At 59.1% G+C, this 115,343-nt stretch carries 100 protein-coding genes and 1 tRNA gene (2 of these 101 running past the window's edge); 51 read left to right on the top strand and 50 right to left on the bottom strand.

The genetic code is table 11. The features are described 5' to 3' along the window. The 3 genes from QPL95_RS05560 to QPL95_RS05550 all read right to left on the bottom strand — a co-directional run. Nucleotides 1-1,385, bottom strand: partial view of a DHA2 family efflux MFS transporter permease subunit gene (locus QPL95_RS05560; RefSeq protein WP_303290010.1) — the 5' portion only. 7 nt of this gene lie to the left of the window's left edge; the window shows 1,385 of its 1,392 coding nt (coding positions 1-1,385); it begins with the start codon at nt 1,383-1,385; its stop codon lies off the left edge, out of view. A gap of 3 nt (nt 1,386-1,388) precedes the next feature. After that, nucleotides 1,389-1,814 carry a MarR family transcriptional regulator gene (locus QPL95_RS05555; RefSeq protein ID WP_303290009.1) on the bottom strand — a complete coding sequence of 142 codons (426 nt, stop codon included), beginning with the start codon at nt 1,812-1,814 and terminating at the stop codon, nt 1,389-1,391. Nucleotides 1,815-1,966: 152 nt separating this feature from the next. Continuing rightward, nucleotides 1,967-3,250 (bottom strand): MFS transporter, encoded by a 1,284-nt coding sequence (locus QPL95_RS05550; RefSeq protein WP_303290008.1) that lies wholly within the window; start codon nt 3,248-3,250, stop codon nt 1,967-1,969. A gap of 237 nt (nt 3,251-3,487) precedes the next feature. Here QPL95_RS05550 and QPL95_RS05545 point away from each other — a divergent pair, with 237 nt between their 5' ends. The 4 genes from QPL95_RS05545 (at nt 3,488) to QPL95_RS05530 (ending at nt 8,335) form a co-directional block, all read left to right on the top strand. Continuing rightward, a complete protein-coding gene (locus QPL95_RS05545; protein WP_303290007.1) occupies nt 3,488-4,387 on the top strand; it encodes a YafY family protein in 900 nt (299 codons plus the stop codon). A 12-nt stretch (nt 4,388-4,399) separates the two neighbouring features. Further along, nucleotides 4,400-6,151 carry an ExeM/NucH family extracellular endonuclease gene (locus QPL95_RS05540; protein WP_303290006.1) on the top strand — a complete coding sequence of 584 codons (1,752 nt, stop codon included), beginning with the start codon at nt 4,400-4,402 and terminating at the stop codon, nt 6,149-6,151. A 116-nt stretch (nt 6,152-6,267) separates the two neighbouring features. Beyond that, nucleotides 6,268-7,155: an alpha/beta fold hydrolase gene (locus QPL95_RS05535; RefSeq protein WP_303290005.1), complete on the top strand. Its 888-nt coding sequence runs from the start codon at nt 6,268-6,270 to the stop codon at nt 7,153-7,155. A gap of 136 nt (nt 7,156-7,291) precedes the next feature. Next, a complete protein-coding gene (locus QPL95_RS05530) occupies nt 7,292-8,335 on the top strand; it encodes an AraC family transcriptional regulator (protein ID WP_303290004.1) in 1,044 nt (347 codons plus the stop codon). Nucleotides 8,336-8,346: 11 nt separating this feature from the next. Here the strand turns inward: QPL95_RS05530 and queE are convergent, their stop codons facing one another. Continuing rightward, nucleotides 8,347-9,006: a 7-carboxy-7-deazaguanine synthase gene (gene queE / locus QPL95_RS05525; RefSeq protein ID WP_303290003.1), complete on the bottom strand. Its 660-nt coding sequence runs from the start codon at nt 9,004-9,006 to the stop codon at nt 8,347-8,349. Further along, nucleotides 9,006-9,671, bottom strand: a complete 666-nt coding sequence (queC, locus tag QPL95_RS05520; RefSeq protein ID WP_303290002.1) for a 7-cyano-7-deazaguanine synthase QueC — start codon at nt 9,669-9,671, stop codon at nt 9,006-9,008. Before queC ends, queE begins: the two co-directional genes overlap by 1 nt. A gap of 150 nt (nt 9,672-9,821) precedes the next feature. On the opposite strand from queC, the gene QPL95_RS05515 reads away from it, so the two are divergent. Further along, a complete protein-coding gene (locus QPL95_RS05515; RefSeq protein ID WP_303290001.1) occupies nt 9,822-10,337 on the top strand; it encodes a hypothetical protein in 516 nt (171 codons plus the stop codon). Here QPL95_RS05515 and QPL95_RS05510 read toward each other — a convergent pair. Then, nucleotides 10,306-10,542, bottom strand: coding sequence for a hypothetical protein (locus QPL95_RS05510; protein WP_303290000.1), 237 nt, complete (start codon nt 10,540-10,542; stop codon nt 10,306-10,308). The genes QPL95_RS05515 and QPL95_RS05510 overlap by 32 nt on opposite strands. Nucleotides 10,543-11,111: 569 nt before the next feature. Here QPL95_RS05510 and QPL95_RS05505 point away from each other — a divergent pair. Then, nucleotides 11,112-11,384 (top strand): hypothetical protein, encoded by a 273-nt coding sequence (locus QPL95_RS05505; protein WP_303289999.1) that lies wholly within the window; start codon nt 11,112-11,114, stop codon nt 11,382-11,384. 26 nt (nt 11,385-11,410) lie between these two features. Here QPL95_RS05505 and QPL95_RS05500 read toward each other — a convergent pair whose 3' ends face one another. Genes QPL95_RS05500 through QPL95_RS05490 form a run of 3 tightly spaced genes read right to left on the bottom strand, consistent with a single transcriptional unit; the run spans nt 11,411 to nt 15,945 of the window. Continuing rightward, nucleotides 11,411-11,824: a response regulator gene (locus tag QPL95_RS05500; RefSeq protein ID WP_303289998.1), complete on the bottom strand. Its 414-nt coding sequence runs from the start codon at nt 11,822-11,824 to the stop codon at nt 11,411-11,413. A 28-nt stretch (nt 11,825-11,852) separates the two neighbouring features. Next, a complete protein-coding gene (locus QPL95_RS05495; protein ID WP_303289997.1) occupies nt 11,853-12,407 on the bottom strand; it encodes a hypothetical protein in 555 nt (184 codons plus the stop codon). After that, entirely contained in the window at nt 12,400-15,945 is a 3,546-nt protein-coding gene (locus tag QPL95_RS05490; protein ID WP_303289996.1) for a response regulator, read from the bottom strand. Before QPL95_RS05490 ends, QPL95_RS05495 begins: the two co-directional genes overlap by 8 nt. Before the next feature lie 164 nt (nt 15,946-16,109). Here QPL95_RS05490 and QPL95_RS05485 point away from each other — a divergent pair, with 164 nt between their 5' ends. Beyond that, the gene (locus tag QPL95_RS05485; protein ID WP_303289995.1) at nt 16,110-17,147 is read left to right on the top strand and encodes a hypothetical protein; all 1,038 of its coding nucleotides are present in this window, start codon (nt 16,110-16,112) and stop codon (nt 17,145-17,147) included. Nucleotides 17,148-17,150: 3 nt separating this feature from the next. Here QPL95_RS05485 and QPL95_RS05480 read toward each other — a convergent pair whose 3' ends face one another. From QPL95_RS05480 to QPL95_RS05470, 3 genes are all read right to left on the bottom strand, one after another. Further along, nucleotides 17,151-17,378 carry a hypothetical protein gene (locus tag QPL95_RS05480; RefSeq protein WP_303289994.1) on the bottom strand — a complete coding sequence of 76 codons (228 nt, stop codon included), beginning with the start codon at nt 17,376-17,378 and terminating at the stop codon, nt 17,151-17,153. Nucleotides 17,379-17,496: 118 nt separating this feature from the next. Continuing rightward, nucleotides 17,497-18,783, bottom strand: a complete 1,287-nt coding sequence (locus QPL95_RS05475) for a serine hydrolase (RefSeq protein ID WP_303289993.1) — start codon at nt 18,781-18,783, stop codon at nt 17,497-17,499. Nucleotides 18,784-18,819: 36 nt separating this feature from the next. Next, on the bottom strand, nt 18,820-20,040 hold the full coding sequence (locus QPL95_RS05470) for a diguanylate cyclase (protein ID WP_303289992.1): 1,221 nt from the start codon (nt 20,038-20,040) through the stop codon (nt 18,820-18,822). A 141-nt stretch (nt 20,041-20,181) separates the two neighbouring features. Between QPL95_RS05470 and QPL95_RS05465 the strand changes: the two genes are divergently transcribed. From QPL95_RS05465 to QPL95_RS05445, 5 genes are read left to right on the top strand one after another with little or no spacing between them, the layout of a single operon-like run. Continuing rightward, complete coding sequence (locus QPL95_RS05465) at nt 20,182-20,559, top strand: cytochrome c5 family protein (RefSeq protein ID WP_303289991.1); 378 nt, start codon at nt 20,182-20,184, stop codon at nt 20,557-20,559. A gap of 11 nt (nt 20,560-20,570) precedes the next feature. Next, a complete protein-coding gene (locus tag QPL95_RS05460; RefSeq protein ID WP_303289989.1) occupies nt 20,571-21,989 on the top strand; it encodes a D-arabinono-1,4-lactone oxidase in 1,419 nt (472 codons plus the stop codon). Nucleotides 21,990-21,996: 7 nt separating this feature from the next. Beyond that, entirely contained in the window at nt 21,997-23,301 is a 1,305-nt protein-coding gene (locus QPL95_RS05455) for a DSD1 family PLP-dependent enzyme (protein ID WP_303289988.1), read from the top strand. A gap of 57 nt (nt 23,302-23,358) precedes the next feature. Next, nucleotides 23,359-23,829, top strand: a complete 471-nt coding sequence (gene ybaK / locus QPL95_RS05450; protein ID WP_303289987.1) for a Cys-tRNA(Pro) deacylase — start codon at nt 23,359-23,361, stop codon at nt 23,827-23,829. A 4-nt stretch (nt 23,830-23,833) separates the two neighbouring features. After that, complete coding sequence (locus QPL95_RS05445) at nt 23,834-25,027, top strand: cation:proton antiporter (RefSeq protein ID WP_303289986.1); 1,194 nt, start codon at nt 23,834-23,836, stop codon at nt 25,025-25,027. 73 nt (nt 25,028-25,100) lie between these two features. Here QPL95_RS05445 and QPL95_RS05440 read toward each other — a convergent pair whose 3' ends face one another. Beyond that, on the bottom strand, nt 25,101-27,344 hold the full coding sequence (locus QPL95_RS05440; protein ID WP_303289985.1) for an NADP-dependent isocitrate dehydrogenase: 2,244 nt from the start codon (nt 27,342-27,344) through the stop codon (nt 25,101-25,103). Between the two features lie 166 nt (nt 27,345-27,510). On the opposite strand from QPL95_RS05440, the gene QPL95_RS05435 reads away from it, so the two are divergent. Continuing rightward, on the top strand, nt 27,511-27,840 hold the full coding sequence (locus QPL95_RS05435) for a hypothetical protein (protein WP_303289984.1): 330 nt from the start codon (nt 27,511-27,513) through the stop codon (nt 27,838-27,840). On the opposite strand, the gene QPL95_RS05430 is transcribed toward QPL95_RS05435, so the two are convergent. The 7 genes from QPL95_RS05430 to QPL95_RS05400 form a co-directional block, all read right to left on the bottom strand. Next, a complete protein-coding gene (locus tag QPL95_RS05430; RefSeq protein ID WP_303289983.1) occupies nt 27,811-29,799 on the bottom strand; it encodes an acetoacetate--CoA ligase in 1,989 nt (662 codons plus the stop codon). The two genes, QPL95_RS05435 and QPL95_RS05430, sit on opposite strands and share 30 nt — an antisense overlap. A gap of 16 nt (nt 29,800-29,815) precedes the next feature. Next, a complete protein-coding gene (locus tag QPL95_RS05425) occupies nt 29,816-30,595 on the bottom strand; it encodes a 3-hydroxybutyrate dehydrogenase (RefSeq protein WP_199457726.1) in 780 nt (259 codons plus the stop codon). A gap of 58 nt (nt 30,596-30,653) precedes the next feature. Continuing rightward, nucleotides 30,654-32,024 (bottom strand): TRAP transporter large permease subunit, encoded by a 1,371-nt coding sequence (locus tag QPL95_RS05420; RefSeq protein ID WP_199457725.1) that lies wholly within the window; start codon nt 32,022-32,024, stop codon nt 30,654-30,656. Nucleotides 32,025-32,041: 17 nt separating this feature from the next. Then, a complete protein-coding gene (locus QPL95_RS05415; protein ID WP_353886052.1) occupies nt 32,042-32,569 on the bottom strand; it encodes a TRAP transporter small permease subunit in 528 nt (175 codons plus the stop codon). Nucleotides 32,570-32,739: 170 nt separating this feature from the next. After that, the gene (locus QPL95_RS05410; RefSeq protein WP_303289981.1) at nt 32,740-33,825 is read right to left on the bottom strand and encodes a TRAP transporter substrate-binding protein; all 1,086 of its coding nucleotides are present in this window, start codon (nt 33,823-33,825) and stop codon (nt 32,740-32,742) included. Between the two features lie 320 nt (nt 33,826-34,145). After that, nucleotides 34,146-35,558, bottom strand: coding sequence for a sigma-54-dependent Fis family transcriptional regulator (locus QPL95_RS05405; protein ID WP_303289980.1), 1,413 nt, complete (start codon nt 35,556-35,558; stop codon nt 34,146-34,148). Between the two features lie 21 nt (nt 35,559-35,579). Beyond that, nucleotides 35,580-35,936: a DUF6164 family protein gene (locus QPL95_RS05400; protein WP_199457721.1), complete on the bottom strand. Its 357-nt coding sequence runs from the start codon at nt 35,934-35,936 to the stop codon at nt 35,580-35,582. A gap of 83 nt (nt 35,937-36,019) precedes the next feature. On the opposite strand from QPL95_RS05400, the gene QPL95_RS05395 reads away from it, so the two are divergent. The 4 genes from QPL95_RS05395 to QPL95_RS05380 are packed head-to-tail and all read left to right on the top strand — an operon-like array spanning nt 36,020 to nt 40,519. Beyond that, nucleotides 36,020-37,432 carry a DUF2868 domain-containing protein gene (locus QPL95_RS05395; RefSeq protein ID WP_303289979.1) on the top strand — a complete coding sequence of 471 codons (1,413 nt, stop codon included), beginning with the start codon at nt 36,020-36,022 and terminating at the stop codon, nt 37,430-37,432. Next, on the top strand, nt 37,429-38,859 hold the full coding sequence (locus QPL95_RS05390) for a GTPase/DUF3482 domain-containing protein (RefSeq protein WP_303289978.1): 1,431 nt from the start codon (nt 37,429-37,431) through the stop codon (nt 38,857-38,859). Before QPL95_RS05395 ends, QPL95_RS05390 begins: the two co-directional genes overlap by 4 nt. A gap of 50 nt (nt 38,860-38,909) precedes the next feature. After that, a complete protein-coding gene (locus QPL95_RS05385) occupies nt 38,910-39,305 on the top strand; it encodes an ectoine synthase (protein ID WP_022990468.1) in 396 nt (131 codons plus the stop codon). Nucleotides 39,306-39,316: 11 nt separating this feature from the next. Beyond that, nucleotides 39,317-40,519, top strand: a complete 1,203-nt coding sequence (locus QPL95_RS05380) for a CynX/NimT family MFS transporter (protein WP_303289977.1) — start codon at nt 39,317-39,319, stop codon at nt 40,517-40,519. Nucleotides 40,520-40,683: 164 nt separating this feature from the next. Here QPL95_RS05380 and QPL95_RS05375 read toward each other — a convergent pair whose 3' ends face one another. Then, the gene (locus QPL95_RS05375) at nt 40,684-41,859 is read right to left on the bottom strand and encodes a type III PLP-dependent enzyme (protein WP_303289976.1); all 1,176 of its coding nucleotides are present in this window, start codon (nt 41,857-41,859) and stop codon (nt 40,684-40,686) included. Between the two features lie 182 nt (nt 41,860-42,041). Beyond that, the gene (locus QPL95_RS05370) at nt 42,042-42,860 is read right to left on the bottom strand and encodes a RimK family alpha-L-glutamate ligase (RefSeq protein WP_303289975.1); all 819 of its coding nucleotides are present in this window, start codon (nt 42,858-42,860) and stop codon (nt 42,042-42,044) included. Nucleotides 42,861-43,011: 151 nt separating this feature from the next. Between QPL95_RS05370 and QPL95_RS05365 the strand changes: the two genes are divergently transcribed. After that, nucleotides 43,012-43,383 carry a DUF6746 family protein gene (locus tag QPL95_RS05365; RefSeq protein WP_303289974.1) on the top strand — a complete coding sequence of 124 codons (372 nt, stop codon included), beginning with the start codon at nt 43,012-43,014 and terminating at the stop codon, nt 43,381-43,383. A gap of 11 nt (nt 43,384-43,394) precedes the next feature. Here QPL95_RS05365 and hrpB read toward each other — a convergent pair whose 3' ends face one another. The 7 genes from hrpB to QPL95_RS05330 all read right to left on the bottom strand — a co-directional run bounded on the left by hrpB (nt 43,395) and on the right by QPL95_RS05330 (nt 51,710). Continuing rightward, nucleotides 43,395-45,869: an ATP-dependent helicase HrpB gene (hrpB, locus tag QPL95_RS05360; protein WP_303289973.1), complete on the bottom strand. Its 2,475-nt coding sequence runs from the start codon at nt 45,867-45,869 to the stop codon at nt 43,395-43,397. Nucleotides 45,870-46,257: 388 nt separating this feature from the next. Continuing rightward, nucleotides 46,258-47,460 carry a YbfB/YjiJ family MFS transporter gene (locus QPL95_RS05355; protein ID WP_303289972.1) on the bottom strand — a complete coding sequence of 401 codons (1,203 nt, stop codon included), beginning with the start codon at nt 47,458-47,460 and terminating at the stop codon, nt 46,258-46,260. A gap of 93 nt (nt 47,461-47,553) precedes the next feature. Then, entirely contained in the window at nt 47,554-48,219 is a 666-nt protein-coding gene (locus QPL95_RS05350) for an SCO family protein (RefSeq protein ID WP_303289971.1), read from the bottom strand. Between the two features lie 49 nt (nt 48,220-48,268). Continuing rightward, on the bottom strand, nt 48,269-49,189 hold the full coding sequence (cyoE, locus tag QPL95_RS05345; protein ID WP_303289970.1) for a heme o synthase: 921 nt from the start codon (nt 49,187-49,189) through the stop codon (nt 48,269-48,271). Next, complete coding sequence (locus QPL95_RS05340; protein WP_303290387.1) at nt 49,186-50,247, bottom strand: heme A synthase; 1,062 nt, start codon at nt 50,245-50,247, stop codon at nt 49,186-49,188. The genes cyoE and QPL95_RS05340 overlap by 4 nt, the downstream gene beginning before the upstream one ends. Nucleotides 50,248-50,323: 76 nt before the next feature. Next, nucleotides 50,324-50,965 (bottom strand): hypothetical protein, encoded by a 642-nt coding sequence (locus QPL95_RS05335; RefSeq protein ID WP_303289969.1) that lies wholly within the window; start codon nt 50,963-50,965, stop codon nt 50,324-50,326. A gap of 49 nt (nt 50,966-51,014) precedes the next feature. Further along, entirely contained in the window at nt 51,015-51,710 is a 696-nt protein-coding gene (locus QPL95_RS05330; protein WP_303289968.1) for an SURF1 family protein, read from the bottom strand. 97 nt (nt 51,711-51,807) lie between these two features. On the opposite strand from QPL95_RS05330, the gene QPL95_RS05325 reads away from it, so the two are divergent. After that, nucleotides 51,808-52,011: a twin transmembrane helix small protein gene (locus QPL95_RS05325; RefSeq protein ID WP_303289967.1), complete on the top strand. Its 204-nt coding sequence runs from the start codon at nt 51,808-51,810 to the stop codon at nt 52,009-52,011. A gap of 13 nt (nt 52,012-52,024) precedes the next feature. Here the strand turns inward: QPL95_RS05325 and QPL95_RS05320 are convergent, their stop codons facing one another. Genes QPL95_RS05320 through coxB form a run of 4 tightly spaced genes read right to left on the bottom strand, consistent with a single transcriptional unit; the run spans nt 52,025 to nt 56,306 of the window. Further along, nucleotides 52,025-52,912: a cytochrome c oxidase subunit 3 gene (locus tag QPL95_RS05320; protein WP_303289966.1), complete on the bottom strand. Its 888-nt coding sequence runs from the start codon at nt 52,910-52,912 to the stop codon at nt 52,025-52,027. A gap of 16 nt (nt 52,913-52,928) precedes the next feature. After that, nucleotides 52,929-53,525, bottom strand: a complete 597-nt coding sequence (locus tag QPL95_RS05315; protein ID WP_303289965.1) for a cytochrome c oxidase assembly protein — start codon at nt 53,523-53,525, stop codon at nt 52,929-52,931. A 15-nt stretch (nt 53,526-53,540) separates the two neighbouring features. Next, the gene (ctaD, locus tag QPL95_RS05310) at nt 53,541-55,124 is read right to left on the bottom strand and encodes a cytochrome c oxidase subunit I (RefSeq protein WP_303289964.1); all 1,584 of its coding nucleotides are present in this window, start codon (nt 55,122-55,124) and stop codon (nt 53,541-53,543) included. Between the two features lie 57 nt (nt 55,125-55,181). Beyond that, the gene (gene coxB, locus QPL95_RS05305; protein ID WP_303289963.1) at nt 55,182-56,306 is read right to left on the bottom strand and encodes a cytochrome c oxidase subunit II; all 1,125 of its coding nucleotides are present in this window, start codon (nt 56,304-56,306) and stop codon (nt 55,182-55,184) included. A 259-nt stretch (nt 56,307-56,565) separates the two neighbouring features. Between coxB and QPL95_RS05300 the strand changes: the two genes are divergently transcribed. The 7 genes from QPL95_RS05300 to QPL95_RS05270 all read left to right on the top strand — a co-directional run bounded on the left by QPL95_RS05300 (nt 56,566) and on the right by QPL95_RS05270 (nt 63,387). Beyond that, nucleotides 56,566-57,837: an MATE family efflux transporter gene (locus QPL95_RS05300; protein ID WP_303289962.1), complete on the top strand. Its 1,272-nt coding sequence runs from the start codon at nt 56,566-56,568 to the stop codon at nt 57,835-57,837. 192 nt (nt 57,838-58,029) lie between these two features. Continuing rightward, nucleotides 58,030-58,680: a hypothetical protein gene (locus tag QPL95_RS05295; RefSeq protein WP_303289961.1), complete on the top strand. Its 651-nt coding sequence runs from the start codon at nt 58,030-58,032 to the stop codon at nt 58,678-58,680. Between the two features lie 16 nt (nt 58,681-58,696). Then, nucleotides 58,697-59,332: a methylamine utilization protein gene (locus QPL95_RS05290; protein ID WP_303289960.1), complete on the top strand. Its 636-nt coding sequence runs from the start codon at nt 58,697-58,699 to the stop codon at nt 59,330-59,332. Continuing rightward, entirely contained in the window at nt 59,332-61,611 is a 2,280-nt protein-coding gene (locus QPL95_RS05285; RefSeq protein ID WP_303289959.1) for a bifunctional diguanylate cyclase/phosphodiesterase, read from the top strand. Before QPL95_RS05290 ends, QPL95_RS05285 begins: the two co-directional genes overlap by 1 nt. Beyond that, nucleotides 61,604-62,479, top strand: coding sequence for a DUF3034 family protein (locus QPL95_RS05280; protein ID WP_303289958.1), 876 nt, complete (start codon nt 61,604-61,606; stop codon nt 62,477-62,479). The genes QPL95_RS05285 and QPL95_RS05280 overlap by 8 nt, the downstream gene beginning before the upstream one ends. Further along, a complete protein-coding gene (locus tag QPL95_RS05275) occupies nt 62,479-62,925 on the top strand; it encodes a group 1 truncated hemoglobin (RefSeq protein WP_303289957.1) in 447 nt (148 codons plus the stop codon). The genes QPL95_RS05280 and QPL95_RS05275 overlap by 1 nt, the downstream gene beginning before the upstream one ends. A gap of 75 nt (nt 62,926-63,000) precedes the next feature. After that, nucleotides 63,001-63,387, top strand: coding sequence for a DoxX family protein (locus QPL95_RS05270; RefSeq protein WP_303289956.1), 387 nt, complete (start codon nt 63,001-63,003; stop codon nt 63,385-63,387). Between the two features lie 3 nt (nt 63,388-63,390). Here the strand turns inward: QPL95_RS05270 and QPL95_RS05265 are convergent, their stop codons facing one another. Further along, nucleotides 63,391-65,187 carry a diguanylate cyclase gene (locus tag QPL95_RS05265; protein WP_303289955.1) on the bottom strand — a complete coding sequence of 599 codons (1,797 nt, stop codon included), beginning with the start codon at nt 65,185-65,187 and terminating at the stop codon, nt 63,391-63,393. 299 nt (nt 65,188-65,486) lie between these two features. Between QPL95_RS05265 and QPL95_RS05260 the strand changes: the two genes are divergently transcribed. Then, complete coding sequence (locus QPL95_RS05260; protein ID WP_303289954.1) at nt 65,487-65,717, top strand: DUF1653 domain-containing protein; 231 nt, start codon at nt 65,487-65,489, stop codon at nt 65,715-65,717. Between the two features lie 114 nt (nt 65,718-65,831). After that, on the top strand, nt 65,832-67,154 hold the full coding sequence (locus tag QPL95_RS05255; RefSeq protein ID WP_303289953.1) for a Na+/H+ antiporter family protein: 1,323 nt from the start codon (nt 65,832-65,834) through the stop codon (nt 67,152-67,154). A 423-nt stretch (nt 67,155-67,577) separates the two neighbouring features. Here the strand turns inward: QPL95_RS05255 and QPL95_RS05250 are convergent, their stop codons facing one another. Both QPL95_RS05250 and prlC read right to left on the bottom strand, forming a co-directional pair. Beyond that, nucleotides 67,578-67,835 (bottom strand): YheV family putative zinc ribbon protein, encoded by a 258-nt coding sequence (locus QPL95_RS05250; protein ID WP_058342213.1) that lies wholly within the window; start codon nt 67,833-67,835, stop codon nt 67,578-67,580. 55 nt (nt 67,836-67,890) lie between these two features. Further along, nucleotides 67,891-69,936: an oligopeptidase A gene (prlC, locus tag QPL95_RS05245; protein WP_303289952.1), complete on the bottom strand. Its 2,046-nt coding sequence runs from the start codon at nt 69,934-69,936 to the stop codon at nt 67,891-67,893. Between the two features lie 212 nt (nt 69,937-70,148). On the opposite strand from prlC, the gene QPL95_RS05240 reads away from it, so the two are divergent. Next, nucleotides 70,149-70,688 (top strand): gamma carbonic anhydrase family protein, encoded by a 540-nt coding sequence (locus QPL95_RS05240; protein ID WP_303289951.1) that lies wholly within the window; start codon nt 70,149-70,151, stop codon nt 70,686-70,688. A 190-nt stretch (nt 70,689-70,878) separates the two neighbouring features. Beyond that, complete coding sequence (locus tag QPL95_RS05235) at nt 70,879-71,235, top strand: Hsp20/alpha crystallin family protein (RefSeq protein WP_303289950.1); 357 nt, start codon at nt 70,879-70,881, stop codon at nt 71,233-71,235. Here QPL95_RS05235 and QPL95_RS05230 read toward each other — a convergent pair. The 8 genes from QPL95_RS05230 to QPL95_RS05195 all read right to left on the bottom strand — a co-directional run bounded on the left by QPL95_RS05230 (nt 71,155) and on the right by QPL95_RS05195 (nt 77,898). Then, the gene (locus QPL95_RS05230; protein ID WP_303289949.1) at nt 71,155-71,472 is read right to left on the bottom strand and encodes a PA4642 family protein; all 318 of its coding nucleotides are present in this window, start codon (nt 71,470-71,472) and stop codon (nt 71,155-71,157) included. The two genes, QPL95_RS05235 and QPL95_RS05230, sit on opposite strands and share 81 nt — an antisense overlap. Nucleotides 71,473-71,590: 118 nt before the next feature. After that, on the bottom strand, nt 71,591-72,424 hold the full coding sequence (locus QPL95_RS05225; protein ID WP_303289948.1) for a flagellar motor protein MotB: 834 nt from the start codon (nt 72,422-72,424) through the stop codon (nt 71,591-71,593). Nucleotides 72,425-72,427: 3 nt separating this feature from the next. Beyond that, entirely contained in the window at nt 72,428-73,201 is a 774-nt protein-coding gene (locus QPL95_RS05220) for a motility protein A (protein ID WP_303289947.1), read from the bottom strand. Between the two features lie 34 nt (nt 73,202-73,235). Beyond that, nucleotides 73,236-74,063, bottom strand: a complete 828-nt coding sequence (gene aroE / locus QPL95_RS05215; RefSeq protein ID WP_303289946.1) for a shikimate dehydrogenase — start codon at nt 74,061-74,063, stop codon at nt 73,236-73,238. Beyond that, a complete protein-coding gene (gene hemF, locus QPL95_RS05210) occupies nt 74,056-74,997 on the bottom strand; it encodes an oxygen-dependent coproporphyrinogen oxidase (protein WP_303289945.1) in 942 nt (313 codons plus the stop codon). Before hemF ends, aroE begins: the two co-directional genes overlap by 8 nt. A gap of 8 nt (nt 74,998-75,005) precedes the next feature. Next, nucleotides 75,006-75,578: an L-threonylcarbamoyladenylate synthase gene (locus QPL95_RS05205; protein WP_303289944.1), complete on the bottom strand. Its 573-nt coding sequence runs from the start codon at nt 75,576-75,578 to the stop codon at nt 75,006-75,008. A 46-nt stretch (nt 75,579-75,624) separates the two neighbouring features. After that, nucleotides 75,625-76,764: a DNA-processing protein DprA gene (dprA, locus tag QPL95_RS05200; protein ID WP_303289943.1), complete on the bottom strand. Its 1,140-nt coding sequence runs from the start codon at nt 76,762-76,764 to the stop codon at nt 75,625-75,627. Nucleotides 76,765-76,884: 120 nt separating this feature from the next. Beyond that, nucleotides 76,885-77,898: a LysM peptidoglycan-binding domain-containing protein gene (locus QPL95_RS05195; protein WP_303289942.1), complete on the bottom strand. Its 1,014-nt coding sequence runs from the start codon at nt 77,896-77,898 to the stop codon at nt 76,885-76,887. A 299-nt stretch (nt 77,899-78,197) separates the two neighbouring features. On the opposite strand from QPL95_RS05195, the gene def reads away from it, so the two are divergent. The 7 genes from def (at nt 78,198) to QPL95_RS05160 (ending at nt 85,831) form a co-directional block, all read left to right on the top strand. Beyond that, nucleotides 78,198-78,701, top strand: coding sequence for a peptide deformylase (def, locus tag QPL95_RS05190; RefSeq protein ID WP_303289941.1), 504 nt, complete (start codon nt 78,198-78,200; stop codon nt 78,699-78,701). Between the two features lie 82 nt (nt 78,702-78,783). Further along, nucleotides 78,784-79,719, top strand: coding sequence for a methionyl-tRNA formyltransferase (fmt, locus tag QPL95_RS05185; RefSeq protein ID WP_303289940.1), 936 nt, complete (start codon nt 78,784-78,786; stop codon nt 79,717-79,719). A 2-nt stretch (nt 79,720-79,721) separates the two neighbouring features. After that, nucleotides 79,722-81,023 carry a 16S rRNA (cytosine(967)-C(5))-methyltransferase RsmB gene (gene rsmB, locus QPL95_RS05180; RefSeq protein WP_303289939.1) on the top strand — a complete coding sequence of 434 codons (1,302 nt, stop codon included), beginning with the start codon at nt 79,722-79,724 and terminating at the stop codon, nt 81,021-81,023. Further along, entirely contained in the window at nt 81,020-82,423 is a 1,404-nt protein-coding gene (gene trkA, locus QPL95_RS05175; RefSeq protein ID WP_303289938.1) for a Trk system potassium transporter TrkA, read from the top strand. The genes rsmB and trkA overlap by 4 nt, the downstream gene beginning before the upstream one ends. 136 nt (nt 82,424-82,559) lie before the next feature. Next, nucleotides 82,560-83,585, top strand: coding sequence for a glycine--tRNA ligase subunit alpha (gene glyQ, locus QPL95_RS05170; protein ID WP_303289937.1), 1,026 nt, complete (start codon nt 82,560-82,562; stop codon nt 83,583-83,585). Next, the gene (gene glyS, locus QPL95_RS05165; RefSeq protein WP_303289936.1) at nt 83,585-85,666 is read left to right on the top strand and encodes a glycine--tRNA ligase subunit beta; all 2,082 of its coding nucleotides are present in this window, start codon (nt 83,585-83,587) and stop codon (nt 85,664-85,666) included. Before glyQ ends, glyS begins: the two co-directional genes overlap by 1 nt. 88 nt (nt 85,667-85,754) lie before the next feature. Then, a tRNA-Pro gene (locus QPL95_RS05160) sits at nt 85,755-85,831 on the top strand. 86 nt (nt 85,832-85,917) lie between these two features. Here QPL95_RS05160 and QPL95_RS05155 read toward each other — a convergent pair. Beyond that, on the bottom strand, nt 85,918-88,245 hold the full coding sequence (locus tag QPL95_RS05155; protein ID WP_303289935.1) for a bifunctional diguanylate cyclase/phosphodiesterase: 2,328 nt from the start codon (nt 88,243-88,245) through the stop codon (nt 85,918-85,920). A 239-nt stretch (nt 88,246-88,484) separates the two neighbouring features. Here QPL95_RS05155 and QPL95_RS05150 point away from each other — a divergent pair, with 239 nt between their 5' ends. From QPL95_RS05150 to QPL95_RS05125, 6 genes are all read left to right on the top strand, one after another. After that, nucleotides 88,485-90,068 (top strand): hypothetical protein, encoded by a 1,584-nt coding sequence (locus QPL95_RS05150; protein WP_303289934.1) that lies wholly within the window; start codon nt 88,485-88,487, stop codon nt 90,066-90,068. A 221-nt stretch (nt 90,069-90,289) separates the two neighbouring features. Next, nucleotides 90,290-90,610, top strand: coding sequence for a nucleotide pyrophosphohydrolase (locus QPL95_RS05145; RefSeq protein ID WP_232901969.1), 321 nt, complete (start codon nt 90,290-90,292; stop codon nt 90,608-90,610). After that, a complete protein-coding gene (locus QPL95_RS05140) occupies nt 90,607-92,826 on the top strand; it encodes a DUF2075 domain-containing protein (protein WP_303289933.1) in 2,220 nt (739 codons plus the stop codon). The genes QPL95_RS05145 and QPL95_RS05140 overlap by 4 nt, the downstream gene beginning before the upstream one ends. Before the next feature lie 139 nt (nt 92,827-92,965). After that, the gene (locus tag QPL95_RS05135; protein WP_303289932.1) at nt 92,966-93,265 is read left to right on the top strand and encodes a helix-turn-helix transcriptional regulator; all 300 of its coding nucleotides are present in this window, start codon (nt 92,966-92,968) and stop codon (nt 93,263-93,265) included. Next, nucleotides 93,262-93,579 (top strand): HipA N-terminal domain-containing protein, encoded by a 318-nt coding sequence (locus QPL95_RS05130; protein ID WP_303289931.1) that lies wholly within the window; start codon nt 93,262-93,264, stop codon nt 93,577-93,579. The genes QPL95_RS05135 and QPL95_RS05130 overlap by 4 nt, the downstream gene beginning before the upstream one ends. Continuing rightward, nucleotides 93,557-94,537: a type II toxin-antitoxin system HipA family toxin gene (locus QPL95_RS05125; RefSeq protein WP_303289930.1), complete on the top strand. Its 981-nt coding sequence runs from the start codon at nt 93,557-93,559 to the stop codon at nt 94,535-94,537. Before QPL95_RS05130 ends, QPL95_RS05125 begins: the two co-directional genes overlap by 23 nt. Before the next feature lie 7 nt (nt 94,538-94,544). On the opposite strand, the gene QPL95_RS05120 is transcribed toward QPL95_RS05125, so the two are convergent. Continuing rightward, nucleotides 94,545-95,057 (bottom strand): lipocalin family protein, encoded by a 513-nt coding sequence (locus QPL95_RS05120; protein ID WP_303289929.1) that lies wholly within the window; start codon nt 95,055-95,057, stop codon nt 94,545-94,547. Nucleotides 95,058-95,191: 134 nt separating this feature from the next. On the opposite strand from QPL95_RS05120, the gene QPL95_RS05115 reads away from it, so the two are divergent. Then, nucleotides 95,192-95,563 (top strand): VOC family protein, encoded by a 372-nt coding sequence (locus tag QPL95_RS05115; RefSeq protein ID WP_303289928.1) that lies wholly within the window; start codon nt 95,192-95,194, stop codon nt 95,561-95,563. A 68-nt stretch (nt 95,564-95,631) separates the two neighbouring features. On the opposite strand, the gene QPL95_RS05110 is transcribed toward QPL95_RS05115, so the two are convergent. The 3 genes from QPL95_RS05110 to QPL95_RS05100 form a co-directional block, all read right to left on the bottom strand. Then, complete coding sequence (locus tag QPL95_RS05110) at nt 95,632-96,024, bottom strand: globin domain-containing protein (protein ID WP_303289927.1); 393 nt, start codon at nt 96,022-96,024, stop codon at nt 95,632-95,634. A 157-nt stretch (nt 96,025-96,181) separates the two neighbouring features. Continuing rightward, a complete protein-coding gene (locus QPL95_RS05105; RefSeq protein ID WP_303289926.1) occupies nt 96,182-98,437 on the bottom strand; it encodes an ATP-dependent DNA helicase in 2,256 nt (751 codons plus the stop codon). Then, the gene (locus QPL95_RS05100; protein WP_303289925.1) at nt 98,434-100,134 is read right to left on the bottom strand and encodes a VRR-NUC domain-containing protein; all 1,701 of its coding nucleotides are present in this window, start codon (nt 100,132-100,134) and stop codon (nt 98,434-98,436) included. The genes QPL95_RS05105 and QPL95_RS05100 overlap by 4 nt, the downstream gene beginning before the upstream one ends. Nucleotides 100,135-100,291: 157 nt before the next feature. Between QPL95_RS05100 and QPL95_RS05095 the strand changes: the two genes are divergently transcribed. From QPL95_RS05095 to recD, 5 genes are all read left to right on the top strand, one after another. Next, on the top strand, nt 100,292-100,762 hold the full coding sequence (locus tag QPL95_RS05095) for a hypothetical protein (RefSeq protein WP_303289924.1): 471 nt from the start codon (nt 100,292-100,294) through the stop codon (nt 100,760-100,762). A 20-nt stretch (nt 100,763-100,782) separates the two neighbouring features. After that, on the top strand, nt 100,783-100,998 hold the full coding sequence (locus QPL95_RS05090) for a hypothetical protein (protein ID WP_303289923.1): 216 nt from the start codon (nt 100,783-100,785) through the stop codon (nt 100,996-100,998). Nucleotides 100,999-101,133: 135 nt separating this feature from the next. After that, nucleotides 101,134-104,727, top strand: coding sequence for an exodeoxyribonuclease V subunit gamma (gene recC / locus QPL95_RS05085; RefSeq protein ID WP_303289922.1), 3,594 nt, complete (start codon nt 101,134-101,136; stop codon nt 104,725-104,727). Next, nucleotides 104,724-108,446 carry an exodeoxyribonuclease V subunit beta gene (recB, locus tag QPL95_RS05080; RefSeq protein WP_303289921.1) on the top strand — a complete coding sequence of 1,241 codons (3,723 nt, stop codon included), beginning with the start codon at nt 104,724-104,726 and terminating at the stop codon, nt 108,444-108,446. The genes recC and recB overlap by 4 nt, the downstream gene beginning before the upstream one ends. Next, nucleotides 108,443-110,692: an exodeoxyribonuclease V subunit alpha gene (gene recD / locus QPL95_RS05075; RefSeq protein WP_303289920.1), complete on the top strand. Its 2,250-nt coding sequence runs from the start codon at nt 108,443-108,445 to the stop codon at nt 110,690-110,692. The genes recB and recD overlap by 4 nt, the downstream gene beginning before the upstream one ends. A 162-nt stretch (nt 110,693-110,854) precedes the next feature. Here recD and QPL95_RS05070 read toward each other — a convergent pair whose 3' ends face one another. Further along, nucleotides 110,855-112,648, bottom strand: a complete 1,794-nt coding sequence (locus QPL95_RS05070; RefSeq protein WP_303289919.1) for an ABC transporter ATP-binding protein/permease — start codon at nt 112,646-112,648, stop codon at nt 110,855-110,857. Between the two features lie 151 nt (nt 112,649-112,799). Between QPL95_RS05070 and QPL95_RS05065 the strand changes: the two genes are divergently transcribed. Then, the gene (locus tag QPL95_RS05065; RefSeq protein ID WP_303290386.1) at nt 112,800-114,554 is read left to right on the top strand and encodes an ABC transporter transmembrane domain-containing protein; all 1,755 of its coding nucleotides are present in this window, start codon (nt 112,800-112,802) and stop codon (nt 114,552-114,554) included. An 88-nt stretch (nt 114,555-114,642) separates the two neighbouring features. Further along, nucleotides 114,643-115,343 carry the 5' portion of a 4-aminobutyrate--2-oxoglutarate transaminase gene (gene gabT, locus QPL95_RS05060; protein WP_303289918.1) on the top strand. It continues 577 nt past the right edge of the window, so only the first 701 of its 1,278 coding nucleotides appear in the window; it begins with the start codon at nt 114,643-114,645; its stop codon lies beyond the right edge, outside the window.

Raw genomic sequence — 115,343 nt, 5'->3', positions numbered from 1 at the left:
CTCATTTTCCAGACCGGAAGGGCCGCCAGCGCCACAAAAGCCGCAACCAGCCACCAGGCCGACGCAAACGCCTGAAACGTCGGCACGCCACCTTGATGCGGCCCGAACTCTATGGTCAACGCCACCACATTCACGCCCAGCGCTCCGCCCAATTGCCGCGCGAAGTTGATTGTGCTGGAACCCGCACCCAACTGCTCCGGCGCCAGTGGGTTCAGAGCACCGGTGGACAGAGCTGGTAGCATGAAGCCGATACCTATCCGGCCCAGAACTGCCCAGAAGGCCAGCCAGCCGAACCCGGCGTACTCTCCGGTCAACGCAAACAAGGTCGCAGAGACTGCAAAAACAAGAATCCCAAACAGCACCAGGCTGCGGGCACTGCGCCGGTCTGCCAACCTTCCGGCCAGCGGAAAGATGATGCCCAGCACAACACCGGCGGGCAACATCAGCAGCCCGGCCTGAGTGGCAGAGAACCCGAGTGTGGTCTGCACGAACAGGGGGATCAAATACGTTGACCCGAACAACGCCAGGCCCAACGCCATGGCGCCGAGGGTCGCAAACAGGAACACGGGCTGGCGCAGCAAGACAAGATTGACCAGCGGGTGCCTCGCCCTGCGCTCTCGTATGACGAAACCGACCAGCAAGGCCAGAACCGCCAGCGCCTGGATAACAATGCGAACTTCCTGGCCAGTCAGTGCCTGCAGCCGGGTGAGGGTGTCCAGTGTCAAAGCAATGGTGGTGCCCAGCAAGATCAGGCCGACGATATCGAAAGGGTAAGGTGCAGGGCGGGAGCGCGGTAAAGGCAGGAAACGCCACGCCATCCACACCCCCAACAAGGTCACCGGTGCGGGTGCGAACATCACGTAGCGCCAGTTGAACTGGTCCACCAGGAAGCCACCCAGTACCGGCCCCAGTGCAGGTGCCAGAATGACACCCATGCCATAGATGCCCATGGCCTGGCCGCGGCGGTTCGCGGGGAAGATCCTGAACACCAGGTACATGCCCATCGGCTGCATAAGACCGGCCATGGCGCCCTGGCCTATACGCGCGACAATCAGCTGCCCGGGTGTATCCGCAAAGCCGCCTGCAATCGAAATCAGCGTGAAGAGCGCCATGGCGAAGGCCAGCGTCAGCCGCACGCCAAAGCGGTCGAGCAACCAGGCCGAGGCCAGCATGGTGGTGGTCATTGCGGCGATAAAGCCGGTCGCCAGCCAGTGCACCTGGCCCTGACGAATCCCGAATTCAAGCATGATGTCATGCAAAGCGACGTTGACCACGGTGGCACTGAGCACCGTTGCCATGGTTCCGAGCACCACGGTCAGCACCGCCAGCCAGCGCCAGCGGTCACCATATCGGGCTTTCAGACCCTCTACGGAATTATCCGGCAAGATTTACTTCTGCTTTTCGGCGTTTTCCATGATCTTATGGAAAACTTTGAGGGCACACTCAATGTCCTTGTCGGAAACGCCGTCCAGCATCTCTTCACGCAGAGTCGCCGCCCGCTCTGACAACTCTTCCATAAAATCGACGCCGGCTTTGGTCAGGTGCAACCTGCGAGCCCGGCGATCGTTCGGGCAAGGCCTGCGTTCAATCAGATTCTGCTCTTCAAGGCTGTCCAGCAGGCGAACCAACGTCGGGTTTTCAATCGCCATCAGGCCCGCCAACTCTCTTTGCGTGAGCCCCTCGCCGCCCTGCTGCAGATACACCATGGTGCTCCAGCGGGCCTGGGTAACGCCCAGATCTTTCAGTCGCTCATCCAACATCTTCCGCCAGCGACGGGTAACACGGGCAACAGCAAACGGAAACTGATCTCTCATGGTTTTCACTCCTGATTAAGGCCCGGCCCCGGGTAGACCCCGACAACCACCATGGCGCTTACTTTATTGAAAGTTCAACAATAGTAAGCTAACCATTGTAATAAATACAAATAACAATCCGGAAATGTAATGCAAGACAACCAAAAGGCCTATCAGCTCGCCTGACGGATCTCTTCCTGCATTTCTTCAACTTCCGGCGACTCGTGAAATTCTTCATTCCGCGGATCAATTTCTGAAAGCACCGGAGACGCTTCCGGCATCGCAGGAACAAAGTGCTCCTGCTCTGCCACCGGCACGTCTTCGGTGTGAGTGATGCGGTAACTGGTAATAACCGCCAGCAATACCAGGAAACCGGCATTGCCATAAAACAGGCCGGACGGTCCCAGCAGGTTGATCAGTTCGGCCATGGTTATCGGGCCGATTACGCTGCCAATGCCGTAGCTCAGCAACAAAGTCGCACTGGCAGCGACAATGCGGTTGCTGTCCATACGGTCATTGGTAATGGCTACAGCAATCGGGTACAGCGTGGCCGACAACCCGGTAAACAGTCCCACCAGCAGCGTAAGCAGAGCCAGGTTGGTCGCGCCCATAACGGCAACACCCGTAGCTGAAGACGCGGCCGTCAAGGCGACCCAGAACATGACCCGCCGGCGGTCAAACCGGTCACATACCAGACCCAGGGGCCAGGCCAACAACATGGCTGCAATAATTGCGCTCGCCATAAAGGTTGAGGTTTTCGCGACATCCAGCCCCACCATGGTGGCGTAAACCGGCCCCATGGCGTAAAAACCACCAATCAGCACGCCACTGATCAAGGCACCGGCAACGCCCGAAAACGATTCCCGGGCAAGCTTGAACACAGACATTCGGCTGGTCTGCTCAATCGGTGGCGCCTCCATTCGGGTAAGCGATAGCGGAATCAGTGCCAGGGTCAATAGAATGGCCGCCAGAGAAAACGGCAGGAAGTCGGAGGGGTTGCCCACATTCACGATGAGCTGACCACCTGCGGCGGAGAGATAGAAGACAATCTGATAGACGGCAAACATCGAACCACGATTGGCATTGGTGGCGCGGCTGGAAAACCAGCTTTCAATCACCACCAGCACGCCGGCAACACTGAAACCGGATAAGACCCTCAACACGGCCCAGAACAGTGTCGAAACCGCCATCGGATACATCAGGGAGACCACAGCGGCCATCGCGGCAAAGACCGCAAACGCCCGTATATGCCCGACACGGCCGATGATTTTGTGAACGTAGAGGGTGCCAACCACAAACCCGATGGAATAACACACCAGCACCCAACCGATCACATCCGGCGAGACATCCTCAATACTCAGGCGAATACCCAGCAGCGTCATCAGAAAGGCGTTACCACTGACCAGAAACACGATACTCAGGATCAGGGCTGACAAAGATGCGACCATTCTGGTCATTGGGAACTCCGCAATAACGGTGAGAAAACACACAAAGAGAATAGCAACATCATTAATTGCCAGCTGGGTGCTATTTAATCAGCCCGCCGGTTACCGGGCACTAGGGACTTGCCGAGACCTTGTACTACAATAGTATTGATTTGACATTGTTTTACATTAATGGGTCGTAACAGAACCCAGCAGCCGTACCGAGTAACATAAGCCGTAAGCTACTTACTTGATCATGAGCGCCTGGTTATGAAGAAAACGGACTGGCCCATTCGTTGGGATCTACTGCTTCGCTATCGACTCATCGAAATCATAGCACTTTGGGAAGGTCGCCTGACCACCAACCATATCTGCCACAGCTTTGGCATTGGTCGTCAGCAGGCCTCGAAAGACATCAATACGTACCTGAGAGAACTGGCTCCCGGCAACCTGGTTTATGACCGGCACCTCAAGGGCTATGTGCCCGCGGCCGGGTTCAAACCGGTGGTAACCCGGGGCGAGGTTGCCGAATACCAGGATCTGCTGTCCCAACAGCAAAACCTCAGCGACACCTTTTCAGATCTCGAACTGAGCATGCCGGGCAATACCGTGATTCCGGCCCCCGGAAGGTACATAGCACCGGATATCATGCGCGCAGTTGTCAGTGCAACCCGCTATCACCGTCAACTGAAAGCCAGCTACGTATCGCTCAGCCGGCCCGAAGCCGTTGAAAGCGTACTGGAGCCACACTCACTGGTTTGCACAGGAAATAACTGGCACGTTAGGGCCTGGTGTGGCGCCAACCGGGAATTCCGGGATTTTGCCCTGAGCCGTTTCCAGGGCAAGCCTGAAGCCTTGCGACAGAAATCCCGACACACCGCGCAACAGGATGAAGACTGGCAGCGCACCATTACCCTCGACATCGTGCCAGATCAGAGACTGACCGACGCCCAACAGACAATCATCGCCCATGACTACGGTATGGAGAACGGCTACCTGCAGGTGAAAACCCGCGCAGCGCTCGCTCCTTACGTTCTGTCACAGCTGGGCATAAGCTTTGAAAACAATCACCCGGACCCACTCATTCAGCAGCTCGAGCTGGCCAACCCGGACCGACTTGGCTTTGGCAGCAAGCGGGAACGGGCACTGAAAGCGGTGGCCGGTCTCTGATAGACTGGCCCGGTGACCAAACAACCGCTGTTTACCCTGACCATTGCCTCAGTACTGCTCATGGGCGCAGTACTGCCGGCAATGGCAGCCGCTGACGCCTGCGGCGATCCCGCCACCGGCATTCACCAGATTCAGGGCAAGGGCCCGGAATCGCCACTGGCAGGCCAAACGGTTTCAGTTGAAGGCATTGTCACCCACACAGCAGGTTACAAGGGTGGTTTCAACGGCTTTTACCTTCAGCAAGCTGACGCCGAAACCGACAACAACGCCGCCACATCAGAAGCGCTTTTTGTGTACACCCGGCGCAAGGCAAGCCCGGGGCAGCGTTTGCGCCTCACTGGTTCCGTAAAGGAATTTCACACACTCACTGAGCTGGTCAATGTAAGCCGCCTGAAGGTCTGCGGCCAGGCGCCTTTGCCCAAGCCGATTGAGGTGTCATTACCCTGGTCCCACACGCCCGAAAGCCTGGAAAACATGCGCGTGCGTTTCACCCGCCCGCTCACGGTCACAGACCATTACAACCTGGCCCGGTTTGGTGAATTAACGCTGGCACACACTGATCAGGTAACCCCCACCGAATACCTGCAACCCGGCCCTCGCGCCGTTCGTCAATCCCGGTACAACGCCTATCACCGAGTGGTGCTGGACGACGGCAAAAGCTTGAGGAATCCAAGGCCGGTGCCGTGGCTGGAGCAAGGTGCCGAAAACACGATACGTGCCGGTGACATAGTTACTCGATTGAACGGCGTGCTGGACTACCGGTTCAATCAATGGCGAGTCCAGCCCATGGAGCAGCCGACATTCACCCGCCCACAGTCGCGACCAGCGGCGCCGCCCCCGCCCTCCGGAAGCCACACCAGAATTGTTGCTCTGAACCTGGAAAACTACTTCAACGGGAATGGTACCAACGGCGGTTTCCCGACACCCAGAGGCGCAGAAAGTGCCCACGCACATGCCAGCCAGGCCAGGCGCATCGCCAGCGCGCTTTCGCTGAGCAAACCGGACATCCTTGCTCTGACTGAATTGGAGAATGATGGCTACAGCCAAGCCAGCGCCCTGGCTCAGCTAGCACGAACACTCGGGCCTCAGTGGCGTTTCATTGAAACCTCCGGCCAGGATGGCTCCGATGCCATTCGCACGGCCTTGCTGTTCCGGCGCGACCGTGTGGTTCCGGAGGGGTCCCCCCAGCGACTAACGTCCGGCGCTTACCGCCATCGTGGCCGGCCGCCACTGGTACAGATTTTCCGCCCCATCAACGGCGGAAAGTCGGTGCGTGTTGTGGTCCCCCACCTGAAATCCAAATCCTGTCGTCGGGCGAAAGGCCAGGACACTGACCAGCACGACGGGCAGGGCTGCTTCACCCATTACCGCACTCAGGAAGCCCAAACCATATCCCGCTGGCTTGAATCGCGGCCCGATTCTGAAAATCCTGTGGGCACGCTGATCACCGGCGACCTCAACAGCTATGCTCGTGAAACCCCCGTTGACGTGTTGCGTAAAGCAGGCTTCGTGAGCCTTGTTCATAATTTCCATCCCTGCCAACCGGATGACTGCCCTCAACACAGCTACCGTTACCGGGGGGAAAAAGGCGCACTGGATTACGCACTCGCCAGCCCCGGCCTGTTGCCACAGGTTAGCGCAGCGCAAACATGGAACATCAACGCCGACGAACCCAAAGCCCTCGACTACCAGCACACTCCGGATCTGTCCGGCCCATGGCGCACCTCAGATCACAACCCGCTGATCATTGATCTGCAACTCTGAGGCCCGGCCATTACGGTGGCCTTGCTGCCAGCGGGCGCAGGCAGTGCGGCAATAGTACCGGGGGGCCTGCCCGTTAAACTGAGGGCCGGATACACAGTAAAAAGGTTATCGCGTTGATGAAAATTCCCGCCCCCAATTTATGGCCTGCGGCCCGCATCGGGCAACGGTGGCTGCTACGTGCCCGCAGACAGGAAGCTCTGGTTGATAGCCACCGGATGGTGTTTCTTGAGCGGGGCCAGCCCGGACCTGGCAGGCCCACGCTGGTGCTGTTACACGGCTTTGCCGCCATGAAGGAAAACTGGGGGCTGTGGATGCAGCGGTTGCCTGCCAACTGGCACCTGTTGGTGCCTGATTTGCCCGGTCTCGGTGAAAGCCAGTACCACAGCGATGCCAACTACGGCTACGAGAGCCAGGCAAACAGGCTCAGCCAATGGCTCTCCGGGTATGCCACTGACAACCTGCATATTGCCGGCAGCTCCATGGGCGGCGCCATTGCCTCGGTGCTTGCCCACACTCTGGAGACGCCACCTCGCTCCGTTACCCTGCTGAACAGCGCCGGCATTCCGGAACACGCTGACGTCGACATCGATGCCCCGTTCAAATCCGACCGGGACGCCATCCTCATCCCCGGTGACTGGGCAGGTGTTTACCGGATGTTCAACAGCGTCGGTAACGGTAAGCCGACCCTACCGGGTGTTGCCATGACCGGTCTGCTGGGGACAGACCTCCTGCAGCGGCAGGTTTCGCTTCGGCACATTTTTAACGACATGCTTTCCGATGCTCTGGCACCGGCCCGCTATCTTGGGCCTGAAACGCCGCCACTTCAGGTGCAATGGGGCGACAAAGATGTCATCACCCCAACCCGCTGTGTTGACTGGTTCGGCACCGCAACACCCCACGCGGAAGTTCACGTATTCCGGGGTGTCGGACACCTGCCGATGCTGGAAGCCCCGGGCCGCTCTGCGGCTGTTTTAAAAGCCTTTATCGACCGCCATAGCTCGTAGACAAAGAGCTCCGGGGGGCCTTCGAATTGGCCCCTCTGGCCTGTTGACCCGTCAGTGAAGTCATGGGGCTGAGGCCACCAACGGGTGATAATCAGAACCACTAACATAACAACAACAGTCATTGACGAGGAAACTCATGGGCGCCTTAGCATCTACCTCACAAGATCTGGGCATGCCGGCCATCTATCTGCACACACTGGCCGAGTTGCTCCACACCCTTGGTGTGGATGAAAGAGACCTGATTCTTCGGGTCGGCCTGGACCCGGCCCGCCTCAATTCAACTGATCTCCGGGTCAGCCAGGCGCAGGCCGCCGAGTTCGTTACCCGGGCCATCGTTGAGAGCGGCGAGCCCGGGCTGGGCATACTTCTGGCCAGAGAGCTGAAACTGCCGCTACACGGTGCCCTTGGCACCGCCGTCATGAGCAGTCGCACTCTGGAAGAAGCGCTCGAGCTGATGACCCGATACCTTACGCTGCGGGTACCCCATCTTGAGGTGCGTAAACAGATGTCCGGTCAGAATGCCTGGTACTCCGTGACCTGCAACGCAGAACTCGGACCGATTCTGGGCTTTGTGCTCGATGCGGTACTGTTTGGCTGCGTGTCGATGGGGGCGCAACTAACCGGTACCGCCGTACCGGGCGTGCGGGTGGTACGACGAGGACAGGAACCCGGTCACTTCCACCGTTTTCGCCGTTTGATCAGCATTCCGGTGGAGTACGGCGCCAGCGAGAATGCTCTGGTGATCCCGGTCGCCCAATTGAGCCTGCCGGTAAGATTCAGTAACGAGCAATTGGCTGCCAGCTCGAGGGAGCAGTGTGAACAAGCATTGAAGGCCCTGGAGGAAGACTCCGGATTTGCCTGCCGGGTCAGGAGGGTCATCGAGGCCAGCCACCCTTTTCCGCCGAAACTGGCAAGGGTCGCCAGCACCCTGTTTGTATCCGAGAGAACCCTCAAGCGTCGACTTCAGGAAGAGGATGCCAGCTTTCAGAGCCTGGTTGACCAGGTGCGACTGGATCGCGCCCGTGACCTGCTTGGCAGCACCGGTATGAATCTGAGTCAGATTGCCGATGCGCTGGGTTATGCCGACGCCGCCAACTTCACCCGGGCCTTCAAACGCTGGACCGGGCTGAGCCCCAGCCACTATCGTACCCGGGCGAATGAACTGCTGGAAAGCGCCTGAGTTCAACAGCCTCAGTCGATTCCAATGATCTTGTGCATCTGCAGCGTTAACCGCCATTGCGGATGAGCCAGGCAATAGTCCGTGGCCTTTCGGGTATTGCTCTGCTTGATCGGATCGTCGCCAGCTTCCGGGACGGAGGCTGAGGCCATGGGCGACAGGAAGTAGTGCCGGGCACGGATCTGGTCCAGAAATCGTTCCGGCGGCGCCAGCAACTGCGGAAAAACCAGCTTCAGTTCATCGCATTCGGTGATCACCACCTCGGCATCGGCCTTGGGGCTGACACAAAGCCAGTCAATGCCTTCCGGAGCCGGCAGAGTGCCGTTGGTTTCCACCCCCACTTCAAAACCCGCCTCGTGAAAGGCCTTCACCAGGGGCGCATCCAGCTGGAGCAGCGGTTCCCCGCCGGTACACACTACGTAAGGCTTGCCAGGTGCCTTCGGCCAGAGGTTGCGAATATGGTCCGCCAGAGCTTCCGCGGTTTCAAACTGACCACCGTTCTGACCATCTGTTCCGACAAAATCTGTGTCACAGAAATCACAGACGGCAGTCTTTCGGTCCCTTTCCCGGCCGTTCCACAAATTACATTTACTGAACCGGCAGAAGACCGCCGCCCGGCCAGCCTGGGCGCCCTCGCCCTGCAGGGTATAAAACGCCTCTTTCACCCGGTACATCAGGCATTACTCTCATAAGCCAGCGGATCTTCAAGGCCATGGGCAGCGAAGGCTTCCAGTCGCTCCACGCAGGAGCCGCATCGGCCACAGGCCTGCTCACGGCCGTTGTAGCAAGTCCAGGTATGGCTGTAATCAAGGCCCAGTTTCAGACCTTCAGCCAAAATCTCGCCTTTATCCATGGCCATGAATGGCGCCTTGATCGCCACCGGCTCATAGTTAGCCACCCGACAGACGGCGTCCATTTTTTCGACAAATTCCGGCCGGCAGTCCGGATAGATCGCGTGATCGCCGCCATGGGCTCCGTACCAAACCGCTTGCGCACCCACCGTGACGGCGTAACCGGTAGCCAGTGACAGCAGAATCATATTCCGGTTGGGCACAACTGTGGCTTTCATGCTGTCCTCCTGGTAGTGACCCTCCGGCACCTCCACATTGGAGGTCAGGGCTGACCCGGCCATAACGTCGCTCATGGCCCGGATATCGATCACCTTATGGGGAATGCCTTCAGCCTCACACACCGCGCGGGCAGCATCCAGCTCCCGTAAATGGCGTTGGCCATAATTAAACGACAGGGCATGGACTTCGCAGCCCTGCGCACGAGCCAGATGGAGCAAGGTAAAAGAGTCCATGCCTCCGGAGTAGATAACGACAACTGTGTCAGTCATGGAGCGATCACCAGGGTATCAAGGGGAATTGTCATCGGGGTTTTATAAATCATGGGCATATTGTAACAGCGCAGCAGCCGCTTGGGTTCGCGTGAGAGAAAGATCGGGAGTAAACTCAGATGAAAGCGAACAACAATCAGCATCCGCTCAATGACAGTTAACACAAGCCCGGCATTTATAGATTTTGAAGCATCCAGCCTTGACCTGATCGCCAGCTACCCGATCGAGGTCGGTATATGTATGCCTGACGGTACGCTGCACAGCTGGCTTATTCGGCCCCACGGCAGCTGGAAAGACTGGTCCGAAAGCGCTGAAACCATTCACGGGATCACCAGGGCAGAGCTGGAGAATGAAGGCGTGCCTGTGATGCAGGTGGCTGAAGAGCTCAACGCACTGTTGCTGTCCTGCCAGGTGTTTTGTGACGCCTGGACCTTTGACAGCTTCTGGCTGCACCGCTTGTACCGGGCGGCCGGGACAACTCCGTCATTTCAGCTGGAGTCCGTTTCCATGCTGCTAGATCACGCGCAGGTCAAGCAGTGGGCCGGTGTTCGCCAGGGCGTGATCGCCGATCTCGGCCTGCCGGTTCACCGGGCCGCCAACGATGCGCTTATTCTGCACCACACCTGGGATCGGGTTATTTGCCGGGGCGAAGCCGCAGTGCAATAACTTCCAGGCCATCACGTATCGTGTGCAGCGTCCAGTAGGTCGCCAGCGCCATCAGGCCAGCGCCGGTCACGGTAAAGGCAAGACTTTCGCCAACCGCTTGCCCCTGGGCAATCACCAGGTAGATGCTGACGGCAGCAATCAGCGCCATTTCGACCACAAAATCTGAACGGAATCTGTTTTGGGCGGGTCCGGGGTCTTCGGGCATTTTCTTAGGTTTCAACCTCTTGGCGTGTTTAAAAAGACGATCATTCAATGCTTGAATTATCGCCAATTCCATCGGTTAAAACTGTACGAATTAGTGGCTACGAAATAACCGAGACCGGCACCGTCGCTGTTATTCAGGCGAAAAAAAACGCAGCCAAAACGGCTGCGTCAGAAAGGAGAGATCCAAACAACACCTGAGCATCAGGTATTGAGGATTGCACAACGTAAAAACACGTGACGGAGAGAATTATCGTCACCAGCCCCTGAAACGTCTGTAGGGGTTTGCCGAAGAAGCCCGCCTATTGCAAACCAGGCAATAGCCTATACACTGATGACCGAATCGAATTCAAAGAGCCGATATGACCCGAATGATGACCCAATACACCGTTTATTCAAACGCCGGTTGCCCAGCAGGGCAGGCCTTGCGTGCCATGGTAAAAGACATCTAACGGCTTTCGGTCCAGTCCCGGGAGCCATTGAAGCGACCGGGGCAGCTTCTCTGCCAGACCCCGGTTGCTTCAGGCTCCGGGGTTTTCTGTTTTTGCAGCCGCAAAAAGTGAGGAGAAGATCATGAAAAGACAACCCGTCAGGCGGGCCGCCAACCAGCCGATCAGTAACCGCAACCTTCCGGTCAAGCGCCCGGAAAAACTGCCGCTACTCGATGCCATTTGCAAGAAGCTCAACCAACGGGTCAACCTGGATGACGAGCAGCGGGTCCTGGGGGTGTATGAACGCGGCTGGATTTTCAAAGGCGTACTGAGCAATCTCGACGGCGCTGAGGCTCGTTACGTCAGAGCCCTGGCCACCCGCTACAATTCCTGGATAGCCCGCCAGGTGGCATAACCTGGCGCCTGAACAGGCTGAACCGGTCAATGGTGCCGGTTCAGACCTTCGATTGCTGCGATATCACCGCCATGCACCATGGCGTAGTTGTTCACCACATCGTGAATTTTTTCCTGGGAGTAGGGCTTCACCACATAACCATTGGCGCCAGCGCTGATCGCTCGCTGAATACTTTCGATCGAATCGTCCGCCGTCACCAGGACAATATGCTGGTTTTCGCGAATTTTTTTGAATCCGGTCATCAGTTCATGGCCATTGCCATCCGGCAGGCCCAGATCCAGCAAAATAATATGAAACTCACTGGCATCAAACGCAGCTCTCGCCGAGGCAGCATCCGCACATTCTGCCACTTGTGTGGCGCCAGCCTTGTACAGCATATCCACTAACCGTTCGCGCATCAGTGGGTCGTCTTCTACTACCAGTACTCTGAGATCTGTCATCCGGTGTCTCCTCGGTTTTCCCGATCACTCAATAGGATTCGTGTCCAGTTCTTCGGGGCAAGTCCAGGGGCGGCGGGACAGGGCGACCACTTTCGCTGGCCGCACCCGGAAACGGTTTGTCCCCGTCACCGTCACTGTGCCTTGCCCGTGTCGCCCGGGTAAGAATGTTGGCGATGCTCACTGCAGTGGTGTAAAGCGAGATCGAAATAATCAGCAATATGGGCTGCACAAATGCCACAAAGCCGGGAATTTCCGCGTTGCTGGTCATACTCAGCAACAGTATGATGGCCGGCCCCAGCACCACAAACAGGGTCAGCGCGATGAAGAATACAATACGCTCCTTGTACCGGCCCAGGTCTTGATTGGTGACCAGCCCCAGCACAAACTTGCCGATCGCCAGGCCGGCCAGTATTGCTGCTGCAATACTGAGATCAGGCTGCATCAGCGTGTGATAGAGATTACCATCCCATAGCCGCTGCATGGCGATGACCAGAAACGGAAAAAGCACAAACAGGATGTCAGCGTAGGTGCCGTACATCATGCTCAACGAATACTGTTCCTGTTGGTGTCGGTTATCAGTCATTAGCCTGTTCCTGTGTGGTCTCGGTTTTCTGGCCGGATTCTGCCAGGGCCCGGTCTATCATATCGTTGAACGTTGCAAGCTCTGAGTCTATGCGCAGCCAGTCCGGAGGATCGTCTCTGGAGGCCTGCTCCAACACTGTGGCCTGCTCCGTCAGCAGCGGGTATCCCATTGCGCCAGCCGTCCCTTTGATCTGGTGGCTTTCAAGCTGCAAAGCGCTCAGATCGCGGGTTTGCACAGCGCCGTTCATGCGCCGCTGCCGGGCCGGAAGCCCGGCCACAAAGCGCATGGACAAATCCCCGATATCGTCATCAACCGTATCCATGTCAGGCGCTTCGGCGTGCAGATATCGGTCCAGCAGTGCCTGCAAGTGACCATGGTCAATCGGCTTGTTCAGTACACCGTCACAGCCCGCATCCAGTAAGGCATCGTTCTCTGACTGGTCGCCAGCGGTAAAAGCGATGATCGGGCGGCGGAAGCCAGCCTGCCGCAACAAGCGGGTCGCGGCAACGCCATCCATTCCGGGCATGTGACGGTCCATCAGCACCAGCTGAACCGTATCCGCCAGGGCGGTCCGAACGGCTTCGTCCCCCGACGCCACCAACACCGGTTCGGCTCCGGTCCGGCGGAGCATACGCTCAACCAGCCGCCGGTTATCGTCGTTATCTTCAGCCACCAGGACCCGGCCCGTGTACCGACGCTCGCCAGGCACTCCCTGGTCCGGGCACAGTGTCAGATACCGGGCCAGGGTTTCATAAAAGCGCCGCTTATCAATTGGCTTGGCCAGGTGCTCGTTACAGCCTGCCAGGCGATACTCGGCGATGTCCTCGGTCATGACATTGGCGGTCAGGGCAATGATGGGGGTGTTGATGCCGGCCTCACGCAGGGCAACCGTCGCATCACGGCCGTTCATCACCGGCATCTGGATGTCCATCAGAATCAGGTCGAACGGTTCCCTGATGGCTCTCTCAAGCGCCTCGGCACCATTGGTAACGTGCACCAGTTCTGCACCGGTGCGGCTGACCAGTAAAGATACCAGGCGCCGGTTCAACTCATTGTCTTCGGCACAAAGAATCCGGCCGGAGAGCCGCGGCGCCATCACCATGGTAATGGCACGGCGGCGCTGGCCAAACTCCGAGGCATTACGCAGGAAGTGCACATCACCGAGCTTGCCTGTGCTGATGGACACCTCGAACTCACTGCCTTCGCCGTATGTGCTGGTCACCCGGATGTTGCCTCCCAGCAATTCCGCAAGCCGCCGGGAAATGCTCAGGCCCAGGCCGGTTCCGCCGTACTGTCGTGAAATCGTGGTGCTGCCCTGGGCGAAGGGATCAAACAACCGGTCGATCTGTTCCGGCTTCATGCCAATGCCGGTATCGACCACTCGGGCATAGAGCGTCTCCTGTTGCCGGTCACAGCGAATAATCAGGGAGATGGAGCCATTTTCAGTAAATTTGAGCGCATTTCCACACAAATTGATGATGATCTGACGGAGGCGCGTAGGGTCTGTCTGGATTTTTTCGGGTAACGGATAATCACAAATAATGCTGAAGTCGAGCCCTTTCTCCCTGGCCCTCGGGGCAAAGAAGGCTCTTATTTCGTCCAGCAGTTCCGGCAGGTTAACCGCCACCACGTCGACATCCAGCTTGTTGGCATCGATTTTCGAGTGATCCAGAATGTCGTTGACCAGTTCCAAAAGGTGCCGCCCGCTGCGAACCACGGTTTCGGCGCTGCCGCGTTTCTCGGTTTCGTTCAGGTCCGGGTCGAGCAAGGTTTCTCCGTAACCGATGATCGCCGCCAGCGGTGTTCGTATTTCGTGACTCATGTTCGCCAGGAACTGGCTTTTCGCCTGGGCCGAATTACGGGCAAGCTCTTTTTCCAGTCGCTCCTGCTCTCGCTCCCGCTCAATCTGCAGGCGCTGATGGCTTTCGGTGGCGTCAATGCAGGTACCCTCAAGGTGCACGGGCAGGCCCTCGGCATCGTACACCGTGTGCAGGGAGATGGTTGCCCAACGCTCTTCGCCATGACGGGTCAGATAGCGGGCTTCAATGCCCTTGACGGTACCCCTCGCCTCCAACTGTTCCACCACCAGACGACGCAGCCGTTCATCTGCAATACAGGTGTCCAGTACATCCGGATTCTGCTTAAGCAGCTCACGACTGCTGTTGTATCCCAGCAGCTCGGCCATCGCCGGGTTTGCCGTGACAAAACGCCGGTCAGGTGACATCTGGAACACGCCTTCAATCGCATTATCAAACAACGATTGATAACGGCGCAGGTTGGCCAGTGCCCGTTTGTTCCAGGCCAGCGCCTCACCCTGCACCTGCTTGATGCGATCGGCAAGGGCGAAGGAAAACAGGATGATCTGCGCGGTCAGCCCGATCTGTGGGGTGTAGGTGGTAAAGGTGTTCAGAGGGAGATAGCCCATAACCGTCAGGGCGTAGATTCCGAAACCGGTCAGGGCCAGAGTCCAGGCAAAAAAGTAAGCCCGGGCAGCCGGGTTGTAGTAGTGCCATGACAGGTAGCTCACCACAATCAGAATAATACTGAGCAGGATGGATCCCACCAGAATCCATTCCATGGCCACCGAATACGGAATGAAGATCGACAATACAAAGGTAGCCACCACCGAATAAAGGCACAGCATGATGACGTGATCGAGATCCGGCGATCGTTGTCGGGTTTCCAGCAGAGAACGGGCCATTAACAACCCGAAGAACCAGGTCAGGATAATCTGGAAATGCAGGTATTCCTTGCTCAGCAATGCCGGGCGGCTATCGAGCAATTGCACCCCGTGAACCTGCTCGTTGGCAGTAAACACTGCGGCACACACCAGGTACAGCAGGTAATAGATATTGCTGCGCTCACGAACTGACACAGCAACAAACAGGTTATAGGCCAGGATGGCCAGGATGGAACCGAGCAATACACCCCGGACAGCCTCGTCGATGGACACCTTTTCAATGTAGCTGTCGGGATGCCAAAGGGTAATGGGCAGCCGGAACGCATTGGTGTTGGTAATTCTCAGAAAAACCGTGGTGGTGGTGTTCGGATCAAGTTTGAGGCGGAACGTCGGGTTGGGCACCGCCAGGTCGCGGTCGTCCCAGTTGTCGTAGTATCCGGCCTTGCGCTCGCGAATCAGCCGACCGTCGCGCACCAGATAAAGCCGGACTTCATCTACCAGTGGTAGCGCCAGCTCCAGTATCCAGTCAGACGGACGGTCGAGCTGACGGGTGCTCAGATCAAAGCGGGTCCAGTAAGCGGAATCAGTGTAGCCGAAATTCAGTACACCGCCCTCATGGCCGGTAAACCGATCCGGGCTGAGGGCAAGCACCTGCTCGATGGTCTGGCTCTGGCCCGGGTCCTCAAGGTACGCAAGGCAACCGTTCAGATCCCGGATACTCTCCGTGCTGTCAGCCAGAACCAGCTGGCCATCGCGACAACCACTTTGCGCCAAAGCCAGGGCGGGCAGGGCAAAAACTGCCAGAACCAGAAAGGTAAGAACCACCCGAATCGGGGCATCGGCAAACCGTTGCTGCAAAATGTGATCTCCGCGCGGGCAGCTGCGTGCTTTATCGTTTATTGTCAGCACACGTCACTTTAGCCGTTCACAACGACTTTCGCACCCCGGGGCCGCCTGAAATGAGACATTCCTGCCTTTTTGCTGTTATTTCATCCGCGGTTGCGTCGTTGTCGGGATGCGGCATGGAAAGCTCGGGCTCATCGACGCTGAACCCGGCCACCGATGTTAACCTGCGGTTTTCAACCTTCAACCTGGCCAACACCGACCAGGCCCCCGATACGTTGAGCCACACCCGCTTCGGCGATTACTATCCCGGCATTGAGCCCTCAGGTGTGGACAACACCCCCACCAACCAGCAAACCGTTGAAGAAGTTCGCCGCCATATTGATCGCTTCATCGGTGCAACACCTGCAGAAGACGGCAAGAGCTACACGAAAGTCCGGAATCCACTGGATCTCATCAACCAGGTGATCAGCGTTGGCCAGGTTGCCAACTTTGATGAAGGCCGGAATTATATTCGTAACCGGATAGCCGAGGGCCAGGCTGGCAATTACAACACCCGCAGTGCCGATGCGATGATTCGCTTTGTTGACCAGGAGGCCGAAAATAATCAGGCCCCCCTGAACAACCGGGAATGGTACTACCAGACTCTGGATTGGCGTTACCTGCCCAAAGGTCCGGACAACAATAACCTTGATGAAAAGGTCTACCGAACCGCGCAATACGTTGCCCGCAGTGTGAGTGAGGATCAACAAGCCAAACAACCCGAGCTGGTCAGCGTACTGGCGGGGTCACGATTCAATGCGCTGTCGTTCGCCAGCATCGGCTACAACCAGCCAGAACTGGCGACGGCGGATTTTGTCAGCCGTAACTATGGCGGCATTGAACTTCGGCAGGAATTTGTCGGCGAAGCCCAGAAAGACACACTGTTCATCAAAAACAGCGAACAGCAGGTGGTCGACCTGAGCCGGCACGGTGTGATTCTTGAGGATACCAGCCCCGATTGCCTCAGGGTGGAGCTGAACTACGCCATGAACGAGGTACGGATCTACACGTCAAACGAGGAGCCCTCCAGGGTTCCCGATCCGAATGCAAACCCCGCCGATTATGACAGTCCGGAGGATGTTCCGACGGTCGCCAACCCGGCAAACTGCGTCAACCAGGCCGACGACAATGCGGTGGTGTGGTGGAGCGCCAGCGCGTCCGCAGACCGGAAATAAACGCTATAGGTCCCAGTTCTGCAGAAAGCCCTTCTTTCTGCTGATCATTCTTTCATACGTGGAAATCATGATCGCTGCGTGGGGGGCCTTAACCAGCCTCAGGGTTTCGATCCGACGCTCCAGTCGCTCCACCTCATCACAGACCTGCTGCTGTACATGGGTACGAACGCTGTCATGGTGATCCAGCTTTACTCGGCGGAGTTCGCGTATCGGGAAATCGGGGCGATTCATGTTTGGGGTACCTCATCCATTGAGTGTGGTGAAAATCCTTTTCAATCACGCAAAGTTTGCCGAACTGTCAGACAAAGTGCAATAAAAGTGAATAAGGTTTCACTTTTCTTAACGTACTTCACGCTGGCGCCAGTCTGCGCTTGTTCTCCGGCAATACCGGAAACTGCTTGCACACAGTATAGACAAAACGAGCCAGTGCGGGTATGTGGTGGCCAACAATCGGAAAACCCGTGTTAAGCAAACTGACCACGATGTCTCGAGAGGGGTCGGCCCAGCAGAGCTTGTTGATCAGGCCGACATGACCAAAGGCATACCGGCTCTGCTGCCCCCAAAGCCCAACCGGATTGCCGCCCAGCATCATGCCCGCACTGAAACGCATGGGAATCATCATGGTGCGGTCCATCTGCAACGACCCAAACTGCTGGATAGCCCGGCGAATGGTGATTTCGCTGCAGATGCGCTTGCCGTTCCACAACCCGCCGTTGAGCATCATCTGAAAGAACCGGCTCATTTCTTCAGCGGTGCCACACAGATTACCGGCCGGGATCACCGCTTCCTGGAAACGCGGATCATTAGTGACCCGCTCGACGGTCTGAATATCGCCCCCCAACGCCCGATTCACAATCCAGGACACGGGAAACCGTGGTGTCGGACCGGTGGCGTAGTTTGATGCCAGATCGTGCAGGTGCTCGGGCGTCACCCCGTAGGTAAACCACTTCATGCCCAGTGGCTTGCGCAGGTATCTGTCCAGGTAGTTTTCGATCGTATCGCCGGTCACCTTCTCCAGCACTCGCTGCAGTACAAAGCCGCCGGTAATGGCATGGTAGGCCACTTTGGCACCGTCGACTTCCACCGGGCGAGCGGCACACAGCAGGCGCCAGATCTCATCGCGATCCCAAAGAACGTCGATGGGCGTCTCTCTCGGAATCGCAGGAATGCCGCCACGATGCGACAGAATCTGGTGCACCGTTATGGTGCGCTTGCCACTCTTCGCAAATTCCGGGCAATAGTAGGATACCGGGTCCATCAGATTGACCAGCCCCTGTTCGGCCAGCATGTGGATCAGCAGTGCCGTGACCGCTTTGGATGCTGAAAAATAGCAAACGGGGGTTTCCGTGGTCATTGGAATCCGCGGCAGAGCGGCCGGGTCGCCGGGGCCATTACCCTGCGCGTGCCCCAGGGCCCGGTGCAGCACTTGCTCCCCCTGGTAGCGCACGGACAACTGTATGCCCGGGTGCACGCCGGTCCGATACAGCGCCTCGACACTTTGCCAGACAGCTTCTACCGCATCCTGCGGCAAGCCGGCACGCTCAGGGTGCTCACCGGCACTGTCCCGGAAGGTTACGGAAGCAAGGTCCCGGGGAATCTCGCAGGTGTGCAGGGCACGGCGGGCGAGTGAATGCATAACGAACGCCTTCATCGGTTGTATTTATTTATTGATTCATTCCTCATTATGTACCGGCGTTGCCGGCTGCGCCATGGCCACACAGTCACGCCCCTGCATTTTGGCCTGATACATCGCTTTATCGGCCGCTGCACACAACATATCGCGGGTGTGACCGTGCACCGGATACACCGCAACCCCGATACTGATGGTCACTGGCACGTTATGACCAGTGTCCAGAAACACCGGTTTGTGGCGCACTTTCTGACGAAGTCGCTCAGCAGTGTCCATGGCTTCTTCCCGGTCCATTTCAGGCAGCACAATCACAAACTCTTCGCCGCCAAAACGACCCACCGCATCGACACTTCGAACGCTCTCCTGCAAAATTCTGCTGATTGAGCGCAGCACGGCATCGCCTGCGGCGTGGCCCCAGTTGTCGTTGATTTCCTTGAAATGGTCAAAATCTATCCACAAAAGCGCCAGTGGCCTCTCATAACGCTTCGCCCGTTCCAGCTCTTCTTCGAGCACCCGGGACAGTTCACGCCGGTTGAACAAGCCTGTGAGGGAATCCCGGATCGCCATTTCTTCCAGTTCCCGTTCCAGCTCCTTGCGGTCTGAGATGTCCAGTACGATGCCCTCAAGCACTACAGAGCCATCGTCCTCGAGCACTCCACAGCCCCGTTCCCACACCCAGATCTTGCGACCATCTTTGCGGGTGATGGCATACTCCACCGAGAACGGCTGGCGCTTTGCGATGGCATCGGACACTTCACCTGCGATCCCGACGGCGTCGACCTCATCCATCAATGCGGCGTAGCTGCTCACCCGATTGTCGATCAGCTCTTCAGGGCGATAGCCGGTGAGTTGCTCACAACCTGCAGACACAAACAGCATGGTCCAGAACGAGTCATTCCGGCAGCGGTAGGCCATACCGGGCAGATTATTCATCAGCACAGTCAACTGCCGCTCCCGGTGGCGCAGTTCCCGGCGCTGGCTGGCCTGCAGTGACAACAGCAACCGGTCTTTACTGAGCTGGCGAAGGATCACCACAAACAGTGCCAGGCCGGTAACCAGCACGAACAGCAAACCTTTCCAGGTCTGTATTTCGGACAGGGTGCGCGGGTCTGGAAACCAGACTTCGACCACCCGGTCAGAAAACGTAATCCAGGCCAGGCCGACCAGCACATACACCAGAGTGACCCACAACGCGCGCCGCAACGGGCTATGGCTTTCGTGCAAACGAGCCAACTCCCCTGGCTCTGGTGGAACAGGTTCCATCAAGTCTTCCTTTGCAATGTATTTCGGGTCTATAGCAAAAGTAGTCAGTCTCCGGCCCAGAGTCGAGACTTGCTTGCATTTTACGGCTTCGTGGTCAAAACTGAACGTGACACATAATTACGTTTATTGGATTTTATGTCTTTGCCTACAACAAACAGAAAACATCGGCTGACCCTGTTCGCTCTGGGCCTTCTGGCCTTTGCCGCCGCCTGCACTGAAAGCGGCCAGCCGTCGCCGGCGATCCTGGACTATGCCTTGTCTGCGGCTCCTTCGGATGCCCGAATAGCCGAGATTTACCAACGGTCCTGCATGGCCTGTCACAGCCGAAGCACGTCAGGCGCACCGCTCACCGGCCACCACGACGCCTGGAACACGCGCATGGAGCAAGGCATGGAAAAGTTGGTTAGTAACGTCGTTTCCGGAATGGGAGCTATGCCGCCCTACGGGCTGTGCATGGACTGCAGCGTCGCTGAATTTCAGGCATTGATTGGCTTTATGTCCACACCGGCACAGCCTTAGGAAGACCGACCATGGAACGACGGCATTTTTTGCACCTGCTGGTGGGTACCGCCATCGCCACTCAGACCAGCCTTCCTGGCGCCGCTCAAGCGGAAACCGTGTTTGGCGCCGCCGGCCAGGCAGCCAGCCAGCCACCACTCACCTGGCGGAACTGGTCCGGTAGCCAAAGCTCGACACCGGACCTCAGACTGGCCCCTGCCAGTGTGAGCGAACTACAAAACCTGCTGGCCGACCCAGAGCACGCGACGGCAAAGATTCGGCCTGTCGGCTCCGGACATTCGTTTTCACCCCTGGTTCCCGGAAACGACATTCTGGTTTCTCTCGCACGGCTCAACGGCGTCCTCGACCACGACGATACCCGGTGTCGTGCGCGAGTTGCAGCCGGCACCTTGCTGGGCCAGCTTGGTCAGCCACTGGAGTCGATCAATCAGGCGCTGTTCAATATGCCGGACATTGATCAGCAGTCCCTCGGCGGCCTGCTGGCCACCGCCACCCATGGTACCGGCGCCGGCCTGATGAGTTTGTCTGGCTACATTGAAGGCCTGACGTTGGTGACCGCCCGGGGCGAAGCTTTTGAATGCAGCCAGCACAGGCACCCGGACCTGTTTCAAGCTGCGAAGGTCAGCCTCGGCAGCCTCGGCTTCGTTACGGAGGTCACCCTGCAGAACACTCGCCCCTATCGTCTGAAAAAAACCACAGAATGGCTGCCCATTGAGGACATTCTTGACACCGCCGACACCAAGGCCCGCGAGCACCGGAACTACGAGTTCTACTACATCCCCTTCTCCGGCATGGGCTTTACAAGTACTCATGACATCACCGGGGAACCAGCCGCTGCAAGTCCGGAACTTGATCAGAACGACGGCGCCAGAGATCTTCAGAAGGCCCGCGACTATCTGTCGTGGTCGCCCAGGCTGCGCAGGCTGATCCTGGGCGGATACATGCGCACTCTGAGCCGGGAGGTGAAGGTGGCTTCGTCCTGGCAGAACTACACCAGCGACCGGAATGTACGTTTCAATGAAATGGAGTATCACCTTCCGAAGGAAAACTGGCAGGCCGCTTTCCGCGAGGTTGTCGAGCTTGTAGAGCGCCGGTTCCCGGAAGTGTTCTTTCCGTTTGAAGTCCGGTTCGTAAAAGCCGACGAGGCCTGGCTAAGCCCCTTCTACAAGCAGGATTCGGTTTCGATCGCGGTGCACCGATTCTTTGAAGAAGACTACAGGCCGCTGTTTTCAGCCGTGGAACCGGTGCTTCGGCGGTACGGAGGCAGACCACATTGGGGCAAGCTCAATAGCCTGGGTGCCCATGACTTCCGTTCACTGTATCCAAACTGGCAGGATTTCTGCGATCTTCGGCAAGCCCTGGACCCGACCGGCCGATTCCTGAACCCTTACCTGGCCGGATTGTTTAGTAGCCAGAAAGCAACCGGATAACCTTACCATGGCTCACAGTAAAGCCTTTCAGAAACAACGCCGCCGAATCATCCTGGCCGGGGTTGCGAGCGCAGGCCTGGCCGGCGCGGGCTGGATGAAGCCCGAGGCCATTCGATCCGGGCATTCCTCTTACTTTAAGGGGCTCCAGGCTGCCCTGGCACACAGTGGGCTGGCAACACCCACGTTGGTGCTCGACCAGCAGCGACTGGACCACAACATCCAAGTACTGAATCACCATATCGGTAACGCGTTTGGCTACCGGATCGTGGTCAAATCCTTGCCGTCCCTGCCACTGCTTGAGCGCGTTATGGCCGGCACCGGCAGCCAAAAGCTGATGCTGTTCCATCAGCCCTTTCTGAACCTTGTTGCCCGAGCGATGCCCGACGCCGATATCCTGCTTGGCAAACCTCTGCCGGTCGCGTCGGCTGCCCGCTTTTATCAGGAACATACGGTCAGCCATGGCGGCTTCCGGCCGGAACGGCAACTTCAATGGCTGCTGGATTCTCCGGCCCGGCTGGCCAGCTACGAACAGCTGGCGAAACAGCAACAGCAGCCAATGCGGGTAAATCTGGAAATTGATATTGGCCTGCACCGGGGCGGATTTACCAGCGCCGAGTCACTGGTCCCCGCGCTGAGGCACATTGAACAATCGTCCTGGCTGAACTTCAGCGGTTTTATGGGCTACGAGGCCCAGATCATGAAATCGCCCGGACCCGCCCTCTGGCTCAGGGACAGGGCCATGGCCCGCTACCAGTACTTTGTGACCACAGCAGAACAAACCCTGGGGCGCAGTATTGCGGATCTGACACTGAATACCGGCGGGTCAACCACCTACCAACTCTATCAGGGTATGGCAGGCACGATTCCCGCCAATGAGCTGTCAGCCGGTTCCGGCCTGGTAATGCCGACCGATTTCGATCTGCCCACACTGGCAGATCACCACCATGCCATCTACATTGCAACACCGGTTCTGAAACTGCTGGACCGCACCCGGATTCCCGGTGCTCCGGGGCTTGGCTGGCTGCAATCGTTGTGGAACCCCAACCAGGCGCGCGCGGCCTTTATTTATGGCGGCCACTGGAAAGCACGGCCAGTGTCCCCTGCAGGCCTTACACATAACGACGTTTACGGGCACTCCAGTAATCAGGAGATGTTAAATCTGGCCAACGGGGTACCACTCAATGAGGGCGATCGGGTGTTCTTGCGTCCGACCCAAAGCGAGGCGGTGTTACTGCAATTTGGTGACCTGGCCGTGTTCGACGCCAGTCGCGGACAAATAACGAATAGCTGGCCCGTGCTTCGCGAAGGGTGATCTCCCGACCGGCCCGTGTTTTAATCCTTGCAGACCCTCACCGCAACAGGAGCCTGCATGACACCCGGAATACTCGCGGCCAAGAAAGCCAGCGTCAGCTATGTTGTGCATGAATACGATCACGACCCCTCTGCAGAAAGCTATGGTCACGAAGCGGCCGAGAAAATGGGCGTTGACCCTGGCCGGGTCTTCAAAACCCTGGTCGTTGCCATCGACGGCAAAGAGCTCGCGGTTGGCGTGGTGCCGGTCACAGCCATGCTCAGTCTGAAACTGATCGCCAAAGCCGCCGGGGCCAAAAAAGCCGCCATGGCAGACAAGCAGGACGTTCAGCGCAGCACCGGCTATGTGCTTGGCGGAGTCAGCCCCCTGGGTCAGAAAAAACGCCTGAAAACCTTCATTGACGCGTCCGCTGAACACTTCGACACCATTTTTGTCAGCGCTGGCAAACGGGGCCTGGAGATTGAGCTGGCCCCCAGCGACCTCGGCCGGCTGACCGGTGCCCGCTTCGCGCCGCTGCAACAGGACTGATGCAGTGAACCACGCCAACGACCTGATTCTGATTGGCGCCACCATGCTGCTGGCTCTGGGAGCCCATGCGGTAGGGCAGAAAGTGCATATCCCCAGAGTAACGCTGTTGCTTCTGCTGGGCGCCTTGGCAGGCCCGGATTTACTGGATCTCCTGCCCGCCGACGCTGACCAGAGCTTTGACCTGATCACCCAACTGACACTGGCCATGGTTGGGTTTCTGCTGGGCGAACGGATGTCGGCGAAAGACCTCAAGCAAGGCAAAGAAGCGCTGATCGTCAGCCTGGTGGTCACCTTCGTAACGGCCGCCGTGGTGACCCTCGCCATCTGGTGGGTCACGGGCAACCTGGTGGCCGCACTGTTACTCGGAGGCATTTCAACCGCCACGGCGCCGGCGGCCACTCTCGATGTTCTGCGGGAGTCCGGGGCTAACGGACCACTGACTCGTCTGGTGTTTCAGGTCGTCGCCATCGACGATGCCTGGGGCGCCATACTGTTCAGCATTTTGCTGGTTACGGCCGGCATTCTGCTGGGCAACGGTGACTCAACCGGCCCCATTGCCATGCTGCACGGCTTCGTGGAGGTGGGCGGTTCTCTGCTGCTGGGCCTGGTGCTGGGCCTACCCATGGCGTGGCTCACCGGGCGTATCAAACCGGGGGAGCCGATGCTGCTGGAATCGGCGGGATTTGTCTTTGTGGCGGCAGGGCTGGCCAGCTGGCTGGAGCTCTCCTACCTTCTAACCTGCATGACGCTGGGCGTGGTGGTCGCCAACAGGGCACGCCACCATGTGCGACCATTCCGCTCCATTGACGGCGTTTCCGAGCCCTTTCTGGCATTGTTCTTTTTCATGGCAGGTTATCAGCTGGACTGGCTGGCGTTACCGGCACTGGGTGCGCTTGGCGTGGCCTATGTCGCGGCTCGCGTGACCGGGCGGCTGGCGGGGGGTTATCTGGGCGGGTATCTGGCCGCATCCACGCCTGAAACGCGCCGCCGGATTGGCGCCTGCCTGATGCCCCAGGCTGGTGTGGCTCTCGGCCTGGCCCTGGTAGCCACCGAGCGGCTGCCCGAGCTGGGTTATATTCTGCCGTTGGTGATCGGTGCCACCGTGGTGTTTGAGCTTATCGGGCCGCCGCTCACCCTGCTGCAGCTGCGCAGCGCAGGCGAAACCGGCAAGGGATTCCAGGAGGAACCCGACGAATAAAAAAACCGGCAGGCCAGGGGCCTACCGGTTTTTCAACAGTGCCGGGGTTAATCCCCCGGCTTGAAGCCTGGCTTTAGCTCACGGATGCCTGAGCATCGGCGAGGATCTTGTTGAGCGTAGCGCTAGGTTGCATTACCTCAGAGACCTTGTCTGCCGGCGCATGGTAGTAGCCACCAATATCCGCCGGATGGCCCTGCACCAAAGTCATTTCTTCCAGAATTTTGTCCTTGTTCTCTTCCAACTGCTTGGACAGCTTGGCGAAGAACTCTTTCAGTTCCTTATCTTCATCCTGATTAGATAGCTCTTCCGCCCAGTAACGGGCCAGGTGGAAGTGCGAACCCCGGTTATCCAGCTCGCCGGTAACGCGGGACGGCGACTGGTTGTTCTCCAACAGGCGCTCAGTAGCCTTGTCCATGGTCTGGCCGAGCAGGCGCGCACGCTTATTGCCATGCTTCTCGCCCAGCTCGTCCAGAGACACCGCCGTGGCCAGGAACTCACCCAGTGAATCCCAGCGCAGGTGGTTTTCCTGAACCAGTTGCTGCACGTGCTTGGGTGCGGAACCGCCGGCACCGGTCTCGTACAGACCACCGCCGTTCAGCAGCGGCACGATGGACAGCATCTTGGCGCTGGTGCCCAGCTCCAGAATCGGGAACAGGTCGGTCAGGTAGTCACGCAGCACGTTGCCGGTGACGGAAATGGTATCCAGGCCACGGATCAGACGCTCCATGGTCCAGCGGATCGCGCGAACCGGAGACATGATGTGGATTTCCAGGCCTTCGGTGTCCAGCTCTGCCAGGTACTTCTCGACCTTCTTGATCAGCTGGGCATCGTGGGCGCGCTCGTCGTCCAGCCAGAACACCGCAGGCATACCACTGGAACGGGAACGGTTAACCGCCAGCTTGACCCAGTCTCGGATCGGCAGATCCTTGGTCTGGCAGGCACGCCAGATGTCGCCCGGCTCAACGTTGTGCTCGGTCAGCACAGTGCCGTCTTCAGCCACCACACGAACGATACCGGCTTCCTTGATTTCGAAAGTCTTGTCGTGGGAGCCATACTCTTCGGCCTTTTGCGCCATCAGGCCGACGTTCGGTACGGTGCCCATGGTGGTGGGATCAAACGCGCCGTGGGTTTTGCAGAAGTTGATCACTTCCTGATAAATGGTGGCGTAGGTGGACTCGGGCATCACTGCCTTGGTGTCCTTCAGCTTGCCGTCACGGGCCCACATTTTGCCGGAGTTACGAATCATCGCGGGCATGGAGGCGTCGACAATAACGTCGCTCGGCACGTGCAGGTTGGTGATACCTTTAACAGAATCGACCATGGCAATTTCAGGGCGGTGCTCGTAGCAGGCGTGCAGGGCTTCCTGAATTTCTTCCTGTTTGGACTCCGGCAACTGCTTGATCTTCTCGATGACGGAAGACAGGCCGTTGTTGGGATTCACACCAATTTCGTTGAACAGCTCACCGTACTGGTCAAACAGCTCTTTGAAGTAGACTTTCACCGCGTGACCGAACACGATCGGGTGAGAGATTTTCATCATCGTGGCTTTGACGTGCAGGGAGAACATCACGCCGGTCTTTTCGCAGTCCGCAATGGCATCTTCGAAAAACTTCACCAGAGCGTTCTTGCTCATGTACATACCGTCGAGCACTTCGCCTTCCTGCAACGGCAGGTCGGCTTTCAGTACGGTCTGTTTGCCCGCCTTGTTTTCAAACACGATGCGGGCGTTGGTGGCCTTGTCCAGCGTGACTGACTGTTCGCTGGAATAGAAGTCGCCACCGCGCATGTGCGCTACGTGGGTACGGGATGCAGGGCTCCACTCACCCATGGTGTGCGGGTATTTGCGAGCAAAGGCTTTCACGGCCGCCGGGGCGCGACGGTCAGAATTGCCTTCACGCAGTACCGGGTTGACGGCGCTGCCCAGCACTTTGGAGTAGCGTGCGTGAACGTCTTTTTCTTCGTCGGTTTCCGGGTTTTCTTTGTACTCGGGCAGTTTATAGCCCTGCTCGTTCAGCTCTTTGATGGCGGCACGCAGCTGTGGGATTGAGGCTGAGATGTTCGGGAGCTTGATGATGTTGGCGTCAGGGTCTTTGGTGTATTCGCCCAGTTCGGCCAGGGCGTCCGGTACGCGCTGGTTTTCTTCAAGGTAGTCCGGGAAACCGGCCAGGATACGCGCCGCAAGGGAGATGTCGCTGGTTTCGAAATCAATGCCAGCCGGCTTGGCGAAGGTTTCCAGGATGGGAAGCAGTGACCGGGTGGCGAGGGCGGGGGCTTCGTCGGTCAGTGTGTAGACAATCTTGGATTTGGAGTTGCTCATTTTCGTCCTCAGGCAAATGGGTGGGTTCAGGACGGTCATGGCTGGGTTGGGCGTCTTGTGAACGTCCGACCGGGGCAATGACTGATTCGGAACTTTTGATAGACCTACTAAGATAGCATTTTTTCGAAATTTTGGGTTACGATCTTAGTATAAGAACGGACTAAAAATGCCTGATCTTCGGTTACAGGACGATGAAAAGGCTGGAATTTACGAAACTTTCTATCATTTGTCAGGTGTGGTGACAGCGCGGCAGGGGCAGGGCTTTCCAAAACACGCTGTGACTACTTCCCTGTACGCTCTGCTCCGCCATCCATGGCTCCGCAAGGTTTTGGAAAGCCCTGCCCCTGCCACGCTCGCAACCCTGCTCGGGGCGTCCGTTTTTGTCGATTCAGCTGGCGTGAATACGGGCATTTTGTCGACAAAGTTACCCGCATTCACGCCGATCGCCGTTCACTTTCGATCAAAATCAGCCTGGCAACAAGCCCACTTCAGCTAACCGATCCCGAATCTGATCCAGCGCTTCCGGGTTACCCAGGGCATCCCGGTTATCGGCTTTTTGGGAACCGTTGATCAGTCGCGCCACCGCCAGTTCCACTTTCTTGCCGCTACGGGTGTAGGGGATGTCAGGCACTTCGACGATGTGTTTGGGCACATGCCGGGGGCTGGCGCCTTCGCGGATTCGGGTTTTCAGGGTTTTGACCAGGTCGTCGGTGACACGCTGGCCGTCGGCGGGGACGACGAACAGGACCACTTCCACGTCGCCGTCGATCTGGCGGCCGACCACGAGGCTGTCTTTAACCTCGCTGATGGTTTCCACCTGGCGGTAGATTTCGGCGGTGCCGATTCTTACGCCGCCGGGGTTGAGGGTGGCGTCGGAGCGGCCGTAGATGATGGCGCCGCCGTGTTCGGTGAATTCGATGAAGTCGCCGTGGGCCCAGACACCGGGGAAGCTGTTGAAGTAGGCGTCTTTGTAGCGTTCACCGTCCGGGTCCTGCCAGAAGCTGACGGGCATGGAAGGCAGCGGTTGGCGACAGACCAGTTCGCCACGGCCGTCGCTGACCGGTTGGCCGTGGTCGCCGTAGGCGACGGCATCGACGCCCAGGAAACGGCACTGGATTTCGCCTCTTCGTACCGGCAACAGCGGGGTCGATCCTACAAAGCAGCCGCAGATGTCGGTGCCGCCGGCGATGGAGCCGAGCAGCACATTGGGGGCGCCATCGCTGTAGACCCAGTCGTAGTCTTCCGGCAGCAGCGGGGAGCCGGTGGAGAAGACCACGCGCAGGTGGCTCTGGTCGAGGGTTTTCGCCGGCTGCAGTTCGGCTTTGCGGCAGCCGGCAATGAAGCGGGCGCTGGTGCCGTAGTGGGTAACCCGTTCTTTGGCCACGGTTTCCCACAGGAAATTGAGGTTCGGGTAACCCGGGGAGCCATCCACGGTGATCACGGCAGCGCCGGTCATCAGGGCAGAGGCCTGCCAGTTCCACATCATCCAGCCGCAAGTGGTGAAGTACAGGAAGCGGTCGTCCGGGCCGACGTCGCCGTGGAGCATGAGTTCCTTGGCGTGATTGATCAGCAAGCCGGCGGTGCCGTGCACGATGCACTTGGGTTTACCGGTGGTGCCGGAGGAATAGAGGATGTACACCGGGTGATCCGGATCGACCGGGGTGAACGAGGGCGCCTGGCCTTCACCGGCTTTCAGGGCGTCGTCCCAGGTGGTGACCAGCTCGCCGGGAATCGGGGCTTCATCCGGTAGCTGGGCAATGCTGACCACCACTTTCAGGGATGGCAGGCCGGCGATCAGCTCGGCGAAGTCGTCTTGGCGCGCGAACACTTTGCCGCCATAGCCGTAGCCGTTGACCACAATCAGGGCTGAGGGTTCGATCTGGCCAAAGCGGTCGTTGATGGCGCCAATACCGAAGTCCGGGGAGGCGGAGCTCCAGATGGCGCCCAGGCTGGTGGCCGCGAGCATCCCGACCAGGGCTTCATAGCCGTTGGTGACCACGCCGGCCACGCGATCGCCCTTCTGGATGCCCTTGCTTCGCAAGAAGGCTTCCAGCGCGCCGGCGTCGGCTTTCAACTCGGCATAGGTTTTGCGCAGGACCGGCCGGGTTTCGCAGTAGGCCACCACGGCTTCTTTATGGGCATAGTCGCCATCTGCCAGCCGCAGCAGATTGGCGGCAAAGTTCAGCTTCATGCCCGGGAACCATTCCGCGCCGGGCATCTCGCGATTACCCAACACGCGCTTGGCGGGGGTGTCGCAAACCAGGCCACAGTAATCCCACACCTTCTGCCAGAAAGTATCCAGCTCGGTGATCGACCACTGATGCAGGGCGTGGTAATCATCAAAGGGGCCAAAGCCCTGTTGCTCCAGCCAGGCCTTGAACTGGCCCATGCGGGAACCGGTGAGGGTGTCCTGGTCCGGGGTCCAGACAACCGGTGATTGTTCTGTGTTGCTCATCCGTCTCTCCAGAAAATTACTGCATATGCCAGCCGTGGCTGACCACGATCGACTGGCCGGTCAGGGCAGCGGACGGGAAGGCGGCCAGATGCACTGCCAGCTCCGATACGTCTTCCAGGGTGGTGAACTTGCCGTCCACGGTGTTCTTGAGCATGACCTTGCTGATCACTTCTTCTTCGGAAATGCCCAGCTCTTTGGCCTGCTCCGGTATCTGCTTGTCCACCAGCGGTGTGCGCACAAAGCCGGGGCAGATGATGTTGCTGCGTACCCCATGCTCCGCACCCTCTTTCGCCACCGCCCGGCACAGGCCCAGCATGCCGTGCTTGGCGGCCACGTAGGGGGCCTTCAAGGGCGACGCTTCCACCGAGTGTACCGAGCCCATATAGAGCATAGTACCCCCACCTTGGGTGTACATCTGCCGCAGTGCGGCCCGGGTCACCAGAAAGGCGCCGTCCAGGTGCACGTTCATCACCTTGCTCCAGTCGGCGTAGGCCAGCTTGTGCACCGGGTCGATGTGCTGGATACCGGCATTGGCCAGGGCGACATCGAGCCTGCCCCAGTGTTCAACGATGGTGGCCACACCCTGGTCAACCGCCTGTTCGTCGGTGACATCCATGGCAAGGGCCAGGGCCGTGCCGCCGGCCTGTTCAATGGCCGCTACGGTGTCGGCGGCGCTTTCGAGGGTCAGGTCCGCCACCGCCACCCGGGCCCCTTCGCGGGCGTAATGTTCAGCAATGGCGCGGCCAATGCCCCGGCCGGCGCCGGTAATCAGGGCAACTTGATTGTGAAGACGCATGGTCACAATCTCCTTTCAGGATTGGAATTGTTATTGGAATCCGCAGGGGGGGGGCTGGTCAGCCCCCTCCGTACACCTCGTTGGGCAGCCAGGTGGCCAGCGGTTCGAACCAGAACACCAGCGCCAGCGCCAGCAACTGCAGGGCGATAAATGGCAGCACGCCGAGATAGATATGCCGGGTAGTGATGCCGGGCGGGCACACGCCCTTGATGTAGAACAACGAGAAGCCCACCGGCGGCGTCAGGAACGAGGTCTGCAGGCAGATGGCGAACATGATGGCGAACCACACCGGCTCCACGCCCATCTTGAACAGCACCGGCGCTACCAGCGGCAGGACGATCAGGGTAATTTCCACCCAGTCCAGGAAGAACCCGAGCAGGAAGGTGATTAACAGCACGGTCAGCAGGACCCCGGTGGTGCCAAAGGGCAGGCCGGTGATCGCGCTTTCAATGACTTCATCGCCGCCCAGCCCCCGCAAAACCGACGCGAACACCGTGGCACCGATGAAGATGCCGAAGATAAACGCCGAGGTACGACTGGTCTGATACAGGGATTCTTTCAGGGTGGCCATGTCCAGACGCCTGCTGACAAAGGCCATCAGCAACGCACCGCCGGCACCCACCGCAGAGGCTTCTGTGGTGGTAGCAATACCAAAAAAGATCGAGCCCAGTACCGCAATGATCAGCACCATGGGCGGCAGCACCGCTTTGAGCACATCCAGCCAGGCCCGGGCGTTGAGGGGCTCCCGATTTGCCGGCGCGGGTGCCAGGTCTTTTTTAATGAACGAGGCAATCAGAATGTACAGAATGTACATCGCGCCCAGCATTACACCGGGGATCAGCGCCCCCATAAACAACTTGCCCACGGATGCGTCGGAAGTGCCCAGCCGGTCCGCCATCAGCACCAGCATAATGCTGGGCGGCACCAGAATACCCAGGGTACCCACAGAACAGGCGGTACCCACGGCCAGGGATTTGTTGTAGTTGGCCTGCATCATCGGCCCGAGGGACAACATGCCCAGCAACACCACCGAGGCACCAACAATACCCGTAGATGCCGCCAGCAACACGCCCACGATCACCACGGTGATAGCATAACCGCCACGCAGCGGGCCCAGCACGCGCACCAGGCTGTGCATCAGTTTCTCGGCAATGCCGGAGCGGTCCAGCATGATGCCCATGAAAATGAACATCGGCAGCGCCACCATCAATTCATTGGCGACAATGCCGTAGATTCTGGCATCCAGCACCCCCATGGTGCCTTGCCAGGTAAACCAGAGCGGGGAGTCGAAATACTCCACCATCACGTGTCCGACAATGGCGAACACAAGACCAATACCCGCCAGTGACCAGGCTACCGGGAATCCCAGCAGCAGGAGCACCATGAAGCTGGCGAACATGGCGATAACAAGAATCGCTTCTACACCCATGACGTCTGCCTCGTTATTCAGGGATTGGGATGGCCGGTGGACCGGCGATCGTCGTTCGGAGGGGTGACCGCCCTGGGGAAGCCAAACAACAGCGTTGTGCAGCGGGTCGCCCTGGAAAGCAGCGCCAGCATCACGAAAGCCAGACCAAGCGGCAACATGCTCTTGAAGATAAACCGGTAGGGCAGCCCACTGGGTGCCTGGGATCGTTCGTTGTAGGTCCAGGCCGTCCAGGCATAGGGCACCAGGGCATCAATCATCAGGTAGATCACCGGCAACGCCAGTACAACAATGCCCAGCAGGTCGATCCAGGCCTGCGCCCTGGGCGAAAACTTTTCTTTCAGCACGTCTACCCGGACATGGTCATCCCGGACCACGGCGTAGCCGAGCGTCAGCATGGTGGCGATCCCGAACAGGTGCCACGACAGTTCCTCCAGAGCAATGGAGCCCTGCGACAACGCATACCGCGAAAATACGTTGATGAGCACAACAACGAGCACACCAATCCACAACCAGGAACTCAGGCGACCCACGGCCACCACCAGCATGTCCAGCCGCCAGGACAGCCCGTTGGCAGGCAATTCGATATTACCGGGGGCCGTGGATTGACTGCCCACAGACGTATTGGAATCCGTCACAATAACCTCGATTTATTCGTACGCAGGAGGGAGTTGCAGGCAGCGATCTAGCGCTGCCTGCTGCGATCATCATCCGCTGATCAGTCGTACTGATAGAAATCCCGGGGCAGGTAGCCCTTGGAGTGCCAGATGGAGTGATGTTCCATGAAGTCTCGCTGGCTGGTCAGAACCCGCTTGAACATCGGGTCTTTGGCTGCGATCTCGTCCAGCACCTCGTTGGTGACCTTCTGCAATTCCCGCAGCACGGGCTCTGGCAGGGTCTGGGCGCTCACACCTTCTTTCTCGTAGTCGCGCAGTGCGGTTGGCTGGGCCCACTCGCTCTGGGCAAAGCCCTTGAGCGTGGCAGACTCGCACCCCATCTCCACCAGTGCGCGGGTTTTGGGTTCCAGCTTTTCCCAGGTGTCCTTGTTCACCAGCAGGTGGGAGGTGGTCAGAGTCTGGTGCCAGCCGGGCATGATGTAGTTCTTGATGATCTGGTCCAGGCCCAGCATCTTGTCGATGGCTGGCTGGGAGAACTCGGTGGCATCAATGGTCTTGCGCTCCAGAGCCTGGTAGATCTCGCCGCCGGGCACCATGGTTACAGAGGCGCCCAGCTTTTCCAGGACCTTGCCGCCAATACCGGCAAAGCGGATCTTCAGGCCGTCAAAGTCGTCCACACCTTCGATGGGCTGGGCAAACCAGCCGGCACCCTCAGGCCCGATGATCGAACAAAGCATCGGGTGAATGTTGCGCTCGGCGTAGATTTCTTCCAGCAGTTCCCGGCCATCGCCCTCGTAGTACCAGGCCAGATACGCCGGTGGCTCCATGTTGAAAGGTGCACCGGAGTAGAGCGGCAGGGAAGGAATAGTGCCCTGGTCATAACCCACCCAGGTGTAACCGGCGGGGTACTTGCCACTGCCCACGGCGTCCATGATCTCGAACGGCGGCACCAGCTCGCCGGGCTCGTAATAGCGCAACTGAATATCGCCACCGGAGATCTGCTTCAGGTTTTCACTCAGATGTTTGACCGGCGTCGTCAGGCCAATCAGGTGCGAAGGAAAGGCGAGGGGAACCTGCCAGCGAACTTTCTCGGCAGCCAGCGCGTCGCTGCTGGCCAGGCTACCGGTGATGACGGCAGCGGCGGTAATGCCATAGGCAAGGCGAGAGACATTGAACTTGATCGACATGAACTGGATCCTTCTTTTTGTTGTCATCGACCTCCCGGCACAGGGCTGGAAGGCGAGTCTGAATAGGATCAGACAACGCAGGAAAACCTGACTGACTCGGTTTGGGTCCAACAATGGTGCGTCAGTTTGTTTTCAAGCGTTGTTCTGACGTCCTGCATCCGGATAACAGCACTCGTTGTGCCAAATAACACAACTGCATGATATTAAAGAGATTAGGACGTCAAACGGGAATGAACAAGAAAACAGTTGTCCGAATATCAGGACACTTCTGGCTTCAGGTCGTAGTTATATGTCCTGAATTTCGGACAACTGTCCGGATTTCAGGACATTCTGGCCAGTTTTTCGTACAGCACAGAGCGGGAAATCCCCAGCAACCTGGCCGCCCGCGTCCGGTTGCCACGGCACACCAGCAGAGCTTCTTCGATGGCATGGGCTTCCGCCTCGGCCATCACCCGGGCCAAAGGCCGAACCCGGCGCAACGACATGCGTGGTTCGGGCCCCGAACTGGCTGCCGGCAACACCTTGAAAATCGATTCGGCATCGAGCAGGCCATCATCCTCACTCATGGTCAGGGCCCGTTCCAACAGGTTACGCAATTCCCGAATATTGCCGGGCCAGTCGTAATGGCCCAACGCGGCAATGCCCTCGTCGGTGATTTCACCGGGCAAGCCCTGGCCGTCGCAGATATCACCCAGCAGCGCCTCACACAGCACCCCCAGGTCCACCAGCCGATCTCGCAAAGGCGGTATCGAAATCTCGAGTACATTCAGCCGGTAATACAGGTCCGACCGGAAGCTGCCGTCGGCGATCATGGCGTCAAGATTGCGACTGGTCGCGGCAATAACCCGCACATCCACCGGGCTGACGGTGTTTGAACCCAGTGGCTCAATCTCCCCCTCCTGCAACGCCCGCAACAGCTTGGCCTGTAACGGCAAAGGCATATCCCCCACCTCGTCCAGAAACAGGGTGCCACCGTTGGCGAGCTGGAACTTGCCCTCCCGGGTGCGTTTGTCTGCGCCGGTGTAGGCCCCCGGTGCCACACCGAAAAATTCGGCCTCCAACAGGTTTTCAGGCACCGCCGCCACGTTAACGCCGACAAACGGCTTGTGGGCCCTCGCGGATGCCGAGTGAATGGCCTGGGCCAGAACCTCTTTACCGGTGCCGGTTTCGCCCAGCAGCAATACCGGCACGTCACGACCCGATGCCAGCCGGGCCCGGCGCTTCACCTCAAGGGCTTGCGGGCTGGCCCCCACAAAGTCCGTCAGGTTGTAGCGGGTGCCCCGGGATTTTTTGGCAAGCGCCTTGCGGGCGGCGGCCAGATCCTGATGCAGCCTGCGGAACTTGGCCACCAGAGGCGTCAGTGGCTGCAAATCGTCGTAGAGCACAAAGGCGATGGCGCCCACGATCTTGCCGTCATCGTCCTGTACCGGTATGCGTGTCACCACCAACTGCTGGTGATTATGTTCCATGATGTCCAGCAATAGCGGCTTGCCGGAGGCGACCACCTCCGGCATTCGGGTATGGGGAATGATCCGGCGGACATCCTCGCCGATGGCAACCGACGGGGCCGGCAACTGCAGCAAATCGGCATAGCTCTGATTAATCCAGGTGATCCGGTTGTCCGCATCAATGGCAATCGCGCCGGCGCTGGCCTGCTCGAACATCGGTGCCAGCGCATCGATCAACTCCCGGGTCAGTCCGGTTTTATGATTATCTGAAAACAGCTGGGTCATAGACGGCGCACCGGTACCAGGCTAGAGACGAATGAAAGGTAGCAGGCTCAACGCCAGAATAGCCGCCACTGCAATCACAGCGGCCACGAAAGTGACCGGCCGTTGGCGGAACTGGAACCAAAGGCCGGTTTCGCCCCGCGCACACCGGGCCTGATATTCCCGACGCCGGGTGGCCAGGCGCTCAGCCTGATAGCCGTCCAGCAGAGCCCGGGCCCGCCGGGCCTCGTCATCATCATGCACCCAGAAACCGCCCATGCTGATGCCCCAGCGGCTGGGTGGCGTTTCGTAATAGCGCACATCGTGCTCGTCAAACAGGGCACGAATGTCCTCGGCTTCGTCATCCGGCACATTGCGCAGGTTCATCAGGTGATGGGGCATAGGGCTTCCCGGCTGGCTTCATGAGCGTTATTGGCTATATCCTAGCAGGAAAGCAAATCCGACCGAATTCATCAGGACACTGCATGAGCCACAACCCCCTTCGTCTGCTGCTGGATTTTGATGACCGCATCCAGCGGGACAGGGATCAAGCCCCTGCGTTTTTGCACCGCCGGGACCGGCGTTTCGCCCTGGACTGCGAGCAACAGGGCACCCAGCCCGATGCCGCACACTGGCTGGCACACATGCAGCGGCTCAGTGGCCCCGGTGGCGTGCGTGCGCAGGGCCGGGCGCTGCAACAGCGCTGGCGCCGTATCAATGGCGGCTTTGCAGCAGCAGGGGCGGTGTTCGGCATAATCACCATGGCCGGCCTGTTGTTCTACGATGGCGGCCAGCGCATCAATGTCACCGTACTGCTGGCGTTTGTTCTGCTGCAATTGTTGCTGGCGCTAGCCACCACCGTGCAATCCCTGGCGGGCTGGCAGCCCTGGCGCTGGCTGCAACGGCGGCTGCAAAAGCAGCCGCCCGGCGCCACCGTCGCGCAGCTGCACCCGGTTTTGATGGCCAGGGCTGCCCACACCGGCGGCACCCTGTTTGCCATAACCGGCCTGATAACGCTGCTGATAATGCTGGTTATTCAGGATCTGGCCTTTGGCTGGAGCACCACACTGGATACCGCGGCTCAGGGATATCACCGGCTTATCCAAGTGGTTGCCGGACCGTGGAGCTGGCTTTGGCCTGCGGCCGCGCCCTCCCAGGAACTGATCGACGCCACCCGATTCTTCCGCGCCGACCCGGGCAGTGCCGGCACCGCGCCGGCACAATGGGGGCAGTGGTGGCCCTTTGTGGTCATGCTGTGGCTGACCTGGGTGCTAATGCCGCGCCTGCTATTACTTGCCTTCAGTCAGTGGCTGGTCCACCGCAAGGCGTTCAGCCTGCTGCAACGCCACCCGGGCATGCAGGCGCTGCTGTACCGCATGGAAACGCCGACGCTGGACACCGGCAACCAGCACAACGATGCCGACGATCTGCCCGACACCACCACCCGCGCCAAACCCGGCGAACTCCAGGACGCGCAACATCTGGTCTGCTGGGCCGGTGCCGGTGATCCGGAATTGCCGCAGCCATTGCTGGCCAGTAACAGCCGGATTTACAAAGCGGGGGGACGGTCCTCACTGGCCCAGGACGACCAGGTGCTGGCAACGCTTACCCAGGCGCTGTCCGGGGAAACCTCACCCGCGGTGGTACTGATCACCCGCAGCTGGGAGCCACCTACCGGTGAACTCCATGACTTTCTCGATCAGGCCCGGGAACAGTGGCCAGCCGGCACCAAAATCATCCTTCTGCCCCTTGCCGCGGACGCCAACCGAATGCCGCCAGACCACCTGATTCAACCCTGGCTGCGGTTTACCGAAAGGCTACCGGCCGGCTTTGCCTCCGTGGCCCTGATGCCTTCGTTACCGGACAACCCCTATCAAACTGGACATCCACAATCATGAAGCCGTCTCCGGTATTTGCTGTGGTAGGCCATCCCAACAAGGGCAAATCCAGCGTTGTGGCGACCCTTTCCCAGAACGATGCCATCGCTATCGCCCTCGAACCGGGCACCACCCGCGCCCATCAGGCCTACCCGTTATCCGTGGATGGTCGCACGCTCTACACCCTGGTGGACACCCCGGGTTTCCAGCGACCACGGCGGGTGCTGCAATGGCTCAAAGCCCACAGTCTATCGGCCTCCGATCATCCGGACACGGTAAGGGCCTTTGTACTCCAGCATCAGGGCGATGACCGCTATATCGACGAGTGTGAATTGCTGGCTCCGATTATCGAGGGTGCCGGCATCATCTACGTGGTGGACGGATCGGTTCCCTACAGTGCCGAGCACGAAGCCGAAATGACCATTCTGCGATGGAGCGGCCGGCCCAGCCTGGCGTTGATCAACAGCATTGGTGCCGACGACTACAGTGACACCTGGCAATCGGCACTCGGTCAGTTCTTCCAGGTTGTGCGCAAATTCGATGCCGTTCGCGCCCCGTTCGAGCAACATCTCAGCCTGTTACGGGCCTTTGGTCAGCTCGAACCGGACTGGGAGCAACCTCTGCAACAGGCCACGCAGCTGCTGTCAGAACAACGCAGCCAGCGCCGGCGCCAGGCTGCCAGCGTGATGGCCCGGGCACTGGAAGACCTGATGAGCTACCAGGAAAAACGCACACTGACGCTCGACCAGGTTGCCGGCACCAGCGATGCCACCCTGGCCGAAACCTTGAGAGACCGCTGGTATAAACGCCAACGACAACGGGAGCAGACCCTGCGCGTGGACATCGAACACCTGTACCAGCATCAACGTATCCGGCGCCAGGAAGCCGAACTGCAATGGGCCAGCCAGCACGACCTGTTTTCCGAAGACACCCGCAAACACTGGGCTGTGAGCAAGCGCTACCTGGCCACTGCCGGTTTCGGTGCCGGAGCCGTTGGCGGTGCGGGGATTGATGCCATGACACTGGGCTCCTCTCTGGGGGCAGGCGCCCTGGTCGGCGGCTTACTGGGCGCTGCCGGCAGCTACTTTTACGGCGACCGGCTGCTGTTGCCGGCGCTCAACATCGGACCCTTAAAAGATGGCCTGAAAGCCGCCACCTTCGGCCCGGTTCAAGACAGTCAGTTCGGCTATGTGGTACTGGGGAGAGCCGTCGATCACTGGTGGCATATCAACCACCGCAACCACGCCGGGCGGGATCTGCTGGAACTGGAACCGGCGGACCATCACTGGCTGGAACGGCTCGACAAAAACGCCCGCCGGGAGATCCAGAAAGCGTTCGACCGATGCCGGAAACAGGGCGCTCTAAGCCCTGCTCAAAAACAGAATTTCGCGCAGGCAATCGAGCAGGCCATGTCGGTATACGACGATTGGCGGTTGAATCGCGACTGACGGGCATGTTTATACTGTATGGCTATTCCATCACCAAATGAGGAATGCGAATGAAAATCGTACGAGTGCAAGACATTATCGGTACCGAGCGCGAAGTCAGCGCTCAACAATGGACCAGTCGTCGCCTGCTGCTGAAAAAAGACGGCATGGGTTTCTCGTTCCACGAAACCATTATCCCCGCCGGCACCGAGCACACCTTCTGGTACAAGCACCACCTGGAAGCCGTTTACTGCGTAGCCGGTAACGGCCGCATCAAGGACCTCGCCACTGGCGAAGTGCACGAAATTACCGACGGCACCCTGTACGCCCTCGACAAGCACGACCGCCACACGCTGTACGGCGGCACGGAAGACATGCGCCTGATCTGCGCCTTCAATCCGCCGGTCACCGGTCAGGAAGTGCATGATGAAGACGGCGCCTACCTGCCGGACACCAGCGAAGACTGATTCGCCGAACCGTGGCAATTGATCACGCCGCGCACACGCCGCCACCGCCAGCCAAGCTGCTGCCGGTGGCGGTGCTGCTTTGGTTGGCCGGTGTCTATCTCAGAATCCCGGTTCTGGTCGCGCCACCTCTTGCGCCCTTTATCAGTGACGAACTGGGCCTGACCCAGGCTCTTACCGGCGCACTTACAACCCTTCCTATTCTGATGCTGGCCGTTGGCGCCATGCCCGGCTCGCTTGCCATCTCCCGCATCGGCCCCCGTAATACCCTGGCCCTGGCCATGCTGATCATGGTGATCGGCTCCGCCGGCCGCGGCCTGGTGCCCGACACAGCCACCCTGATGGTGGCCAGCGCTGTGATGGGCTTCGGCGTAGCCATGATGCAACCAGCCCTGCCGGCCCTGTTACCGCGCTGGCTAGAGCCGCATCACCTGGCCATCGGTTCGGCCATCTACATGAACGGCATGCTGATGGGGGAATTTATCGGTGCCGGCATTACCCTGCCAGTGCTCATGCCGCTTCTGGAAAACAGCTGGCGTGCTGCACTGCTCGCCTGGTCCTTACCGGCATTATTAGTGGCCGCAGCCCTGTTCCTGCCCAAACGAGACTTGGCCCGCCCGGTACGCCGGGGCGCCTGGCTGCCCGACTGGCAAAACCCACTGACCCTGCGTATCGGCCTTCTGCTGGGCCTGTCCGGCTCCATGTTCTTCGGCCTCAACGCCTACATGGGCAACCTGCTGGAGCAACAGGGCAACATCACCATGCTCTCGGAAGCCCTGTTCTGGTACAACATCGCTCAGGTATTCGCCTCGCTGGTGATGCTGAAAATGGCCCGTCGGTGGGTCGGCCGCAGAACCCTCATTGTTATCATGGCAACCCTGAGCCTCCTCGGCACCACCGGCACCGTCTTCCTGGAGGGCTGGTGGTTCATCGCCAGCGCCACCTTTATGAGCTTCGTCGCTGGCATCCTGCTCATCCTTCTGGTCGCCCTGCCGCCCCTACTCGTCAGCTCCGCTGAAACCGGCCGACTCTCCGCCGGCACCTTCCTGGTTGGCTACACCCTGGCATTCTCCGTGCCCATGCTCGGCGGCCTGATTGCCGACCACACCGGCGACACCCGCCATGCCGTCATGGTGATGGTCGGATACGCTCTGCTGGTGCTGCCCCTGGCCTTCACCCTGGACCTGAAACGAAAAAAGGACCAGCCCGAAAGCTGATCCTTTGTTTCCTTCCAATATCCAACAGCCGTGCCGGCTCCCCGCAAAGAGCTAGCAAGCCGTGGGGCGGGGGTGAGCTTTCCGCCGGAAAAAAGATGTCTGAGCGAAGCGAGTTGTTTTTTCCAGAGGAAAGCTCGCCCCCGCCCTGCGGCTGGACTCCGAACTTAGATGTAGTAGTCCTTCAACGGAGGAAACCCGTTAAACTCGATGGCACTGTAAGTGGTGGTATAAGCCCCGGTAGAAAGCCAATACATACGATCGCCAATCGCCAGATTCAACGGCAACGGATACTTATGGTGCTCATACATGATATCGGCACTGTCACAGGTCGGCCCGGCAATCACACAATCCTCGCCCTCGCCAACCTTCTCCGTCCAGATCGGAAACTTGATCGACTCATCCAGCGTCTCAATCAGCCCCGAAAACTTGCCCACGTCGGTAAACACCCATCGGTGCAAAGCGGTACGGGACTTCCGGGAAATCAACACCACCTCGCTCACCAACACACCGGCATTGGAAATCAGCGACCGGCCCGGCTCGATAATAATCTCCGGCAGATCATCCCCGAAATCCTCCTGCAGGAAACGGGCAATCTCCTCCGCATACACACTCAACTCATTGGTCCGGCTGATATAGTTGGCCGGAAAGCCCCCGCCCATGTTGATCATCTTCAACTCGATGCCGTCTTCTTCCTTCAGGCGCTCGAAGATTACCTTCACCTTGCTCAACGCCGCATCCCAGGCACCGATTTCCCGCTGCTGGGAACCCACGTGGAAGGATACGCCATAAGGCACCAGGCCGAGATCACGGGCCAGAATCAGCAGATCCATGGCCATATCGGTCTGACAGCCAAACTTGCGAGACAGCGGCCAGTCTGCCGTCAGCGTGCCTTCGGTCAGAATCCGCACATACACCTTCGAGCCTGGCGCCGCCTTGGCAATATTGCGCAGATCCGCCTCGGAATCCGTGGCAAACATCCGCACACCCTTTTCATAGAACGTGCGAACGTCCTTCGCTTTCTTGATGGTGTTGCCGTAGCTGATACGGTCGCCAGTGACACCCAGCGACATCACCTTGTCCAGCTCATACACCGAGGCAATATCAAAGTTCGCCCCTTTGTCCCTCAGCATGGTCAGAATCTGAGGTGCCGGGTTCGCCTTCACCGCGTAATAAACCTTCGCATACGGGAATCCGTCCACCAGTTCATCGTACTGGCGGTTAATCGTGGCGGTATCAATCACCACGAACGGCGTTTCCTTTGTTTCGGAAAACTCTTTGATCCGTTTGAACGTCTCGGCGTCGTAGTAATCAGCGATGTTGGCGTTGGCGACTTCGGTCATGGGTGGTGTGTCCCTCCACAGGGCAAACGGGCAATAAAAAAGGCACCACAGCACGGCTGTAGCACCCATGAGATTTCGCGATCATCAGGCTTTTCCCTGGCTACCGCAAATGCGCAAATATACCCATAAATCGGCCCGAAAAAACCGGGCTTTCAGCACAGATTCATCATCGGCTTTCAGAGCTAGACAGCCACCGGCCAAAGCGGTGTAGGTTCTGTCGGGCCTTCCGGATTCCGGGGCTGAGTATGTTGTTGCAGGTAGTCCAGAATGGCGTCTTTCAGATCGCTACCTTGCCCCAGGCCCTGATTGCCAAACAAACGGTTGAACTCCAGTACAAAAGGGTAGCCCTCAACCAGCGCAATATCAAAGCCGGCGTGATCGACATCCAATTCCCGCGCCAGCCTCAACGCCAGATCTGTCACCACCTTTGGTACCTCACTGGTGTCTATCTGTCCGCCTTTGGCCACATTGTTATAGAAACCCTGTTCGGCCTGAGTACGCCAATAGGCCGCCACAACACGGTCACCCACAACCACCACCCGCGCATCCCGGTCGATGGGCAAATATTCCTGAACGTACAGCACATCAGTGCGATCGCAGTAGCGCAGCCAGTCCTCTCTGGACTCAATCAACCACACGCCGTCACCCATACTGGCCTTCGGCAGCTTGGCAACAAACGGCAGGGCCATGTTGTTCCAGAGCAACTCCCGCTCCTCCGGCCCATTGCCTTCAATCATCGTCCAGGGAGTGTGCTCGGGCGCGACCGTCTGGAAAGCACGGGTCATCTCGATTTTGTCGTGCCCAATCCGATAGCTGGCCACGCTGGGGAATACCCGGCACTTCAGCCCGTGTACCAGGGCATTTAACTGCCAGTACTCCGGGAATAAAACCCAATCCGCCTCTTTTAGAAGTTCCTTGTGACGCTGGAAATGCTCCGGTTTGAGCACGGTGGTGTCGGGGAAACCAAGAGTACGAAACACGTTAAAAGACACAAAGTGCATGGCGGCTACCGCACAGATAAAAGTGGCCGCATTTTAACCAGCTTCCGATAACTGGCAAGCGTTATTTCATCCGTAAATTGACCGATCTCATGGCCGCTTAATACGATAGTAGTAATAATTCTCATTAACTTTTATCGAATAGGAAAACGCCATGAATACTACCCTGAAACTGACGACTGCCGCTGCAGCCTTGATCTTCGCACTGCCAACCTTCGCCGATGACAAGTATGAGCATTTCAAAGGCGAGCCGTCGAAGACGCTCGAACAGGCGGTCGCCAATTTCTCTGAATACAACAACCGGCTCGAAAGGGTGCTGGCCGGCGAACTGACACCGGAGACCATGAACGAAGTGCACCAGCTGACCTACACTCTTGAGAACGCGCTGGGTAAGCTGGACAGCGAGCTTGCAGACATTGCCGAACGGCTGGAGAAAGTCCACAAGGCTTCGGAGCATGCGGATCCCGGCACCGTAAAGAAACAGGGCATGGTGTACCTGGATAAAAGCCAGACGATTGTGAAGTAACCTGAGGCAAGCTACCTGGCAGGGCGCTTTTTGGTGCCCTGCTGAGCTTCGGCCGTCAACGGATCTTCCGGCCAAGGGTGTTTGGGGTAGCGGCCGCGGGTGTCCTTTCGGACACCTGGGTAGGCGTTCTGCCAGAAACTGGCGAGGTCCGCCGTTACCGCCAACGGCCGCTGCGCCGGTGACAGCAAGTGAATCACCACCGGCACCCGGCCACCGGCCACCCGGGGCGTTTCTGTCCAGCCAAACAGTGCCTGCAGCTTGGCCGCGAGTACCGGGCCGTTGTCGGCGCTGTAATCCAGGGTTACGTTCTGGCCGGTGGGAATGATCAGGGATCGGGGCGCCAGCTCTTCCAGTTGCTGTTGTTGCGGATAATCCAGCAGAGAATTCAGGGCCTGGACGAGGTTGATGCTGGCCAGGTCTGACCAGCGCTTCATGCCTGCCATAAAAGGCGCCAGCCAGGTCTCCAGAGTCTCCAGCAAGGCCTGGTCGCTGACCTCCGGCCAGTCGCCGGGAAACTGCGCTGCCAGCAATCGCACCCGGGCAACCCACTGGCGGGCACCCGGATTCCAGGGCAGGCTGTCCAGCCCCTTGCGGCGCACCGCATCCAGCAAACCCTGCTGGATCAGCTCCGGGGCTACCTGTTGCAGGGGCTTTTCCGCCAAGATCAGGGCACCGAGTTTACGGACTTTGCGGGCCACCACGGTGCCACGCTTGTCGTCCCAGAGCGCGTCTTCCCGTTGTTCAATGTGCGCGGCAAGATCCTGCTCCAGCTCCATCAGGTCTACCGGCGCCGCCAGGTACATCGTCGCTTCGCGGGCCTTGCCATCCAGGTCTGCCGCCACCAGCCACTCCTGCCGGGCCAGCGGGTCTTCATCCCGCAATACCGCACCCTTGCCATTGCTGAGCTGGTAACGGGGCGTTGTGCCCGGTCGGCGGCGGGCAATACGGTCCGGATAGGCCTGGGCGAGCACCCGGCCGACTTCAGTTTCTGCCGGTAAATCCAGCACAAACTGGCCCCGACACAGCCGCTTCGCCGCCTGCTGAACCGATTTCAACCGGGCGATATCCAGCCCCCGGTGACCGCGCTCGCCCCGCAGCACCCGAATCCGTTCATGCAGATCGGCCCCTGAGCCCAGCCCCAGCAAATCCCGCTCTTCCAGCAGCGCCGCCAGCTCTGCCGCCAGCTGACCCAGCCCCAGCGCACGGCCCTTGATCACCATATGGGCCAGCCGCGGATGCAGGCCCAATTCCCGGGCAGCCTTGCCGTGGTCGGTAATGGCGCCCTCGGCATCCAGCAAATCCAGCCACTGCAATAACTCTACTGCCTGCTGCCAGTGCGCCTTCGGCGGTGCATCAATCCAGGCCACCTGCTCCGGCGAACGGGCACCCCACTGGGCCAGCTCCAGCACCAGAGGTGCCAGATCCGCCTGTTGAATCTCCGGCGGCGTGTAATCCGCCAGCCCGAACTGCTCTGATTCACTCCAAAGCCGATAACACACCCCCGGCTCAACCCGCCCGGCCCGGCCCTTACGCTGCTCGGCAGAAGCCTTCGACACCCGGCCAGTGACCAGCCGCGTCATCCCGCTGTTCGGATCAAACACCGCCCGACGCTGCTGGCCGGCATCAATCACCACCCGCACGCCCTCAATGGTCAGACTGGTCTCGGCAATGGCCGTGGCCAGCACAATCTTGCGGGTGCCATCCTGCGCCGGAGAAATCGCCAGGTCCTGCTCCTCAGATTTCAAATTGCCATACAGCGGCGCCAGCACCACGTTATCCGGCAACTGCCCCGCCAACTGCTGCGCCACCCGCCGAATCTCGCCAGCCCCGGGCAGAAACACCAGCAGGGAACCGGTCTGCTCCCGCAGCGCCTCCTGAACCACCGCCACCACCTGGTCCACAACCCGGCCATTACGGGGCAAGGGCCGGTACATCACCTCCACCGGAAACGCCCGTCCCTCAGAAGTAATCACCGGCACATCCCCCAACACCCGGGCAATGGGCGCGGTGTCCAGCGTGGCCGACATCACCAGCAACCGAAGATCCTCCCGCAACGCCTGCTGACTCTCCCGCACCAACGCCAGGCCCAGGTCGGCCTGTAACGAGCGCTCATGAAACTCATCAAACAACACCGCAGCATAGTCTTCCAGCATCGGGTCGTTCTGAATCAGGCGCGTGAGAATACCTTCGGTAACAACCTCAACCTGCGTAGCCCCGGATACCTTGGTATCCAGCCGGGTCCGATACCCCACCGTCTGCCCCGGCGCTTCCCCCAACTGCTTCGCCATGTACCGTGCCGCCGACCGGGCCGCCAGCCGCCTCGGCTCCAGCATCAGGATCTTCCGGTTCTCCCGCCACGGGGCATCCAACAGAGCCAGCGGAACCCTCGTCGTTTTACCGGCGCCCGGTGGGGCCTGCAGCAGGGCTGTGGTGCCCTCGTTCAGGGTTTGCTTGAGCTCTGGGAGTATGGCTTCTATTGGGAGCATGGGGTTTGGTTGGGGTTGGCCTGTTGGTTTCGGGGGTGGCGCGGGGGGCGTTTTAGTTTTTTGGGCGAAAAAGAACTCGCTGCGCTCAGACACCTTTATTCGACCAAAAAACTAAAACACCCCCCACACCCTGCGTAACTTTAAGGGTATCTCAAGAGTTTACTAGGGTCTGTCTTGGGTTAATCCGTTTTGCCTTTTGCGTCAGCACTGATTCTTTCAACCAAAAAGTCTTTTAACCCAGCGGAACCGCCGTGGTCAGCTAGAGCGGGGTGGTGGGGTATTTTTTTCCGCCGGAAATGAATGTCTGAGCGCAGCGAGTTTCATTTCCAAGGAAAAAAATACCCCACCACCCCGATCAATCCCCCACAACCAACAGTCTGGGGCCACATCAAGACCGCGAATGCCATACCTCAGGCCGGGGCACAAAGAACGCGAACACCAGGCCAAACACCAGAGCCGCGACACCAATACCAAAAGCGGACACCAGAGTACCGCCACCATCGAGCCACTGCTTGGTCAGCCACGGCCCGACCATCTGGGTGAAGCCGTAGAGGGCCACCATGGCTGCGGACAAACGCGGGCCTTGATGGGGGTGGAGGGCCCGCCCGATGCGCTGGGTGAGGAGCACGGTGCCCAGAAAGGTGCCGCCGACCAGAACGGCGCACAACACCAAGCCAACAGCTCCGGGCCAGAGCACCGCTGCCAGCACACCGACCAGCTGGATCACAAAGTTGAGCCGCAAGGCTGGTAAGTCACCCATTCGTGCGCCGAGTTTATTCCAGAGCCAGGGGGCGGGGATGGTGAACAGAGCCACCAGAACCCAGGTGCCATCGAGCAGAAAGTGGCCGTCCGGCAATTCGATCTTGGCCAGCAGCGGCAGGAAGGTCATCGGCAAAATATAGCCCAAGCCGGCGCCTGCGTAAGCCAGAAACAGCGGGATGCTGGCGCGGTCAATCAGGGGAGTGTTAACAATGGCCTGGCCCGAATCGTCGTGCTCGCGCACCGGTACGTCCAACCTGCGCAGTTGCACCACACCCCACCAGGCGAGGGGGATCGACACCAACGCTGCAGGCCACCAACGTTGGGCGCCTTCAAGAAACTCGGCGGTGCCGGCGACCAGGCCGCTGGACACCAGCAGGCCCGCACCCACCCCAATGTAGACCAGGCCACTCATACTGGCCCGGTTGCGCAGCACCAGCCATTCCAGGATCAGCGCCGGGGCCTGTACGAACACTACACCGTTGGCCACACCATTCAGCCAGCGGGTGGCGGAGATCACGGTGAGCTGGTCAGTTTGGGTCATCACCAGCGTGGTGACCACATGCACGGCCAGGAACAGCGGCAACATTATGCGAATCTGGTCTATCCGGTGCCAGCGGATGGCCAGCATGGCGCCCATCAGGTAGCCCAGGTAGTTCCAGGTGGCGACCGCGGCGCCGTCGGGGGCACTGAACTGGTTGTCGGCCACCAGATAGGGCAGCAACGGCGTGAAAATAAACCGGCCAAGGGCATGCACCACCAGTAACACCAGGCTGCCGGCAAGCAGTACGGTAAAAAGCTGTTTGGGAGGGGTACAGGGTGTCGACGTCATGATGGCTGCCCGGCGTTGGGTGACTGATTATCCAGAGCCGGGCATTGTAAGGGAGCTAACGGGTCTTGTCAGTGGGACCTTGGCCGAAGGCGGTCAGGTTCCGGAAGCCCGGGGGTGGTTTGCCTTCGCCCATTGATAAATCTGCCCGAAGGCTTCTGCCAGTTCCTGCGGCTTGTGCGGCGGCTGGATCAGCGCCTGCAGTTTGGCCTCCGGATTGAGCAGCGCGAAGTGGCCACTGTGGTCCACCAGTAACTGGCCATCGACCTCCCGGTGCACAAATACCGCGCTGACACTTTTAGCCACCGCTCTCAGTGTGTCCAGATCGCCGGTCAGGCCATGAAAATTTTCTCCGAAAAATCCGGTGTAGGCTTTCAGTTTTTCCGGAGTGTCATGTTCCGGGTCTGCCGTGATCAGCAGGTAGTCTGGCTGAGGCAGTTCGGCCGACAGCAGGTTGTTGGTCTGGCGCAGGTTGGCCATGGCCGCCGGGCAGATGTCCGGGCAGTTGGTGTAACCCACAAACACAAAGGTCCAGCGGCCTTTGAGGTCTTCCCGGGTGACAGTTTTACCCTGTTCACTCGTCAACGTGAACTCGATGAGCTCCCGGGGCTGATCGTACACATAGGTGTTGTACTGGCTCAGGTCTGGCGCTGGCACCGGCTCATCACTGGCCAGAAATACCTGACGGCCGATGGTCAGGCCAAACACCAGTGCAACCAGCAGAAACAGAGCAAAGAGCGTAATGCGTAACGACCGCCCCATGGGGCCTCCTGTTCAGGTTAAGTCAGCCTGCTTCGGATGCCACAGGCGCTCAGAAGAAGACAAAATGATCCACCAGCAACACCACAAACAGCGCCATCAGATAGGTGATGGAATACTTGAACGTATCCATGGCCACCCGGCGGTCATCGCCCTTCAGCAAACGGATGGCGTACTGCAGGAATCGCAAGCCTAGCGCCAGGGCCCCGATCAGGTAAATACCGCCAGACATACCTGTGACAAAAGGTAGCAGGCTCACCGCCAGTAGCATCAGGGTGTACAGCAGGATGTGCAGCTCGGTGTATTTGTTGCCATGGGTGACCGGCAGCATCGGAATGCCCGCCTTGGCGTATTCTTCCTTGCGATGAATGGCCAGCGCCCAGAAGTGGGGTGGGGTCCAGGCAAAGATGATCAACACCAGCAATAGCGCATGGCCGTCCACCTGTCCGGTGACCGCAGTCCAGCCAAGCAGTGGCGGCATGGCGCCGGCGAGGCCACCGATAGTGATGTTCTGGGGTGTGGCCCGTTTCAGGAACAGGGTATAGACCCCCGCGTAGCCCACCAGTGACGCCAGGGTGAGCCAGGCGGTCAGTTCGTTCACCTGCCACATCAGCACGATCATACCGGCAGCAGCCAGCACGACGGCAAACAGAATGGCGTCCAACGGCGCAATCCGGCCGGTGGCGACGGGCCGCTTGCGGGTACGGGCCATTACGGTGTCGATCTTTTGATCCACTACGTGATTGACCACCGCCGCGGCGCCGGCCAGCAGGGCAATACCCAGGTTACCAAACAGTAGAATATCCCAGCCAGGCACGCCCGGAGCGGCCAGCAACATGCCAATCACGGAGGTCAGAATCATCAGGGCCACCACCCTGGGCTTGGTCAGCTCCAGGTAGTCCCGCCAGGAGATCTGTGTGGATAAGGGTTTTGCAGCTTGCTGGGCCGGCAGCGCTTTGACTTGCTCGCTCATGCCGTTACCTCCCGGTTTAGAGTTGTTGTGTGGGATACGGTGGATGGGTGTGGTTGCGGCAGTTGATGATGCTGCCAGATCAGATGAATCATCGACAGCAACAAGCCGGCGCCCATGGCGTTATGGGCCACCGCAATCGCCAGCGGAATGTGCAGCCAGACATTGGCCAGGCCCAGGCCGATCTGGATCGCTAGAGCAGCAGCAACCAGCCTCACACTGCTATCCAGCCCGCTGTCTTGCTTCTGCTGCCACAACCTGACCAGCAGCAGGCCCAGATAGATCAGCACCACCAGCGCGCCCAAGCGGTGGGTAACGTGGATGGCTACCCGACCATCGGCGGTCAGTTGGCCGCCAAGATAATTGGGCCCGACGTGCTGAGTCACATCAAAACCATGGCGAAAATCCATGCCCTGCGGCCACCACTGTCCCTGGCAGGTGGGCAAATCGGTACAGGCTACCGCAGCGTAATTGGCGGCCGTCCAGGCGCCGAGGGCAATCTGCAGGACCACCAGCAACAGGCCGCCATACAGCCAGGGCCTGAGCTTCGTCAGCGTGCGGGGCACGGTCAATGCCCGGCTTGGCCGGTTCTGGCTGCGTTTGCGCAATCTTAGCGTCAGCAACAGCAGTAGACTCAGGGTGGTAAAGCCGCCCAGCAGGTGCAAAGCCACCACCTGTGGCCAGAGTTTCAGGGTGACGGTCCACATGCCGAAGGCGCCCTGCAAAACGATAAAACCGGCAATGAACAGAGGCAGCTTCACCGGAACGCCCTGCCGGCGGTGCCGGATGGCCGCGATGGCCAGCCCGAACACCACCAGGCCCAGGGTGCCTGCCGCATAGCGATGAATCATTTCCGGCCAGCCTTTGGCCACATCCACCGGCGTTTCCGGGAACCGGGCGTTAGCGATGGCGATGCTGGTTTCGCTCTGGGGAACGGTCAGAAAGCCATAACATCCAGGCCAGTCCGGGCACCCAAGGCCAGCATGTACCAGCCGGGTCCAGGCGCCCAACATGATCACCACCACGGCCAGGCAACACGCCAGCGTGGCCCAGAACGCCATTCTGCGGGCGATATTGCCAGACAGAGTGCCGGCCAGAGTCGGTGCGGATGTCTGCTGCACAGAGAGGCCCTCCCGGTCAGCCAATCTGGGAAAGCTTCAAGAGCTGTTTGATATCTTTCAGCATCTGTTTGCCGGTGTGTTCAGAGCCATAATGCATCATCACGTTGCCGAACGGGTCTACCAGCAATATACGGGGTTCTGCCGCCGGGTTGACGCCCTCAGGCAGCGCGGGAGCCCCGCCTGGCGCAACGCGCAGCCGCTCCATCAGGCGGTACTCCTCGCTCCAGCGAGCCTCCAGGGCTGCTGGCGTAGACGCCAGCCAGGCGGCCCGGCTCACCCGGGGCGCGTTCTTACCCAGCGCAATGTTGACCTGACGGGCCAGATACAGCAGCTGTTCACAGTCCTCAGCGCAGGTGCCGGCGGTTACCAGCATGAGCCAGTTCGGGTCCACCTTGTCGGCACCAAAGCGGTCCGCCAGGGGCACACCCTCAAGGGTTTCAAGGTTCAGGGCTTGCACTGGCACCGCTGGCTGCACCAGTTGGCCCTGATTGGTGTGGCCCACCGGGTTTAACCAACCGGTGTAGAACATGATGGTGGCAAGCACCATGGGCCCAAAGCCGACAGCAAACAGTAATAGGGCTGTGCGCCGGCCACGACGGGTTTGCTCGGGAGTGGGTTGGTCACGCCTGATCACGGAGTCAGCCGTTGTCGTTGTCATTATCGGCTCCTGCCTTTCGGGTCTTTCGTTGGCACGCTGTTATTGTTTTTTACTCGCTACGCTTATAACTCGCTACTAACGTTAATATAGTCAGCGCTGCGGCAAGCGCAAACCACTGCACCGCATATCCGTAATGGGTTTGCGGACCCATCACATCCGGCGCCCGGTCCGCCCGGTAGGCGCCGGGTTGATCACTGTCGGCCAGCATCACAATCATCGGGGCCGTTTCAGCCACCTCTCTGGCGACAACATCTCTGGGTAACGCCTGCACTCGCCGGGGCCAGTCACCCACCGCTGGCTCAGCTTCAGCCAGCACCGGTGGCTCCGGATACTCCGCCAGCCGCCCCTCCAGAGTGAAGAGCGCATCCGGCGTTTGGGTCTCTGGTAGCTGATCCCGGGTACGCGCGCCCTGTACCCAGCCCCGATTAACCACCACCGATGGTCCTTCCAAAGGCACAAACAGTGTCAGAACTTCGTATCCGGGCACCCCGTCACGGGTCCGGTTATCCAGCAACCAGGTCTGTTCGCCATAAAAACCGGTGAGGGTCACTGGCAACCCGGGTTTGAGATCACCGGCAACCAGCTCAGGCCAGGGAGCAGTACTCGCTTTCTGTTGCCAGGCCTGAAGCAGGATGTGCTTTTCACCAGCCCGGTTCAGTTGCCATACTCCCAGGCTGAGAAGTAGTGGCAGGAAAAGCCCGGAGAACACCAGCAGGCGCCAGTCGAACTGCCATTGACGCGCCATTAAAACGACCTACCCATGCTTTGCTATAGTGAATACACGCTTCGGGCACCGCCCGGAAATCCCAACCTCATAAAATCTGATAATAACGGGATACTCCATGCTCAAATTTGCCATCGTCATACTGCTTCTGGCCGTTCTCGCCAGTCTGTTCAGTGGTCTGTTTTTCCTGATCCGCGATGGCGGCAAAACCCGGCGTGTGGTGAACTCTCTGGCCATCCGGGTCGCGCTGAGTGTCCTGCTGCTCGCCCTGGTACTGATCTCGCTCTGGACCGGAAGCCTGACACTCAACCCGACACCCTGATGACCATTCCCGATCAAATCACATAAACAAAAACGAACAGGCCCAGCCAGACAACATCCACAAAATGCCAATACCAGGAGGCCGCCTCGAAACCAAAATGGTTATCGGCCGTGAAATGCCCCTTGGTAATGCGAATCAGCATAATGACCAGCATCAAGGTACCCAGCATCACGTGGGCACCGTGGAAACCGGTAAGCATGAAGAAGGTACTGCCGTAGATGCCGGATTGCAGGGTCAGATCCAGGTCGTTGTAGGCGTGGGCGTACTCGTAGCCCTGAACGAACATGAACACCACCGCCAGAGCAATCGTCAGCCCCAGCCATAACTTTACCTTCGCCCGGTTACCCGCCTTCAGAGCATGGTGAGCAACGGTCACCGTGAAGGAGGAGGTCACCAGAAGAATGGTGTTGATCAATGGCAGTCCCCATGCGCTGATAACCTCTTTTGGCCCTTGATAGGCTTGTGGGTCCGGGTTGCTGACCAGTGGCCAACTTGCCTGAAAGCCCTCCCAGAGCATGTTGGTACTGCCCTTATCGCCCTCACCGCCGAGCCAGGGCACCACAAACACCCTCACATAGAACAGCGCGCCGAAGAAGGCTGCAAAAAACATCACCTCCGAGAAAATAAACCAGCTCATGCCCCACCGGAACGAGCGGTCCATCTGGTCGCTATAGAGGCCTGCCCGGCTTTCACGGATCACGCTTCCGAACCAGCCAAACAGCATGTAGGCCATGATCAGAGCGCCTATCCAGAACATGAACCAGGCGCCGGTTGTACTCTCGCCCTGATTGCCGTTGACCATGATCGACGCAGCGCCATACAGGGTCACGCCCATGCCAACGGTAGCGATAATGGGCCATTTACTCTGCTCGGGAACGTAATAGGTCTGGTGATCCGCCATAGCTGTCTCCGATGGCTTAGCCGTTATTGTTGGTTGTTTTGTCTGCCCGTACCGGGCCAGAGACGTTCGCTGGCTGGCCCTGATCATAGAGGGTGTAGGACAGGGTCAGCTTGGTAATATGTTCGGGTATGTCCGGGTCCACAATAAACACCAGCGGCATTTCAACGCTTTCTCCGGCTTCCAGGGGTTGCTGGTTGAAACAGAAACACTCGGTCTTGTGGAAATACAACGTGCCTTCTGAAGGCGACAGGCTGGGCACAGCTTGCCCCACCATGGCGTGATCGGTGGGGTTGGCAGCAAAGAAATTTACCGCTTTCGACTCACCCGGGTGCACCTTCACACTGCGAACCACCGGCCGGAACTCCCAGGACATCCCCGGGCCGTTGCTGGCCAGGAACTGCACGGTAACCGTGCGATTCTCATCAACTTGGCTGCTGGCGCTGGCTTCATAGCGGCCCCCGGTCTTGCCATTGATGCCAGTAATCTCACAAAACACGTCGTACAGAGGCACCAGCGCAAACCCGAAGGCAAACATGCCAACCACCCCGGCCATGCACCAGGCGATCACCCGGCTGTTACTGCGCTTGCCCTGTTGTGGTTGCTGTTCGGCCATAGCTACGGCTCCCGGTTATTTCACTTCCGGTGGTGTGGAGAAGGTGTGGTAGGGAGCGGGTGACGGAACTGTCCACTCCAGACCCTCTGCGCCATCCCAGGGTTTTGCGGCCGCTTTCTCACCACCACGCACGCACTTCACCACAATAAACAGGAACAGCAGCTGGGTGACGCCGAACATGAACGCGCCAATGCTGGACACCATGTTGAAATCGGCGAACTGCAACGCGTAATCCGGAATCCGCCGCGGCATGCCCGCCAGCCCCAGGAAGTGCATCGGGAAGAACGCCAGGTTCATGCCGACAAATGACAGCCAGAAGTGTGTCTTGGCCAGGGTTTCGTCATACATGTGGCCGGTCCACTTGGGTAGCCAGAAGTAGGCCGAGGCAAAGATGCCAAAGATGGCTCCGGGCACCAGCACATAGTGGAAGTGCGCCACCACAAAGTAGGTGTCGTGGTACTGGAAGTCTGCCGGGGCGATGGCCAACATCAGCCCGGAGAAACCGCCGATGGTAAACAGGATGATAAAGGCGACGGCAAACAGCATCGGCGCCTCAAAGCTCAGTGAGCCCCGGAACATGGTGGTGACCCAGTTGAACACCTTTACGCCGGTGGGGACGGCAATCAGCAGGGTGGCGTACATAAAGAACAGCTGCCCCGCCAGCGGAATGCCCACGGTAAACATGTGGTGCGCCCATACGAGGAAGGAGAGCAGGGCAATGGCGCCCACGGCATACACCATGGAGGCATAGCCGAACAGCGGCTTGCGGGAGAACGCCGGCACGATATGGGAAATAGCCCCGAAGGCCGGCAAGATCATGATGTACACCTCTGGGTGCCCGAAGAACCAGAATACGTGCTGGAACAGCACCGGATCGCCGCCGCCCGAGGCATCAAAGAACGAGGTGCCGAAGTTGATGTCCATCAGCATCATGGTGACCGCACCGGCCAGTACCGGCATCACCGCAATCAACAGGAAGGCCGTAATCAGCCAGGTCCACACGAACAGCGGCATTTTCATCAGGGTCATGCCCGGAGCCCGCATGTTCAGGATGGTGGCAATCACGTTAATGGCACCCATGATCGACGACACGCCCATGATGTGCACCGCAAAAATGAAGAAGGTGGTGCTCGGCGGCCCGTAGGTCGTCGACAGTGGTGCGTAGAAGGTCCAGCCGAAGTTGGGAGCGCCACCCTCCATGAACAGAGTGGAGACCAGAATCAGGAACGCACAGGGCAGCAACCAGAAACTCCAGTTGTTCATCCGTGGCAGGGCCATATCCGGAGCCCCGATCATCAGCGGCAGCATCCAGTTGGCCAGCCCCACAAAGGCCGGCATGACCGCACCAAACACCATGATCAAGCCGTGCATGGTGGTCATCTGGTTAAAGAATTCCGGCTGCACAATCTGCAGGCCCGGCTGGAACAACTCGGCCCGGATCACCATCGCCATGCTGCCACCCAGCAGGAACATGGCAAAGCTGAAGATCAGGTACATCGACCCGATGTCTTTATGGTTCGTGGTCAACAGCCAGCGGCTGATGCCTTTGACCGGGCCGTGGTGATGTTCCTGGCTGTGGGTATCTGCAACCGCACTCATGAAAACCCCCGTTACCGCCGTTTGTTATGGCTGGTGATTATTGTTATCTGGCGTCGATTACTGCTGATTCTTGTAATCAAAAATTTCTTTGGGCGTGACCATTTCACCGGTGTTGTTACCCCAGGCATTCCGCTCATAGGTAATCACCGCCGCCAGGTCAACCTCGCTCAGCTGGCCACCGAAAGCCTGCATCGCTGTGCCGGATTTGCCGTTCACCACGATGTCGATGTGCGCGTTCATATCCTCGAGTGCGATCTGGCTACCCTTCAACGCCGGGAAGGCCGGCGGCATGCCGGTACCGTCTGCCTGGTGGCACGAGGCACAAGCGGTGGCGTAGGCTTTTTCGCCCCGGGCCATCAGGTCTTCGAGGGTCCAGTCTTTCTCGGTCAGCTGACGCTCCGCCTCGGCCGCCGCTTTCTGCTCGGCCACCCAAGCCGCGTACTCTTCTTCTGGAACGGCCTTAACCACTACCGGCATGAAGCCATGGTCCTTGCCACACAGCTCGGTGCACTGACCGCGGTAAGTGCCGGGTTCATCCACACGGGTCCAGGTTTCGTTGATAAAGCCGGGGATGGCGTCTTTCTTCACACCGAAAGCCGGCACCCACCAGGAATGGATAACGTCATTCGCGGTCAGCAAAAAGCGCACTTTCTTACCGACCGGAATCACCAACGGGTTATCCACCTCCAACAGATAGTTTTCACCCTTGGCCTGACGGTTCTCGATCTGGTCCCTGGGTGTCGAAAGGCCGGAGAAATAGCCAAAGTCGTCGTTGATATACTCATACTGCCAGCGCCACTGGTAGCCGGTAATCTTGATATCCACTTCGGATTCGCTGGTGTCGTACATATCCATCAGGGTCGCGGTCGCGGGCACCGCCATGGCCACCAGAATCGCCAACGGAATAATGGTCCAGAGAACCTCCACGACTGTGTTTTCATGGAAATTCGCCGGTTTATAGCCCTGGGACTTACGGTGGGCAAAAATCGACCAGAACATGACCCCGAACACCACCACGCCGATGGCTACGCAGATCCATAGAATGGTCATGTGAAGGCTGAAAATCTCGTTGCTGGTACCGGTTACGCCCGGTGTCATGTTCATGGTCCAGTCGGCCATGACCACTGCCGGCAGCAACAGACCAGCGACTAGGGCAATTGCCCGCTTGGCATGCACGCGCATACTGTGTCTCCACAGAGTGTTATTCTTGTCGGATTTTGCGTCATCCCTCGACGATAGATACCGGCGCTCGCAACACCGGAACAACCGCGAGTGAAAGCCTGCTTATGGATACATCAATGATCAGTGTAGACACAGATCAAAAAAAGACTAAAAAATCATTAAATCTAAAATGGATAAATAATCAGTTTTGATAACCCGAACACATAAATCATTCGTCCGTGCCACCGACCGACGCCTCTGGATATTGGCCTGGCCACTGATGCTCACCAACCTCACCGTGCCCCTGCTGGGCCTGGTGGACACGGCCGTGCTCGGTCATCTGGACAGCCCCGAGTACCTGGGTGCCGTGGCGGTGGGGGCCAACCTGTTCAGCATTCTGTACTGGACATTCGGCTTCATGCGCATGGGCACGACGGGGCTGGCAGCCCAGGCCTGGGGCCAACGGGACTCGTTCAACCAGGTGGCACTGCTGGTGCGCTCGCTGATGCTGGCGGTGGCCATCGGTCTGTTGCTTATCCTGTTCCACCGTCCGCTGATTTCTGTCGGCCTGCAGCTGATGAACCCCAGCCCGGACGTCGCCGCACTGGCTGCGGAATATGCCGCCATAAGAATCTGGAGTGCCCCGGCTGTGCTTTGCCAGTACACTCTGGTGGGCTGGCTGATCGGCACCCAGTTCCCGCGTGGGCCCATGGTGATGCTGATTATCGCCAATGGCATCAACATTGTGCTGGACGTGTTCTTCGTGACCGTGTTGGGCTGGAACAGCCGGGGTGTCGCCATGGCGACCGTCATGGCCGAATACGGTGCCACCGCCATTGGTGTCATGATCGTGCTCAGGCGCATACCGGAGGGCCAGCAACTGACCCGGGAGCTATTCGGTAAGCTGTCGGATTATCTGCGCATCCTGCAGGTGAACCGCTACATCATGGTGCGCACCATCGCGCTGCTGCTGTGCCTGGCCTTTTTTACCGCCCAGGGCGCCCGGCAAGGCGACATCATTCTGGCCGCCAATGCCGTGCTGATCACCTTTTTGCTGGTGATTTCCAACGCTCTGGACGGCTTTGCCAACGCCGCGGAAGCGCTGATTGGCGAAGCCATAGGCAAGGGCAGCAAACGGCAGTTCAAAGTCGTATTCAATAGCGCCCTGCGCTGGTCGCTTTGGGGCGCACTGTTGCTGACCGTCACCTTTGTACTGGGGGGCCGTTGGCTGATCAGCCTGTTGACCGGTATTGAAGAGGTACAAACCACCGCCTGGCAGTACCTGCCATGGCTCTGGCTGCTGCCTTTTTCCGCCGTTTGGAGTTACCTGCTGGACGGCGTATTCATCGGCGCCACCCGCACCCGGGAAATGCAGAACACCATGCTGTTTTCTGCACTCGTAGTGTTCCTGCCGGTGTGGTGGCTGACGACCGGCTGGGGCAACCACGGACTGTGGTTGGCGCTGATCAGCCTGATGCTGGCCCGGGCCGCCAGCATGGGCTGGCTGTGCTGGTGCTACACCCGTGATGATCGGTGGTTCAGGCAGCCATAGGGGCTTTCTCCTGACCGTTGGCGTGTAATTTAATCTGCGGCCACAGCACTCCCTGAAATCTTGGCTACAATAATCAGAAACGGCAGGCATGTTGAGGTAGCCAGCCCCCGCTTCCCTGCTCTCGGTTGCTCCTGGATAAACCAAGGAGGCGCCTTGCGACCTCAATTCGTACAGACATCGGCATCTCCTGCAATGACACCACAGGCAGTCCTCGAGATTATTGATCAGGCACGGCGGAAGGAAGCCCGCTCTGGCACCTTTCTTCGGCAGATGAAAGAGAAAGCCAGCCGGCTGCCAACGTCGGTTACCGTCGATGGCTACAACCCTGCCACCTGCCTGTTCCAGTTCGCCATCGAATACATCGAAATGGCGCCGCGGCTTATTGAATGCGTGGATGCCTGTGCCCGTGAAGCCGGCATACAGGATTTGTTTCAACCATTCATCGACGCAGCCGCCCGATACTTTACACAGCCTTCCGTTTTGCTAGTAAAGTATGACGGCCTGGATGGCTTGCTGATTCGTGCCTACCTGTGCCATCGCCTGATGGAAGAAATGCACGACAATAACCGTTCGATCCGGGCCAGCGAACTGATTGACCTGGAAGCAACTCGCGCAAATCTGTTGGTTCACGAATTGATCGGTGAGCCCTTTGCCAATGAACTGGACGATTCCATTACCATTACCGTACTGCAGATTGCCGGAACACCCGACTACTACAGCCTGGATCTTGAGCCCTTCGTTAACCAGGTCAATAACCGGGCCTGGGACTGGATGCGCCAGTTTTGGGAGCACCTGCTGGAACGTAACCACATCCATTTTTCACTGAGCCCGGGTGCATTCTGAAAGGCCGTATCTATTCATGAACGCATTGATCACAGGTTTACTGGCATTGTTTTCGATGGCATCCCTGGCCGAAACCCGGGTGCTTGACCTGGCGCTGTCGTCCGCGGACGGCCCGGTGCCGGGCGCTCTGGTGTTTTTCGATTATGGCCCCCCACCTCAGCCGGTCAGTACTGAAATCTACCAGAAAGACCGCCAGTTCCATCCGCCGGTTCTCGTAGTGCCCGCCGGCTCCCGCGTCGAGTTTCCAAACCGGGACACCACCCAGCACCATGTGTATTCCTTTTCGCCGGCGAAAACCTTTGAGCTGGAACTCTATACTGACCGCCCCGAAGCGCCGGTCGTTTTTGACAAACCGGGCACTGTCGAGCTGGGCTGCAATATCCACGATCACATGCAGGCCTTCGTTTTGGTCATGGCCCATGGTGCCTATGGGCAAACCGATGCCGAAGGCCGGGTGCGGATACCCGTTCCGGCGCCTGCAGAGAGCACCATGAGCGTTCACATCTGGCACCAGCGGCTAACCGACAACACCCGACCAGAACAGCACCGTGTTCGCATTGATCAACCGGCCGAAATTACGCTGGAACTCGCCCCCGAACCCAAGGCCGACAGTGCGCTGGATCGGCTGCAACAAAAATTCCGGGATCTCTGATGCTGTTACCGCTCCAACTTGGTTTCCGCGGGCGCCTGATCGCCGCTATGGTGGGCCTGGTAGTACTGGTCAGCCTGTCGATCGGCGGCCTGTTTATGGCTTATCTGTTTGAGGAAGAGAAAGCCCGGGCCATGGCGCAGCTGGACATTGCCGAACGCCTGACCAGCGAAGTGATGCAACGGCGAACCGCCCTGGAATTGTCTCGCCTGTCGGTACTGGTTCAGGACTTTGGTTTTCGCTCTGCGATCGCCAGCGGAGACGAAGCCACCATCCGAAGCGCTCTGGAGAACCACAGCCGGCGAGTCGGTGCAGAATTTGCGCTGGTGCTCGACCAGTCCCGCCAGGTGCTCGCCAGCACTCGGGACGGCCTGCAACCTGACATTCCAGGTCAGATGTTCAAAGCCGCCGCCAGCCAGGGCCATGACCGCCACCTGCTTACGCTGAACCAGGCCGGGTACGAACTCTTGCTGGTGCCGGTGCAGGCGCCGGGGCTGCGGGCGTGGATGGCCGCGGGATTCCGGATAGACCAGGAGCTGGCCGACGTGATCGCCCGACTTTCGGGCGCAGAAGTGACGTTTCAGGCCAACGCAGGAGACTCGGGCAAACTGCTGGATAACCCCCAGTTCTTCTCCAGAACGCTGCCACTGGCAAGCGACAACACGGATATTCAGGCAGTGCTGATGATCAGCCGTGAAGAAAGCCTCCAGCGTTATTTCCAACGGGTTGTGGAGATCGCATTTCTGGTTCTGGCGATCGTGGCGCTGGCCACCGCACTGGCGCTGGTTCTGGCCCGCTCACTGGGCAAGCCTGTGCGCCAACTCGCCGACTATGCAAGAGCGGTAGGTAACGAGCCGCCACCCGCCATTCCCGATATCCGGACAGGCGGTGAAATTGCCCAGTTAAGCCAAGCCTTTACCGACATGGTCGCCCGCCTGAAAGAGCGGGAAGAACACATCCGCCACGCCGCAACACACGATGATGTAACCGGCCTTGGCAACCGCAATGCCTTGATCCAGTCGAGCCGGCAAATTTTCCGGGAGCATCACCCCTACAGCGTGATCGGCATTCGACTGGAAGAGCTTTCCGAGATCAACGACACCCTGGGCCTTGAATTAGGCGACAAGGTGTTGGTGGGCACCGCAGACCGGCTGCGCCGCCACCTTGCTGGGGCAACCCTGCTGGCCCGCACCGGCGGCGATGAATTTCTGGCGATTTTACCGGCCATGTCGCCACGGGCGCTGAACGAACGGGCACAAACCCTGGCCCAGCACCTGCAGTCCCCCTTACCCGTGGACAACACACCGTTTTCCCTGCGGATCACTCTGGTGACCATGGCGCTGCCAGACGACGCGACCGACCCGAACCAGTTTCGTCGCCGCCTGAATCTGACGTTTGAAAAAGCCGGTGATAATGCCTCTTCCGTTACCCGGTATCAGCCCGGCGAAGACGAAAACCACCTCAGGGAACTCCGGCTGATTTCCGATCTGCATACCGCCATTAAAGAAGGCGGGTTGACCATGAACTATCAGCCCAAACTGGATTTTCGGACCGGCGAGCTGGTTCAGGCAGAAGCGCTGGTGCGCTGGATTCACCCGGAACTGGGATTCATTTCGCCCGAGGAATTCATCTTCCTGGCCGAACGTTCGGGGCAGATTCATGACCTGACCGCTCACATACTCAAACTGGTCGCCCAGGACGCCCGCGCCTGGCAGGAACAGGGCCTGGATATCGGTGTCGCGATCAACCTGTCGGCGATGGATCTTGCCTGGCCCGGACTGACCGAATCTATTGCCCGTCATTTTGAAGGCTGGCCAGGGGGCATGAACCGGATCACCTTTGAGGTAACGGAAAGCGCGGTGATGGATGATCCGGACAAGGCCCTCACCACCCTGAACCAGATCAGGAGTCTGGGTGCTACCCTGTCGGTAGACGATTTCGGCACCGGCTATTCGTCCCTGTCCCAGCTACGCACTATGCCGGTTCAGGAGCTGAAAATTGACAAGTCGTTTGTGTTGAAACTGGACTCCGAACCACAGGATCAGCTGATTGTCCGCTCCACCATTGAGATGGCCCACGGCCTTGGGCTGAAAGTGGTCGCAGAGGGCATCGAAAGCATGGCCGCCTGGGCGCTGCTGCAGGACTGGAACTGCGACCTGGGCCAGGGCTTTGCCCTGAGCCGCCCGGTACCACTGCGAGAGCTGATCACCACCGCCCGGGCACTGAACGAAAGGATACCCGAACTGGCCGCCACCCAAACGGAGACAACTCACTATGAATAGCTACCTTCTGGCTGGCCTGCTGGTGTTGTTTGGTGCAACCGATGCCTGCGCGAAAAGCCCGGGCAGTCGGATCTGGGCCACCGGCGGCGTGACCACCATTGAAGGCGCCGCCGGGGGTGGGCTGGTGCCCTGGGCTCTGCTAAGTGGCTACGCCAGCGATGAAGAGTGGAGTGGCACCGTCAACCTGAGCCAGACCCGCGTTGATGACTACAGCCTCTCTGTTGAAGCCGCCAGCCTGAACTGGCGCAACCGGATTGAAGTGTCCGCCGCTCGCCAGACTCTTGACCTGGATACACTCGGCTTCGTACTGAAAGACCAATTCGGCCTCGCCCAGGACGAACTGCGCCAGGATGTGTTCGGGCTGAAAATACGGCTGTTCGGCGACGTGCTCTATCATCCCTGGGGGCAGTGGTCAGCCGGTGTTCAATACAAGCGCCAGCAGGATTTTACCGTGCCGGAGGCCATCGAGGCCCGCGACGACAGTGGTGTTGATCTGTTATTCAGCGCCAGCAAAGTGTTTTTTGCCAGTGTTCTTGACCGCAACCTGCTGGTGAACGGAACCGTTCGTGGTACCCGGGCCAACCAGGGCGGGCTACTCGGGTTTGGCGGCGACCGCAAGAACCACTATCAATGGATGGCCGAAGCCAGTGCCGGGCTCTTTATCAATCGCGAGTGGCTGGTGGGTGCCGAATACCGGCAAAAACCAGACAACCTCAGTTTTGCCGGGGAAAACGACTGGTGGGACGTGTTTGTCGCCTGGGTTCCGGACCGCCGGCTATCGTTAACGGCGGCCTGGGTCAATCTCGGTGATATTGCCTCACTGACCGATCAGCAGGGTGTCTATCTGGCCTTACAGGGGAACTTCTGATGCTGGCACACGCAACGCACTTACGACTGTTCTGGGCTCTTGTGCTGACGGTCCTGACCACCGGCTGCCAGTTATCACCCGCCCAGCCAGATCAGAGCCTGTACCAGCAGTTGGGCCAGCGCGCGGGCATCGCCAACATTGTTGAAGACCTGCTGTATCTGATTGTGGACGATGAACGCATCAATCAGGCGTTCAAAGGCACTGATGTAAAACAGTTCCATCGCAATCTGACAGACCAGCTCTGCGAGCTCAGCGGTGGCCCATGCACCTACACCGGCCGTGATATGAGAAAACTGCACGCCGACATGGCCATTACCGACACCCAGTTCAACGCTCTGACAGAGAACCTGATTCTCGCTATGGAACAAAACCAGGTTCCCACCGGCGCCCAGAATCGACTGCTAAAAGCTCTGATACCACTGTACCCGGATATCCGCCACCTTTAAGGGCACCGAGTAACCCGCTAAACTGCGGCTCCTGAATAATTCACGCTTTTCTGAACCACCCCGGAGAATACACTCTTGCTGGACAACGCGGACCTTGGAAAACTGATAATCCGGCTCACACTTGGCGGCCTGCTGCTGTTTCACGGTGTGGCGAAACTTCTGAACGGCATTGGTTTCGTCGAAAGCCAGTTGGCGAGCCATGGCTTACCAACGATCCTCGCCTATGGCGTCTACATCGGAGAAATCCTTGCGCCATTGATGGTGATCCTCGGTTACCAGACACGGATTGGCGCACTGATTATCGTGTTCAACATGATCGTCGCCATCGCACTGGTTCATGGCCATCAGCTGCTAACCCTGAACAGCAGCGGAGGCTGGTCTCTGGAGCTTCAGGGCTTCTTCCTGTTTACTGCCGTAGCGATGATTTTCCTGGGGCCGGGAAAGTACAAACTCAAGAACTGACGCTCAGGCGTGGGTGGTCGGAGCGACCTGGTCTTCACTCCATACGACCACCCGGTTCCGGCCGCTGGCCTTCGCTGCATAAAGAGCCTCATCGGCATACCGTATAAGCTCCTGGCTGGAAGCGCCCTGGTCAGGCATCAGCGTTGCCACGCCAACACTGATGGTGAGGCTGACCGGTACCATGTCATCCCCGGTGTACACCGGTGTTCGGGCAACCGCCTGCCGCAACCTCTCAGCAACCAAAAAAGCACCTTCACTCTCGGTGGACGGCAGTAACGCGGCGAATTCCTCACCGCCATAGCGGGCAATCAGATCACCGGAACGCTGGATTTCGTTTTTAAAGACCTCCGCCAACGCCACCAGGCAATCGTCACCGACCAGATGCCCCATGCTGTCGTTCACCTGTTTGAAGTGATCAATGTCCATCAACACCAGGCTTAAAGGCTGCTCGTGCCGCAAAGCCCGATTCCATTCAATCGCCAGCTTTTCATCAAACCGACGACGGTTGGCAACGTGAGTCAGCCCGTCTGTCAGGCTGATGGCCTTCAGCTGTTCATTTGCCTCCTGCAATTCTTCGGTACGTTCCTGCACCCGTGTTTCGAGGGTCAGGTTGGCCTGCCTCTGAACATCCAGTGCATGCTCCTGGGCGGCCTGCCGGCGCTGGCGCTCCAGGTTAATCCGGTAGGCGAGGGCGAAGGACAACAGAACCGCCTCCATCGCCACCCCCGCCTGGGGGGCCAATTCGGTAAACGGGCTGCGGGGTATCCAGCCCAGCTTACTGATAGCAAGCACCAGATGGCCGATCAATAACGGCGTCCACGCCAATACATAGAACCCTGCCAGCACCTGGCCCCGGCGCCAAATCAAGAGACCGACCGCCCAGGCAACCGGTGTGATAACGGCAGCCATGGCACTAACCAACATAATGCCCGACTGATAAGGCCCGAATAACCCGTAAAACACCGTGATCAGCGCCACCAGGCGAAACATCTGATACAACCGGTGGCTCCAGAGACTGTAGTGGCGAATGGCCAGAAACTTCATGGAGAAGGTCACTGCGCAGAACAACGCGACTCCCACCGCAGGTACCGTAAAAAAGCGGTTAATGTCAGGCGAGTCAGGCCACAACCACTGGAACAGCAAGCCATTGAAATTCAACTGCACAAGGCCTGTGGCGACAACCGCCAGTACGTACCATAAATAGGTTACGTGCCGCACGATGGCAAACAGGAACAGGTTGTACAGGGCCAGAGAGAACACAATGCCGACAAACATCGCCTGCCAGCCAAAGGAAATCTGTTCGTTGGCCAGAAATGCTGCCGAGGGGGTTACCGATACCGGAACCTGTATCGAACCCTGGGTGCGTATCCGAATCCAGGCAGTGGCCGGTTCGGTCAGGGAGGGGACCAGGAAAACAAAGTTACGGTGCACAATGGGCCGACTGCTGAACGGCAGGGTGTCACCCGTGTGATGGGTCTCAACTATTCGGCCTGCGGTCTCCCAGTGCACCGACACGATATCCAGCAGGGGATAGCTGATTTCGAGCACCCGGTTGACCGGCTCCGGGGGCACCGGCACTTTTAACCAGAAGGTGCCGTCGCTGAAGCCCTGGTTAAGGGTCTCGCCCGCCGCTATCGACTGCCACTGGTCATCAGAAGCGGATTGAACCTCGGCAAGACTGAGCTCATCCGAAGGTGCTTCCAGCCACTGAAAAGCCACCGGGTCTGCCACCACCACGGCACTCGTCAGCCACAACAGCATAACCAGACTGATGTTCAGTAAACGGCGGGATAGCCCCATTAATACGTATCCGTTGTCCAGTAAAAGGAGATAACTCTAGTGTAGCCGGATATCCGGCACGCGTCCCCGTCCAGCACCTCGTTGGGCTCAACCACCCCGCCATTGATCATCTGCGGACAGCAGGATATCGTCTATCTGCCCAGCCTCGACACCAGCACTGCAAGTAAGCGCATAAAAGCCAAAAGAAACCAATATTTCTTTGGTTGCTTTCTGAACAGTCTAGTTATTCGCCGTGCGGTTTATTAGGCAATATTCGCAACTTTTTGAAACATTGTTCATTCTTTTGATAAGGCAACCACATGAACCGATCCTCCCAGGCCATCACGCCCGGCCGCTACCGCCACTACAAGGGCCAGGATTACGACGTCATCGGCGTGGCCCGGCACAGCGAAACGGAAGAGCCCATGGTGGTCTACCGCTGCCTGTACGGCGACCACAGCCTGTGGGTAAGGCCGCTAGCCATGTTCCGTGAGACCGTAGAAGTCGCCGGTGAACTGGTTCCCAGATTCGCCCGGGTTGATTCCCAGTGACCGTTACACAACCGCTTTGACTGCTGCCGCCATTTCCTGCACATTAGCCCACTTTTCGTGCTGCCAGCGCTCAAAAAGCGCCGGTTAACCTACAATTCCTACCCGGAGTTTGCCATGAATGCCGTTGTAGCCGCGGTACTGATCATGCTCGTATTGAGCCTGTGCCGCATCCACGTTGTCGTTGCCCTGATCATTGGCGCCATTTCCGGTGGCCTGATCGGGGGCCTGTCTCTTGAAGCCACCATCAATTCGTTTAACACCGGCCTGGAGGGCGGCGCAAAAGTGGCATTGGCTTATGCCACGCTCGGTGCGTTCGCCGTTGCCATCGGCAAATCCGGCCTGGCCCACGCCTTGGCTGACAAGGCACTGGTCATGGTAGGCCGGCAGGATCAAGGCGACGCCGCAAACGGTATCCGTTACATGATCATCGGCTTGCTGCTGGCGGTGGCGGTTTCTTCCCAGAACATTCTGCCCATCCACATCGCGTTCATTCCGCTGGTGGTTCCACCCCTGCTGTATGTGATGGCAAAACTCCAGATGGATCGCCGCCTGGTGGCCTGTGTGCTGACCTTTGGCCTGATCACCCCGTACATGTTCCTGCCCGTAGGCTTTGGCGGTATTTACCTGAACGACATTTTGCTCGCTAATGTGGCGGACAATGGCGTGGACGCCAGCGAGCTGAACGTCATGTCCGCTATGGCTCTCCCGGCTCTGGGTATGTTCATCGGTTTGCTGGTCGCGGTGTTCTTCAGCTACCGGGGGGGCCGCGGCTATGACCTCAAGCGCATCGAGCAAACCGAGCGGGTGGATGTGAAGTACAACCCGATGACGCTGATCATGGCTCTTGCTGCGATTGTGGTGGCGTTTGTTGTTCAGCTCTGGCTGGGCTCGATGATTCTAGGCGCCCTGGCCGGTTTCGTGCTGTTCAATGTTTCCGGTGTGGTGAAGTGGAAAGAAGCCGATGACCTGTTCACCGAGGGCATGAAGATGCTGGCGATGATCGGCTTCATCATGATCGCCGCCAACGGCTTTGCGGAAGTGATGCGGGAAACCGGCGAGATCAAGAGCCTGGTAGAAGGCTCGGTTGCCGCCATTGGCGAGAACAAGGCTCTGGCCGCGCTGCTGATGCTGGTGGTCGGCCTGCTGATTACCATGGGTATCGGTTCGTCGTTCTCCACCATTCCCATCATCGCTGCCCTGTACGTGCCGCTGGCCCTGCAACTGGGTTTCAGCCCCCTGGCCATCGTGGCTCTGGTCGGCACCGCCGGTGCCCTGGGTGATGCGGGTTCACCCGCGTCTGATTCCACCCTTGGGCCCACTGCCGGTCTGAACGTGGACGGCCAGCACAACCACATCTGGGATACCGTGGTGCCTACGTTCCTGCACTACAACCTGCCTCTGCTCGCCTTCGGGTGGTTGGCGGCCATGGTTCTCTGACTGTTTTGCTTCGGAGCTTGCCCTCCTGATCGTAGCCTGCCTGTTTGGGGGGCATATTCTTGATCGTAGCCTGCTGATTTTGGGGGCTGCGATGGGGTGGGTCAGGTTTTTTCCCTTGGAAATGCAACTCGCTGCGCTCAAACATCCATTTCCGGCGGAAAAAAACCTGACCCACCCCCTCACGTCGTACCAATAAGGGGTACGGAAGGAAGAGAAGAAACAAAGAAACAACCCCGCCAACCATCTCCCGAAAAATCAGAGTCTTTCAACAAGCGATTTTCGTGCTGTCAGGCTTAGAGGGTGCGGGGGTGCTTTTCTGCAGGGAAAAAGATGTCTGAGCGAAGCGAGTTGTTTTTCCCGGAAGAAAAGCACCCCCGTGGCCTCTAACCCCCCAAAACCGGCAGGCTAGGGCCCAAGCCAGACCTATTCTCCAGAGTCAGAGCCGGACTTAAAGAACACCACCTGTTTGACAGTATGGTCATCGGTGTTGCCCTTTTTGTTTACCCGCGTTTCTATTTCCGGGGCCTCGGGCTGGGGCTGGTCGGACAACGCATCGGTGTAGCCGCAGGCCACGCACTCGCGAACCTGGTCGCCGGCGTCGGTGGTGAACATGGTGATTTTGTCCATCTCGGCGCAGCGGGGGCACACGGCGCCGGCGATGAAGCGTTTCGGACTTGCCATAACGTTACTCCAGAAGAACACCCGGTTGCCGATACGACAACCGGGGTGGATTGTATCAGGCAGCTTCGTCCGTGATGCCGGTTTGTTTCAGCAGGGCATCCACCTGCGGTTCGCGGCCCCGGAAGGCTTTGAACAGTTCCATGGGCTCCTGGGAGCCGCCTTTTTCCAGGATGTTGTGCAGGAAGGCCTGGCCGGTTTCCGGGTCGAAGATGCCTTTCTCTTCGAACAACGAGAAGGCATCCGCTGCCAGCACTTCCGCCCACTTGTAGCTGTAGTAGCCCGCGGCGTAACCGCCGGCGAAGATGTGGGAGAAGCCGTTGGGGAAGCGGTTGAATTCCGGCGACTGCACCACTGCAATGTCTTCCCGCACCTTGCGGTGCATGTCCAGCGGGTTGGTGGGGGCTTCGTCGGTGAATTCCGCATGCAGGCGGAAATCGAACAGCGAGAATTCCAGCTGGCGCACCATGCCCATGCCGGACTGGAAGTTCTTGGCCGCCAGCAATTTCTGCAGCAGGTCTTCCGGCAGCGGTTCGCCGGTTTCGTGGTGGCTGGCAATCAGGGCCAGGGATTCCGGGTTCCAGCACCAGTTTTCCAGGAACTGGCTGGGCAGCTCCACCGCATCCCAGGCCACGCCGTTGATGCCGGATACGTCCATCACCTCCACCTGCGTGAGCATGTGGTGCAGGCCGTGGCCGAATTCGTGGAACAGGGTGGTGACTTCGTCGTGGGTCAGCAGCGACGGCTTGCCATCCACCGGCGGGGTGAAGTTACAGGTCAGGAACGCCACCGGCAGCTGCAGCTTGCCCCGCATATCGCGCCAGCGTACCCGGCAGTCGGCCATCCAGGCACCGCCACGCTTGCCCTGACGTGCGAACAGGTCCAGGTAGAACCAGGCGATGGGCTGGCCATTGCGGCTGATGCAGTAGGCCTTGGCGTCTTCATGCCAGGTTTCGACGTCTGTGTGCGCTTCAATCTGCACATCAAACAGCTTCTCCGCCACCCGGAACAGGCCCGGCACCACTTTATCCACAGGGAACCAGGGCCGCAGGGTTTCCGGGGAGATGTCGTACTGCTTCTGGCGCAGCTTCTCGCTGTAGTAGCCGATGTCCCAGGCCTGCAAGTCGTCCACGCCGTGCTCGTCTTTCACAAACGCCTTCAGCTCGGCAATTTCCTTCTCTGCCTGAGGCTTCGACTTGCCCGCCAGCTGGTTCAGGAAATCCAGCACCTCGTCGGTAGTACGGGCCATCTTGGTAGCCAGAGACCGCTCCGCATAATTATCAAACCCGAGCAGTTGGGCCAGGGCGTGACGACGCTTGAGGATTTCTCCCATCACCGGCGTGTTGTCCCAAGTGGCCGCATCCGGGCCCTGATCGGAGGCGCGAGTGACAAACGCCTCATAAACCTCCCGGCGCAGTTCCCGGTTATTGCAGTAGGTCATTACCGGGTGGAAACTGGGGAAATCCAGGGTAATCACATAACCCTCCAGCTCCTTCTGCCGGGCCGCCTGCTTCGCGCCCTCGATGGCCGTTTCCGGCAGGCCCGAAAGCTCGTCTACATCAGTAATATGCTTGAACCAATGCTGGGTAGCATCCAGCACGTTGTCGCTGAACTTGTTGGACAACTCCGCCAGCTCCCGGGACAAATCCGCATAACGCTTCTTCTTGTCCTCCGGAAGGTCCACACCACCCAGACGGAAATCCCGCAGGATATTTTCAATGGACTTGCGCTGGGGTTCACTCAATTCCTTGAAATCCTCCCGTGCGGCCAGTTTCTTGTAGGCTTCACACAGGGCACCGTTCTGGCTGACTTCGGTACTGTACTCGGTCAGCTTCTCCAAGCAGTTCTTGTACACCTTGCGCAGGTCGTCGTTGTTCATTACACCATTGAGGTGCGAAATCACCGACCAGGCGTTGCTGAGGTTGTTTTCCAAAGCCTGCATGGGCTGGGCGAGGGTGTCCCAGGTGGGATCGTCCTGCTGCGCCAGCTCCTGAATTTTCACGCGGTTTTCGCTGAGAATCTGGTCAATCGCCGTTTCCATGTGCTCGGTGCGGATGTGGCCGAACTTCGGCAACAAGTCATCTGTCAAAAGCGGGTTATTCATAAGTCCCCTTCTCAGCTGTACGGGTTTAAGTTACTTTCAGGCAACTCCAATACTTGGGGGAGTCTTTGGGAGGAGGGCTTTCCAAAAATGTGCGGAGCCATGGATGGCGGAGCCCAAGCGTCACATGGATGTGCCGAAGGAGCGTTTTTTGGAAAGCCCTCCTCCCAAAGACTCCTTCCCCTCAATTCGAGGCCAGTCAAAAGGTATATGTAATGGCAAATGTACGAACTCACAAGGGTACCACACCACAATTTGGCGAGCGGACCTGGATAGACGAGAGTGCGGTGGTGATCGGAGACGTCCAAATGGGCGAAGACTGCTCCGTCTGGCCCATGACCGTCATCCGCGGCGACATGCACAAAATCCGCATCGGCGACCGCTGCAGCATCCAGGACGGCTCCGTACTGCACATCACCCACGCCAGCAATTTCAACCCCGGCGGCTGGCCGCTGATTCTGGGCGACGACGTCACCGTAGGCCACAAAGCTCTGCTGCACGGCTGCACCATCGGTAGCCGCGTACTGGTCGGCATGGGCTGCACAGTCATGGATGGCGCCGTGGTGGAAGACGAAGTGATCATCGGCGCCGGCACCCTGGTACCGCCCGGCAAACGGCTGGAATCCGGCTATCTGTATGTGGGTTCACCATGCAAACAGGCCCGGGCCCTGAACGAGAAGGAAAAAACCTTCTTCAAATACACCGCCGCTAACTACGTGAAGTTGAAGGACGAGTACCTGAACGCCTCCGAATAGAGCCGCTTCCGGCCCCTGATTTAGATCAAATTCTGATCAGGGGCGCCTTGAAAATTCTCCGACCGCACCTATCTTCCTGAATAGCACAAGTTCACGGAGTCCATCCGGCTGGCGCCACCGGCATGGAGCTGTTCCGCGAGCGAAGCTGATGAAGATCTCAGATTCGTAATCGTCACAGGAGGAGTTCCTTATGAGCAACATTACACGCTGGAGTCCGTTCAGCGAGTTCGAAGACATGATGAACCGCTATAACCGGATGCTGGGTGTCGCCCGAACCAACGGCGACCGGGAAGGAAAGGACCTGTTCAGCCGCAGCGACTGGGCCCCGGCGGTCGATATCAAAGAAACCCCGGAAGCCTTCACCGTCGAGGCCGAACTGCCCGGCATGAACAAGGAAGATGTGAAAGTCACCGTGCATGACGGCGTACTGACCATTCAGGGTGGGCGCCAGACAGCAAAGGCCGGTCTAAGCCCCGGCTTTTGCTCGTTTTACCCCTCCGGCACTTTCCAGAGCGCGGGCATAATCATCGCTGCGGCGGTGCCGTGAAACCCGGTCCAGCATGGTTTCACCGTGCTCATCTTCGGCGTTCAGATCACGACCGTCTGCCACAAAAAACCCGATAAACCGTTCGAAATCCTCAGCCCGCATTGCCTCGTAGGCCCGCAGCAGCACAAAGTAATCCGCCTGAACTGCCTTGTCCCAGGGCTTCAGGTCCAGAAAACTTCTGACCCGCTCATCACTCCATTCTTCGCCAATTACCTTGGGCTTGTCCGGTCCGCTCATTGGTGCTGCTCCCGATGGTTTCAATACTGATAGGCCGCACAGTATAAGGCTTTGAATCTGCTTCAGTTATATGAATGTACTATGAGCATCTTCACTGCAAGCATAAGCCTGCGTTCAATCAGGGAAGAATTTCAACCGGTAAATCTCGGGTGGGTACGCTGCCATCGCACTCCGGGTTGCGGATCGCAATTTCTACCCGGCGGTTGAGGGCGCGGTTCTCAGGTGTGTCGTTGGCCGCCAGCGGCCGGGTTTCAGCCCGGCCAGCCGCCACTACTCGGTCTGCGGGGATCTGCCGGTTCAGCACCAGTTCATGCACCACAGACACCGCCCGGGCCGCTGAAAGGTCCCAGTTGGAGCGGTATTGGCTGCTTGAAATCGGGCGATCATCGGAATGGCCAGACACCACCACATCGCCGTCACAACTGGCCAGTACCGCCACGACCCGCTCGATGATCGGGATCATGTCTGGCTTGATGGCGGCATCGCCGGAGCGAAAGGTGGCTTCCTCGGAAAACCGGATAACCACCTGGTCCTGATCGTAATTGATGTGCAGGGTGTCGGAAGCCACTTCCGACTCAAGCTCCCTCACCAACCGGGCGGACAGATCCAGCACGCCGCCCGGAATCTGCCGGGTTTCAGACTTCTCGGTTCGCTCATCGATAAATTCGGGTTGATCTTGCAACGACTCGGAGGGCTCTGGCAATGACACGGTATCGGACTCCACCAGCGTAATCGGTGAGCCACCAACATCCTCGGCAACCACATTGCTGGAGCCAAACGCCAGGGCCATGGAGTTGGCCATGGCGCGGTACTTTTCCACATCCATTTCCGCAAACGAGAGCAAAAGTATGAAAAAAGTCAGCAGCAACGTTGCCAGGTCAGCAAAGGTGACAATCCAGTCCGGAGTGCCTTTCTTGGCTCTGTTCTTTTTCAGTGGCCGGGCCGGTTGCAAAACTCAGCCCTCCCTTTCGGGCTCAAGGTTGGTGCGGTGCTCCGGAGACACATAGGAGGACAACAGCTCGGTCATGACCCGAGGATTCTCACCCCGCATGATGCTCTTGATAGACGTGATGATCAGCATTTGGTTTCGAGCATCATCTTCGGCCTTGAGCTGCAGTTTTTCGGCCAGGGGCAGGGCAATCAGCTGAGCAAGAAAGGCACCGTAGAGCGTAGTCAGCAAGGCAACCGCCATAGCCGGGCCGATAGATGAGGGGTCATCCAGGGAATTAAGCATCTGTACCAGCCCCACCAGCGTGCCCAGCATGCCGATGGCCGGCGCGGATTCACCGATACCGCGGAACACGCGCTCGGCGACCTCATAACGCTCGGCCGTTTGCTGGCTTTCCTGCAACAGTGCTTCTTCAACCAGCTCCGGCGGGTGGCCGTCAACGCACAGATTGATGGCCTTTTTCAGGAATTCATCATCCGTCTCGTGGTTCTCAAGGCCCAGAATTCCTTCCTTTCGTACCACGCGCCCCAAAACGCCTACCTCGACGATCAAGGCGGCCGGGCGTGGCAAGCGATCGGTAAATACCGTCCTGAACGCCAACCGGAAGGCACTGACCACCGTCGCCATGCGGAATTTGATCAGAGTGACCGCAAAGGTGCCTCCCAGAACGATGGCGAGGCCCGGGAAATTCAGGAACGTCATTACTGTCGCGTTTGCCAGCATGGCAAGCAGCACAATCAGGATCCCGGCAAGCAGCCCTACAAGGGTCAGAATATCCATGGACTTTCCTCAGGCCGGGGCCGATGCACCCGGCTCAGTCGTTTCTAAGTTCTTCAACAACCGATGCGGTTTCAGGGCGGACACCCCGCCACACATAGAATGACTCCGCCGCCTGCTCCACCAGCATACCCAGCCCGTCAAAAACTCGGTGGGCATTGTTGTCCAGCGCCCACTGGTTGAACGTGGTGGTCTGCAAAGAGTACATCATGTCGTACACCACCGTGTCGGGCCCGATCACATTCGCAGACACCGGTGGCAAGTCGCCCTGCAAACTGGCGCTGGTGCCGTTGATAATGACATCGAACGGCTGCTCCGGCTGGTCAAAGCCGCAAGCTGAAATCGTCGCGGCGCCTGCCTCACCGGCAAACAGGTGGGCCAGCGCTTCGGCTTTGGCCACGGTCCGGTTGGCAATGGTCAGCGCTGCGGGCTGCTCGGCAAGAATCGGGCCCAGCACACCCCGCACCGCGCCGCCGGCGCCCAACACCAGAATACGTGCGCCCTTGAGCGGTACTTTCTGGTTGTCGCGGAGATCCCGCACAATGCCCACACCATCCGTATTATCAGCCACCAGCTCACCGGCGTTATCCAGGTATAGCGTGTTGGCCGCACCGGCTTTTTCAGCCCTGGGGGTTCGATGATCGGCGATTGTCCAGGCCTGCTCCTTGAACGGCACAGTCACGTTCAGGCCTTTGCCGCCGCGCTCAAAAAAATGCCGCACCGTGCCGGCGAAATCGTCCAGAGGAGCCTGTATCGCGGTGTACTCCACGGGCTCGCCGGTCTCACAGGCAAACAGGCTGTGAATCCTGGGTGATTTACTGTGGCTGACGGGGTTGCCGACCACGGCGTAGAGTTCGTTACTCATCAATGCCCTCCAGATCAGTACCCGCCAGCCAGTCCCGACCAGTGAGGAAATAGTCCGTCAGCCTGGCCTCGTCACTACCAGGCTCCGGCTGCCGGCTGTAATCCCAGCGCACCAGTGGCGGCAGGGACATCAGGATGGATTCGGTGCGGCCGCCAGACTGCAGGCCAAACAGTGTGCCCCGGTCATACACCAGGTTGAATTCCACATAGCGGCCCCGACGGTAGAGCTGGAAGTCCCGCTCCCGCTCCGTCCAGGGCTGGCTCATCCGGCGCCGCACAACCGGTTCGTACGCATCGATATAACTGTCGCCCACCGCCTGCATAAAAGCAAAATCCCGGGCGAAATCACCGGTGTTGTGGTCATCAAAGAACAGACCACCAACACCCCGGGGTTCCTGACGATGCTTCAGGTAGAAATACTCATCGCACCACTGCTTGAACGTTGGATACACGTCTTCGCCGAACGGCTGGCAGGCATCGTGAGCCGTGCGGTGCCAGTGGATGCAATCCTCGTCGAAACCGTAATAGGGCGTCAGATCGTAGCCGCCACCAAACCAGTACACCGGCTCGCCGTCTTTCGGCGTGGCGATGAAGAAGCGCACATTGGCGTGGGACGTGGGTACGAAGGGGTTTTCGGGGTGCATCACCAGAGAAACTCCCATCGCCTGCCAGGGCGCGCCCGCCAGGTGGGGCCGGTGCGCGGTGGCAGAGGCGGGCATGGTTGCCCCCATCACATGGGAGAAATTCACGCCGCCCTTTTCAAACACCCCGCCTTCGGAGATCACCCGGCTGATACCGCCGCCCCCTTCCGGGCGCTCCCAGCTGTCGCGGATGAACGAAGCCCGGCCATCCACCGCTTCCAGCTTCTGGCAAATGCGTTCCTGAAGGCCAAGAAGATAATCTTTGACGGCTTGAGTGTCCGGCTGCTGTGACATGCTTGCTCCTAACGAAACTGTTTTCCGGTGAGGATATCGATAATGCGGCTGGGGTTTCGATTACCCCCAAGGGCTCCCGGTACAACTTGGTCCAGTTGATGACCGAAGTACCGGCGTACCTGCCAGATATTACGGGCGGGCTGACGGCCGGCCGGATTGCAGGAGGTGGACACCAGCGGCATGCCGGTCGCTTCGCAAAGCGCCTGAACCAGCGGATGGTCGCTCACTCGAACCGCAATGGTGTTGTGTTTGCCACGCACCCAGTCTGGAACCTGCTCAAGCACATCGGGCACCAGACAGGTGATGGGCCCCGGCCAGTGTTGTTCGGCTTCCCACTGCAGAACCCTGGGCAACGGGTCGAGCAGAAAGCGCACCTGATCAACCGACGCAGCCACCAGAATCATGCCCTTTGCCATCGGCCGCTGCTTCAACTCTAGAATGCGCTCAACGGCCTGCCGGTTCCAGGGATCGCAGCCCAGGCCCCAGACCGCTTCCGTTGGATAGGCGATCACGCCCCCCGCCAGCACCGTGCGACGGGCACAGTGCAATTGCCATGAGTTCAAGGAAGACTTCGCCGCCATAAAAGAATCGCACAACCCGATTAATCAAGTAATGAAAATACCCTGTTCAGCGCACTCGCAGATAGCCGCCAGGGGCGGAATGAGCCAGGCCTTCCAGCTCCAGCAGCAAAAGTGCCTGCATCAGCTGATCGGCTGGCAATCCGGTCGCCAGGCTCAGTGTATCCGTCGATTGCGGATCATACCCCAAAGCCTCGAACACCGCGATTTCCCGGGTGTCCAGATCCGGCACTTCGGGTTCACTCAAAGGCTCAGAAGCCGGCTTTTCCTGCATCGACCACCAGGTGCCCAGCTCTTCCAGAATATCGTCCGCGGTCTCCACCAACCGGGCGCCCTGTTTGATCAGATGATGGCAGCCTCTGGCGACCGGGCTATGCACCGAGCCGGGGATGGCAAACACCTCACGCCCCTGTTCCAGGGCGGTTCTGGCCGTGATCAAAGAACCACTTTTCAGGCCCGCCTCGACCACCAGCACGCCACGGCTCAGGCCACTGATAATCCGGTTTCTCTGGGGAAAGTGCGCGGCGCGGGCCTGAGTCCCCGGCGGGTATTCCGACACAATCAGCCCATTCTCAACAATCCGATGCGCCAGCTTTCGGTGCTGGGCCGGGTACAGCCGGTCGAGGCCGCAGCCAACCACCGCGACCGTCGGATGGCCAGCGTCCAGAGCACCCGCATGGGCGGCACCATCAATCCCCAGCGCCAGCCCGCTGGTTATCAGCAGGCCCCGGTTGCTCAGTTCCGCCGCAAAACGCCGGGCGTGGTCCAGCCCCTGACGGGTCGCATTGCGGCTGCCAACCACACCCAACTGATCCTGCTGCAACAAGCGGGTATTACCAAGGCCGTACAGCAACAAAGGTGCATTATGGATATGCCTGAGTGCGTCCGGGAAATCGGGGTGACCCTGGCCGATCATCACAATGCCGTGCTGATGGCACCCTTGCTGAATACTGAGCGCGTGCTGGATTTTGCTATGGCCGGTAGCATCCGATTGCCAGGCGTGCACCAGCTCAATGGCCTCACTGCCCAGCCCCATGGCTTTCAGGGTAGCGGAATTCATCAATAGCAGATCGGTCAGGCTTTCGGTATTCGCCTGCACCTGCTCGCGGACCCGAAGGCCAAACCGGGGGAGAAGAGAAAGAACCAGCCAGCGGCCAGCTTCAGACTGAAGAAATTCCTGTTCTGACATATTTCATCCTTGAAAATGACAATGGCCGGGCGCTCCGGCCCGGCCATTCTGTTCTGCTAACATCACACACCGGCGCTAACCGATGCGTTTGCCGCTCAGATTACGCAGCACTCAATCGCATCAGGGGTTAACCACCTTGTCACCCACCGACAGCGGCCGGGTCGCCTTAAGCACCAGACCATAGCTCATTTTTTCATACACCTGGAACACCATCAGCAGTCCCGCACGCTCGGAGGGCAGCTCGATGGTTTCACCCGTTACCGGGTCACGCACCAGATTGCCGCTCTTCAACACGGCCATCACGTTACCGGCCTTCAGGCCTTCGCGCTCACCGCGGTTAATGGCGACCACATTGTACTGGCCAATCTGATTAACACCGCCGTCGACGGAAATCATTTTGCCTTCGATCTTTGAGTCCGGAGAGCTGGGTACAAAGTTGGTGGTCAGGCGGCGATCTTCGTTTACCAGCAGGCGGTCAGCAATGCGAACTTCTTCGCTGGAGCGGGTCAGGTTCACCGTCAGCACGTCACCGTTTTCGGCCGCCACGTTACCGCGAGCGATGCTGCGGGCCTCCAGGCCCAGAAACTCACCGGTATCCGGATCAACAAACTCTTTGCTGCGACGAAACACCCCAACGCGGTCCGCCGGCTTTTCACCACGGGCGTAGATCTTGTCACCAGCGCCGGTAATGATGCGGCCGTCTTCACCCTCAAGCACATAGGGTGCACCGTTGAGTTCTTCTGGCGTCACGATGCGGGTGTCGGTCAGGAAGCTGGCAATGGCATCCAGCGGAATCGCCGGAATCGGAGTATCAATGGCTTCGGAACGAATCTGAGGAGACAGCTTTACATCACCGGTAGCGACTTTGGTGATCCGTGGCTTGCCGTCGATGTATACCAGCGCCAGACGGTCACCCGGATAGATCAGGTGAGGGTTGGCCACCTGCGGGTTGACGTGCCAGATTTCCGGCCAGTACCAGGGGTTGTTCAGGAAGCGCCCTGAAATGTCCCAAAGGGTATCCCCTTTGACGACGGTGTAACGCTCAGGATGATCAGCCTTGAACTCCGGTTGTGCCTGGGCCCAGGAGGTAAACAGCAGCGCAGTGGCTGCCAGAGCGTACAACAGTTTCCTCATTGTCTGTATCCTTGATCGCGTGCCTTGATTCTTTGCGTTCGGTAATATCACCGCAGTCTTTTTGCAGCTTATTACGATGTTATTCCCGTTACTATAGAAGAAGTCCGGGAATTTGTGATGTTATCTTTTGTTCTTCCAGTGAATTCTGTAGAACGACCGAAAGATTTTAACTATTAACTGATCAGTTTGTACTCAATCGGTAATTTATCGGATAATAGAAACATCACACTTTCTTCATAATAGATTCGTGAAGAAAATTTGCGCAGACCGCCGTCGCATTTCAGAGAAGCCAGAGCACTATGATTTTAGAGATTCTTGAGTATCCGGATCCCCGTCTTCGCACCATTGCCAAGCCGGTAGACGAGGTAACCGACGAGATCCGAACACTGATCGACGACATGTTCGAGACCATGTACGATGCCCCCGGCATTGGCCTGGCGGCCACTCAGGTGAACGTGCACAAGCAGATCATCGTGATGGACCTGTCGGAAGACAAGAGCGAACCTCGGGTATTCATCAACCCGAAGGTCGAGGTTCTGGATGGTGAACTCGAAGCCATGCAGGAAGGCTGCCTGTCGGTGCCCGGCTTTTATGAAGATGTAAAACGCATCGAGCACTGCCGGATCACCGCCAGAGATCGTAACGGCGAAGAGTTTGTTCTGGAGGCGACCGGCCTGCTGGCCGTGTGTATCCAGCATGAGATGGACCATCTGAACGGCAAACTGTTTGTGGATTACCTCAGCTCGCTCAAGCGAACCCGTATTCGCAAGAAGCTGGAGAAACAGCACAAACAGAGCGCCTGAGCGGCACTCGACATCGAACAGATTCCTGGACCGGGTTGCGACCCGGTTTTTTCGTATTCAGCGACACAGAGACACCACCACCGTGCGAATCGTTTTTGCCGGAACACCGGATTTTGCAGCCACCGCTCTTAAAGCTCTACTCGCCGCCGGCCATAACGTGGTGGGCGTGTACAGCCAGCCGGACCGGCCTGCTGGCCGCGGACGAAAGCTGATGCCCAGCCCGGTCAAGCAGGTAGCTCTGGATGCCGGCCTGCCCGTATTCCAGCCCGACAGCCTGAAACCGGACGATGCCCAGCAGGAACTGGCCGCTCTGAACCCCGACGTAATGATCGTGGCCGCCTACGGCCTGATTCTGCCGAAGGCCGTTCTGGATATTCCCACCCACGGCTGCCTGAACATCCACGCCTCCCTGTTGCCACGCTGGCGCGGTGCAGCGCCCATTCAGCGCGCCATTGCCGCCGGTGACCGCGAAACCGGCATTACCATCATGCAGATGGACGTGGGCCTGGATACCGGCGATATGCTGTTGAAAACAAGCACCCCTATACGCCCGGACGACACCGGCGGCCGCCTGCACGACCGCCTGGCCGAGATGGGCGGCAGCGCCATCGTCGAGGCGCTGACCAGCCTGAGCAAAGGCGAGCTGACCGGTGAGGCCCAGAACGACGACGAGGCCAACTACGCCCACAAACTGTCGAAAGAAGAAGGCCATATCGACTGGACCCGCAGCGCTCCGGAAATTGAACGGCTGATCCGCGCCTTCAACCCCTGGCCTGGCACCTTCACCGATCTGGGCGATCAGCGCATTCGCATTCATCAGGCCGAGGCGCTGGCACAAAACAGAGACAAAGCACCCGGTACCGTGCTGCGGCGGGAACGGGAGGGCATCGACATCGCCTGTGGCACCGGCAGCCTCCGGGTGACTTCGGTACAGCTGCCCGGCACCCGCGCCCTGAGCGTGAACGACCTGATTAATGGCGGCAAACCAGTGCTCATGCCCGAACAGGAGCTGCACTGACCATGGCCTATCAACCCCTGCCGTTTCGCGCGGTTGCCGCCAATGTGTTGCTGGCGGTGGAAAACGGACAGTCGCTAAGCCAGTGCCTGCCAGTAGCCCTGAGCCAATTGCCGCCTGAACAGCGGCCGCAGCTGCAGGCCATCTGCTACGGTACCTGCCGCTGGTTTCACCGGCTTGAGGGTGAACTTAACCAACGCCTGAAAAAGCCCCTGCGCAAACCAGACCGGGTGGTACACCACCTGATGCTGGTAGCGCTGTTCCAGTTGCGGTTCAGTGAGCAAGCCACCTATGCGGTATTGAATGAAACCGTCGAAGCCTGCCGTGCCCTGGACAAGCCGCACCTGACCGGCCTGGTTAACGGTGTACTGAGGGCCGCAGAGCGGGAAGGCGCGCCAGAACCGGCAGACGACAGCAGCCGCTTCAGCCACCCGGTATGGATGGTGGAAAAACTGCGCCACAACTGGCCAGACGATTGGCAAGCCATTCTCGCAGCCAACAACACCCAGGCCCCCATGACCCTGCGGGTGAATGCCCTGCGTTTCAGCCGCGATGAGTATCTTAACCTGCTTGCCGAAGCCGGCATTGAGGCCAAACCAACCCGTTTCGCCCCCCATGGCGTTCAGCTTGAGCGCCCGGTACCGGTAGAACGCCTGCCCTGGTTCGAAGACGGCGCCGCCAGTGTTCAGGATGAAGCCGCCCAGCTGTGCACCACCCTGATGGACCTTCAGCCCGGGCAACGAGTGCTGGACGCCTGTGCGGCCCCGGGCGGCAAAACCTGCGCCATTCTGGAAGCCCGCGCCGGCCTGGCCGAAGTGGTCGCCATCGACGAATCCGCCGAGCGGCTACCCAGAGTTCAGGAAAACCTCGACCGGTTGGATCTCGTCGCTACCCTGAAACAAGCCGATGCCGCCGACATCGACCAGTGGTGGGACGGCGACGCCTTTGATCGCATCCTGCTGGACGTACCCTGCAGCGCCACCGGCGTCATCCGCCGGCATCCGGATATCAAGCTGCTGCGCCGGGAGTCCGACATCGTGCCTCTGGCCGCCATTCAGCTCGGCCTGCTCGATGCCATGTGGTCTATCCTGAAACCAGGCGGGCGGCTGGTGTACGCGACCTGTTCGGTGTTTCCACAGGAGAACCACCGTATAATCCAGCGATTCCTGAAACAGCAAGACCAGGCAACGCTGATTCAGACAGACGCAGACTGGGGCCGCGACATGACCACCGGCCGCCAGTTACTGCCAGACCCGGACAGCCACGACGGCTTTTTCTATGCCGTGCTGGAGAAACCTGAAGCATGAAGATCCTGATTCTCGGCGCCGGCCAGGTGGGCGGCACCCTTGCCGAAAACCTTGCCAACGAAGCCAACGACATCACCGTCGTAGACAGCGACAGCGTTCGCCTCCGGGAGCTGCAGGACCGCCTGGACATTCGCACCATGCACGGCCGGGCCTCTTATCCGACCGTTTTACGCCAGGCTGGCGCCGAAGATGCGGATATGATCATCGCCGTTACCAACAGCGATGAAACCAATATGGTGGCCTGCCAGGTATCCAAACTGCTGTATAAAACCCCCACCACTATCTGTCGGGTGCGCGCCGGGGCCTATCTGGCAAAATCCGAACTTTTCTACAACAAAGACACGGTCAAAGACCTGGACAGCCTGCGGGGCTTTCCGATTGACGTTCTGATCAGTCCGGAACAGCTCGTTACCCAACACATAACCCGGTTGATTGAATACCCCGGTACGCTTCAGGTGCTGGAATTTTCCAAGGGCTTGACCCGACTTGTAGCCATCCGCGCCATCGAAGGTGGCCCTCTGGTAGGCCGGGAGCTGTCCTACCTGCGCACCCATATGCCCAAGATCGACACCCGGGTTGCGGCCATTTTCCGGAAAGACCGCGCCATCATGCCCCAGGGCAACACCGTGATCGAAGATGGCGACGAAGTCTTCTTTATTGCTGCCGCCGACCACATCCGCTCAGTGATGAGCGAATTGCAGCCGCTGTCCAAACCTTACAAACGCATCTTCATCTGCGGCGGCGGCAACATCGGTTACCGCCTGGCAAGCACTCTGGAAGGTCGCTATCAGGTCAAAATACTCGAGAGGAATCACGATCGCTGTGTGATGTTGTCGGAACGGTTACGGAAAACCGTGGTACTCGAAGGCAACGCGGCCAACAAAGACATCCTGCTGGAAGAAAACATCGAAAACACCGATGTGTTCTGCGCCGTCACCAACGACGACGAAGCCAACATTATGGCCTCCTTGCTGGCCAAGCGCCTCGGCGCCCGCAAGGTACTCACCCTGATCAACAACCCGGATTACGTCGACCTGATCCAGGGCGGCGATATCGACGTGGCCATTTCGCCCCAGCAGACCACCATCGGCAGCCTGCTCACCCACGTGCGACGGGGCGATGTGGTGAACGTGCACTCCCTGCGCCGCGGCGCCGCCGAAGCGATAGAGGCCATCGCCCACGGCGATCACCGGTCCTCAAAAGTCGTCGGCAAACGCCTGGACGAGATCAACCTGCCCCCGGGCACCACCATTGGCGCCATTGTCCGGCACAACGAAGTCCTGGTCGCCCACGACCATCTGCGGGTGCAGCCCGACGACCACGTGATTCTGTTCCTGGTGGACAAAACCCGGATTCGCGATGTCGAAAAACTGTTCCAGGTGGGCCTCACGTTCTTCTGATTGATCCCAGACAAAACAACAGGCTGGCGTGCACTTAGAAATGCAACGCCAGCCAGCGTATAATGCGCGTTTTCAAAATTCCGGAGTGCCCCATTAAGCGGGGCGCCACACACAGACTGACCAGCAGGCAAACGTCGTGACAGACAAGGCAACCAACAACTCCGCGCCGGATATCAAGACCTTCCAGGGTCTGATTCTGGCTCTGCAGAATTTCTGGGCGCAGCATGGCTGCGTGGTTCTCCAGCCTCTCGATATGGAAGTCGGCGCCGGCACATTCCACCCGGCTACCTTCCTGCGCTCCATTGGTCCGGAAACCTGGAACGCCGCTTACGTGCAGCCCAGTCGCCGGCCAACCGACGGCCGCTACGGCGAAAACCCGAACCGTCTGCAGCACTACTACCAGTTTCAAGTTGTGCTCAAGCCCTCCCCGGACAACATCCAGGAACTGTACCTGGACTCCCTCAGGGCACTGGGGCTGGACCCACTGGTACACGACATCCGCTTTGTTGAAGACAACTGGGAGTCCCCGACGCTGGGCGCCTGGGGCCTGGGCTGGGAAATCTGGCTGAACGGTATGGAAGTCACCCAGTTTACCTACTTCCAGCAGGTGGGCGGCCTGGAATGCTATCCGGTTACCGGCGAGCTGACCTACGGCCTCGAGCGTATCGCCATGTACCTGCAGGGCGTGGACAGCGTGTACGACCTGGTGTGGACCAACGGCCCAGACGGCGTAGTGACCTACGGCGACGTGTTCCATCAGCAGGAAGTGGAAATGTCCACTTACAACTTTGAACACGCCGACACCGAGTTCCTGTTCCACAGCTTTGACGTGTACGAGCGCGAAAGCGCCCGCCTGATTGATGCCGGCCTGCCGCTGCCTGCCTACGAACAGGTGCTCAAAGCCTCCCACACCTTCAACCTGCTGGACGCCCGCCACGCCATTTCCGTGACCGAGCGCCAGCGTTTCATCCTGCGTGTACGCACCCTGGCACGATCTGTCGCCCAGGCCTACTTCGACAGCCGCCGCAAGCTGGGCTTCCCTCTGGCGCCCGAGGCACTCCGTAAAGAAGTGCTGGCGGCCGCAGAAGCCGCCGACGCCAAAGCCAATGGCAAACAAGGCAAGAAAGCGAAAAAGGCACCGCAGGAACAGGGGAACGCATAATGGCTACACAGGATTTTCTGGTTGAACTGGGCACGGAAGAACTGCCCCCAAAGGCGCTGAAACCGCTATCCGACGCTTTCACACAAGGCATTACCAAAGGCCTGGAAGAAGCTGGCGTGGCCTTTGGCAAGGTAGAAGCTTTCGCCGCACCCCGCCGCCTGGCGGTGCGTATCCGTGACCTGGCCGATGCCCAGCCGGATAAATCGGTTGAAAAACGTGGCCCGGCAGTAAAAGCCGCCTTTGACGATGCCGGCAACCCCACCCGGGCCCTGACCGGCTTTGCCACCTCATTGGGCATCACCCCGGACCAACTCGACACGCTGGAAACCGACAAAGGCGCCTGGCTGGTCTATCGCACCGTCGAGAAGGGCCGGCCCACCGTCGAACTGATGCCGGAGCTGGTGGAAAAATCCCTGGCCGCACTGCCCATCCCCAAGCGTATGCGTTGGGGTGCCCACAAAACCGAATTCGTGCGCCCGGTACACTGGCTGATTCTGCTGTACGGCAACAAGGTTATCGACACCCCTGTGATGACCCTCAAGCCCGGCAACAAAACCCGCGGCCACCGGTTCCACTGCCCGAAAGAGCTGATCGTACCCACCCCGGCCGATTACGAAGTGGTTCTCAAGCAGGAAGGCTACGTACTGGCCGACTTCGCCGAGCGCCGTGAACAGATCCGTGCCGGTGTCAACGCCCTGGCCGAGAAAGAAGCCAACGGCAAGGCCGTGATCGACGAAGACCTGCTGGACGAAGTGACCGCTCTGAACGAGTGGCCGGTGCCACTGATGGGCCGCTTCGAGGAGCGCTTCCTGGACGTGCCCGCCGAGGCGTTGATCTCCTCCATGAAGGAGCACCAGAAGTACTTCCACGTGGTCGACGCCAATGACCAGATGTTGCCGCTGTTCATCACCGTGGCCAACCTGGAAAGCAAAGACCCGGCCCAGGTGGTTTCCGGTAACGAGAAGGTGATCCGTCCTCGTCTGTCCGACGCCGCCTTCTTCTATGAGACCGATCGCAAAACCAAACTGGAAGATCGCATCGAGGCGCTCAAGCCCATCGTATTCCAGGACAAGCTCGGCAGCCTTTACGACAAATCCGTACGGGTGGCCGCACTGGCGAAGAAAATTGCCGAGGCTATCGACAGCGACCCTGCCCTGGCCGAGCGCGCCGCCATGCTGGCCAAGACCGACCTGGTGACTGAAATGGTGCTTGAGTTCACCGACCTTCAGGGCATCATGGGCCAGTACTACGCCAGCAACGACGGCGAGCACGCCGACGTCGCCAAGGCCCTGAACGAGCAATACATGCCGCGCTTTGCCGGCGACGACCTGCCCACCACCCTGACCGGTTGTGCCGTGGCCATCGCTGACCGCATCGATTCCCTGGTGGGCCTGTTCGGCATCAACCAGCCGCCGTCCGGTACCCGTGATCCGTTCGCGTTGCGCCGCGCGTCATTGGGTGTGCTGCGCATCATCATCGAGCGCCAGCTGCCACTGGACCTGCAAACCGTGTGTGAGTGGGCCGAACAGAACTTCACGGTACTGACCGAGCAGAACACCGCCAGCACCGTGGTGGACTACATGCTGGAGCGCTTCCGGGCCCACTACGACGAGCAGGGCATCGGCGCCGAGGTGTACCTGGCGGTGCACGCTCGCCGCCCGACCCGCCCGCTGGACTTCGACCGCCGGGTAAAAGCCGTGGAAGCCTTCCGCCAGCTGCCGGAAGCTCAGGCCCTGGCCGGCGCCAACAAGCGAGTCTCCAACATCCTCACCAAGCAGGGTGGCGACAGCATCGGCGAGGCCGTTGATGGCGCGCTGCTGCAAGATGCCTCGGAGAAAGCCCTGGCCGCCAAAGTGGATGAGCTGGCAGACAAAGTACTGCCGCTGTTCGAGCAGGGCGACTACGCCAGCGCGCTGACCGCACTGGCCAACCTGCGCGAACCGGTCGACACCTTCTTCGACGAAGTGATGGTGATGGCGGAAGACGATGCCGTGCGCAACAACCGCCTGGCACTGCTCAACCGACTGCGCAATCTGTTCCTGCGGGTAGCCGATATTTCGCTGTTGCCCACGGCCGGATAACAGGACCGCTCCGCAATTCTACGGACAACTATCCCCAGGGACGGGGCTGGTAAAACGGCCGGTAATCCGTATAATACCGGCCGTTGATCGGCGTGTAGCGCAGCTTGGTAGCGCACTTCGTTCGGGACGAAGGGGTCGCAGGTTCGAATCCTGCCACGCCGACCACTTTCCCTTCTTATTGTTTTTTTACTGTATCTATTCAGGCTGATAAACCGACAGCCGGCGAGCATTACCTTACCCTTCCATCAGGTTCAAGCAACGGTTTCAGCGCGAGTGAAAGTTCGCAGAAAGTTCGGAATCTGTTCCGGGGGAATAGGGCGACTGATGTGGTAGCCCTGGCCAATATCGCAACCAGCGACTTTCAGATGCACAAGCTGTTCCCGGGTTTCGACACCTTCCGCCACCACTGCCAGCTTCATGCGCTTTGCCAGAATAATGGTGGATGAAACCACCGGGCTGTCATCGTGACTGTTGCTGATTTTGCTGATCAGGCTGCGGTCAATCTTGAGCTTATCAACCGGCACAGCCTCAAGATGCGCAAAGCCGGAATAACCGGTGCCGAAATCATCCAGGCTCAGCTTAACGCCAGCCCGTTTCAGGCAATGCAGGTTATCAACAGCCTTGGCATCCAGCATGGCCGTTTCGGTGATCTCCAGCTCCAGCTGATTCACCTTCAGGCCATGTTCGGCAATCATCGCCAGCACCTGCTCAGAGAATTCAGGCCGGGCCAGTTGAATCGGGGACACATTGACCGCCACCGTCCGGGCAGGCAGGCCATCAGCCTCCCAGGCAACAATCTGCGCACAAGCCAGGCGGAGAACCTCCAGCCCTAACGGAATCACGAAACCACTCGCTTCAGCCATCGGAATAAACCGGTCCGGGAACAACAGGCCAAACTCCGGATGCTGCCACCGCACTAATGCCTCAAAGCCAACCACCTCCATGGTGTCGAGACAAACCTGGGGTTGGTAATACAGAACAAACTCCCGGTTTCGCAGCGCCTCGGTAAACGACTGCTCGAGGCGGAAAACCTCGATATCCTGAACATTGAGTGACTGGTCAAAAAAGTGATACTGGCCGCGGCCCGCTTTCTTGGCAGAATACATGGCGGCATCCGCGCCGCGCATCAGGTCCTCGATACTCTGGCCATCCCGGGGGCAAATGGCGATACCAATACTGGCGCTGCAATTCACCTCAGCACCATCCAGCTCATAGGGGGCCGACAAATGACTGGTCAGCCCGGTGCACCACTGCTCCACATCCTGTTCCGCCCGGCTCCCCGCCAGTAACAACACAAATTCGTCACCACCGAAACGGGCAGCAATATCCTGCGGCCCCAGCATCCGTTTTATGCGCCCGGCAACTGCCTGCAGCAGCAGATCCCCAACATGATGCCCAAGCGAATCATTTATCGATTTGAAACGATCCAGATCAAGAAACAGCAGTGCAGACAGGCATCGGTTTCGCCGCTGCTCTGCCAGAACCTGGGGTGCAGCCTCCAGAAACTGTCGCCGGTTAAACAGCCCGCTCAGGTGATCGATGGTCGCCGCGCGGCTACTGCGGGCATGCTCGCCTTCCAGACGATTGATCAGTTGCTGATTTTTGCGCTCCGAAAGCTGAAGGGCACGAAGCACCTTCTGCTGCTGCTTAAGGCCCCGGGCCAGCCAATACACAATGCCACCCACCACCAGCGTCATCAGGATATTGATCACCAGCTGCTTGCGCTGATTACTCTTAAGTGGTCCGAGAATTTCCTCATAAGGCTGACTGACACTCACGGTGAAACCGTGGGCGGGGCGGGTAACGAAGACAAACTGGTACGTTTTCTCTCCTGTGCGGAACACCGACTGGCCGCTGATGATCCTCCCATTCAGAGCAGGTTTAATTCCGGGCACCGGGGCACCACCCACAATCACCCCGCTGGTATCAGCCCGCATCCATTCCCCGCCATCGGCATCCAGCACCTGGATAAAGCCCTTTTCACCCAGTTCGATGTGCTGAAGAAGCCCGCCCAGATATCCAACATCCAGCTCAATCAGGATAATGTTGTCATCCTGTCTGCCCTGCAGGCCTGCGGGCACCAGGAAAGGCAAACGCCAGGCGGAATTGCGTGATTGGGCAGCCACGTCCCGTCCCTTGAGGGGCAGCATAGGTACAGCACCGTGCCGGCCAACATGGTCAGAAAACTGGCTGAGCCAGGCCGCGAGCCGGGGATGAGTGGTATCGGGGTGGCTGGCATACAGGCGACTGCCGTTTGCACTGTAGAGACTCAGGCGATTGAAAACGGGATCTTCCGCCAGCAGGGTCAGCAGCTGGTCAAAATTCGAGGAAGCATCATAATCCGGGCCGTCATCGACCAGGCTGGCCATGGCTCTGGCCCTGTCAGTCATTTGCTTGAGACTTTCAGAGACAATCAAGGCCAGGTTTCGGTGCTCCGCTTGTCGTGCAGCCAGTGCGTCAGCCCGGGCGCTGCTCAGGTTAAAAACGAACAGAGCCCAGATAAACACCACGGTCAGTGCCCCAAGTACCAGCATGGCTACCTGAACATTACTCAAGGACGAGGCGGGCTTGAACTGCATTGAACATTACTCTGATGGATTGGCTTGTAGCTACGTTTCAACAGCCCTTCCATTGGCAATATTGATCATTCCGGCCCGCAGGGCACACAGGAAGACCCTGCCCAGCGTGCAGGCCACACTAACAACCGGTTATGGCAGTTCTGTGACATGCTCTGAATCCGTGAACTCATCCGGGTTCTGACACAAAGAGTTCATCAAAAGGATGTAGAAAGGGCGCTCATTTCAACGGAGCAGCAGTTATGTCCGATCACTCATCCCTGATGGTAGAAAAACTCTGGCGGCTAAAGCGTCGCATCGACAAGGGCCAATGCCCCGGCGTTGACTTCGTTCACCTCAACGTACTGCTCAGAGAACCCGCCTATCGGGCGGATGTTCTGCGCCGAGTGGCCTCAAGCGGATCCCCAGAACTTCAGGCACTGGCCCGGGAAATCATCGCAAACGATCCCGGCACGCCATTGGTGTCAAAGTCACCCGTGGAGACACTGACGAAACCGGAAAAACCGGTTCGAACTCGCAGCCGTTTGAGCAAAAATCTAGTCGTTGTCCTTCCGGCTATGGGGGCTCTGGTGGCGGCGATCGCCGGGTTCACCGCGTTTGAAAACAGAGCCGTCAGAGTCAGCGGTGATATTGTCTCCAACACGGTATGGGAAAGCGGACGCCGCTATATTCTCGAAGATATTATCTACGTCGATAATGCACAGCTCACCATTCAGCCGGGTGTGACCGTTGAGGGTGAACGGGGCTCGGCCCTGGTGGTAACCCGAAACAGCAAACTGTTCGCGCGGGGCACCCAGGAGCAACCGGTGGTATTTACCAGTCACCAGCCAGCAGGTGAACGAGCCCGGGGCGACTGGGGTGGGGTAGTCTTGCTGGGTAATGCGCCGGTCAACCAGCCCGAGGCCGCTATTGAAGGCGTTCCGGAAAGCGATTCAAGGGGACAGTTTGGTGGCACCGACAGTCGCCACAGTTGTGGTGTTGTGCAGTACACGCGGATCGAGTTTGCCGGCTTTGAAGTGTATAAAAACAATGAGCTGAACGGTCTCACCCTGGGCGGGTGCGGCTCTGACACCATTGTTCAGCACGCACAGGTACACCGGGCCCTGGACGATGGTATCGAAATGTTCGGTGGTACGGTTGATCTGAAAAACATCATCGTAACCGGTGCCGCCGATGACAGCATTGACTGGGACTGGGACTGGGGCTGGACCGGCAACGTGCAGTTTGCTGTCATCCAGCAATACGGCGATGTGGGTGATAACGGCTTTGAAGGTGATAACAACGGCTCTGACCACAACGCCCTGCCAAGGTCCGAACCCGCGTTCTACAACGTAACCATGTACGGCAGCGGTCGCTCTGCCAAGCAACATCGGGGCATCTTGTTGCGCGAGGGCTCCGGTGGCCATTTCCACAACATGATCGTTGACAGCTACGCTCTGGAACCGATCGACACCCGAGACGAAGTGACCTCTCTGGCCGCCATGGGCAAGCTCACGTTCAGTCACAACCTGATATCAAACGATGGCCACCTTGGTAATCAGTCTGCTGCCGTGGAAGCCGAGGATGACGACTTCGGCTTCCGTGAAGACGAATGGCTCAAGGATCCCCGTAACAGCAACCATTCGCTGCTGGACAGCGCTCTTCATCCCTCCACCAAAAGCCCCACGGCACCGTATTTCCTGTCCAGAGGACAGATCCGGGACAAGGCAGCCAAGCGGCCGCCCAAAAGCGAGTTCTTTGACGAATCCGCTGACTACCTGGGCGCTATCAACCCACGGGTGAGTAATACCTGGCTGGAGAGCTGGACGGCGTTTCCTGAGTCCTGAGTCCGGAGTCCTGAACAGATCCGGTTGCTGCTATCCGACGATGATAGTGGGGCCGGATTCACCCCTGTTTTTATTTCAGTCAAAACAAGCGCATTCACTGTATCCCGCTGTATCTCCCCGTTTTCTTCAAGCAGCATCCGTCGGGCTTTGATATCGTAGCGGTAATGTCCGCAGATTTATTCATCGTTGATTAATCTGCCAGAGATTAAGGGAGTATTTTGATGAATGAGGCGATCGCCCGGCTACGTCAGTTCCGGGATGACAGAGACTGGAAACAATTCCACAACCCGAAAGACCTGTCGCTGGCCCTGAGTATCGAGGCTTCGGAACTGCTGGAGCTGTTCCTGTGGAAATCTCCGGACCAGGCCGATGTCAGCAAGGTGAAGGAAGAACTAGCCGACGTAATTGCCTATGCGTTGCTGCTGGCAGACAGCTATGAGCTGGACGTGGAACAGATTGTTCTCGACAAGATTGCCCTGAACGAAAAGAAATACCCGGTCAGCAAAGCCAGGGGAACCGCGAAGAAGTACACCGAGCTATGAGCCATTCGCCGATGGTGGAGATTCAGCGCTACCCCTTCAGCCGGGATGCCCTGAACGACCTGCGCGATAATGCTTTTGCCGCGGGCAACTGGCCCCTGGTTTACGTACTCAGTGACGAAAAGCGCCGGCGCGCCTACATCGGCGAAACCACCGACACGCTCACCCGCATGAGCACCCACCTCAAGCATGACGAAAAGCAGCTGCTGACTGCGGTTCACCTGATCACCAGCGAGTATTTCAACAAATCCGCCACCCTGGATGTGGAGTCCTTGCTGATCAAGTACATGGCCGCCGATGGCAAATACACCCTCCTCAACGGCAACCTGGGGCTGGCTGACCACAACTATTACCAGCGCGGTGCCCTGTATGAAGAGGTATTCCGGGAAGTCTGGAACCGGTTGATTGCCAAGGGGGTTGTGTCCCGCACCCTGGACCACCTTGATAACTCCGATGTCTTCAAATACTCCCCCTACAAATCCCTGTCCTTCGATCAGCGCCAGGGTCTGCTCACCATCATGCACGAGCTGCTCAACCCCGGTGTGAAAAACATCGTGGTGGAGGGGGGAGCCGGAACCGGCAAATCGGTGCTGGCGATCTTTCTGTTCAAGCTGCTCCATTCAGAAGAACACCAGATCAATCTGAGGGAATTCTCTGAAGAAGAGGTCGAGATCCACTCTCTGCTCTCGTCGCTCAAAGCCGTCATGCCAAAACCGAAAATGGCACTGGTCGTACCGATGACCTCCTTCCGAACCACCCTCAAGAAAGCATTCAGGCACGTTTCCGGGCTCAGCCCCGACATGGTCATCAGCCCGTCTGAGCTGACCAGACAACGCTACGATATTGTGCTGGTGGACGAGTCCCACCGTTTGCGCAAGCGCAAGAATCTGGGTGCCTACTTCGGCAGTTTCGACAAAGCCTGTGCCGCGCTGGGTATGGACAAGCACACCTGCAGCGAAGTGGACTGGGTGTGTCAGCAAGCGGACAAGGCGATCTTTTTCTACGACGAAGGCCAGTCCATCAAACCGTCTGACGCCAATGTTGAGGTGTTTCAGCGCCTGAAAGCTGCCAAGGGTTCAGTGACTCACCGATTACTCTCCCAGTTCCGGGTCAAGGCCGGACAGCCCTATGTGGAGTTTGTGGATAAGTTACTGAACGGCCGTGTTGATGACGGAGTGATGTTCACCGCCAAGAACTACGAGTTTGAGGTGTTCGACTCCCTCAAGGACCTGGTCCGTACCATCAACGAAAAGGAGGAGCAGGTCGGGCTGTCACGGCTGATCGCCGGTTACTCCTGGCCCTGGGCCTCGAAGAAGGATAGTGAGGCCTACGACATCGTGATCGACGATGTTCAGCTACGCTGGAACAGCACCAATACCGACTGGATCAACAAGGAAGGCTCACACCGGGAAGTCGGCTGCATTCATACCACACAGGGCTATGACCTGAACTACGCGGGGATTATCTTCGGAGAGGAGATCCGGTACGACCCGAAAAGCCAGACCATAGTCGTCGACAAGGATAACTACTACGACCGCACCGGCGGCCAGGGCATCAAAGACCCGGAAGAGCTGAAGCAATACATCATCAACATCTACCGCACCATCATGCTGCGCGGCATCCGCGGCACCTTTGTCTACGCCTGTGACGATGCACTGCGCGAACATCTGAAACAGCACATTCCGGTTTATACCGCTCACGTCGAACAGCCTGAAGCCACAAACGTGGTGGAGTTGGAACCTTATGTGAACGCCGTGCCGCTGTTTGACCTGCAGGCGGCTGCGGGGGATTTCGGAGTACTCAGTGATGTCAGCGACCTTGACCCTGCCCAGCACCCAGACTGGGTCGCAGTTCCCGAGGGAGTCCGGGTCCGCGAAGACATGTTTGCCTGCCGGGTGATCGGCGAATCCATGAACCGGGTTATTCCCAATGGAGCCTTGTGCCTGTTTCGGACTGACCCTGGTGGTTCCCGAAACGGCAAGACGGTTCTGGTGGAGTGCATGGACAGCATTCATGCCGACTCAGAGTCACGCTACACAGTGAAGGTTTATGAAAGTTTCAGAGCGGAAGATGAGAATGGTTGGCGTCACGAACATATTCAGTTGAATCCCAACTCCCATGATGAAAGCTTCCAGCCACTTGAACTGACCGATGAAGAGGCTTTTCGATACCGGGTGGCGGGAGTGTTTATGTGTCTTATTGACGAGCAGCACACCTAGAATCTCTAAATTGACAGATTAAAGAAAATATCAATACATAAACAATTAAATTGATTTTCATCGGCTAAAAAACCATTATAGTGGCTATTATTTTCAAAAGTGCTTGAAATATCACTTTACTGATAATCCGGCAAACATCATGCAAACCAAACAGGCACTACTGACAGCGATCACCGAAGAAATCCGCCATCTGCAGACCCTGGCGGAGCGCATCGAAGCGTCTGAAGAGCCGGACTTACACCCGCTTTCCGAGCTGGCGGAGCTGCTTGAAGCCCGCAGAAAGGCGCTTGACCTGAATGCGGCAGACGTAGGCGAACTGTGTGGCATCTCACCCACCACCTACCGGGCCATAGAGAACGGTACTGGCAACCCCACACTTCGCACCCTCGAAGGCATAGGGTCGGTCCTTAACTTCCGGATCTGGATCGAACTGAAATGAAAGCCCGGGTAAAAATGAAGGGCCTGGTTGCGGGAATCCTGGAAAGGAAGGGGAGCACCGTTCGCTTCCAGTACGACAAAGCCTATCTGCAGCTAGGCCAGCCAGCCCTCAGCCTTAGCCTTCCACTGCGTGAACAACCCTATGAATCAAAGGGGTTACCGGCTTACTTCAGTGGCCTTGTCAGTGAGGGTTGGCTGAAGCGGGTGCAGGCGACTGAGCAACACATAGACCCGAACGACGAGTTTTCCCTGCTGGTACACAACGGCAACGACCTGCCCGGAGCAGTAACCATTGAACTGTTTGATCTGTCTTAAATCACTGCCCGAGAGCGCCCGCATTCAGTACCACGGTGCCTGTCTTGGGCAGCTGTTTGGCACCCGAAAGGTCAACCTGGCATTGGCAGAAAGCCGCAAAGACCTGGTGACAGCGATACCACGGAAAACCCATGGTTTCTCGATCAGCGGCGTCCAGATGAAAGCCCAGCTAGCCATCGAGGCGGGTAAGCTCAAGCTTGTGGACAGCAATGGCCAATTCATCATGAAACCCTCACCGGAAGAATATCCCTACGTGGCAGAAAACGAGCATGCCACCCTTACACTGATGCGGAGAGTCGGTTTCCCGGTGCCTCCATGCGGACTTATCAGCCTGAAGGATGACCACCTCGTATTTGTCATCCGCCGCTACGACCGGGACATTGAAAGTGGTGCTCGAACTCACCAGGAAGATGCCATGCAGGCTTTGGGGATTTCCAACGCGGATTCCTCCCAAAAATACACGGCGGCCAGCTATCAGGAAGTCATTGAACTGGTGATTGAGCACGGCGGCATGGCAGTGGCCATGGAGCTTCTGGAAAGACTGGTGTTCAGCTATCTGGTGGGCAACGACGACCATCACCTGAAAAACATCAGTTTCTTCCATGAACCGGTGTTCAAACTGACCCCTTGCTACGATGTCCTCGCCTCCGCCCTGTACAGCTCTATGGCGGAAAGTCCCATGGCGCTCAAAATGCTGGAAAACGGCGAGCCCGAATACTACGGAACCATGGGTAATGGCTATTTCGCCGGCTCGGATTTCGTGGAGCTCGGTGTTAAGGCAGGGCTGATTGGCAAGGCCGTAAAAAATCGTATCACGAGCCTGGCCAGGAAGGTTCAGAAAACCGCGCCGGCCATAATCGAGGCTTCGTTCATGCCAGAGGAAATGAAAGACCGTTATCAGGCACTGATCTCGGATCGCCTCCGGTTTGTTTCACTAATGGAGCCTGGTGCGGAATAACGGAGTCTCACTGCTCCACCACAATCAACTCCCCAAGCTCAAACCCCTCAGCCTCAGCCCGCGCCTTAAAAGCCTCCAGCACCTCATCACTCACCTCCGGCGTGCGGGACATCAGCCACAGGTAGTTCCGGTTGTAGCCGGTGATGTAGACCGTGGAGTAGTCGTCATCCAGCTCGAACACCACGTAGGACGCGTAAAACGGCCCGAAAAACGACACCTTCATATGGCCCACGTCACTGTCGCCCACAAACACCGCCCGGCCTTCGGCCTCTTGCCATTCCCCTTCTTCGACGTTGTAGCCCCGGTTGATCACCTTGATGCTGCCGTCGTCATTCAGGCTGTATTCGGCGGTGACCTGGCTCAGGCCCCGCTCGAACGAGTGGTCCAGGCGGGCGATTTCATACCAGGTGCCCAGGTAGCGGTCTTTGTCGAAACCGGTAACCGGCTCAATGCCTTTGGGCAGGCCGGTGCAACCGGTCAGCAACAGGAGTACCGTGGTCACCAGGGTAGACAGCTTCATGTGGTTGTCCTTAAACAGTGGGATGCTTCAGGAACAATAGCAAAGCGCGGCAAAGAACACCGCTGCCATCGTGATCTGCTCTGAAACGTGAAAGCCGTCGTATACCCAATCCCAATCAACCACGGAGAAACACCATGATCGGATACGTAACCCTTGGCGTCAGCGATATGAACAAGGCCAAACAGTTCTACAGTGACCTGCTGGGCGAGCTGGGCGGCAAGGTACTGCTGGATATGGAGCGCATTGCGTTTATCGGCAAGGATATGAAATCGCCGATGCTGGCGGTCTGCACACCCTTCAACGGTGAGCCCAACCATCCCGGTAATGGCAACATGGTGGCGATCCACCCGGGTTCGAAAGAAGCGGTGGATAAGTTCTACAAGAAAGCCATTGAACTGGGTGCTACCTGCGACGGCGAGCCGGGGCAGCGTATTCCGAACCAGTTCTACGGCGCTTACGTGCGTGATCCGGATGGCAACAAGCTGGCGTTTTTCCAGTTCGGCTAAACATTCAAAAGGCCCCGTTCTGGGGCCTTTTCGTGTCCGCTCTGTTCAGACTGGCTAAGCGGGCCTACTCAGTAAGCACCGCGAATCAGATCAATCCCCGGCTTCAACACTTCCTGCCAGGCTTCGCGCAGTGCCGGCGTGTATTCAGGATCGTGCGTGCGGACGGTTTTCAGCAGTGAGTCTTCCCACAAGCCGTACCACTCGGGCTGGATGTTGTGGTTATGGCGATTGTGGCTTTCGCCCAGATCTTTGAGTTTTCGATCCGACATACCGCGGGCCACCAGAATAATCTGCATCACGCCATTGCGCAGCAAATGGCGCTGGGCGGCCATATCCGTGTTCTGGAAACGGTTGCGAATGGCATCGGAACTGGCCATGAAGAAGTCGTAGAAATCCACGAAGAAGTCATCTTTGCGGCAGCAACGACCGTAGCTCTGGAAAACAAGATCCGTATTGTTCATTTGCGGTAGCTGTCCTTGAAAATCGGGAAGGTAGGCTTTTAGGGGTACAGATTGTAAGCAAGCGACCGAAATTAGATATAGCGGCATGCCGCTACTACCAATGTCTGCGGCAAAATGTCTCCCTTTTCAAAGGGATGACATGACGGCGCTGGCAGGCTCAGTGGCTGTCGGGAAACCACCAACAGGGCAACATGCGTTTCACTGATGGCTGCAGGAAGCGGTCGTCAATCAACCAGATCACGCCCCGGTCGTCTGGAGTGCGAATCACCCGGCCGGCGGCCTGGGCCACTTTCTGCAGGCCGGGAATCAGGTAGGTGTAGTTGTAGCCTTCACCGAAGCGCTGTTGCAGGCGGTCTTTGAGGGTTTCATGCCAGGCATCGAACGGTGGCAGGCCGAGGGTGGCCACGAAGGCGCCGATCAACTGGTCGCCGGGCAGGTCGATGCCTTCACTGAACACGCCGCCGAGTACCGCGAAGGCTACTGAGCCTTCGGGCTTCTGGAACTCCGCCAGGAACTGCCGGCGTTGCTCCGGGCTCATGCCCGGCTGCTGGGCGCGTTGGGGAATATCCGGCGCCTGCTGCGCCAGGGTGTCACTCACTTCTTTGGCGTATCTAAAGCTGCTGAAGAACGCCAGGTAATGGCCCGGCCGTTCCCTGTACTGCCTGGCGATCAGTTCTGCGATGGGTTTCAGGGAGTCCTCCCGGTGTACCTGCCGGGTGCTGATGCCGGGGGTGAACTGCACCTGCAATTGTTCGGCACTGAACGGGCTGGGCAGGGAGGTGAAGCGGGCATCTTCCGGCAGGCCCAGCAGGTCCCGGTAATAGACACCTGGGCTGAGGGTGGCGGAGAACAGCAGTACCGAGTGGGCGGCCTTGAAGCGCTCGGTGAGGAAATCCGCCGGGACCAGATTCTGGATGGTCAGGCTGGCGCGGCCCCGGCCGGTGCGCTGGAATTCACACAGGGAGTGGTCGCCGAAGCTGTCCGCCAGCTTCATAAAGGCCACGCTTTCGAACATCACTTCCTGCAGGGCCAGGTCCGGCGGGTTGTCGGCCAGGTAATCGGTAATCACGGAGACCATGGCCTGCAGTGCGCCCAGCAACTGCGGCGGCAGAGTCGCCAGGAACACCGGTTGGGCCTGTTCGCCATGATCCCGGATCAGCGCTTGCCAGGCCCGGGCGGTGCGGTCGAGCGCTGCTTTGACCGGTTTCGGGGCAATCTTCTTCAGCTTTAACAGCCGCTGCTGCTCCAGCTGCACCGAATACATGCCCCGGGCACGGTCTACCAGGTTGTGGGCTTCGTCCACCAGCACGCTGGCTTGCCAGTTGTTCTGGCGGATCAGGCCGTGCAGCAGGGCGGACTGGTCGAACATGCGGTTCACATCGCCAATCACCAGGTCGCTCCAGCGGGCCATTTCCTGGGCGAGAAAATACGGACAAATGTCATGACCTGCGGCGATTGTCGCCAAATTCTGCTGATTTAGGGGCTCTTTGCTCTGCACTGCCTCGGCCCGGGCATCGGGCAGGCGGTCGAAAAAGCCTTTCGCCAAGGGGCAGGATTCGCCGTGGCAGGCTTTGTCCGGGTGTTCGCAGGCGTCGTCTTTGGAAACTAGCTCCAGGGTGCGCAACGGCCAGGGCTGTAGCTGATCCTGAGCCGCCTGCAACTTATCCACCGCATCCAGCGCCAGCTGCCGGGCGGTGTTGCGGCAGGTGAGGTAGAGCAGCCGGTCCTGCCTGGCGGCAGGCATGGCCATCAGGGCCGGGAACAGCGTGCCCAGGGTTTTGCCCAGGCCAGTGGGGGCTTCCAGCAGCAGGGTGCCGGCTTTGACCGAGTTCTTGTACACGGTTTCCGCCAGCTGCCGTTGCCGGGGGCGAAAGTCCGGGAACGGAAAGGTCAGGGTGGCCAAGAGGGCATCACGCTGATCCCGATGGTGCTCTTCCTGCTCGGCCCAGGCTTGGTAGCGGCCACACAGGGTTTCCAGTTCCTGCCAGAGCTCGTCGGCTTTGGCAGTTTCGGTGAGCACCGTTTCCTTGTCCCGGCCGGTGTCGTAATACACCAGCGCCAGCTCCACGCTTTTGCGGTTTTCCTGCCGGCACAGCAGGGCGCCGTAGGACCGTAACTGGGCCCGGTGCAGGGCGCGCTGGTGGGCGCGGATGCGGGACACATCGCCCCGGTGGGTCTTGATTTCTTCCAGCCGGTTCTTGTGCGGATGGTAACCGTCGGCCCGGCCGGAAAGCTCCAGTCCCAAGCAGCTTCCGGTTAGTGAATACTCGCTTTTATAGCCGTAACCCCGCTTGGCCTGTATGGCCTGGTGGCCGGCAATGCCCTCTTCGCTACTGGGCGCCGGGGTATAGCGGAAGTCCAGATCGCCGTGGCGGGCCGCGAATTCACAGAGGGTGCGGACCGCAACCTTCACACGCTCGCCTCATCGTCCTGCCAGCGGACATAGCAAACGCTGGCGGGGATGCCTTGCCGGGCGAAGAACTGCAGCCAGCGCACCTGATGATCCTGCAACCGGTCGCCGGGGCCTTTCACTTCGATCATTTCATAGCGTTGTTCCGGTTGCCCGGCATCCGGCACAAACCGGATCAGGTCCGGGAAGCCGCTGCGGTGTTCCTTGATGTTATTGAGCAGGCGACGGAACAGGGCATCCAGGTGATGGGCGGGAATGCAGGCCATGGCCACCTCCAGCAGGTCTTCATCCAGTACCGGCCAGAATACGAAGGGATTGGCGATGCCCTGTTTGGTCTGAAAGGTTTCAAGAATGCGCTGTTTATAGGCATGGGTTTTCAGCAGGCCAAAGCGCTCCTCAAAGGCCTGCTGGCGCCGGGCCACAAAGTCTTCCCGGGTCAGGTCCGCCGGGCCGATATGGAACGGATGAAAGAAGGCGCCGGGGATGGGTTTGAAGATCACCGGCCAGCACAGCAGGCCGAACAGGGCGTTGATCAGGGTGTTTTCCACATAGAACACCGGGGCTTGTTCGGTGGTCAGGTGCTGAACCGCCGCCAGCTCCACGGTGCCGGTGTCCGGTCTGGGCAAGGTGAGGGTGAATTCCCGCAGCGGCGGGTTATCCACAGGCTCGGGTTTGTCGGCTCCCACCTTGGCTGCCAGCCGTTTCAGCAGGCGGCTCAGGCCCTGGGCTTCGGCATCACTCAGTTGTGTAGTCTGCCAACGGCAAGCAATGGCCCAGGCATCGTCAAAACGCTTCATCCGCTCCAGCAACCGCAGCTGTTTCAGCCGCGCTTCCCGGTGGCTACTGGCCGCCCATACCTGCAACGCCAGTTCCTGCTCACCCTGGCGTTCCGCCTGCCGGCCCAGCTCCAGCAACAGCCGGTCCCGGCGGCTGGTGAGCCAGGGGTTATCCACAGGGCCGGGAACATCGGGCCAGACGTCCGCCGCCGGTTCGCCCTTATCGAGCCGTTCCCGGCACTGGTGCATCTGCAGGTAACAATCCACTTCCGAGCGATGCTGAAAGGCGCGGGATTCCGGGGTAAAGGGCACCGGCTCGAACTGCTGTACGCCCAGTTCCACCAGCACAAAATCGGTCCAGCTCTGGCGCAGGTTGCCGAAGAACATCAGGCGGATGCGGTCGAACAGGGCCATGTCCTGGAGCTGGACGACTTGCGCAGCTTCACCGTCATCAGGCATCCAATCCCGCAAGGGCCGGGGTTCGCTGAACGGTTCCGCCAGCAACTCACGCATCTGCGCCTTACCCAGGGTTTTCGGGTAGCCTTGCTGTTGCAGCCAACCGCCAAATACCGGCTTTAATTCCGCCAGGGTAAACAACCGGAACAGGTCATCCAGGCTCAGATCCGGAGCGCTATTCAGCCAGCCCTCCTGCGCCAATAACTTGAGCGCGTCTGCCTCTGGCAGCGGCAGTTCCGGGTAGCGCAACTTGTCAGCCCGGAACAGCTCACCGGTGCGCATGACCATCCGCGTGAGCAACGCCCGGGGCCCGGTCTCCAGGCTGGCAAAGGCCGACAGCCGGTTTCGCTCTGCTTCAGTTAACAGGTCAGCGTGGTGGTCCGCTACCCAGGCCACCAGAATATCCATGTTCTCCAGATAGTAGAGTGGATCATCCAGGCTGGCGGGAACCGGTCGGTGCTTGGTCATAGGAATGCAGACGTCGGATTGGCAATGAGGCCACAAACTTTACGCCGGAAGGCGGGCCGGCTCAAACCGATTCCATGCACAAAAATTAATCATCGCTACCCTTGCGAATCTATTTAATGATAACTATTATCATTTGCATCACGACAAGGAGGACGCCATGAAATTTCTCTGCCCACGCCACCGCCGGATGTTTGCCCGTCTTTCCCTCAATGAACAGAACGAGTTATGGCTGTTCTGGATGGAATACGCCTTCACCTTCTGCGAGAACCAGGATACCGAAAAGATGATTGCCGCCACCGGCAGCGCCTTTGACCTGGCCTGTCTGGCGCGGGCTGACCACCCGGATTGCATGCATGTGGAGCTGACGCTGGCCGCCATTCTGGTGTGCCGTGCCCTGCACGACCGGGGCGACCATACCGCCGCAGACTACGTACTGTTCAGCGCCCTGGAAAGTCTGCAATCGGCCGAGCCCTGCCATGGTAGCCCCAGCGGCTGTTGCAGTACTGATGAATGCATCGAAGTGCTACTCGATACCCCACGCCAGGCCGACTTTTTCTCGGAGTACCTGAACTGGCCAGACATTCCCGCATCCTACCCCACACCGCAAACCGCTATGGCGGCGCACTGAACTTCGGAGGCTCTATGGGAATGGCGCTCTTAAACCCGAATCTGGCCCAGACCAACCACTACCAGCATGTGAACTGGTCCGCTGCGCCTGACAACACGCAGGTTTCCATCTCGATCTCGGCCGACTCCCTGTACCGGCTTCTGCAAAGCCACCAGCTGCACGTGGAAGACCTGACCTGCCTGGATGCGGAATCCAGCACCCGGGTGCGGCAAATGCTGCTCGACCTGGTGCGCTGACCAAACGCGACCTTCTTTGTCGCAAGTCACAGGTATCCTTTGTTCTGCAACCTGGCGCACCCTCTGCGAATCCGGGAGCGCTTAAGGTAAGCTGTTTGCCATCAATTCCAGCGAATTCCGCAGCTAAGGACACCCATGGCCGCCATTGAACCCGGCTTTCACGCCATCCACGCCAACCACCTGGAAGACCTGCGCCGCGCCGTGGTCTATATCTGCCGGCAGAACCCTATGCCGCCGCTGCAGAGCGAGACCTTCCTGGTGCAGAGTAACGGCATTGCCCAGTGGCTGAAGCTGGCACTGGCGGAGAAGCGCACCGACGATGGTGTGGAAGGCGGCTTAGGCATTGCTGCCGGCATGGATTTCCTGTTTCCCGCGCGCTTTATCTGGCAGGCCTACCGGGCGGTGTTGCCGGACGGCGAAGTGCCGGAGCAATCCCCCTTCGACAAGCGCCGTCTGGTATGGCGGCTGTACCGGTTGTTGCCGGAGCTGGTGGGACAGGATGAGGCCTTCACGCCCCTGGCGCGATTCCTGGACGGCAGCGATACCGACCTGCGTAACTTCCAGCTGGCCGAAAAAGTGGCGGATCTGTTCGACCAGTACCAGGTGTTCCGCGCCGACTGGCTGGCGGCCTGGGAGCAGGGCAAGGATGTGGTGATCACCGCCCGGGGCGAAGAAAAGGCCCTGGACCCGGAAACCCTCTGGCAGCCGTTACTCTGGCGCAAGCTGGTAGAAGACGTAGGCAGCGAGGCCCACACCAGCCGTTCGCAGATTCACACCCGCTTTATGGAGCAGGGCCAGCGCATCAGCGAGCCAGCCAATCCGGGGCGCCTGCCCAAACGCATTGTGGTGTTCGGGGTATCGTCACTACCCCGTCAGGCACTCGAAGCTTTGTACGTATTGAGCCGCTTTAGCCAGGTGGTGTTGTGCGTGCACAACCCCTGCCAGTTCTACTGGGCTGATATCATCAGCGACCGGGAACTGCTGAAAGCCGAGCGCAAGCGGGGCGCCGCACACCCGGTGCTGTCACAGATTGACGATCCGGACCAGCTGCACCAGCACGCCAATCCGCTCCTGGCCGCCTGGGGCAAGCAGGGCCGGGACTACATCCGCCTGCTGGACGAGTTCGACAACCCGGACGATTACCGCGCCAGCTTTCAGACTCCGGGCCAGAAGATCGACATCTTCACCGACCATGGCGATGTGGATAACCCCTGCCTGCTGCACCAGCTGCAGAACGATATCCACAACCTGACGCCACTGCAGGAAATCCGCCAACAGCAGCGCACGGTAAATCTGGCCCGCGACCATTCCGTGGTATTCCATGACGCCCACGGCCCCCAGCGGGAGGTGGAAATCCTGCACGACCAACTGCTGGCCGCGTTCAATGCCGACCCCACGCTGCGGCCCCGGGATGTGATTGTGATGGTGCCTGATATTAATGTGTATGCGCCGCACATCCAGGCGGTGTTCGGCCGCTATTCGCCGGGCCGCAAACGCCACATTCCGTTCACCATTTCCGACCAGGGCCAGCGCCACCACGAGCCGGTGCTGATTGCCCTGGAAACCCTGATGTCGCTGCCCCGCAGCCGCTTTGGCGTGAGCGAGATCATCAGCCTGCTGGAAGTGCCCGGCATTCGCGACCGCTTTGATATCAGTGAAGACGAGATTCCCCTGGCCCGGCGCTGGGTGGAAGGCGCCAACATCCGCTGGGGCCTGCACGGCCAGCACCGGGAAAGCCTGGACCTGCCGGCGGAGCTGGATCGCAACACCTGGCAGTCTGGCCTGCGGTCCATGCTGCTGGGTTACGGTATGGGCGATGACGAGCCCTGGGGCGGGGTTGAGCCCTATGGCGAAATCGGCGGCCTGCAAGCCAGCCTGGCCGGGCGCCTGGGCGAGTTCGTACACCAGCTGGAAACCCTGTGGCAGGCCCTGCAAGCCACCCGCACGCCCGGTGAATGGGAAGCCCTGTTCTCCGCCATGCTCGAGCAGTTTTTCCACAAGGTGGAAGGCCAGGACCTGCTGTTGCTGAACCGCTTCCGCCGCCAGCTCGAGCAATGGCTGGAAGATGCCCTCGCCGCAGGCCTTGATCACCAGCCGCTGCCCCTGAACATCGTCAAGGATGTGCTGCTGCAGGGCCTGGACGAAGGCGGCCTGAACCAGCGCTTCCTGGCCGGCAAGGTGAACTTCGCGACCCTGATGCCCATGCGGGCCATTCCATTCCGCAAGGTGTGCCTGCTGGGGATGAACGACGGCGATTACCCCCGCTCCCGGCCGCCGGTGGATTTCGACCTGATGGCCCAGGACTATCGCCCCGGCGACCGTTCCCGCCGGGAAGACGACCGCTACCTGTTCCTGGAAGCCCTGCTGTCCGCCCGGGAACAGCTGTACATCAGCTGGGTGGGGCGCAGCATCAAGGACGATTCCGAGCGGCCACCCTCAGTCTTGATCGGCCAGTTGCAGGATCACCTGGACAGCCTGTGGGCCGTGCCGGGGCAACCGGAACTTGCGGTGACCGAAGCCCTGACCACCCAACACCCGTTACAACCCTTCAGCCGGGACTACTTCCCGAAAGCCAATGGCCTGGGCGAAGGCGAAGACGCCCAGCCCAAACCGCTGGCCGAAATACTGCAGGCCCGCGGCCTGTTTACCTACGAACGGGAGTGGCGCAGCGCCCACGGTGTGGATAACTCGGAGCAGAGCCGGCAAGCCCTGCCGTATCAGGCGCCGGAAGAACCTATCAGTCTGAACGAGTTGGCAAACTTCCTGAAAAAGCCCATCGACACCTTCTACCAACGCCGGCTGCAGGTGCGCTTTGAAGAGGTGGAAGACGAAGACACCGACAACGAAAACTTCGACCTGAGCGGCCTGGACCGCTGGCGACTGGATAACGAACTGATTCAGGAAGGTGTCGTTAAAGCCGCCAGCGAGGAAGAACTGTACCAGCGGCTCGAAACGACACTCGACCGCATGGCCCGGCGGGGCGACCTGGGTATGGGCGTCACCGAACACCGCCTGCGCACGGAACTGGCCGGCCGGCTGCCGGACCTGTTCGAACGCTATCGCGGTGCCCTGGCCGAATGGCCGGAAGTGGTGGCCGAGCCTTTACCCTTCGAGTTTCGCCACACGAGTGACCTCGGTTCGGCGGAAGTGGCGGACCTGATCGACAACCTGCGCTGCAATCCACAAGGGCAATTGTGCCGGCTGGTCATCGCCAGCTCCGGCCTTCTGAGCAGTTCAGGCAATGGCAAGAAAGTGCGCTACGCCAACCTGCTGCGGGACTGGCTGATTCACCTGGCCGGGCAGCTCAGTGGCCAGCCCTTTGAAACCCTGATTCTGGGTAAGGAAGAAGGCCGAAAATTCCACTTCCCGGTGATGGCACCCGAACAGGCACAAAAACACTTCGAAGCCGTTCTCGGCCGCTGGATGGACGCCACCACCCGGGCCCTGCCCATTCACTGCGAAGCCGGCTTTGCCTGGATCACCAGTTTCTACGGCGGCAAGAAATACGTGGGTGACCACGAGCGCGCCATCAGTGAAGCGGAACAGGCCTACACCACCGCCCTGGAACGGGATACCGGCTACCTGCGCGGCGCCTTTGAAAGCCCCGTGGCGCTTATAGCCAGCGGCGAGTTCGAAGCCTTGCTGCACCAGCTTTACGTGCCTCTGTGGGAAGCGGAGCAGGGCAAATCAGCCGCCGAGCAGGTGGGTTACCAGGAGGAGCAGGCATGAATCAGACAACCCCTAACCGCAACCCGAACCTGGACCCGCTGGCGCTGCCCCTGAACGGCAGTGCGCTGATCGAGGCCAGTGCCGGCACCGGTAAAACCTTCACCATTGCCATCCTGTATGTGCGCCTGGTGCTCGGCCATGGCCAGGACGAAGACAGCCCGCTGCAGAACCTGCTACCCCCCAACCTGCTGGTGGTGACCTTTACCGACGCCGCCACCAAGGAGCTTCGGGACCGCATCCGCACCCGGCTGACCCAGGCAGCGGAGGTGTTTTCCGATGCCGCCGACAGCCTGGAACCCACCCCGGAAACCGCACTTATCCACAAGCTGCGGGATGACAGCTATCCGGACCCGGCCAGCTGGCCCGACTGCCGCAAGAAACTGCTGCTGGCCGCCGAATGGATGGACGAAGCTGCGGTGTCCACCATCCACGGCTGGTGTAACCGCATGCTCAGCGAACACGCCTTCGACAGCGGCAGCCTGTTCAAACTCACCCTGGCCACCGACCAGAGCGAACTGCTGGAAGACGTGGCCCGGGATTACTGGCGCACCTTTGTCTATCCGCTGCCGCCGGCCCTGATGGACGAAGCCCTCAGCCACTGGAAAACCCCCACCGACCTGCGCAAGGCGGTGCGCAACCTGATCGACGATCCGGACGCCCTGGGCACACCGCCAGAGAACGTGCACCAGGCCATCAACCAGGTGGTCAGCGAACGGCAGGCACGGGCCAATGAACTGAAAGCCCACCCCTGGGCCCAGTGGCAGCAGGAAGTCACCGACCTGTTGAACCACCTGCACAAAGCCAAGCGCCTGCACGGCGGCAGCAAGAACGCCATGATCAAGGTCTGGGACAACCTGCTGGCCTGGGCCGATTCCGACGAACTGCTGCCGGAGAAACTGGACAGCGCCGCCGGTTACAAGAACCAGACCCCCGAAGGCCTGGATAACATCCTGAAAGGGGACGAGCCCGGCCCCCATCACCCGGCCTTCGACGCCATCGAAGCCTTGATGGCATTCGGCCAGAACCAGCCCAGCGCCAAGTCTGACATCCTGCGCCACGCCAGCCACTGGATTGCCGCGCGCCTGGAAGCGGAAAAACAGCAACGTTCGGAAATGGGCTTTGACGACCTGCTCACCCGCCTGGACGACGCCCTGCACGGGCCCCGGGGCGACCAGCTGGCGGCCACCATCCGCCGGCAGTTCCCGGTGGCGCTGATTGACGAATTCCAGGACACCGACCCGGTGCAGTACCGCATCTTCAACCGGGTCTATAACGTGGAAGCCAACAGCCCGGACACCTGCCTGCTGATGATCGGTGATCCAAAGCAGGCCATCTACGGCTTCCGGGGTGCCGATATCTACACCTACCTGCAGGCACGGCTGGGTGTGCAGGCACGCACTTTCACCCTGGGCAAGAACTTCCGCTCCGCCGAATCCATGGTGAGCGCCGTCAACCGGGTGTTTGAACACAGCGACCAGCACAGCGCCAAAGGCGCCTTCCTGTTCGGTAAGGGCGACAGCACGCCGCTGCCGTTCCAGGGCGTGGATGCCAACGGCACCAGGCGCCTGTGGGCGGTGCAGGGTGACATCCAGCCCAGCCTGGTGTTCTGGACCCACGAATCCGGTGAATCCGACAAGGAAGGCAACCCGAAGGGGCTCGCCAAGGGCACCGCCACCACCGAGATAGCCGAAACCTGCGCCAGTGAAATTGCCCGGCTACTGACCCTGGGCCAGGCCGGACAGGCCGGCTTTGCCCTGCCGGATAACCCCGCCGACCTGGAGCCGGTGGCCCCCAAAGACATCGCCGTGCTGGTGAACAACCGCAACGAGGCGGCCGCGGTGCGGGATGCCCTCGGGCGCCGGCGCATCAAGAGCGTGTACCTGTCAGACCGGGATTCGGTGCTGACTTCCCAGGAAGCCAAGGAAGTGTTGTGCTGGCTGCGGGCCTTCGCCGAGCCCCGGCAACTGGCCTTCATCCGCACCGCCCTGGCCACACCGACCCTGGGCCAGAGCTGGCAGACGCTGGACTTGCTGCTGACCGACGAGCTGGTGTTGGAGAGGGAAATCGAGCGCTTTCAGGGCTACCAGCAGCAGTGGCAAAGCCAGGGCGTGCTGCCGATGCTGCGCAGCTTTCTGATGGACTTCGAGGTGCCCGGCCTTTTGCTGCAACGCCCCGACGGTGAGCGAAGGCTTACTGACATCCTGCACATTGCCGAACTGCTGCAGCAGGACAGCCTGCAACTGGACGGCGAACACGCGCTGGTGCACCACTTCACCCAGATTCTGCGGGCGGCGGATGAAGAAGACGAACACCGCACCCTGCGCCTGGAAAGCGACGCCGGGCTGGTGAAGGTGATTACCGTGCACAAATCCAAGGGCCTGGAATACCCGCTGGTGTTCCTGCCTTTCGGCACCGCCTTCCGGGCAGAGAACCAGAAGCAGGCGTATGTTCGCTACCACGACGACACCCGCAAGCTGGTAACGGTGTTCGACCCCACGCCGGAAGACATCGAACAAGCCGACCAGGAACGCCTGGGCGAGGACATTCGCAAACTCTACGTGGCCCTGACCCGGGCCCGGTTTGCCACCTGGGTGGGCGCGGCGGCTGTGGATAACTGGCAGCACAGCGGTTTGGGCTACGTGCTGGCCGGATCACCGGAGCAGGGCATCAGCCAGGCGCTGACAACCCTGGCCCAGGGTCGCCCGGAAATCCGGATGACCCCGCTGCCGGAAGCCGAAAGCACGATATTCACCGAAACCGCCCCGGAAGCCCTGGGGCCGGCACTGGTCTCCAGCCGGGAAGCCAGGGAAGACTGGTGGATTGCCAGTTACTCCAGCATTGAATACACCGGCATGGCAGGCACCGGTGTTACCTTCACCGGCGAGGTGGAAGACGCCCAGACCCAGAACCTGCTGGAAGAAAGCGCCCAGGAGCCAGCCGACGAAGCGCCGGCCATGCCCAGCGTACGGAACCATCACCATTTCCCCAAAGGCGCCGGCCCCGGCACCTTTCTGCACGAATTACTGGAATGGTGCACGGCCCAGGGCTTCCAGCGGGTTGTGGATAACTCCGAGCTGCTGCACGAACAGCTCACCCGCCGTTGTGGTACCCGGGGTTGGAGCGACTGGGTGGAACCCCTGCAACAGTGGCTGCTGGCACTGATCCGGAAACCGCTGAAGCTGGACCGGGAAAGGCAGCAAAGCGCCAGCCTGGCGCAACTGGAAAGCCTGCGCCCGGAACTGGAATTCTGGTTTGAAAGCCGCAATGTCAGCATCCGGCAGCTGGATGCGCTGGTCACCCGTCACACCCTGAACGGCGCGGACCGGCCCCGGGCCGAAACCCACCGCTTCAACGGCATGCTCAAGGGCTTTATCGACCTGGTGTTTGAACACAAGGGGCAGTATTACGTGCTGGATTACAAATCCAATGTTTTGGGCGAGGACGCCGCCTACACCGACCAGGCCATGGGCCAGGCGATCCTGGACAAGCGCTACGACCTGCAATACGTGCTCTACCTGCTGGCCCTGCACCGGCTGCTGAAAGCCCGGCTGCCGGATTATGACTACGACCAGCACATCGGTGGCGCAGTGTACCTGTTCCTGCGCGGGGTGAATTCCGCCAGCGGCGGCGCGTTTACCGACAAGCCCCCCAGAGTGCTGATTGAACAACTGGATGCCCTGTTCGATGGCGAGCCAGTCTCCGGGGAGGTGGCCGCATGAGCCGTACCCGCCATACCGAAAACCAGTTTGCCCTGGACCTGGGGGACGACACGCCGGTGAACACAACAGCAACGGAACCGCGCAAGCCTGTGGATAACTCCCATCACCTGGCCAACTTGAACGACACCGAAACCCTGTTAGGGCAATGGCAACAGGCCGGCTGGATTCGCCCGCTGGATACCGGCTTTGCCCGGCTGATCCGGGAACTCAGCGAAGAGCAGGGTGAAAGCCCGCAACCATTGGTGCTGCTGTTGGCCGCGCTAACCTCCCACCAGGTGGGACGGGGCCACGTGTGCATCGACCTGGCCACGCTGCTGGCCGATGCCGGCCATACCCTGGCGCTGCCGCCAGAAGAACCGACCCATGCCGGTCTGTCCGAATCCGAGGTAGCCAACCTGCAAGGGATTTATCCACAGGATCTGCTGGCCCGGGTGCAACTGGCCGATTGCCTGGCGGCCCTGCAAGGCTCTTTCGCCGTTAGCGATGGCTCCGTGCCGGCACCGCTGGTACTGAACGGCAGCCGGTTGTACCTGCGCCGGTTCTGGCGCTACGAACAGCGTATTGCCGAGGGTATCCAGCAACGGCTGGCCTTGCCGTCGCCGCTGGCAGACCCTCAATCGGTGGCCGCGCAAACCTTATCCACAGCCCTCAACAAACTGTTCCGGTCCACCGAACCGGTGGATTACCAGAAACTGGCCTGCGCCCTGGCGGCCCGCAACCGCTTTGCGGTGATCACCGGCGGCCCGGGTACCGGCAAGACCACCACCGTTGTGAATCTTCTGGCGGCCCTGCAGGCCGTAGCCGGGGAAAGCCCGGAACGGGCAGGGCGCAAGTACCGTATCCGCCTGGCCGCGCCCACCGGCAAGGCCGCCGCCCGCCTGAACGAATCCATTGGCGGCGCCGTCAGCAAACTGCCACTGGCAGACTTACCGGGCTCCGTGCAACTGGACGACATTCCCACCAAGGTCACCACCCTGCACCGGTTACTGGGCAGCCGGCCCGACACCCGCCAGTTCCGTCACAACCAGGACAACCCGCTGCTGGTGGATATCCTGGTGATCGACGAAGCCTCCATGGTGGATGTGGACCTGATGGCCTCGGTATTCGACGCCCTGCCCGCCACTGCACAACTGATCCTGCTGGGCGACAAGGACCAGCTGGCCTCGGTGGATGCCGGCGCCGTATTGGGCGAACTGTGCCAGCGGGCTTTCGACGCCCACTACACCCCGGACACCGCCATCTGGCTGGGTGCCATCACCGGCGCCCGGGTACCCGACAATCTTGTGCATAACTCCGGCCAGCCCTTGGATCAGGCCGTGGCCATGCTGCGCAAGAGCTATCGTTTCGGGCAGGACAGCGGTATCCGGCAGTTAGCGGAAGCTGTTAATACGAGCGCTCTGACAGGCACCGTGCTCAAGCAGATTCGGGACGCCGAGTTTGATGATGTGATCTGGCTGAACGGCCACACAGCGAGACCCGACCCGGAGCAGACGCTGGAGCTGATCTGCCGCCACGCCATCACCGGCACTCCCGAGAGTTTCCGCAACGCCGGGCAGGGGCGGGTGGTGAATGGCAAAGCGCTGCCAGCGCCGGTGGGCTATCGCCATTACCTGGAAGTTATCCACAGCTCCGGTTTAACCGCAGACAGTCCGCGGGAAGCCTGGGATGCCCACGCGGTAGCGGTGCTGGAAGCCTTCAATGATTTCCAGGTTCTGTGTGCGTTACGGAAAGGACCCTGGGGTGTGGAAGGCTTGAACCAGCGCATCGCCCAACAGTTGCTGGCAGAAAAGCTGATCGACAAAACCGACGGCTGGTATGCCGGTCGGCCGGTACTGGTCACCGGCAACGACTACAACCTGGGCCTGATGAACGGGGATATCGGGATTACCTTCAGTGTACCTTGGGATAAAACCGAATCCGGCGAGCCAAAACAGACCCTTCGGGTAGCCTTCCCCAGCGGTGACAGCACCGGCGGCATTCGCTGGATTTCCCCCAGCCGTCTGCAGCAACTGGAAACGGTGTATGCCATGACGGTGCATAAATCCCAGGGTTCGGAGTTCAACCACACCTGCTTGGTGTTACCAGATCGCCTCAGCCCGGTGCTCACCAAAGAGCTTGTCTACACCGGTATTACCCGCGCGAAAAACTGGTTCAGCCTGATTACTGGCGATGCGCAGGTGTTCAAGGATAGCGTAGGGCAGCAGGTGGTGCGGGCTTCGGGTCTGGCTCTTCGGTTAACGGAGTAAGGGTCCCGGGGTTCAGCGGGGGAGGCCTTTTCAAAACACTGAACACCCAAGCCAGATGCGACAGTGAGGGGGAAGGCCCTGCCAAAACCTTGCGGAGCCATGGATGGCGGAGCAGAGCGTACACGGACGTATTCACAGCGTGTTTTGGCAGGGCCTTCCCCCTTACTGTTCGCCACTCCGATGCTGCTGCTCCCACAGGTGGGCGTAGTGACCACCGCGTGCTAACAAGTCATTGTGACTACCACTTTCCACAATCCTGCCACCGTCCATCACCAGAATGGTATTGGCGTCACGAATGGTAGACAGCCGGTGAGCAATTACCAGAGTGGTACGCTGACGACTAACCTCCTTCAAAGCACCGAGGATTGCCTGTTCGGAAAGGGAGTCCAACGAAGAGGTCGCCTCATCCAGAATCAATAAAGGCGGGTTCTTCAGAATTACCCGGGCAATGGCCACCCGCTGCTTTTCGCCACCGGACAACTTCAGGCCCCGTTCACCCACCTTGGTGTCGTAACCTTCCGGCAGGCTGTGGATAAAGTCCTCCAGATGGGCCATGCGGGCGGCCCGGTAGACTTCTTCCTCGGTCGCTTCGGGGCGGCCGTAGGCAAGATTTCGATACAGGGTGTCGTTGAACAGGACGGTGTCTTGCGGAACCACACCAATGGCTGAACGCAGGCTGTCCTGGGTTACTTCACGAATATCCTGGCCATCAATCCGGATAGCACCTTTATCCACATCGTAGAAGCGGAACAGAAGCCGGGCGAGGGTAGATTTGCCGGCACCGCTGGCACCCACCACCGCTACCGTGTGGCCAGCCGGAATGGTGAAATTCACATCCTGAAGGATGGGCCGGTCCGGGCGGTAGGCGAAGTGGATGTGTTCGAAGCGTACCTCGCCGTTATCCACAGCCAGGGGTTTGGCATCCGGTGCGTTCTGGATCGCGGGTTTATCCCCCAGCAGTTTGAACAGGCGCTCCACGTTCACCAGGGCCTGGCGGATTTCCCGGTAGACGAAGCCCAGGGCGTTCAGGGGGATGAACAGCTGGATCAGGTAGGCGTTAATCATGGTGAAATCGCCCAGAGTGATCTCCCCAGTGGCCACTTCGCCCACTGCCATGGCCATGATCACAATCAGCGCCACGCCGATGATCAGCGCCTGGCCGGCGTTCAGGGTGGCCAGGGACAAGCGGTTCTTCAGCCTGGCCTTTTCCCAGTCGTCCAGGTCCTGGTCGTACAGTTCGGCTTCGTAGCGTTCGTTGTTGAAGTATTTGACGGTTTCGTAGTTGAGCAGGCTGTCGATGGCCCGGGAGTTGGACTGGTTGTCCCGGGCATTGGCCTCGCGCACGAACTTGGTTCGCCACTCGGTGATCTTGATGGAGAACACCACATACACCACCACTGCCACCAGAATGGCCAGCACATAGCCGACATTGAACACCACTAACAGGATGCCCGCCACCAACAGGATTTCCAGGATGGTGGGCACGATGTTGAACAGGGTGAAGCGGAGCAGAAAGCTGATGCCGTTGGTGCCACGCTCAATATCCCGGGCCAGGCCACCGGTTTTGCGGTCCAGATGAAAACCCAGCTCGCGCTGATGCAGGTGTTCAAAGATCCGCAGCGACACCCGCCGCATCGCGCGCTCGGCCACCCGGGCGAACACGGCATCCCGCAGCTCACTGAACAGGGTAGCGCCAAAGCGCAGGGAGCCATAGGCCACCACCAGCACGACCGGAATCCACAGCAGCATGTCGGCGCCGCGGTTCTGGTCCAGATAGTCGACGATGTATTTCAGCGCCACCGGTGTGGCCACCGTGGCCAGTTTAGCCAGTACCAGCAATGACAGAGCCAGCACCACCCGGCCCCGAAATTCCAGCAAATAGGGCCACAATCCAGAAATGATCGACCAATCGGGTTTGTGGTCAGCGGGGTAGTCGTTATCAGCGTAAGCTCTCAATGCAGAATCCTTGGACTTTTGGAGATGTCGAGCGCCCGAGGTGGGGAGCCTTTCCCGTGCACTCTTGCTAACAGCTATGATACGTCTTCAATGGAGAACAAATCGTAAAACAAACGACTTTATTAAATCTTGATTGATCAGGAGATCAGCCATCAGCCCCAATCATCGTAAAGCGCTAAGACTTGTCATCGAGTTTATCAGTCCCTATCGGCGCGCGGTTGTCGGGGCATTGGTGGCCCTGGTCATCACTGCCGGCATCACCCTCGGCCTGGGGCAGGGTTTGCGTATTCTGGTGGACCAGGGCCTCGCCACGCAATCTCCGGAGAACCTGGCCCAAGCCGTCGGTCTGTTCTTCGTCCTGGTGCTCGGCCTGGCCTTTGGTTCGTTTGCCCGATTCTACCTGGTGTCCTGGATTGGCGAGCGGGTGGTGGCGGATATTCGCAAGAAAGTGTTCAACCACCTGATTGACCTTCACCCGGGCTTTTTCGAACAGAACCGGGCGCTGGAAATCCAGTCCCGGTTTACCGCCGACACCACGGTGCTGCAATCGGTGATTGGCTCTACCGTATCCATTGCGTTGCGCAACACGCTGATGCTCATCGGCGGCCTGGTATTACTGTTTATCACCAACGCCAAGCTGGCCAGCATCATCCTGCTGGGGTTTCCGCTGGTGATTGCGCCGATCCTGTTTTACGGCCGCCGGGTGCGGGCGCTGTCCCGACTGAGTCAGGATCGGGTGGCGGATGTTGGCAGTTATGTCGGGGAGAATCTCAGCCAGATCAAAACCGTACAGGCCTTCAATCATCAGCCCCACGACCGCCGGTACTTTGCCGAGGTCTCTGAAAAGGCCTTCGATATTGCCCGGCAACGGATTCGCCAGCGCGCCTGGCTGACCACACTGGCGATTTCCCTGGTGATGGGGGCTGTGGGTATTGTGATCTGGATTGGCGGGCTGGATGTGATTCACGGGCGGATCTCGCCAGGGGAGCTGGCCGCCTTTGTGTTCTACAGCCTGCTGGTGGGGGTCGCGGCTGGAGCCATCAGTGAGGTGATTGGCGAATTGCAGCGCGCCGCTGGTTCCGCAGCTCGCCTGTTTGAGCTGCTGCAGACCGAGCCGGAGCGGCGCCCCGAGACGGGAACCGCCAGGCTTCCGGGCACGGTGACCGGTGCTATCACTCTGGATAACCTGACCTTCAGCTATAGCGGGCGCACGGAGCGACCAGCGCTTGCCGAGGTCTCTCTGGAGATCCAGCCGGGTGAGACCCTTGCCCTGGTCGGTCCGTCCGGTGCCGGTAAATCCACGTTGTTTGATCTGCTACTGGGTTTCTATCCGCTACAGGCCGGTTCTATCCGGTTGGATGGCATAGACACAGCCAGCCTGCCCCTGTCTGAGCTGCGAAGGTGTTTTGCTCTGGTTCCTCAGAATCCCGCGCTGTTTCACGGCACTGTGGCTGACAACATTCGCTACGCCCGTCCAGATGCCACTCAAACCGAGGTCGAGAAGGCCGCTCGTATTGCCCATGCCCATGAATTTATTCAAAGCCTGCCGCAAGGGTACGACACACCTCTGGGCGATGCCGGCATGGGACTTTCAGGTGGTCAGAAACAGCGGCTGGCGATTGCCCGGGCGCTGCTGGCTGATGCCCCGATTCTGCTGCTGGATGAAGCTACCAGCGCGCTGGATGCGGAAAGCGAACACTTGATCCAGCAGGCCATGCCGGCGCTCACCGAGGGCCGAACCACTCTGGTGATCGCTCATCGGCTGTCAACAGTCCGAGATGCCGACAGGATTACGGTGTTTGATGAGGGCCGGCTGCTGGCGGTCGGCAGTCACGACCAGTTGATCAACGCCAACGCGTTGTACCGGCGCCTGGCCAGCCTCCAATTTCGCGACACCGCGGCCTGAGTGCCACGTTGGTCGGTTTGTGTGTTGGGTGCGTACTCCCTACACTGGTAATAGACATTCCTATTCCTGACACAGGGAGACACGCAAAGTGAACAACAGCGAATTGCAGGCACTCAAAGAGCGGTACGTCGCCGCAGGCGCAGCAAGCCCGAATGACCAATTTGCAGATCACGCCCTGAATGCAGAAGTCTGGGACGCCGATGGCAAACGCATGATCGATTTCGCCGGCGGTATCGGTGTATTGAACATTGGCCATCGGCACCCGAAAGTAGTTGAGGCGGTCAAAGCGCAGCTCGACAAGCTGATGCATACCTGCCAGACAGTAATGCCCTATGAGGGCTACGTAAAACTGGCGCAGAAACTAAGTGAAGTAGTGCCGGTTAAAGGCCATGCCAAGGTGATGCTGGCCAACTCCGGTGCCGAAGCACTGGAGAACGCGGTCAAGATTGCCCGTGCCGCCACCGGCAAGACCAACGTCATCTGTTTCGACGGCGGCTATCACGGTCGTACCTTTATGACCATGGCGATGAACGGCAAAGCCGCACCGTATCAGACGTCCTTCGGCCCGATGCCCGGCATGGTGTTTCGTGCTCCCTATCCGGTGCCCTACCACGGTGTGACCGAAGACGAAGCCCTGCGCGGCCTCAGAATGACGATGAAGGCGGACTCACCAGCCCATGAAACGGCCGCCATTGTTCTGGAGCCGGTTCTGGGTGAGGGCGGATTCTACCCGGCGTCTACCAGCTTCCTGAAAGAGATTCGCAAGATCTGCGACGAAAACGACATCCT

The organism is Marinobacter sp. SS5-14b (assembly GCF_030541005.1).
Taxonomy (GTDB): Bacteria; Pseudomonadota; Gammaproteobacteria; order Pseudomonadales; family Oleiphilaceae; genus Marinobacter.
This window is presented reverse-complemented; position numbering and strand designations above follow the sequence as displayed.

Excerpts from the sequence above, each read along its gene's own strand:
- QPL95_RS05555 (WP_303290009.1), bottom strand. The coding sequence starts at position 1,814 with ATGAGAGATCAGTTTCCGTTTGCTGTTGCCCGTGTTACCCGTCGCTGG.
- QPL95_RS05550 (WP_303290008.1), bottom strand. The coding sequence starts at position 3,250 with ATGACCAGAATGGTCGCATCTTTGTCAGCCCTGATCCTGAGTATCGTG.
- QPL95_RS05545 (WP_303290007.1), top strand. The coding sequence starts at position 3,488 with ATGAAGAAAACGGACTGGCCCATTCGTTGGGATCTACTGCTTCGCTAT.
- QPL95_RS05535 (WP_303290005.1), top strand. The coding sequence starts at position 6,268 with ATGAAAATTCCCGCCCCCAATTTATGGCCTGCGGCCCGCATCGGGCAA.
- QPL95_RS05530 (WP_303290004.1), top strand. The coding sequence starts at position 7,292 with ATGGGCGCCTTAGCATCTACCTCACAAGATCTGGGCATGCCGGCCATC.
- queE (WP_303290003.1), bottom strand. The coding sequence starts at position 9,006 with ATGTACCGGGTGAAAGAGGCGTTTTATACCCTGCAGGGCGAGGGCGCC.
- queC (WP_303290002.1), bottom strand. The coding sequence starts at position 9,671 with ATGACTGACACAGTTGTCGTTATCTACTCCGGAGGCATGGACTCTTTT.
- QPL95_RS05515 (WP_303290001.1), top strand. The coding sequence starts at position 9,822 with ATGACAGTTAACACAAGCCCGGCATTTATAGATTTTGAAGCATCCAGC.
- QPL95_RS05510 (WP_303290000.1), bottom strand. The coding sequence starts at position 10,542 with ATGCCCGAAGACCCCGGACCCGCCCAAAACAGATTCCGTTCAGATTTT.
- QPL95_RS05505 (WP_303289999.1), top strand. The coding sequence starts at position 11,112 with ATGAAAAGACAACCCGTCAGGCGGGCCGCCAACCAGCCGATCAGTAAC.
- QPL95_RS05500 (WP_303289998.1), bottom strand. The coding sequence starts at position 11,824 with ATGACAGATCTCAGAGTACTGGTAGTAGAAGACGACCCACTGATGCGC.
- QPL95_RS05495 (WP_303289997.1), bottom strand. The coding sequence starts at position 12,407 with ATGACTGATAACCGACACCAACAGGAACAGTATTCGTTGAGCATGATG.
- QPL95_RS05485 (WP_303289995.1), top strand. The coding sequence starts at position 16,110 with ATGGAAAGCTCGGGCTCATCGACGCTGAACCCGGCCACCGATGTTAAC.
- QPL95_RS05480 (WP_303289994.1), bottom strand. The coding sequence starts at position 17,378 with ATGAATCGCCCCGATTTCCCGATACGCGAACTCCGCCGAGTAAAGCTG.
- QPL95_RS05475 (WP_303289993.1), bottom strand. The coding sequence starts at position 18,783 with ATGCATTCACTCGCCCGCCGTGCCCTGCACACCTGCGAGATTCCCCGG.
- QPL95_RS05470 (WP_303289992.1), bottom strand. The coding sequence starts at position 20,040 with ATGGAACCTGTTCCACCAGAGCCAGGGGAGTTGGCTCGTTTGCACGAA.
- QPL95_RS05460 (WP_303289989.1), top strand. The coding sequence starts at position 20,571 with ATGGAACGACGGCATTTTTTGCACCTGCTGGTGGGTACCGCCATCGCC.
- QPL95_RS05455 (WP_303289988.1), top strand. The coding sequence starts at position 21,997 with ATGGCTCACAGTAAAGCCTTTCAGAAACAACGCCGCCGAATCATCCTG.
- ybaK (WP_303289987.1), top strand. The coding sequence starts at position 23,359 with ATGACACCCGGAATACTCGCGGCCAAGAAAGCCAGCGTCAGCTATGTT.
- QPL95_RS05440 (WP_303289985.1), bottom strand. The coding sequence starts at position 27,344 with ATGAGCAACTCCAAATCCAAGATTGTCTACACACTGACCGACGAAGCC.
- QPL95_RS05435 (WP_303289984.1), top strand. The coding sequence starts at position 27,511 with ATGCCTGATCTTCGGTTACAGGACGATGAAAAGGCTGGAATTTACGAA.
- QPL95_RS05430 (WP_303289983.1), bottom strand. The coding sequence starts at position 29,799 with ATGAGCAACACAGAACAATCACCGGTTGTCTGGACCCCGGACCAGGAC.
- QPL95_RS05425 (WP_199457726.1), bottom strand. The coding sequence starts at position 30,595 with ATGCGTCTTCACAATCAAGTTGCCCTGATTACCGGCGCCGGCCGGGGC.
- QPL95_RS05420 (WP_199457725.1), bottom strand. The coding sequence starts at position 32,024 with ATGGGTGTAGAAGCGATTCTTGTTATCGCCATGTTCGCCAGCTTCATG.
- QPL95_RS05415 (WP_353886052.1), bottom strand. The coding sequence starts at position 32,569 with ATGCTGGTGGTGGCCGTGGGTCGCCTGAGTTCCTGGTTGTGGATTGGT.
- QPL95_RS05410 (WP_303289981.1), bottom strand. The coding sequence starts at position 33,825 with ATGTCGATCAAGTTCAATGTCTCTCGCCTTGCCTATGGCATTACCGCC.
- QPL95_RS05405 (WP_303289980.1), bottom strand. The coding sequence starts at position 35,558 with ATGACCCAGCTGTTTTCAGATAATCATAAAACCGGACTGACCCGGGAG.
- QPL95_RS05400 (WP_199457721.1), bottom strand. The coding sequence starts at position 35,936 with ATGCCCCATCACCTGATGAACCTGCGCAATGTGCCGGATGACGAAGCC.
- QPL95_RS05395 (WP_303289979.1), top strand. The coding sequence starts at position 36,020 with ATGAGCCACAACCCCCTTCGTCTGCTGCTGGATTTTGATGACCGCATC.
- QPL95_RS05390 (WP_303289978.1), top strand. The coding sequence starts at position 37,429 with ATGAAGCCGTCTCCGGTATTTGCTGTGGTAGGCCATCCCAACAAGGGC.
- QPL95_RS05385 (WP_022990468.1), top strand. The coding sequence starts at position 38,910 with ATGAAAATCGTACGAGTGCAAGACATTATCGGTACCGAGCGCGAAGTC.
- QPL95_RS05375 (WP_303289976.1), bottom strand. The coding sequence starts at position 41,859 with ATGACCGAAGTCGCCAACGCCAACATCGCTGATTACTACGACGCCGAG.
- QPL95_RS05370 (WP_303289975.1), bottom strand. The coding sequence starts at position 42,860 with ATGCACTTTGTGTCTTTTAACGTGTTTCGTACTCTTGGTTTCCCCGAC.
- QPL95_RS05365 (WP_303289974.1), top strand. The coding sequence starts at position 43,012 with ATGAATACTACCCTGAAACTGACGACTGCCGCTGCAGCCTTGATCTTC.
- hrpB (WP_303289973.1), bottom strand. The coding sequence starts at position 45,869 with ATGCTCCCAATAGAAGCCATACTCCCAGAGCTCAAGCAAACCCTGAAC.
- QPL95_RS05355 (WP_303289972.1), bottom strand. The coding sequence starts at position 47,460 with ATGACGTCGACACCCTGTACCCCTCCCAAACAGCTTTTTACCGTACTG.
- QPL95_RS05350 (WP_303289971.1), bottom strand. The coding sequence starts at position 48,219 with ATGGGGCGGTCGTTACGCATTACGCTCTTTGCTCTGTTTCTGCTGGTT.
- cyoE (WP_303289970.1), bottom strand. The coding sequence starts at position 49,189 with ATGAGCGAGCAAGTCAAAGCGCTGCCGGCCCAGCAAGCTGCAAAACCC.
- QPL95_RS05340 (WP_303290387.1), bottom strand. The coding sequence starts at position 50,247 with ATGGCGTTCTGGGCCACGCTGGCGTGTTGCCTGGCCGTGGTGGTGATC.
- QPL95_RS05335 (WP_303289969.1), bottom strand. The coding sequence starts at position 50,965 with ATGACAACGACAACGGCTGACTCCGTGATCAGGCGTGACCAACCCACT.
- QPL95_RS05330 (WP_303289968.1), bottom strand. The coding sequence starts at position 51,710 with ATGGCGCGTCAATGGCAGTTCGACTGGCGCCTGCTGGTGTTCTCCGGG.
- QPL95_RS05325 (WP_303289967.1), top strand. The coding sequence starts at position 51,808 with ATGCTCAAATTTGCCATCGTCATACTGCTTCTGGCCGTTCTCGCCAGT.
- QPL95_RS05320 (WP_303289966.1), bottom strand. The coding sequence starts at position 52,912 with ATGGCGGATCACCAGACCTATTACGTTCCCGAGCAGAGTAAATGGCCC.
- QPL95_RS05315 (WP_303289965.1), bottom strand. The coding sequence starts at position 53,525 with ATGGCCGAACAGCAACCACAACAGGGCAAGCGCAGTAACAGCCGGGTG.
- ctaD (WP_303289964.1), bottom strand. The coding sequence starts at position 55,124 with ATGAGTGCGGTTGCAGATACCCACAGCCAGGAACATCACCACGGCCCG.
- coxB (WP_303289963.1), bottom strand. The coding sequence starts at position 56,306 with ATGCGCGTGCATGCCAAGCGGGCAATTGCCCTAGTCGCTGGTCTGTTG.
- QPL95_RS05300 (WP_303289962.1), top strand. The coding sequence starts at position 56,566 with ATGCTCACCAACCTCACCGTGCCCCTGCTGGGCCTGGTGGACACGGCC.
- QPL95_RS05295 (WP_303289961.1), top strand. The coding sequence starts at position 58,030 with ATGACACCACAGGCAGTCCTCGAGATTATTGATCAGGCACGGCGGAAG.
- QPL95_RS05290 (WP_303289960.1), top strand. The coding sequence starts at position 58,697 with ATGAACGCATTGATCACAGGTTTACTGGCATTGTTTTCGATGGCATCC.
- QPL95_RS05285 (WP_303289959.1), top strand. The coding sequence starts at position 59,332 with ATGCTGTTACCGCTCCAACTTGGTTTCCGCGGGCGCCTGATCGCCGCT.
- QPL95_RS05280 (WP_303289958.1), top strand. The coding sequence starts at position 61,604 with ATGAATAGCTACCTTCTGGCTGGCCTGCTGGTGTTGTTTGGTGCAACC.
- QPL95_RS05275 (WP_303289957.1), top strand. The coding sequence starts at position 62,479 with ATGCTGGCACACGCAACGCACTTACGACTGTTCTGGGCTCTTGTGCTG.
- QPL95_RS05265 (WP_303289955.1), bottom strand. The coding sequence starts at position 65,187 with ATGGGGCTATCCCGCCGTTTACTGAACATCAGTCTGGTTATGCTGTTG.
- QPL95_RS05260 (WP_303289954.1), top strand. The coding sequence starts at position 65,487 with ATGAACCGATCCTCCCAGGCCATCACGCCCGGCCGCTACCGCCACTAC.
- QPL95_RS05255 (WP_303289953.1), top strand. The coding sequence starts at position 65,832 with ATGAATGCCGTTGTAGCCGCGGTACTGATCATGCTCGTATTGAGCCTG.
- QPL95_RS05250 (WP_058342213.1), bottom strand. The coding sequence starts at position 67,835 with ATGGCAAGTCCGAAACGCTTCATCGCCGGCGCCGTGTGCCCCCGCTGC.
- prlC (WP_303289952.1), bottom strand. The coding sequence starts at position 69,936 with ATGAATAACCCGCTTTTGACAGATGACTTGTTGCCGAAGTTCGGCCAC.
- QPL95_RS05240 (WP_303289951.1), top strand. The coding sequence starts at position 70,149 with ATGGCAAATGTACGAACTCACAAGGGTACCACACCACAATTTGGCGAG.
- QPL95_RS05235 (WP_303289950.1), top strand. The coding sequence starts at position 70,879 with ATGAGCAACATTACACGCTGGAGTCCGTTCAGCGAGTTCGAAGACATG.
- QPL95_RS05230 (WP_303289949.1), bottom strand. The coding sequence starts at position 71,472 with ATGAGCGGACCGGACAAGCCCAAGGTAATTGGCGAAGAATGGAGTGAT.
- QPL95_RS05220 (WP_303289947.1), bottom strand. The coding sequence starts at position 73,201 with ATGGATATTCTGACCCTTGTAGGGCTGCTTGCCGGGATCCTGATTGTG.
- aroE (WP_303289946.1), bottom strand. The coding sequence starts at position 74,063 with ATGAGTAACGAACTCTACGCCGTGGTCGGCAACCCCGTCAGCCACAGT.
- hemF (WP_303289945.1), bottom strand. The coding sequence starts at position 74,997 with ATGTCACAGCAGCCGGACACTCAAGCCGTCAAAGATTATCTTCTTGGC.
- QPL95_RS05205 (WP_303289944.1), bottom strand. The coding sequence starts at position 75,578 with ATGGCGGCGAAGTCTTCCTTGAACTCATGGCAATTGCACTGTGCCCGT.
- dprA (WP_303289943.1), bottom strand. The coding sequence starts at position 76,764 with ATGTCAGAACAGGAATTTCTTCAGTCTGAAGCTGGCCGCTGGCTGGTT.
- QPL95_RS05195 (WP_303289942.1), bottom strand. The coding sequence starts at position 77,898 with ATGAGGAAACTGTTGTACGCTCTGGCAGCCACTGCGCTGCTGTTTACC.
- def (WP_303289941.1), top strand. The coding sequence starts at position 78,198 with ATGATTTTAGAGATTCTTGAGTATCCGGATCCCCGTCTTCGCACCATT.
- rsmB (WP_303289939.1), top strand. The coding sequence starts at position 79,722 with ATGGCCTATCAACCCCTGCCGTTTCGCGCGGTTGCCGCCAATGTGTTG.
- trkA (WP_303289938.1), top strand. The coding sequence starts at position 81,020 with ATGAAGATCCTGATTCTCGGCGCCGGCCAGGTGGGCGGCACCCTTGCC.
- glyS (WP_303289936.1), top strand. The coding sequence starts at position 83,585 with ATGGCTACACAGGATTTTCTGGTTGAACTGGGCACGGAAGAACTGCCC.
- QPL95_RS05155 (WP_303289935.1), bottom strand. The coding sequence starts at position 88,245 with ATGCAGTTCAAGCCCGCCTCGTCCTTGAGTAATGTTCAGGTAGCCATG.
- QPL95_RS05150 (WP_303289934.1), top strand. The coding sequence starts at position 88,485 with ATGTCCGATCACTCATCCCTGATGGTAGAAAAACTCTGGCGGCTAAAG.
- QPL95_RS05145 (WP_232901969.1), top strand. The coding sequence starts at position 90,290 with ATGAATGAGGCGATCGCCCGGCTACGTCAGTTCCGGGATGACAGAGAC.
- QPL95_RS05140 (WP_303289933.1), top strand. The coding sequence starts at position 90,607 with ATGAGCCATTCGCCGATGGTGGAGATTCAGCGCTACCCCTTCAGCCGG.
- QPL95_RS05135 (WP_303289932.1), top strand. The coding sequence starts at position 92,966 with ATGCAAACCAAACAGGCACTACTGACAGCGATCACCGAAGAAATCCGC.
- QPL95_RS05130 (WP_303289931.1), top strand. The coding sequence starts at position 93,262 with ATGAAAGCCCGGGTAAAAATGAAGGGCCTGGTTGCGGGAATCCTGGAA.
- QPL95_RS05120 (WP_303289929.1), bottom strand. The coding sequence starts at position 95,057 with ATGAAGCTGTCTACCCTGGTGACCACGGTACTCCTGTTGCTGACCGGT.
- QPL95_RS05115 (WP_303289928.1), top strand. The coding sequence starts at position 95,192 with ATGATCGGATACGTAACCCTTGGCGTCAGCGATATGAACAAGGCCAAA.
- QPL95_RS05110 (WP_303289927.1), bottom strand. The coding sequence starts at position 96,024 with ATGAACAATACGGATCTTGTTTTCCAGAGCTACGGTCGTTGCTGCCGC.
- QPL95_RS05100 (WP_303289925.1), bottom strand. The coding sequence starts at position 100,134 with ATGACCAAGCACCGACCGGTTCCCGCCAGCCTGGATGATCCACTCTAC.
- QPL95_RS05095 (WP_303289924.1), top strand. The coding sequence starts at position 100,292 with ATGAAATTTCTCTGCCCACGCCACCGCCGGATGTTTGCCCGTCTTTCC.
- QPL95_RS05090 (WP_303289923.1), top strand. The coding sequence starts at position 100,783 with ATGGCGCTCTTAAACCCGAATCTGGCCCAGACCAACCACTACCAGCAT.
- recC (WP_303289922.1), top strand. The coding sequence starts at position 101,134 with ATGGCCGCCATTGAACCCGGCTTTCACGCCATCCACGCCAACCACCTG.
- recB (WP_303289921.1), top strand. The coding sequence starts at position 104,724 with ATGAATCAGACAACCCCTAACCGCAACCCGAACCTGGACCCGCTGGCG.
- recD (WP_303289920.1), top strand. The coding sequence starts at position 108,443 with ATGAGCCGTACCCGCCATACCGAAAACCAGTTTGCCCTGGACCTGGGG.